General features: G+C 71.4%; 103 protein-coding genes, 2 tRNA genes and 1 riboswitch (2 of these 106 cut by a window edge). Of the genes, 47 read left to right on the forward strand and 58 right to left on the reverse strand.

The features are described 5' to 3' along the window. Both P3G67_RS09215 and P3G67_RS09220 read right to left on the reverse strand, forming a co-directional pair. Positions 1-286, reverse strand: partial view of a carboxylate-amine ligase gene (locus P3G67_RS09215; protein WP_276092985.1) — the 5' portion only. The gene continues 884 nt to the left of window position 1, outside the view; the window shows 286 of its 1,170 coding nt (coding positions 1-286); the start codon lies at positions 284-286; its stop codon lies beyond the left edge, outside the window. Next, the gene (locus P3G67_RS09220; protein ID WP_276092986.1) at positions 283-2,817 is read right to left on the reverse strand and encodes an ATP-dependent Clp protease ATP-binding subunit; all 2,535 of its coding nucleotides are present in this window, start codon (positions 2,815-2,817) and stop codon (positions 283-285) included. Before P3G67_RS09220 ends, P3G67_RS09215 begins: the two co-directional genes overlap by 4 nt. A gap of 212 nt (positions 2,818-3,029) precedes the next feature. Between P3G67_RS09220 and P3G67_RS09225 the strand changes: the two genes are divergently transcribed. Further along, a complete protein-coding gene (locus P3G67_RS09225) occupies positions 3,030-3,803 on the forward strand; it encodes a DUF3824 domain-containing protein (protein WP_276092987.1) in 774 nt (257 codons plus the stop codon). Positions 3,804-3,816: 13 nt separating this feature from the next. Here the strand turns inward: P3G67_RS09225 and P3G67_RS09230 are convergent, their stop codons facing one another. Further along, the gene (locus P3G67_RS09230) at positions 3,817-4,941 is read right to left on the reverse strand and encodes a ferritin-like domain-containing protein (RefSeq protein WP_391858222.1); all 1,125 of its coding nucleotides are present in this window, start codon (positions 4,939-4,941) and stop codon (positions 3,817-3,819) included. A gap of 186 nt (positions 4,942-5,127) precedes the next feature. On the opposite strand from P3G67_RS09230, the gene P3G67_RS09235 reads away from it, so the two are divergent. The 5 genes from P3G67_RS09235 (at position 5,128) to P3G67_RS09255 (ending at position 10,519) form a co-directional block, all read left to right on the forward strand. Further along, positions 5,128-6,060: an AurF N-oxygenase family protein gene (locus P3G67_RS09235; RefSeq protein WP_276092988.1), complete on the forward strand. Its 933-nt coding sequence runs from the start codon at positions 5,128-5,130 to the stop codon at positions 6,058-6,060. 45 nt (positions 6,061-6,105) lie between these two features. After that, a complete protein-coding gene (locus P3G67_RS09240) occupies positions 6,106-6,774 on the forward strand; it encodes a TetR/AcrR family transcriptional regulator (RefSeq protein ID WP_276092989.1) in 669 nt (222 codons plus the stop codon). A gap of 125 nt (positions 6,775-6,899) precedes the next feature. Beyond that, positions 6,900-7,151 carry a hypothetical protein gene (locus tag P3G67_RS09245; RefSeq protein ID WP_276092990.1) on the forward strand — a complete coding sequence of 84 codons (252 nt, stop codon included), beginning with the start codon at positions 6,900-6,902 and terminating at the stop codon, positions 7,149-7,151. A gap of 260 nt (positions 7,152-7,411) precedes the next feature. Continuing rightward, on the forward strand, positions 7,412-9,268 hold the full coding sequence (locus P3G67_RS09250) for an outer membrane protein assembly factor BamB family protein (protein ID WP_276092991.1): 1,857 nt from the start codon (positions 7,412-7,414) through the stop codon (positions 9,266-9,268). A 171-nt stretch (positions 9,269-9,439) separates the two neighbouring features. Further along, positions 9,440-10,519 carry a C40 family peptidase gene (locus P3G67_RS09255; RefSeq protein WP_276092992.1) on the forward strand — a complete coding sequence of 360 codons (1,080 nt, stop codon included), beginning with the start codon at positions 9,440-9,442 and terminating at the stop codon, positions 10,517-10,519. Positions 10,520-10,571: 52 nt separating this feature from the next. Here the strand turns inward: P3G67_RS09255 and P3G67_RS09260 are convergent, their stop codons facing one another. The 5 genes from P3G67_RS09260 to P3G67_RS09280 are packed head-to-tail and all read right to left on the reverse strand — an operon-like array spanning position 10,572 to position 16,000. Then, positions 10,572-11,804, reverse strand: a complete 1,233-nt coding sequence (locus P3G67_RS09260; protein ID WP_276092993.1) for a styrene monooxygenase/indole monooxygenase family protein — start codon at positions 11,802-11,804, stop codon at positions 10,572-10,574. 51 nt (positions 11,805-11,855) lie between these two features. Next, positions 11,856-12,452: a GTP-binding protein gene (locus tag P3G67_RS09265; RefSeq protein ID WP_269853879.1), complete on the reverse strand. Its 597-nt coding sequence runs from the start codon at positions 12,450-12,452 to the stop codon at positions 11,856-11,858. 19 nt (positions 12,453-12,471) lie between these two features. Beyond that, a complete protein-coding gene (locus P3G67_RS09270; RefSeq protein ID WP_269853228.1) occupies positions 12,472-12,870 on the reverse strand; it encodes a DUF742 domain-containing protein in 399 nt (132 codons plus the stop codon). After that, a complete protein-coding gene (locus P3G67_RS09275) occupies positions 12,870-13,403 on the reverse strand; it encodes a roadblock/LC7 domain-containing protein (protein WP_276092994.1) in 534 nt (177 codons plus the stop codon). Before P3G67_RS09275 ends, P3G67_RS09270 begins: the two co-directional genes overlap by 1 nt. Next, positions 13,400-16,000, reverse strand: a complete 2,601-nt coding sequence (locus P3G67_RS09280; RefSeq protein ID WP_276092995.1) for a sensor histidine kinase — start codon at positions 15,998-16,000, stop codon at positions 13,400-13,402. Before P3G67_RS09280 ends, P3G67_RS09275 begins: the two co-directional genes overlap by 4 nt. A gap of 433 nt (positions 16,001-16,433) precedes the next feature. Between P3G67_RS09280 and P3G67_RS09285 the strand changes: the two genes are divergently transcribed. Further along, positions 16,434-17,279 (forward strand): protein phosphatase 2C domain-containing protein, encoded by an 846-nt coding sequence (locus P3G67_RS09285; protein ID WP_276092996.1) that lies wholly within the window; start codon positions 16,434-16,436, stop codon positions 17,277-17,279. Between the two features lie 179 nt (positions 17,280-17,458). Here the strand turns inward: P3G67_RS09285 and P3G67_RS09290 are convergent, their stop codons facing one another. Continuing rightward, on the reverse strand, positions 17,459-17,935 hold the full coding sequence (locus P3G67_RS09290) for a MarR family winged helix-turn-helix transcriptional regulator (protein WP_269853231.1): 477 nt from the start codon (positions 17,933-17,935) through the stop codon (positions 17,459-17,461). A 173-nt stretch (positions 17,936-18,108) separates the two neighbouring features. On the opposite strand from P3G67_RS09290, the gene P3G67_RS09295 reads away from it, so the two are divergent. Beyond that, entirely contained in the window at positions 18,109-18,963 is an 855-nt protein-coding gene (locus P3G67_RS09295) for a lysozyme (RefSeq protein ID WP_276092997.1), read from the forward strand. A 51-nt stretch (positions 18,964-19,014) separates the two neighbouring features. Here P3G67_RS09295 and lon read toward each other — a convergent pair whose 3' ends face one another. After that, positions 19,015-21,465 carry an endopeptidase La gene (gene lon / locus P3G67_RS09300; protein ID WP_276092998.1) on the reverse strand — a complete coding sequence of 817 codons (2,451 nt, stop codon included), beginning with the start codon at positions 21,463-21,465 and terminating at the stop codon, positions 19,015-19,017. A 136-nt stretch (positions 21,466-21,601) separates the two neighbouring features. Here lon and P3G67_RS09305 point away from each other — a divergent pair, with 136 nt between their 5' ends. From P3G67_RS09305 to P3G67_RS09320, 4 genes are all read left to right on the forward strand, one after another. After that, entirely contained in the window at positions 21,602-22,288 is a 687-nt protein-coding gene (locus P3G67_RS09305) for a spermidine synthase (RefSeq protein WP_276092999.1), read from the forward strand. Positions 22,289-22,352: 64 nt separating this feature from the next. After that, on the forward strand, positions 22,353-23,099 hold the full coding sequence (locus P3G67_RS09310) for a response regulator transcription factor (RefSeq protein WP_269853235.1): 747 nt from the start codon (positions 22,353-22,355) through the stop codon (positions 23,097-23,099). Between the two features lie 111 nt (positions 23,100-23,210). Further along, positions 23,211-24,365 (forward strand): sensor histidine kinase, encoded by a 1,155-nt coding sequence (locus tag P3G67_RS09315; protein WP_276093000.1) that lies wholly within the window; start codon positions 23,211-23,213, stop codon positions 24,363-24,365. A gap of 260 nt (positions 24,366-24,625) precedes the next feature. Next, positions 24,626-28,450, forward strand: coding sequence for a multifunctional oxoglutarate decarboxylase/oxoglutarate dehydrogenase thiamine pyrophosphate-binding subunit/dihydrolipoyllysine-residue succinyltransferase subunit (locus tag P3G67_RS09320; protein ID WP_276093001.1), 3,825 nt, complete (start codon positions 24,626-24,628; stop codon positions 28,448-28,450). A gap of 111 nt (positions 28,451-28,561) precedes the next feature. On the opposite strand, the gene fxsT is transcribed toward P3G67_RS09320, so the two are convergent. From fxsT to P3G67_RS09355, 7 genes are all read right to left on the reverse strand, one after another. Next, positions 28,562-31,552 carry an FxSxx-COOH system tetratricopeptide repeat protein gene (fxsT, locus tag P3G67_RS09325; protein ID WP_276093002.1) on the reverse strand — a complete coding sequence of 997 codons (2,991 nt, stop codon included), beginning with the start codon at positions 31,550-31,552 and terminating at the stop codon, positions 28,562-28,564. Positions 31,553-31,573: 21 nt separating this feature from the next. Beyond that, the gene (locus P3G67_RS09330; protein ID WP_276093003.1) at positions 31,574-32,905 is read right to left on the reverse strand and encodes an FxsB family cyclophane-forming radical SAM/SPASM peptide maturase; all 1,332 of its coding nucleotides are present in this window, start codon (positions 32,903-32,905) and stop codon (positions 31,574-31,576) included. Positions 32,906-33,041: 136 nt separating this feature from the next. Further along, positions 33,042-33,236 carry a YxD-tail cyclophane-containing RiPP peptide gene (locus P3G67_RS09335; RefSeq protein WP_276093004.1) on the reverse strand — a complete coding sequence of 65 codons (195 nt, stop codon included), beginning with the start codon at positions 33,234-33,236 and terminating at the stop codon, positions 33,042-33,044. Then, the gene (locus P3G67_RS09340) at positions 33,233-36,499 is read right to left on the reverse strand and encodes an SAV_2336 N-terminal domain-related protein (RefSeq protein WP_276093005.1); all 3,267 of its coding nucleotides are present in this window, start codon (positions 36,497-36,499) and stop codon (positions 33,233-33,235) included. The genes P3G67_RS09335 and P3G67_RS09340 overlap by 4 nt, the downstream gene beginning before the upstream one ends. 6 nt (positions 36,500-36,505) lie before the next feature. Next, complete coding sequence (locus P3G67_RS09345) at positions 36,506-37,525, reverse strand: AAA family ATPase (RefSeq protein ID WP_269853242.1); 1,020 nt, start codon at positions 37,523-37,525, stop codon at positions 36,506-36,508. 94 nt (positions 37,526-37,619) lie between these two features. Beyond that, the gene (locus tag P3G67_RS09350) at positions 37,620-39,632 is read right to left on the reverse strand and encodes a VMAP-C domain-containing protein (protein WP_276093006.1); all 2,013 of its coding nucleotides are present in this window, start codon (positions 39,630-39,632) and stop codon (positions 37,620-37,622) included. Then, positions 39,629-40,054 (reverse strand): CU044_2847 family protein, encoded by a 426-nt coding sequence (locus P3G67_RS09355; protein WP_269853244.1) that lies wholly within the window; start codon positions 40,052-40,054, stop codon positions 39,629-39,631. The genes P3G67_RS09350 and P3G67_RS09355 overlap by 4 nt, the downstream gene beginning before the upstream one ends. A gap of 219 nt (positions 40,055-40,273) precedes the next feature. Here P3G67_RS09355 and P3G67_RS09360 point away from each other — a divergent pair, with 219 nt between their 5' ends. The 3 genes from P3G67_RS09360 (at position 40,274) to P3G67_RS09370 (ending at position 42,360) form a co-directional block, all read left to right on the forward strand. After that, on the forward strand, positions 40,274-40,453 hold the full coding sequence (locus P3G67_RS09360; RefSeq protein ID WP_269853245.1) for a DUF6104 family protein: 180 nt from the start codon (positions 40,274-40,276) through the stop codon (positions 40,451-40,453). Positions 40,454-40,550: 97 nt separating this feature from the next. Next, positions 40,551-41,408 carry a DUF4097 family beta strand repeat-containing protein gene (locus tag P3G67_RS09365; protein ID WP_276093007.1) on the forward strand — a complete coding sequence of 286 codons (858 nt, stop codon included), beginning with the start codon at positions 40,551-40,553 and terminating at the stop codon, positions 41,406-41,408. Position 41,409: 1 nt separating this feature from the next. Beyond that, positions 41,410-42,360, forward strand: a complete 951-nt coding sequence (locus P3G67_RS09370; protein WP_276093008.1) for a PadR family transcriptional regulator — start codon at positions 41,410-41,412, stop codon at positions 42,358-42,360. 38 nt (positions 42,361-42,398) lie between these two features. Here P3G67_RS09370 and P3G67_RS09375 read toward each other — a convergent pair whose 3' ends face one another. Then, positions 42,399-43,361 carry a zinc-binding dehydrogenase gene (locus P3G67_RS09375; RefSeq protein WP_269853881.1) on the reverse strand — a complete coding sequence of 321 codons (963 nt, stop codon included), beginning with the start codon at positions 43,359-43,361 and terminating at the stop codon, positions 42,399-42,401. 518 nt (positions 43,362-43,879) lie between these two features. Between P3G67_RS09375 and P3G67_RS09380 the strand changes: the two genes are divergently transcribed. Beyond that, entirely contained in the window at positions 43,880-45,079 is a 1,200-nt protein-coding gene (locus tag P3G67_RS09380; RefSeq protein WP_276093009.1) for an NAD(P)-dependent malic enzyme, read from the forward strand. A 189-nt stretch (positions 45,080-45,268) separates the two neighbouring features. On the opposite strand, the gene P3G67_RS09385 is transcribed toward P3G67_RS09380, so the two are convergent. Further along, complete coding sequence (locus P3G67_RS09385; protein WP_276093010.1) at positions 45,269-46,036, reverse strand: class I SAM-dependent methyltransferase; 768 nt, start codon at positions 46,034-46,036, stop codon at positions 45,269-45,271. 96 nt (positions 46,037-46,132) lie between these two features. Between P3G67_RS09385 and P3G67_RS09390 the strand changes: the two genes are divergently transcribed. Further along, positions 46,133-46,714, forward strand: a complete 582-nt coding sequence (locus P3G67_RS09390) for a CGNR zinc finger domain-containing protein (protein WP_276093011.1) — start codon at positions 46,133-46,135, stop codon at positions 46,712-46,714. Between the two features lie 15 nt (positions 46,715-46,729). Here P3G67_RS09390 and sodX read toward each other — a convergent pair whose 3' ends face one another. Continuing rightward, on the reverse strand, positions 46,730-47,143 hold the full coding sequence (sodX, locus tag P3G67_RS09395) for a nickel-type superoxide dismutase maturation protease (protein WP_269853251.1): 414 nt from the start codon (positions 47,141-47,143) through the stop codon (positions 46,730-46,732). A 139-nt stretch (positions 47,144-47,282) separates the two neighbouring features. Between sodX and sodN the strand changes: the two genes are divergently transcribed. The 5 genes from sodN to P3G67_RS09420 all read left to right on the forward strand — a co-directional run bounded on the left by sodN (position 47,283) and on the right by P3G67_RS09420 (position 51,205). Further along, on the forward strand, positions 47,283-47,678 hold the full coding sequence (sodN, locus tag P3G67_RS09400) for a superoxide dismutase, Ni (protein WP_276093012.1): 396 nt from the start codon (positions 47,283-47,285) through the stop codon (positions 47,676-47,678). A gap of 155 nt (positions 47,679-47,833) precedes the next feature. After that, the gene (locus tag P3G67_RS09405) at positions 47,834-48,733 is read left to right on the forward strand and encodes a 1-aminocyclopropane-1-carboxylate deaminase/D-cysteine desulfhydrase (RefSeq protein WP_276093013.1); all 900 of its coding nucleotides are present in this window, start codon (positions 47,834-47,836) and stop codon (positions 48,731-48,733) included. A gap of 93 nt (positions 48,734-48,826) precedes the next feature. Beyond that, positions 48,827-49,369 carry a GNAT family N-acetyltransferase gene (locus tag P3G67_RS09410; protein WP_276093014.1) on the forward strand — a complete coding sequence of 181 codons (543 nt, stop codon included), beginning with the start codon at positions 48,827-48,829 and terminating at the stop codon, positions 49,367-49,369. 263 nt (positions 49,370-49,632) lie between these two features. Further along, complete coding sequence (locus P3G67_RS09415) at positions 49,633-50,046, forward strand: anti-sigma regulatory factor (RefSeq protein WP_255919192.1); 414 nt, start codon at positions 49,633-49,635, stop codon at positions 50,044-50,046. A gap of 154 nt (positions 50,047-50,200) precedes the next feature. Beyond that, positions 50,201-51,205 carry an RNA polymerase sigma factor SigF gene (locus tag P3G67_RS09420; protein WP_269853255.1) on the forward strand — a complete coding sequence of 335 codons (1,005 nt, stop codon included), beginning with the start codon at positions 50,201-50,203 and terminating at the stop codon, positions 51,203-51,205. Between the two features lie 60 nt (positions 51,206-51,265). Here the strand turns inward: P3G67_RS09420 and P3G67_RS09425 are convergent, their stop codons facing one another. Further along, complete coding sequence (locus P3G67_RS09425) at positions 51,266-51,703, reverse strand: hypothetical protein (protein WP_276093015.1); 438 nt, start codon at positions 51,701-51,703, stop codon at positions 51,266-51,268. Positions 51,704-51,809: 106 nt separating this feature from the next. On the opposite strand from P3G67_RS09425, the gene P3G67_RS09430 reads away from it, so the two are divergent. Both P3G67_RS09430 and P3G67_RS09435 read left to right on the forward strand, forming a co-directional pair. Further along, the gene (locus P3G67_RS09430) at positions 51,810-52,799 is read left to right on the forward strand and encodes a diacylglycerol/lipid kinase family protein (protein ID WP_269853257.1); all 990 of its coding nucleotides are present in this window, start codon (positions 51,810-51,812) and stop codon (positions 52,797-52,799) included. 329 nt (positions 52,800-53,128) lie between these two features. Further along, on the forward strand, positions 53,129-53,386 hold the full coding sequence (locus tag P3G67_RS09435; protein WP_109452013.1) for a WhiB family transcriptional regulator: 258 nt from the start codon (positions 53,129-53,131) through the stop codon (positions 53,384-53,386). A gap of 261 nt (positions 53,387-53,647) precedes the next feature. Here P3G67_RS09435 and P3G67_RS09440 read toward each other — a convergent pair whose 3' ends face one another. The 6 genes from P3G67_RS09440 to P3G67_RS09465 all read right to left on the reverse strand — a co-directional run bounded on the left by P3G67_RS09440 (position 53,648) and on the right by P3G67_RS09465 (position 61,395). Beyond that, complete coding sequence (locus P3G67_RS09440; RefSeq protein ID WP_276093016.1) at positions 53,648-55,099, reverse strand: sensor histidine kinase; 1,452 nt, start codon at positions 55,097-55,099, stop codon at positions 53,648-53,650. Positions 55,100-55,561: 462 nt separating this feature from the next. Beyond that, positions 55,562-56,632 (reverse strand): SIS domain-containing protein, encoded by a 1,071-nt coding sequence (locus tag P3G67_RS09445; RefSeq protein WP_276093017.1) that lies wholly within the window; start codon positions 56,630-56,632, stop codon positions 55,562-55,564. 45 nt (positions 56,633-56,677) lie between these two features. Continuing rightward, entirely contained in the window at positions 56,678-58,210 is a 1,533-nt protein-coding gene (locus tag P3G67_RS09450) for a glycoside hydrolase family 3 protein (RefSeq protein ID WP_276093018.1), read from the reverse strand. Next, positions 58,207-59,034 carry a carbohydrate ABC transporter permease gene (locus P3G67_RS09455; protein WP_269853261.1) on the reverse strand — a complete coding sequence of 276 codons (828 nt, stop codon included), beginning with the start codon at positions 59,032-59,034 and terminating at the stop codon, positions 58,207-58,209. Before P3G67_RS09455 ends, P3G67_RS09450 begins: the two co-directional genes overlap by 4 nt. Continuing rightward, a complete protein-coding gene (locus P3G67_RS09460; RefSeq protein WP_276093019.1) occupies positions 59,031-60,014 on the reverse strand; it encodes a carbohydrate ABC transporter permease in 984 nt (327 codons plus the stop codon). Before P3G67_RS09460 ends, P3G67_RS09455 begins: the two co-directional genes overlap by 4 nt. Positions 60,015-60,108: 94 nt before the next feature. After that, the gene (locus tag P3G67_RS09465) at positions 60,109-61,395 is read right to left on the reverse strand and encodes an extracellular solute-binding protein (protein ID WP_276093020.1); all 1,287 of its coding nucleotides are present in this window, start codon (positions 61,393-61,395) and stop codon (positions 60,109-60,111) included. Between the two features lie 255 nt (positions 61,396-61,650). Here P3G67_RS09465 and P3G67_RS09470 point away from each other — a divergent pair, with 255 nt between their 5' ends. The 6 genes from P3G67_RS09470 to P3G67_RS09495 all read left to right on the forward strand — a co-directional run bounded on the left by P3G67_RS09470 (position 61,651) and on the right by P3G67_RS09495 (position 68,854). Next, positions 61,651-62,442 carry a GntR family transcriptional regulator gene (locus P3G67_RS09470; RefSeq protein ID WP_269853882.1) on the forward strand — a complete coding sequence of 264 codons (792 nt, stop codon included), beginning with the start codon at positions 61,651-61,653 and terminating at the stop codon, positions 62,440-62,442. A 181-nt stretch (positions 62,443-62,623) separates the two neighbouring features. Further along, the gene (locus tag P3G67_RS09475; RefSeq protein ID WP_269853264.1) at positions 62,624-62,887 is read left to right on the forward strand and encodes a DUF3311 domain-containing protein; all 264 of its coding nucleotides are present in this window, start codon (positions 62,624-62,626) and stop codon (positions 62,885-62,887) included. Further along, entirely contained in the window at positions 62,884-64,542 is a 1,659-nt protein-coding gene (mctP, locus tag P3G67_RS09480) for a monocarboxylate uptake permease MctP (RefSeq protein WP_276093021.1), read from the forward strand. Before P3G67_RS09475 ends, mctP begins: the two co-directional genes overlap by 4 nt. 73 nt (positions 64,543-64,615) lie before the next feature. Next, positions 64,616-65,116 carry a GNAT family N-acetyltransferase gene (locus P3G67_RS09485; RefSeq protein ID WP_269853266.1) on the forward strand — a complete coding sequence of 167 codons (501 nt, stop codon included), beginning with the start codon at positions 64,616-64,618 and terminating at the stop codon, positions 65,114-65,116. A gap of 48 nt (positions 65,117-65,164) precedes the next feature. Further along, positions 65,165-65,322, forward strand: a riboswitch (cobalamin riboswitch). Between the two features lie 149 nt (positions 65,323-65,471). After that, positions 65,472-67,835 carry a ribonucleoside-diphosphate reductase subunit alpha gene (locus P3G67_RS09490; protein WP_276093022.1) on the forward strand — a complete coding sequence of 788 codons (2,364 nt, stop codon included), beginning with the start codon at positions 65,472-65,474 and terminating at the stop codon, positions 67,833-67,835. Beyond that, a complete protein-coding gene (locus tag P3G67_RS09495; protein WP_269853268.1) occupies positions 67,835-68,854 on the forward strand; it encodes a ribonucleotide-diphosphate reductase subunit beta in 1,020 nt (339 codons plus the stop codon). Before P3G67_RS09490 ends, P3G67_RS09495 begins: the two co-directional genes overlap by 1 nt. Before the next feature lie 25 nt (positions 68,855-68,879). On the opposite strand, the gene P3G67_RS09500 is transcribed toward P3G67_RS09495, so the two are convergent. The 9 genes from P3G67_RS09500 to P3G67_RS09540 all read right to left on the reverse strand — a co-directional run bounded on the left by P3G67_RS09500 (position 68,880) and on the right by P3G67_RS09540 (position 75,120). After that, positions 68,880-69,473 carry a hypothetical protein gene (locus P3G67_RS09500; protein ID WP_276093023.1) on the reverse strand — a complete coding sequence of 198 codons (594 nt, stop codon included), beginning with the start codon at positions 69,471-69,473 and terminating at the stop codon, positions 68,880-68,882. Between the two features lie 20 nt (positions 69,474-69,493). After that, entirely contained in the window at positions 69,494-70,003 is a 510-nt protein-coding gene (locus tag P3G67_RS09505) for an RNA polymerase sigma factor (RefSeq protein ID WP_276093024.1), read from the reverse strand. A 151-nt stretch (positions 70,004-70,154) separates the two neighbouring features. Then, entirely contained in the window at positions 70,155-70,781 is a 627-nt protein-coding gene (gene def, locus P3G67_RS09510) for a peptide deformylase (RefSeq protein WP_269853271.1), read from the reverse strand. A gap of 81 nt (positions 70,782-70,862) precedes the next feature. Continuing rightward, a complete protein-coding gene (locus P3G67_RS09515; protein WP_269853272.1) occupies positions 70,863-71,849 on the reverse strand; it encodes a tetratricopeptide repeat protein in 987 nt (328 codons plus the stop codon). A gap of 102 nt (positions 71,850-71,951) precedes the next feature. Next, a complete protein-coding gene (locus P3G67_RS09520) occupies positions 71,952-72,167 on the reverse strand; it encodes a biotin/lipoyl-binding carrier protein (RefSeq protein ID WP_269853273.1) in 216 nt (71 codons plus the stop codon). A gap of 184 nt (positions 72,168-72,351) precedes the next feature. Then, positions 72,352-72,699 carry a mycothiol system anti-sigma-R factor gene (rsrA, locus tag P3G67_RS09525; protein WP_276093025.1) on the reverse strand — a complete coding sequence of 116 codons (348 nt, stop codon included), beginning with the start codon at positions 72,697-72,699 and terminating at the stop codon, positions 72,352-72,354. Beyond that, positions 72,696-73,550: a sigma-70 family RNA polymerase sigma factor gene (locus tag P3G67_RS09530; RefSeq protein ID WP_269853275.1), complete on the reverse strand. Its 855-nt coding sequence runs from the start codon at positions 73,548-73,550 to the stop codon at positions 72,696-72,698. Before P3G67_RS09530 ends, rsrA begins: the two co-directional genes overlap by 4 nt. A 125-nt stretch (positions 73,551-73,675) precedes the next feature. Then, entirely contained in the window at positions 73,676-74,302 is a 627-nt protein-coding gene (locus tag P3G67_RS09535; protein WP_276093026.1) for an alpha/beta hydrolase family protein, read from the reverse strand. Between the two features lie 2 nt (positions 74,303-74,304). Beyond that, a complete protein-coding gene (locus P3G67_RS09540) occupies positions 74,305-75,120 on the reverse strand; it encodes an SOS response-associated peptidase (RefSeq protein WP_276093027.1) in 816 nt (271 codons plus the stop codon). Positions 75,121-75,267: 147 nt separating this feature from the next. Here P3G67_RS09540 and P3G67_RS09545 point away from each other — a divergent pair, with 147 nt between their 5' ends. From P3G67_RS09545 to P3G67_RS09565, 5 genes are all read left to right on the forward strand, one after another. After that, on the forward strand, positions 75,268-75,981 hold the full coding sequence (locus P3G67_RS09545) for a M50 family metallopeptidase (protein WP_269853278.1): 714 nt from the start codon (positions 75,268-75,270) through the stop codon (positions 75,979-75,981). Positions 75,982-76,131: 150 nt separating this feature from the next. Further along, positions 76,132-77,493 carry a 3-phosphoshikimate 1-carboxyvinyltransferase gene (gene aroA, locus P3G67_RS09550; RefSeq protein ID WP_269853279.1) on the forward strand — a complete coding sequence of 454 codons (1,362 nt, stop codon included), beginning with the start codon at positions 76,132-76,134 and terminating at the stop codon, positions 77,491-77,493. A gap of 9 nt (positions 77,494-77,502) precedes the next feature. Continuing rightward, positions 77,503-78,510 carry a ribosome small subunit-dependent GTPase A gene (gene rsgA, locus P3G67_RS09555; RefSeq protein ID WP_269853280.1) on the forward strand — a complete coding sequence of 336 codons (1,008 nt, stop codon included), beginning with the start codon at positions 77,503-77,505 and terminating at the stop codon, positions 78,508-78,510. 112 nt (positions 78,511-78,622) lie between these two features. Continuing rightward, positions 78,623-78,946, forward strand: coding sequence for a DMT family transporter (locus P3G67_RS09560; protein WP_276093028.1), 324 nt, complete (start codon positions 78,623-78,625; stop codon positions 78,944-78,946). A gap of 50 nt (positions 78,947-78,996) precedes the next feature. After that, entirely contained in the window at positions 78,997-79,449 is a 453-nt protein-coding gene (locus P3G67_RS09565; RefSeq protein WP_276093029.1) for a GNAT family N-acetyltransferase, read from the forward strand. Here the strand turns inward: P3G67_RS09565 and P3G67_RS09570 are convergent. The 3 genes from P3G67_RS09570 to P3G67_RS09580 all read right to left on the reverse strand — a co-directional run bounded on the left by P3G67_RS09570 (position 79,433) and on the right by P3G67_RS09580 (position 83,471). After that, entirely contained in the window at positions 79,433-81,487 is a 2,055-nt protein-coding gene (locus P3G67_RS09570) for a dipeptide ABC transporter ATP-binding protein (protein WP_276093030.1), read from the reverse strand. The two genes, P3G67_RS09565 and P3G67_RS09570, sit on opposite strands and share 17 nt — an antisense overlap. A 75-nt stretch (positions 81,488-81,562) precedes the next feature. After that, on the reverse strand, positions 81,563-82,474 hold the full coding sequence (locus P3G67_RS09575) for an ABC transporter permease (protein ID WP_276093031.1): 912 nt from the start codon (positions 82,472-82,474) through the stop codon (positions 81,563-81,565). Between the two features lie 13 nt (positions 82,475-82,487). Further along, on the reverse strand, positions 82,488-83,471 hold the full coding sequence (locus P3G67_RS09580) for an ABC transporter permease (protein WP_276093032.1): 984 nt from the start codon (positions 83,469-83,471) through the stop codon (positions 82,488-82,490). 77 nt (positions 83,472-83,548) lie between these two features. On the opposite strand from P3G67_RS09580, the gene P3G67_RS09585 reads away from it, so the two are divergent. Next, positions 83,549-83,734: a hypothetical protein gene (locus tag P3G67_RS09585; protein WP_276093033.1), complete on the forward strand. Its 186-nt coding sequence runs from the start codon at positions 83,549-83,551 to the stop codon at positions 83,732-83,734. Continuing rightward, positions 83,706-85,337 carry an ABC transporter family substrate-binding protein gene (locus P3G67_RS09590; RefSeq protein ID WP_276093034.1) on the forward strand — a complete coding sequence of 544 codons (1,632 nt, stop codon included), beginning with the start codon at positions 83,706-83,708 and terminating at the stop codon, positions 85,335-85,337. The genes P3G67_RS09585 and P3G67_RS09590 overlap by 29 nt, the downstream gene beginning before the upstream one ends. On the opposite strand, the gene P3G67_RS09595 is transcribed toward P3G67_RS09590, so the two are convergent. Further along, on the reverse strand, positions 85,330-85,875 hold the full coding sequence (locus P3G67_RS09595) for a TetR/AcrR family transcriptional regulator (protein WP_269853287.1): 546 nt from the start codon (positions 85,873-85,875) through the stop codon (positions 85,330-85,332). The two genes, P3G67_RS09590 and P3G67_RS09595, sit on opposite strands and share 8 nt — an antisense overlap. 181 nt (positions 85,876-86,056) lie before the next feature. Between P3G67_RS09595 and hisN the strand changes: the two genes are divergently transcribed. Both hisN and P3G67_RS09605 read left to right on the forward strand, forming a co-directional pair. After that, positions 86,057-86,866, forward strand: coding sequence for a histidinol-phosphatase (hisN, locus tag P3G67_RS09600; RefSeq protein ID WP_269853288.1), 810 nt, complete (start codon positions 86,057-86,059; stop codon positions 86,864-86,866). A 124-nt stretch (positions 86,867-86,990) separates the two neighbouring features. Next, positions 86,991-87,401, forward strand: coding sequence for a CBS domain-containing protein (locus P3G67_RS09605; RefSeq protein WP_276093035.1), 411 nt, complete (start codon positions 86,991-86,993; stop codon positions 87,399-87,401). A gap of 80 nt (positions 87,402-87,481) precedes the next feature. Here the strand turns inward: P3G67_RS09605 and P3G67_RS09610 are convergent, their stop codons facing one another. Beyond that, the gene (locus tag P3G67_RS09610; protein ID WP_276093036.1) at positions 87,482-88,942 is read right to left on the reverse strand and encodes a catalase; all 1,461 of its coding nucleotides are present in this window, start codon (positions 88,940-88,942) and stop codon (positions 87,482-87,484) included. A 134-nt stretch (positions 88,943-89,076) separates the two neighbouring features. Between P3G67_RS09610 and P3G67_RS09615 the strand changes: the two genes are divergently transcribed. Next, positions 89,077-89,493 carry a Fur family transcriptional regulator gene (locus P3G67_RS09615; RefSeq protein ID WP_269853291.1) on the forward strand — a complete coding sequence of 139 codons (417 nt, stop codon included), beginning with the start codon at positions 89,077-89,079 and terminating at the stop codon, positions 89,491-89,493. Positions 89,494-89,498: 5 nt separating this feature from the next. On the opposite strand, the gene P3G67_RS09620 is transcribed toward P3G67_RS09615, so the two are convergent. Continuing rightward, the gene (locus P3G67_RS09620) at positions 89,499-90,986 is read right to left on the reverse strand and encodes a HEAT repeat domain-containing protein (RefSeq protein ID WP_276093037.1); all 1,488 of its coding nucleotides are present in this window, start codon (positions 90,984-90,986) and stop codon (positions 89,499-89,501) included. A gap of 344 nt (positions 90,987-91,330) precedes the next feature. On the opposite strand from P3G67_RS09620, the gene P3G67_RS09625 reads away from it, so the two are divergent. Then, on the forward strand, positions 91,331-92,188 hold the full coding sequence (locus P3G67_RS09625; RefSeq protein WP_276093038.1) for a trypsin-like serine peptidase: 858 nt from the start codon (positions 91,331-91,333) through the stop codon (positions 92,186-92,188). A gap of 51 nt (positions 92,189-92,239) precedes the next feature. Here P3G67_RS09625 and P3G67_RS09630 read toward each other — a convergent pair. The 4 genes from P3G67_RS09630 to P3G67_RS09645 form a co-directional block, all read right to left on the reverse strand. After that, positions 92,240-92,313 (reverse strand) — tRNA-Met (locus P3G67_RS09630). A gap of 65 nt (positions 92,314-92,378) precedes the next feature. Further along, positions 92,379-94,169: a tetratricopeptide repeat protein gene (locus P3G67_RS09635; protein WP_276093039.1), complete on the reverse strand. Its 1,791-nt coding sequence runs from the start codon at positions 94,167-94,169 to the stop codon at positions 92,379-92,381. Positions 94,170-94,375: 206 nt separating this feature from the next. Then, positions 94,376-94,449, reverse strand: a tRNA-Met gene (locus P3G67_RS09640). 43 nt (positions 94,450-94,492) lie between these two features. Further along, the gene (locus P3G67_RS09645) at positions 94,493-97,333 is read right to left on the reverse strand and encodes a UPF0182 family membrane protein (protein ID WP_391858229.1); all 2,841 of its coding nucleotides are present in this window, start codon (positions 97,331-97,333) and stop codon (positions 94,493-94,495) included. A 166-nt stretch (positions 97,334-97,499) separates the two neighbouring features. On the opposite strand from P3G67_RS09645, the gene P3G67_RS09650 reads away from it, so the two are divergent. Continuing rightward, positions 97,500-98,063: a PPA1309 family protein gene (locus tag P3G67_RS09650; RefSeq protein WP_269853296.1), complete on the forward strand. Its 564-nt coding sequence runs from the start codon at positions 97,500-97,502 to the stop codon at positions 98,061-98,063. Positions 98,064-98,161: 98 nt separating this feature from the next. On the opposite strand, the gene P3G67_RS09655 is transcribed toward P3G67_RS09650, so the two are convergent. From P3G67_RS09655 to P3G67_RS09670, 4 genes are all read right to left on the reverse strand, one after another. Beyond that, on the reverse strand, positions 98,162-99,229 hold the full coding sequence (locus tag P3G67_RS09655) for a YlbL family protein (RefSeq protein ID WP_276093041.1): 1,068 nt from the start codon (positions 99,227-99,229) through the stop codon (positions 98,162-98,164). Positions 99,230-99,307: 78 nt separating this feature from the next. After that, positions 99,308-99,478, reverse strand: a complete 171-nt coding sequence (locus P3G67_RS09660) for a hypothetical protein (RefSeq protein ID WP_255927486.1) — start codon at positions 99,476-99,478, stop codon at positions 99,308-99,310. A 207-nt stretch (positions 99,479-99,685) separates the two neighbouring features. After that, complete coding sequence (locus P3G67_RS09665; RefSeq protein ID WP_269853298.1) at positions 99,686-100,150, reverse strand: molybdenum cofactor biosynthesis protein MoaE; 465 nt, start codon at positions 100,148-100,150, stop codon at positions 99,686-99,688. A gap of 121 nt (positions 100,151-100,271) precedes the next feature. Then, entirely contained in the window at positions 100,272-101,381 is a 1,110-nt protein-coding gene (locus P3G67_RS09670; RefSeq protein WP_276093042.1) for an SDR family oxidoreductase, read from the reverse strand. Positions 101,382-101,514: 133 nt separating this feature from the next. Here P3G67_RS09670 and P3G67_RS09675 point away from each other — a divergent pair, with 133 nt between their 5' ends. After that, on the forward strand, positions 101,515-102,948 hold the full coding sequence (locus P3G67_RS09675; protein ID WP_276093043.1) for a zinc-dependent metalloprotease: 1,434 nt from the start codon (positions 101,515-101,517) through the stop codon (positions 102,946-102,948). Then, entirely contained in the window at positions 102,945-103,478 is a 534-nt protein-coding gene (locus tag P3G67_RS09680) for an NUDIX hydrolase (RefSeq protein WP_276093044.1), read from the forward strand. The genes P3G67_RS09675 and P3G67_RS09680 overlap by 4 nt, the downstream gene beginning before the upstream one ends. A 25-nt stretch (positions 103,479-103,503) precedes the next feature. Here the strand turns inward: P3G67_RS09680 and P3G67_RS09685 are convergent, their stop codons facing one another. Then, complete coding sequence (locus P3G67_RS09685) at positions 103,504-104,106, reverse strand: M48 metallopeptidase family protein (protein WP_276093045.1); 603 nt, start codon at positions 104,104-104,106, stop codon at positions 103,504-103,506. Positions 104,107-104,331: 225 nt separating this feature from the next. Here P3G67_RS09685 and P3G67_RS09690 point away from each other — a divergent pair, with 225 nt between their 5' ends. Beyond that, entirely contained in the window at positions 104,332-105,519 is a 1,188-nt protein-coding gene (locus tag P3G67_RS09690; protein ID WP_276093046.1) for a ThiF family adenylyltransferase, read from the forward strand. Further along, positions 105,500-106,849, forward strand: a complete 1,350-nt coding sequence (locus P3G67_RS09695) for an ABC1 kinase family protein (RefSeq protein ID WP_276093047.1) — start codon at positions 105,500-105,502, stop codon at positions 106,847-106,849. The genes P3G67_RS09690 and P3G67_RS09695 overlap by 20 nt, the downstream gene beginning before the upstream one ends. 1 nt (position 106,850) lies before the next feature. Here the strand turns inward: P3G67_RS09695 and P3G67_RS09700 are convergent, their stop codons facing one another. From P3G67_RS09700 to P3G67_RS09720, 5 genes are all read right to left on the reverse strand, one after another. Beyond that, positions 106,851-107,060 (reverse strand): hypothetical protein, encoded by a 210-nt coding sequence (locus P3G67_RS09700; RefSeq protein WP_269853305.1) that lies wholly within the window; start codon positions 107,058-107,060, stop codon positions 106,851-106,853. Positions 107,061-107,153: 93 nt separating this feature from the next. Continuing rightward, complete coding sequence (locus P3G67_RS09705; RefSeq protein WP_269853306.1) at positions 107,154-107,465, reverse strand: hypothetical protein; 312 nt, start codon at positions 107,463-107,465, stop codon at positions 107,154-107,156. Continuing rightward, positions 107,462-107,827: a WhiB family transcriptional regulator gene (locus P3G67_RS09710; protein WP_276093048.1), complete on the reverse strand. Its 366-nt coding sequence runs from the start codon at positions 107,825-107,827 to the stop codon at positions 107,462-107,464. The genes P3G67_RS09705 and P3G67_RS09710 overlap by 4 nt, the downstream gene beginning before the upstream one ends. 164 nt (positions 107,828-107,991) lie before the next feature. Then, positions 107,992-108,333 carry a hypothetical protein gene (locus P3G67_RS09715; protein ID WP_276093049.1) on the reverse strand — a complete coding sequence of 114 codons (342 nt, stop codon included), beginning with the start codon at positions 108,331-108,333 and terminating at the stop codon, positions 107,992-107,994. A gap of 152 nt (positions 108,334-108,485) precedes the next feature. Next, entirely contained in the window at positions 108,486-110,756 is a 2,271-nt protein-coding gene (locus P3G67_RS09720; protein ID WP_276093050.1) for an ATP-dependent DNA helicase UvrD2, read from the reverse strand. 229 nt (positions 110,757-110,985) lie between these two features. On the opposite strand from P3G67_RS09720, the gene P3G67_RS09725 reads away from it, so the two are divergent. Further along, a complete protein-coding gene (locus P3G67_RS09725) occupies positions 110,986-111,228 on the forward strand; it encodes a mycoredoxin (protein WP_269853310.1) in 243 nt (80 codons plus the stop codon). 5 nt (positions 111,229-111,233) lie between these two features. Here the strand turns inward: P3G67_RS09725 and nudC are convergent, their stop codons facing one another. Both nudC and P3G67_RS09735 read right to left on the reverse strand, forming a co-directional pair. Continuing rightward, the gene (gene nudC, locus P3G67_RS09730) at positions 111,234-112,148 is read right to left on the reverse strand and encodes an NAD(+) diphosphatase (RefSeq protein WP_269853883.1); all 915 of its coding nucleotides are present in this window, start codon (positions 112,146-112,148) and stop codon (positions 111,234-111,236) included. Positions 112,149-112,277: 129 nt separating this feature from the next. Further along, positions 112,278-113,378: the 3' portion of a dipeptidase gene (locus P3G67_RS09735; RefSeq protein WP_269853311.1), read on the reverse strand. The gene runs 297 nt beyond the window's last position; the window shows 1,101 of its 1,398 coding nt (coding positions 298-1,398); its start codon lies beyond the right edge, outside the window; its stop codon occupies positions 112,278-112,280.

The raw sequence follows: 113,378 nt of genomic DNA on the forward strand, positions 1-113,378 counted from the left end.
CCGTCGCCCGCGACTGGCGCAAATACCGGTAGAGATCGCTGAGTTCGGCGCATGGCGGAGTGCGGGCCTCCAACTGGAACTGTCCGACCTCCGTGGACACGGCGTCCCTCAGGTCCACCGCGGCCCGCTTCACCACCATCGCCGCGGCCGCGGCGACGCCGCGGGTGGCGGGGTCCACCACCATGTACTCCTCCTCCACGCCCATCAGCGGCTTCGCGGATGCGTGGGTCCCGGAGTGGCGCTGCGTCCGGTCTGTCATCGGCACCTGCCTTTCGGTGGGGGTCATGACGACTTCCCTGAGGGCTTGTCCTGCTCGGACTGCTCCGGGGGCTTGCCCCGCTCGGTCTTCTCGGGGTGCCGGACCGCGCAGCTGAGGTTGCCGTCGACCACGTCGACCACCACCGTGTCACCGGGTTCGGCGGCGCCGGACAACAGCAGCGAGGCGACCCGGTTGTCCAGTTCGGTCTGGATGACCCGACGCAGCGGGCGCGCGCCGAACTCCGGCTGGTAGCCGGTGTGGGCCAGCCACTGCTTGGCCGCCTCGGTCAGTTCCAGCTCCAGGTCCTGGGCGTGCAGCCGTCGGCGGCTGCGCTCCAGCATCAGCTCCGTGAGGACCGACAGGTGGTCCCGGCTGAGCGGGTGGAAGACGATGGTCTCGTCTATCCGGTTGAGGAACTCCGGCCGGAACTGGGCGCGCAGGTCCGGCTCGATGGCTCGGCGGATATCGCAGATCGGCCGGTCGGCCATGTCCTGGATGCGGCGCGCGCCGATGTTGCTGGTCATGATGACGACGGTGTTGCGGAAGTCGACGGTGCGGCCCCGCGCGTCGGTCAACCGCCCGTCGTCCAGCACCTGGAGGAGCAGGTTGAAGACGTCCGGGTGGGCCTTCTCCACCTCGTCGAACAGCAGCACGCTGTAGGGCTTGCGGCGTACCGCCTCGGTCAGCTGACCGGCCTCCTCATGGCCGACGTAGCCGGGTGGGGCGCCGACCAGGCGGCTGACGGTGTGCCGCTCCTGGTACTCGCTCATGTCGAAGCGGATCAGCCGGCCCTCGTCGCCGAACAGCAACTCGGCCAGCGCCTTGGCCAGTTCGGTCTTGCCGACACCGGTCGGCCCCAGGAACAGGAACGAGCCCACCGGCCGGTCCGGGTCGCCGAGGCCGGAGCGGCTGCGGCGCACCGCCTCGGAGACCGCGGTGACCGCCTCCTCCTGCCCGACCACCCGGGAGTGCAGCGCCTCCTCCAGCTTCAGCAGCCGTTCCCGTTCGGTGGAGGTCAGCTTGTCCACCGGGATGCCGGTGCGGGTGGAGACGATGGACGCGATGTCGTCGGCGGTGACCGCGGCCACGCCCTCGCGGCGTTCGCCGATCCGCGCCAACTCCTCCTCGGCCCGGAAGATCTGCGCCTTCAGCTCCTCGGCGCGGGCGTAGTCCTCGGCGGACACCGCCTCGTCCTTCTCCCGGCGCAGCCTGGTCACGCGGTCCTCGGCGGCCACCACCTCGGCGCTGCGTCCGAGGGAGCGCAGCCGGACCCGGGCGCCCGCCTGGTCGATGAGGTCGATGGCCTTGTCGGGCAGGAACCGGTCGCTGATGTAGCGGTCGGACAGCTCGGCGGCGGCGACCAGCGCGTCGTCGTAGAACCGCACCTGGTGGTGGGCCTCGTACGCGTCCCGCAGCCCCTCCAGGATCTGTGCGGTCTCCTCGACGGTGGGCTCGCGGACCAGTACCGGCTGGAAGCGGCGTTCCAGCGCCGGGTCCTTCTCCACGTACCTGCGGTACTCGTCGATGGTGGTGGCGCCCACCAGGTGGAGTTCGCCGCGGGCCAGCGCGGGCTTGAGGATGTTCCCGGCGTCCATGGCGCCCTCGCCGCCGCTGCCGGCGCCGACCACGGTGTGCAGCTCGTCCACGAACAGGATCAGTCCGCCCTCGGTGGCCTTGACCTCGTCGAGCACCTTCTTGAGCCGCTCCTCGAACTCGCCGCGGTACTTCGAGCCCGCGACCATGCCGACCAGGTCGAGCTGGACGACCCGCTTGTCGGCGAGCGACTCGGGTACGTCACCGCCCCCGATCCGTTGGGCGAGCCCCTCGACGATGGCGGTCTTGCCGACGCCGGGTTCGCCGATCAGCACCGGGTTGTTCTTGGCCCGGCGGGAGAGGATCTCCACGGTCTGCTCGATCTCGTCGGCCCGGCCGACCACCGGGTCGAGGCGGCCCGCCCGTGCCTCCTCGGTCAGGTCGCGGCCGTACTCGTCCAGGGTCGGGGTCCTGCTGCCCTCGCGGCCGGTGGGCTCGCCGGCGGTCCGCAGGGTGCCGGGGGCGGCGGCGTGTGCGGCCAGGGCCTGGGAGGCGGCGTTGTCCGGCTGCTCGACCAGGGCGCTGAGGATGTGCTGCGGCCCTATGTACGAGGCGCCGCCGGCCCGGGCGAGGGCGTGGGCGGTGATCAGGGCGCGTTTGGCGGCCGGGGTGAGCTGCGGCTCCTCGCCTTCGGCGAGCGCGCCGGTGGGCAGCACCTCGGCCAGCTCGGCGGCGAGCCGGTCGGGGTCGGCGCCCGCCTTGGCCAGCGTGGTCCGGGAGGGTTCGACCTGGGTGGCGGCCCACAGCAGGTGGTCGGTGTCCAGGTCGGCGCTGCCGTCCTCCTCGGCCCGCCGCACGGCCGCGGCCAGCAGTTCGCGGGCGGAGTCGCTCAGCAGCCGCCCGATCGGCACCCGCTCCATGGCGGGCGGCGCGGACTGCGGGCTCAGCCCGAGGAACCTGCCCAGCAGGTCGAAGGGGTCCGAGCCCCGGTCGCGGCGGGGGTCGCGAGGAGTACCTGACAGCATGGGCGTCATCTCCTTCGGCCCTGCGGCGGAAGGCGCGGCGAACCGCACTGAGGTACGTCGTGCGCGCGTACGACTCCCAGTCTCACCCCGCGCACGGCAGCCCGCCAGGCAGACCTCCGCCAGGCGCGGGGGCCTGATCAGGCCACCTGCGCGGTACGAGAGGATGCGGCCGGGCGTTCGCTCGTCATTCACCGCAGGGGGGACCTGTCACCGTGAGCACACCACCGCCGCAGTCGCCGTACGGGCAGCAGCAGCCGTACGTCCAGCACCCGTACCAGCAGTCGTATCCGCAGGGCTACTTCGGGCCGTACGCCCAGCCGCCGCAGGCCGGTTGGGCGGTACCGCCGCCGTTGCCGCCGCAGCGGAACACCGGCAGGGTCATCGCCGTCGTGGTCGGCGCCATCGCGTTCTTCGCGGTGGGCGGCGCCGGGCTGCTGTTCGCGCTGAGCGGTGGCGGCGCGGGGACGCGGGCGGAGTACCGGCTGTCGGTGCCGCCGTCGCTGGAGAACGGCAAGTACGCGTTGCAGCAGGACCTTTCGCAGAAACTGGACAGCGGCATGCCGGTCCGGGACGGTTACGGCGCCCACGATCTGCACGGCTCCGGCGGCACGTACCGTGCGGCGTCGGGGGGCACCGTCGACGGGGTGGTCGTGTCCGGTTTCTACGGCACGATCGACGACCCCGGCACGGCGCGGCAGCACTTCCTCCAGGGCATGGAGCACGGCGCCAACACCAGCGTCGCCGTCTCGTCGAAGGTCATCACCCCGACCGGCTCGGCCGAGTCGCTGTCCTGCGAGGTGCTGAACACGCGGGTGGGCGTGCGGACACTGCCGGCGCCGGTGTGCGTGTGGGGTGACTCCGGCACCGTCGCGGCGGTGATGAAGCTGACCGGGGTCAACCTGACGGTCAGCCCCGACTCCGTCGACCTGAACGCGTTCGCCGACGAGGTGAACACGATCCGCGACGAGGTGCGGGTCAAACTCTGAGCCCCGGCGGCCTCTAGGACGGCTGGGCGCCCTCGCGGATCGCCTGGGCGATCTCCTCGGTGCGGGCCGCCTCCTCGGCGGCGAAGCGTTCCGCGTCGAGCCGTTCGGCGATCTCCTCGTCCTGGGCCATCAGCAGGTCCAGGTTGGAGTCGCCCATCTCGAAGACGCCCATGTCCACGTAGGCGCGTTGCAGCCGTTCGCCCCACAGGCCGATGTCCTTGACGCACGGGACGATGCGGCTGAACAGCAAACTGCGGAACAGCGCCAGGTATTCGGAGCGTTCACTGAGCTCAATGGCCTCCTTGGCCGGAATGCCGAAGTTCTCCAGGACCTCGGCGCCGCGCAGCCGGTCGCGCATCAAATAGCAGCCCTCGATGACGAATTCCTCGCGCTCGCGCAGTTCCGCGTCGGTTAGCTGCTTGTAGTAGTCACGCAACGCCATTCTGCCGAAGGCGACATGGCGCGCCTCGTCCTGCATGACGTAGGCGAGGATCTGCTTGGGCAGCGGTTTGTCCGTGGTGTCGCGCAGCATTCCGAAGGCGGCCAGCGCCAGTCCTTCGATGAGGACCTGCATTCCCAGGTACGGCATGTCCCAGCGCGAGTCGCGCAGTGTGTCGCCGAGCAGGGCCTGCAGGTCGTCGTTGATCGGATACAGCATTCCGATCTTCTCGTGCAGGAACCGGGCGTAGATCTCGGCGTGCCGGGCCTCGTCCATGGTCTGGGTCGCGGAGTAGAACTTGGCGTCGAGATCAGGGGCGGATTCCACGATGCGGGCCGCGCAGACCATCGCGCCCTGCTCGCCGTGCAGGAACTGGCTGAACTGCCAGGAGGCGTAGTGGCGGCGCAGGTCCCGCCGGTCGCGCTCGCTCATCTTGTCCCAGTACGGGGTCGCGTAGAGCGTCATGTTCTGGTCCGGCACGCCCAGCGGGTCGTACGGGTCGACCTCAAGGTCCCAGTCGATGCGCTTGGCACCGTCCCACTGCTTGTCCTTGCCCTTCTGGTAGAGCGCCAGCAGACGGTCCCGGCCGTCGTCGTACTCCCAGGTGAAGCGGGCCTGCCCGGTGGACTGGACGGACCAGTCCATGGCGGCGGCACCGGACTGACCAGGGCGCTGGGCGTACAGCTCATGAGTGGACACCGGGCGTCTCCTCCCCCTCGCGGGACGGGTCGTACTGCGGGACGGCTCTGCGGGCAGCGTCACACGCTGGTTACCGGGGGGTCAACAACTTCGGCCGGAGGTATTGACGGCCTTGCTGACAACACGTCTCATAAGGGGGTGACCGCCGGTAACTCCCGAGCCCAACTTGCCTGAGGTGGCAGCAAGATGACCGTGACACAGGGAACGACCAACGGCCGACAGGACGGGATCGGGCTGCTCAAGGAGCGCGAGCAGGTGGCCGAGCGACTGCTGGACGCGTCCGCCAGGCACTCCTTCGACCCGGACCGGGAGTTGGACTGGGACGCCCCGTTCGAGGACGGGATGTGGTTCTGGCCGCCCGAGCTGTGCTCGCTCTACGACACGCCGCTTTGGCGGCACATGTCCGATGAGCAGCGGATCGAGTTGAGCAAGCACGAATCGGCCTCGCTGGCCTGTGTGGGAATCTGGTTCGAGGTCATCTTGATGCAGCTGCTGATGCGGCACATATACGACATCGACCCCACCAGCCGCCATGTGCGGTACGCGCTCACCGAAACCGCCGACGAATGCCGCCATTCGATGATGTTCGCCCGGCTGGTGAAGAAGTACGGCACACCGGTGTACCGGCCGAGCAGGCTGCACCACAATCTGGCCAGGTTGATGAAGACGGTGTCCACCACGCCCGGATCGTTCACCGCGACGCTGCTGGTGGAGGAGATCCTGGACTGGATGCAGCGCCAGACCTTCCCCGACGAGAGGGTCCAGCCGCTGGTGCGCGGGGTGACCCGGATCCACGTGGTGGAGGAGGCCCGCCATGTGCGGTACGCACGCGAGGAGTTGCGCCGCCAGATGGCCGGCGCGCCACGCTGGGAGGCCGGGCTGACCCGGCTGATGTCCGGCGAGACCGCGCGGGTGGTCGCCATGTCGCTGATCAGCCCCAAGGTGTACGAGTCGGTGGGCCTCAACCCGGGCTACGCGCTGGAGCAGGCGCGCAGCAGTCCGCACCGGCGCGAGGTGATGCGCCGCTCGGCGGGACGGCTCACCGACTTCCTGGACGAGATCGGAGTGCTGCGCGGCCCCGGCCGCAGGCTCTGGCTCAGCTCCGGCCTGCTGGGGTGAGCCCCTGCCCCCGGGCCCGGGCCGACCCCCGGCTAGGCTGCGCATATGGGCGAAAGCGGGGCCTACCGGCGGCTGCCGGTCGCGGAACGGCGGCGGCAACTGCTCGTCGCGGCACTGGACCTGTTCAGCCATCGGCCGCCCGAGCAGGTGTCCATAGACGACATCGCCTCCGCCGCGGGCGCCTCGCGCCCCCTGGTCTACCGGTACTTCCCCGGCGGCCGGCAGCAGATCTACGAGGCGGCGCTGCGCAGCGCCGCCGAGCAGCTGACCGCCTGCTTCACCGAACCGCCGGCGGGCACTCCCACGCAGCGGCTGCGCAACGCCCTGGACCGCTATCTGGCGTTCGTCGCCGACCACGACGCCGGGTTCTCCGCGCTGGTGCGCGGCGGCTGCGTCACCGAGACCAGCCGCACCACCGCGATCATCGACGAGGTGCGGCGCGCCGCGGCGGAGCAGGTCTTCGTCCATCTCGGCGTACCGGCACCGGGGTTGATGCTGCGGATGGCCGTACGGTCGTGGATCGCCGCGGTGGAGACGGTCTCGTTGATCTGGCTGGACGAGGGGCGGCAGCCGCCCGCCGACCAGTTGCGCGACTGGCTGATCGACCACTTCGTCGCGGTGCTCACCGCGACGGCCGCGGGCGACCCGCAGTCCAGCGAGGTCCTGTCCGGGTTCCTGGCCGCCGTGGAAGGGCAGCCGCGAAGCGTCCGCTGAGGGCGGTGCCGGGCGACGGGTGGGCGACAGCCGCGAAGCACACGTCAGCGGCCTGTCGGCGGCGGCGAACGCGACCCGCCCCTTCCCGCACAGCCGCGCGAGTGAGCCGGTGCGATGCTGAAGGCGTGCGAAGCGACGAGAGCGAGTTCAGCGGCGGTCCGCTGGACGGACGGGTCATGCCGGTGCTGGTCGGCCTCACCGGCAGGCCGCCGAAGGTGTACCGGGTCCCGGTGCCCGGTACGGACGGCGCGCCGGAGACCGTGCTGGTGTACCGGCTGGCGCCCGCGGGCAGGCCGCGAAGGACCCGCTGGCGGTACGAGTTCGACCCCGAAGGGCGCGACCGGCAGCGGCTGAAGTGGCCATGGAGCAAAGCGTGACAACGGCGCGCGACCTCCGCCGTATCGCGCGCCCCCGTGGTGAAACCGGCCGGTAGCTCCGGTATCCCGTCCAGACCGTTGACAGGGCTGGCCGGGGCCGATTGGCTGCGTGCTGCGAGCGGGCGCGCGGCCGGTCCGCCTCCCACGCCTGGCGGTCCGCCGGGACCGGCACGCCGCCCGCCCCTTGACCCGCTCCGGCGCGCCGGCCGGCGGCCGGTCTCGGAAGTGACCGCCCGAGTGCGACCCGTGGGGAGGAGCCGATGGACCCGGCGCGCCTCCAGCCGCTCACCGCCGACGATCCCGCACGCGTCGGCGGCTTCGAGCTGCTCGGCAGACTGGGCGACGACGATCCGCGCTCCCCGGCGACCGGCTATCTGGCCCGCGCCGGGGACGGTCGCACCGCGACGCTCCTGCTGGCGCGCGGTGACGGCCCGTGCGACCGGTTCGGCTCGGTGGTGCGCGCGGCGCACGCGATCGGCGGCCGGCACGCGGCCGAGGTGCTGGCCGCCGAGGAGTCCGGCGACCGCCCGTGGCTGGCCACCGAGCACCTTCCCGGGCCGCGGCTGACCGACGCGGTCGCCGAGCACGGCCCGCTGTCCGGCGCCGCCGTACGGGCGCTGGCGGCACCGCTCGCCCGGGCGTTGGACGCGGCCCGCCGCGCCGGGGCCCCGCGCCCACGGCTGACCCCCGGCGGCGTCACGCTGGCCGAGTCCGAGCCGATGGTCACGGTCACCGACGTCACCGACGGTCCGGCGGACGACGTGCGGGCGCTCGGCGCGACACTGCTCTACGCCGCTACCGGCGACATCGATCCACCCGACCTGTCCGCCGTACCGCCCGAGGTGCGTCCGCTCGTCGCCCGCCTGTTGGCCGCGGAGCCGCACCGGGGCCCGGACCCCGCGCGGATCGCCGAGGGGCCCGGCGGACCCTCCCGCCGGACGACGGTGCTCGCGGCGGCGGGCTCGGTGGTGGGCGCCGCGCTGGCCGGGATCGCGGCGGCGCTGGTGCGCGGACGGCCGCCGACGGCCGCCGGAGCCGGTGCCAACCCGTCAAGTCCGCTGCCCGTCACGCCGACCGAGACCCGGCCGCCCGGTGTCGCGCCGCGCCCGCTGTGGACCTACGCCAAGGGGCCGCCCGGTGACGCCCCGCCGCTGCCGGTGGACCAGCGCACCGTGGTGCTGGCGGGCACCGACGGGTCGCTGACCGGGCTCGACTGCGCGAGCGGCCAACGCCGCTGGCGCACGGCCGCGTTCCGCCCGGCGGCCGAGGCCCAGCTCACCGGGGACGGGCTGGTCGCCGGACAGGCCCGGGACACCGGGCCACCGACCCTGGCCGCACTCGACTCGACGCGCGGGCACCGCCGTTGGGAACTGCCGCTCCCATCGGGGTTCGCGCCCATCGGCGGTGGAGTCCTCGCCTCGGACACCGAGACCTGCTACGTGGCGGCGGCCCGGCGCGACACCGTCTGCCTGTTCGCCTACGACCTGGCCACCCGTGAGCAGCGCTGGCGCACCCGGCTCCCCCGCGCCGACCGCACCGCCACCCCACAGGCGACCGTCGACCGCGCCCGGCTCCTCGTGGTCGACGGCGGTTACCTCACCGCGTACGACACCCGCGACGGCCGCCAGTTGGCCCGGACCCGGCTGGGCGGCGAGCGGGACGGCCGTCCGGCCGCCGACGGCACCCGGGCGTACGTCTCGACCGGCTGCGGGATCGCGGCCGTCGACCTGGGCGCCGGACGGATCGCGTGGCGCACCGCCGACACTTCGCGCAGCGCCGGGTACGGCGATACGGCCGTGCTGGGCGGTGTCGTGTACGCCACCGAGCGAAGCGCCGGGTTGCTGGCGCTCGACGCCGACTCCGGGCGGCGGCTGTGGAGTTGCGCGGCGCCCGTGCCGCCGCTGACCGCCGACGCGCCGGTCGTCTACCGCGACCGGGTGTACGCGGCCACCGGTGACGACCAGGTCTGGATCAGTGCGTTCGACCTCAACCGGCGCCGGGCCGCCTGGAGTTACCGGTCGACGCGGACCGGCTCCGGCCGGACCAGGATCGCCTTCCTGGACGAGCGGTTGTTCGTACGCAACGGGGTTATCCTGCAAGCGCTGCCCATGGACTGACCCTCCGTCGACGTATCCACCGCGCGTGCGACCCGGAATCAAACCGATGGGTGATGACTCACGCCGGATTCGCACGTACGAATTCCGCTTTCTCTGACGAAGGTATGACGAGTCATGACAGGATCGGACGCGCCCGACGAAAGGTGATTCGGTCACACCGGAGGTGATGGGATGTCCGTGGTCCACCGGCCCAGCAGGTGGGCGCGATCCGCGCTGTTCTGTGCAGGGATAGCCTTCTCCGCCGCGCTCGCGCTGCCCGCCGTGCCCGCGACCGCCGCTCCGCCACCCGACGACCCGTCACGCAATCCCGCCCAGTCCCCCTCGCCCACCGATCTGTTGACCCGCCTGCAAACCCTCTACCAGCAGGCGGAGCAGGCCACGGAGACATACAACGGCACCCAGGAGCGGCTCGACAAGGAGCGCGCGACGGTCGACACGTTGAACGAACAGCTCGCGCGGCAGCGTTCGGCGGTCCAGGCGGGCCGGGACACCGCGGGCGCGCTCGCCCGCAGGCAGTACCAGAACGGTGGAGTCTCCCCGTACCTGCGGCTGCTGCTCACCGACGACCCGGCGACGGCGCTCAACCAGGCGCACGTGCTCAGCCAGGCGCTGGGCAGCCAGGCCGCGTTGGTGGGCCGGCTGCAGGACGCGGAGCACAAGCTGGGCGACCTGACCGCCAAGGCGCGCGCCTCGCTCGACTCTGTGCACCGACTCGCCGACCAGCAGCGCAGGGAGCGCGACGATGTCAAGGCCAGGCTGGGTGATGTGGAGAAGCTGGTCTCCTCGCTGACCGGCACCCAGCTCGACCAGTTGCGGCAGTTGGAGGAGCAGGGCATCGACCAGGCGCAGCAGGCGCTGCTCGCCTCCGGTGCGCTCGGCGCCGACAACCTGTCGGCCTCAGCGCTCGGGCGGCGGGCCATCTCGTACGCGTACGCGCAGTTGGGCAAGCCGTATGTGTGGGGCGCGCAGGGGCCGAACGCGTTCGACTGCTCCGGGCTCACCTCGCAGGCGTGGGCGCACGCCGGACGGCCGATCCCGCGCACCAGCCAGGAGCAGTGGGCGCGGTTGCGCCATGTGGCGCTGGGCGCGCTGCGGCCGGGAGACCTGATCGTCTACTTCTCGCACGCCACCCATGTGGCGTTGTACGTGGGCAAGGGCAGGGTGATCCAGGCCCCTCGGCCGGGCGGGGTGGTCAAGTTGACGCCCATGGCGGCCAATCCGATCCTCGGGGCGGTCCGGCCGGACGCTTAGCGTCCGGCCGGACATCTGTGTTGGGCGGCTTCGCGCCCAACGCCCCTCGGGGCTAGGCCCCCACGCTGGCGAGGTACGCCTGGGCCAGGTCCGGCTCGAAGAACCAGTTCTCGAAGTCGGCGGGGTTGTCGAAGCCGTTGGCGAAGCGGTTGGCCACCGGCGGGAGTTGGCCCGCCGCCCCGATCAGGTTCAGCACGTGCTCGGGCGGCGGGGCCAGCATCGCGTTGGTCCACTTGGTGACGTGCTGGGCGTACTCCCAGTAGCGGTCGAAGGCGGCCTGCATCCAGTCGCGGTCGAACGGCTTGTCACCATGCGCGACGATGCTGTCCAGGTACGAGGCCGCGCACTTGGCGGCGTTGTTCGAACCCTGGCCGGTGATCGGGTCGTTGGCCACGACGACGTCGGCCACGCCCAGCACGAGCCCGCCGGAGGGGAGTTCGCCGATCGGATTGCGCACCGTGGGTGCGTAGCGCCCGGCCAGCGTGCCGTTGGCGTCGGTGAGTTCGACGCCGCGCGCCCGGTCGTACTCCCAGGGCAGGAAGCGCTCCATCAACTCCAGGGTGAGCCGCAGGTGTTCACTCGGGTCCTTGACGCCCTCGAAGACGTCCAGCGGGCCGCCGGGGATGCCCTCCCAGAACAGGATGTCGGCCGGCCCCGAGGTGGTCAGCGTCGGCATGATGAACATCTCACCGACGCCCGGCACCAGGTTGCACCGCACCGCGTGGTAGTCCGGGTGCTCCGGGCGCGGACCGAGACCGTTCACATAGGCGACGGCCAGCGCGCGCTGCGGGGCGTCGTACGGGGAGCGGGCCGCGTCCCGGCCGAACATCGACACCAGCTCGCCCTTGCCCGCGGCCACCAGCACCAGGTCGTAGCGCCGCGCGAAGTAGTCGAGGTCGGAGACCGCGGCACCGTGGATCACGAGCTGACCGCCGCGCTGGGCGAACGCCTCCATCCAACCGGCCATCTTCACCCGCTGGTCGACGGACTGGGCGTAGCCTTCGAGCCGCCCGACCCAGTCGATCGGACGCGAGCCGTCCGGACCGGCGACGGAGACGCCGAGCCCCTCGATGCGCGGGGCCTGGCTCTCCCAGAAGTTCAACTCCAGGTCCCGCTCGTGCTGAAGGGCGGTGGTGAACATGCACTGGGTGGACATGACCTTGCCGGCGCGGATCTCGTCCGCGGTGCGGTTGGTCATCAACGTGACCTCGTAACCGCGGGACTGCAGGCCGAGGGCCAGTTGCAGACCGGACTGTCCGGCTCCGACGATGAGTATCTTGCGCATCGCGAATTCCTCGCACATAGGGGGGTCCGGGGGCGAGCCCCCGAATATCAACTACTCCGGCAGCACTGTCAACGCGTGCCCGCACAGCGCGACCAGCGCCTCGACCACCGACTCGCGCTCCCGCGCGTCACAGACGACCACGGGTATCCGCGCCGGTACGGACAGCGCGTCGCGAACGTCCTCCGCGTCGTACTCGGGCGACCCCTCGAAGTGGTTCACCGCGACCACGAACGGAAGTCCGCAGGTCTCGAAGTAGTCGAGGGCGGGGAAGCAGTCGGCCAGCCGCCGGGTGTCGGCCAGCACGATGCCGCCGATGGCGCCGCGGGCCAGGTCGTCCCACATGAACCAGAAGCGCTGCTGGCCCGGGGTGCCGAACAGGTAGAGCACCAGTTCCTGGTCGAGGGTGATCCGGCCGAAGTCCATGGCGACCGTGGTCGTGGTCTTCTCCGGCGTGGCCGCCAGGTCGTCGACGTCCTCACTGGCCCTGGTCATCAGGGCCTCGGTGGTGAGCGGGGTGATCTCGGAGACGGAGGACACGAAGGTGGTCTTGCCCACGCCGAAGCCGCCCGCGACGACGATCTTGGCGCTCGCGGGTGCCCGGCTGGTGTCCTTCTGCCAGTCCTGTATGCCTTCTTCCGCTTCCGGCATCGGATACGGCGCGGCCGTCTCAGAGCTTGCGAAGTCCACTGAGCACCCTTTCCACCAGCGCGCGGTTGGGCTGTACCGGTCCCTGCCCGGCGCCGTAGACGCGGATCTTCCCCTGGTCCGCCAGATCGCTGAGCAGCACCCGGACCACTCCGAGCGGAATGCGCAGCAGTGCCGAGATCTCGGCCACCGACCGCATCCTGCGGCACAGTTCGACGATGGCCCGCAGCTCCGGCATCACCGCGGTGGCGATCCCGCCGGAGGTCAACTGGGGCCGCTCCTCCGGCGCGTCGATGGTGGCGACGAACGTCTCCACCAGCAGCACGTGGCCGAAGCGGGTCCGTCCGCCGGTCAGCGCGTACGGGCGGACCCGGGAGGGTTTGCGGTCCGCGCCGCGGACCGGTAGCGGGGACGCGGGCATCACTGCTCGCTTTCGGTCAGGGTGCCCGCCGGTTCGGCGGCACGGGCCTTGCTGAGCTCGCTGCGCAGCTCAGGGGTGAGGACATGTCCGGCACGGCCGACGAACAGCGCCATGTGGTAGGCGACCACGCTCATGTCGCACTCCGGCGAGGCGTGCACGCCCAGCAGCGAGCCGTCGCTGATCGACATCACGAACAGGCAGCCGTTCTCCATCGCGACCACCGACTGCTTGACCGGCCCGGCGTTCATCAGCCGTGCCGCGCCGTCGGTGAGCGAGGCGAGCCCGGAGACGACGGTCGCCAGGTCGCCGGAGGCCTTCGCCGGGCCCTTGCCGGGGCCCCGGCACGGCTGTTCGGCGCCGATGACGGTCTCGCCGTCGGCGTCGGAGGAGCACAGCAGCAGTCCGTCGGAGGAGATGACGGCGACCGAGCGGACCCCCGGCACCTCCTCGACCAGGTTGCCCAGCAGCCACTGGAGGCTGCGCGCCTCGTGGCTGAGCGGGCCGGTGCTGGATCCGGTTCTCGACTGGTTCACCCGCGTGCCTCCTCGGAGGGTTCACCGTGTTGTGACTGCCGGTGCTGGGGTAGCTGCTGGTGCTGCCGGGCGGCGGCCGGCCGTGGTGGCTCCACGGTGCCCGTCGCCTCGGCCTCGGCGTCCCGCCGCCCCTGGCGCAGCCCGTGTGCGAAGCCGCCGAGCCGCCGCCGCAGGGCGTCGGCGTCGACCGGCGCGTTGCGCGGGCGGTCGGCGGGCTCACCGGTGAGCCCACTGGCCCTGGGCACCCGCTTGGGGAGCCCCTTGCCCGTCAACCCACCGGATTCCGGGTCGGTCTGGTCGTCCGGGGCGCTCCGCGCGGGTTGCTCCGGTTGCGCGGCTTCCTCGGTACGCGGGTGCCGGGGCCGGGCGGTGGGACCGTCCCCGGCCGCGGGGGTACGGGCGTGCTGGTCCGTCTCCGCGGCGCGGCGCGGCGCCGGGTCCGCGGCCGCAACGGCCTTGGCGCCGACGGCCGGTGCCGTTGCCGGGGCCCGGTCGGCGGCGCCGGTCACCGGGGCGGCGTACGGGTCCTGCGGCGGCGCCACGCTCTCCGCGGGGTGGACGACGAGGGTGCGCGGCAGCACCACGACCGCGGTCACCCCGCCCTGCTTCTGCTCGCGCAGCTGGACGCGGATCCCATGCCGTCCGGCGAGCCGCGCCACCACGTACAGGCCGAGCCCGGCGGTGGCGTGCGACTCGTCCGGGTGCGGGTCGGCGAGCAACTGGTTCAGCTCGTCCAGCCGGTCGTGCGGGATGCCGATACCGGCGTCCTCGACCGACAGCATGGCCTCGCCGTTCTCCAACAGCCAGCCGGTGACCTGGACATCGGCGTGCGGCGGGGAGAACGCGGTGGCGTTCTCCAGCAGTTCGGCGACCAGGTGGGCGGTGTCGTCGGCGGCGAACCCGGCGACCTGGGCGCGCGGCAGGAACGGGATCCGCACCCGCTCGTAGCGCTCCACCTCGGAGACACCGGCGCGCACCACGTCCAGCAGCGGCACCGGCTTGGCCAGCGCGCCGCCGCTGGTCTCGGCGCCGGCCAGCACCAGCAGGCTCTCGTTGTTGCGCCGCATCCGGGTGGCCAGGTGGTCCAGCCGGAACAGGGTCTTCAACTCGTCCGGGTCCTGCTCGCGGTCCTCAAGCCCCTCGATCAGGGCGAGTTGCCGCTCGATCAGCGCGAGGGTGCGCAGGCTGAGGTTGATGAAGGTGGCGTGCGGCACGCCGCGCAACGACTCGACGCGGGCGAGGAGTTCGTCCCGCTCGGCCATCAGCGCCGCCGCCTGGCCGCGCAACTCGGCCTGCTGGCGGCGCAGTCCATCGCGTTCCGCGGCCACCTTCTGGCGTTCGCCGACCAGTCGGACGCGTTCCTTCTCCTGCTCGGCGGTCTCGGCGCGCAGCCGCACGGTGTCCTCGGCGAGCCGTTCCACGGCCAGCGCGACGGCGGCGAACTCGTCCCCGCTGCCGGTCGGCACCGGCGGCTGCTGGTCACCCGCGTAGCGGCGCAGCGCGGCCAGCGGGCGGGTGACCGAACGGGTGGTACGGACCCCGATGCCGAGTGCCAGCAGTGCGCACAGGCCCACCAGGGTGGCCCGCAGCTCCAGCGCCGTCACGTCGTCGTCGCGCAGCGTGGTGAGCCGGGTGGTGTCGGCGGCCGCCAGTGAGGCCTGGACGGCCCGCATCCGGTCGACCCGGGCGGACAGCGCGGAGTCCACGTCGGCCGTCTTGAGCCGGTTGTCTGACTCGCTCAGGTACGACTTGGCGGTCAGCCGCCGCAGATACGTCTCGGCGGTGGCCACATCGGTGCCGGTGACGGTCTGCGCGTACTGGGTCTGGGCGGGGGTGGTGGCGGTGGCGGCGAAGTCGGCCAGTGCGGACTGCTCGCCCAGCCGGGCCTGCTGGGCCTGGGTCACCAGGGGCGAGGAGGTGCCGCCCGCGGTGAGCGCGGCGACGAGCAGGCCGTGTTCCGCGGAGGCCTGGTCGACGGCCTGGGCGAGGGCGGGTCCGGCGCTGGTGTCGGCGGCGGAGGCCCGGGCGGGCAGGGCGCGGGCCAGGGCGCCGCTGACGCCGTCGAGGGCGTCGATGAGCGGACTGTAGGCGTCGAAGGCGTCCTTGGCGGCGCCGGGGCCGGACAGGGCGGTCTGCCGGATGTGCCCGAGGTTCGCCAGCGCGGTGCGCACCGTCTGGGTGGTGCGGGCCAGGTCGGCCGAGCCGCCGGTGTCCAGCGCGGCCGCCTGCTGGGTCACGTCGGTGGCCTGGCGGTCGACGCGGGCGCGCTCGTCCTCGCTGATGCCGCGGCCGGAGGCGGTGCTGCGTCCGGCGGCCACGTAGGCGGTCATGTCGTCGCGCTCGTCGGCGAGCGAGTGCGCGAGGGCTATCGCCGAGGTGTTCAACTCGGTCAGCCGCAGCAGGCGCTGCGACTGGGACAGATCGCCGATGGCCGAGACGAGCCCCGGGGCTCCGGCGGCCAGTACCGCGATGACCGAGACCAGCAGGGCGCCGAGCAGTCGCTGACGCACCCGGCGTTTGGGCGGCGCGGGGCGCGCGGCCTTGATCTTCTCCGCGACCGCGGGTTCCGTGCGCGCTTGAGTGCGCCCTCTCCTCATTGTCCGCACCGGTTCTCGCATTCCTGTCTCGTACGTCGGTACGGCCGTGGGCACAGCCGAAATGACGCCAAATCAGTTGGGCATCCGACGCCTGGGCCGAACCGTACGGCCGTCCCGCGGCGTTTTCCCCCGATGCGTTGTGGTTGTTACGGCAGAGCTTGTCGCGTTCTTCACGCGCCGCGTGGAACGCGGTCCCCCGGACTCGGCCGTGCCGTCCCGAAGGAGTGAACAACAACCGGAAGTTGACCTTCAACTCCGGACGGCGGTCCACACCCGTTCTTCACGCACGGCGGTTTGGTGAAGGCGGCGCGGTCCTGGAAAGATGCCCACCCGCATTGGCGGCGGGCCACCGCCTGTCGACCCCCTGGAGGCCGCGGGCCGCGCCCGGCCCGCCTCGACGCCGTTCGAACGGGCGCTCAGGCAGACTTGCGGCATGCGCATCGAGACCGCCACGGAGCCTGGCGACCCGGAACGCCCCAACGAGGACTTCGCCGCCGTTGCCCTGCCCGCTTCCGGTCAGGGCGCGGCGGTGGTGCTGCTGGACGGCGTCACGCCGCATCCGGAAGGCACCGGGTGTGTGCACGGCGTTCCGTGGCTCGTGGCGCGGCTCGGTGGCGCACTGCTCGAACTGTCCGGTTCGCAACGGGATATGACACTGCGGGAGTGCCTCGCGGAGGCGATCGCGCGGACCGCGCGGCAGCACGGTGAAAGCTGTGACCTTTCTCACCCCTACACTCCCCAGGCAACCGTCGTGGCGGTCCGGTGGAACCAGGACGCTGTCGAGCATCTGGTGCTTTCCGACTCGGTCTTGCTCATCGAGGACACAACGGGCAACACGCGGGCGGTCCTTGACGACCGTCTGGACCATCTGCCCGAGCCGGTGCCCTCACTGCGGGCGGCGGTACGCGCGCTACCGCGCGACTCCGCCGAGTGGGCGAGGGCCCGTGCGGAGCACGCCCGGGCGGTGGAGGCGTTGCGCAACGCCGAGGGCGGCTTCTTCACCGCCGCGGCGGATCCCTCAGTGGTCGCGCGGGCGGTGTGCGGCACGACGCCCCGCGCCGAGGTACGGGCGGTGGCCGCCCTGACGGACGGGGCGGCGCGTCTGGTGGAGGTCTTCCACGAGTGCGACTGGCCGGAACTGCTGGCCCTGCTGCGCAAGGAGGGTCCCCAGTCCCTGATCACCCGGGTCCGCACCGCCGAGTCGGCGGACCCGCTCAGGAGCGCCTTCCCCCGCAGCAAACGCCACGACGACGCCACAGCGGTCCTGGCGGAGCTGTAACACCCCTTCGCGGTCGCCGGCACGGGCACCCGCCCAGGCGCCCGGTCCCGTGGCGACGACGCGCGACCCACGCGGCGGAGACCGGCGGTAGCGGACCAGCCGCACCCGGGCAGGATCCGGACGGGCGGAGCGCGAAGACACGAGGACGCGCCCGCGGACGTGGAGGGGGCGGCCTGTCGCTAGGCGTCCCCGCAGCGGTCCTCCGGGGCGTTGATCGCGTTGAGCGCCTCCAGGAGGCGCGCCAGCTCCGTGACGTCCTGCCGCGGCCACGCGGACAGCCGCCCCCGGTACCGCGCGCGGCGCGCGTCCCGCACGCGTGTGAAGCGGCTGCGGCCCTCGTCGGTGAGCCGGACGAGGAACGCCCGGCCGTCCGCCGGATCCTGCTCCCTGCTGACCAGCCCCAACTGCTCCAGCGCCCGAAGCTGCCGGCTCATCGTCGCCTTGCCGACCCCGAAGTACGCGGCCAGGTCGGTCGCCCGCTCCGGGCCCGCCTCCTCAAGGCGTACCAGCAACCCGTACGCCGAGGGTTCCAGCTCCGGATGGACCGCCCGCGCCATCTCACCGGACGAGGCGCGGGCGCGCCGGTAGAAGACGGTGATCTCCCGCTCCAACGCCTCCAGGTCCCGATCCCCCTCGGGATACTCCTCATTCCGCACGTCAGCGCCCTCTCGCCCGTCCCCAGGGCTGAAATTTCGTTTCAGCACCTGCCATCGCCGCAGCTCCTTCAGTATTTCGCAGGATTAGACCAACGGCAGTGACCGGGCCCTCTTCCATCCCGCCGTTCTACGCGCGTACGGTCACCATGTCATGGCCATAACAGGGAGGGAACATGTCCCCTGCCGACAGCCCCCTGAGCCCCCGCCCCCACAGATCCCGCGCCGTCCTGACGGCGCTGGCCGCCCTGTTCACGCTCCTGCTCGCGTTACCCGGTACGGCGTCTGCCGCCGCGGCCGCGGGCCGCGCCCCCGTCACCCACCCCCAACTGGACTGGATGGGCTCGACCGTACTCCGCCACGAGGGCGGCGCCCCCTCCAACCACCCCGTCTTCCCGCTGGTCGTACAGACCCCCGGCATGGACGTCAGCGGCTACCAGGGCGATGTCGACTGGACCGCCGCCCGCTCGAACGGCGGCCGGTTCGCCTATGTGAAGGCCACCGAGAGCACCACGTACACCAACCCGTACTTCGCCCAGCAGTACAACGGCTCGTACGGCGTGGGCATGATCCGTGGCGCGTACCACTTCGCGACTCCCGACACCTCGGACGGCGCCGCCCAGGCCGACTACTTCGTCGACCACGGCGGCGGCTGGTCGGCCGACGGCAGGACGCTGCCGCCCGCGCTCGACATCGAGTACAACCCGTACGGCGCGACCTGCTACGGCCTGGGCCCATCGGCGATGGTCAGCTGGATCGCCGACTTCAGCGACACGGTGCACGCGCGCACCGGCCGCTACCCGGTCATCTACACCACCGCCCAGTGGTGGTCCGAATGCACCGGTGGCACTACGGCGTTCGCCGCCGGCAACCCGTTGTGGACCGCCCGCTACACCTCCACCCCGGGTGCGCTGCCGTCCGGTTGGAGCTACCAGACCTTCTGGCAGTACGCCGACACCGGTGTACTGCCCGGGGACCAGGACTACTTCAACGGCACGTACACCCGGCTCCAGGCACTGGCCAACGGATGAACGTGCGGCCGCCCCGCCCTCGTTGGGCGGGACGGCCGCACCGTCCGGGACCTACGCGGCGACCGGGACCGCCCGGTCCGCCGCGGGCTCCAGCGCCAGCCTCAGCACCTGGCGGACATCCGCGACCGCGTGCACATCCAGCTTCTCCAGCACCTCGCTCGGCACATCGTCCAGGTCGGCCTCGTTCCGCTTCGGGATGATCACCGTGGTCACCCCGGCCCGGTGCGCGGCCAGCAGCTTCTGCTTGACGCCACCGATCGGCAGCACCCGCCCGGTCAACGACACCTCCCCGGTCATCGCCACGTCCTCGCGCACCCGGCGCCCGGACAGCAGCGAGGCCAGTGCCGTGGTCATCGTCACACCCGCGCTCGGCCCGTCCTTGGGCACCGCGCCCGCGGGGACGTGCAGATGGACACCGCGGTCCTTCAGGTCGGCCACCGGGAGCTCCAGTTCCGCACCGTGCGAGCGCAGGAAGGACAGCGCGATCCGCGCCGACTCCTTCATCACGTCGCCGAGTTGGCCGGTGAGCGTCAGCCCGGTGCCGCCGGTCTCCGGATCGGCCAGCGACGCCTCGACGTACAGCACATCGCCGCCCGCGCCGGTCACCGCCAGGCCGGTGGCCACCCCGGGGACCGCGGTGCGTCGCTCGTCCGGGTCCTGCGCGGACTCCGGCACGTGGTGCGGTCGGCCGATCAGCCGCCGCAGGTCGTCCGGGCCGACGGTAACCGGGAGTTCGGCCTCGCCCAGCTCGTGCTGCGCGGCGATCTTGCGCAGGATCCGGGCGATCGCCCGTTCCAGGTTCCGCACCCCCGCCTCGCGGGTGTACTCGCCCGCGAGCCTGCGCAGCGCCTCGTCCTCGACCGCCACCTCGTCGCCGGCCAGACCCGTGCGCTCCAACTGCCGCGGCAGCAGGTGGTCGCGGCCGATGGTGACCTTCTCGTCCTCGGTGTAGCCGTCGAGTTGGACCAGCTCCATCCGGTCCAGCAGCGGCTGCGGAATGGCTTCGAGCACGTTGGCGGTGGCGAGGAACACCACGTCGGACAGGTCGAGTTCGACCTCCAGGTAATGGTCGCGGAACGTGTGGTTCTGCGCCGGGTCGAGCACTTCGAGCAGCGCGGCGGCCGGGTCGCCCCGGTAGTCGGAGCCGACCTTGTCCACCTCGTCCAGCAGCACCACCGGGTTCATCGACCCGGCCTCCTTGATGGCGCGGACGATCCGCCCGGGCAGCGCGCCGACGTAGGTGCGCCGGTGGCCGCGGATCTCCGCCTCGTCCCGGACCCCGCCGAGTGCGACGCGGACGAACGCGCGGCCCATGGCCCGCGCCACCGACTCGCCCAGCGAGGTCTTGCCGACGCCGGGCGGGCCGACCAGCGCCAGCACCGCGCCTCCCCGCCGACCGCCGACCACGCCGAGGCCCCGGTCGGCGCGCCGCTTGCGCACCGCCAGGTACTCGGTGATCCGGTCCTTGACGTCGTCCAGGCCCGCGTGGTCGGCGTCCAGCACCGCGCGTGCGGAGGCGATGTCGTAGGCGTCCTCGGTCGTGGTGTTCCACGGCAGTTCCAGGACGGTGTCCAGCCAGGTGCGGATCCAACTTCCCTCGGGGGACTGGTCGGAGGACCGCTCCAGCTTGTCGACCTCCTTCAGCGCGGCCTCGCGGACCTTCTCCGGCAGGTCGGCCCCCTCGACCCGGGCCCGGTAGTCGTCGGACTCGTTCTCCGGGTCGCCGTTGAGCTCGGCGAGCTCCTTGCGCACGGCGTCCAGCTGGCGCCGCAGCAGGAACTCGCGCTGCTGCTTGTCCATGCCCTCCTGGACGTCCTTGCGGATGGTCTCGGCGACGTCCTGCTCGGCGAGGTGGTCGCGCAGCCAGCCGATGGCCAGCCGCAGCCGCTCCACCGGCTCGACGGTCTCCAGCAGCTGGATGCGCTGCTCACCGGTGAGGAACGGCGAGTAGCCGGAGTTGTCCGCGAGCTGGGAGACGTCCTCGATCTGCTGGACGCGGTCCACGACCTGCCAGGCACCGCGCTTGCGCAGCCAGCTGGTGGCCAGCGCCTTGTACTCCCTGACCAGTTCCGCGACGGCGCCCGGTGCCTCGGTCGGCTCGGGCTCGCTGACCTCGGTGCCCTCGACCCACAGCGCGGCGCCCGGGCCGGTGGTTCCGGCGCCGATGCGGACCCGGCGCAGGCCGCGGATGACCGCGCCCGGGTCGCCGTCGGCGAGCCGTCCGACCTGCTCGACCGCGCCGAGGGTGCCCACCGCCGCGTACCGGCCGTCCACCCGAGGCACCAGCAGGACACGCGGCTTGCGTGCCAGGGAGCCGGAGCGGATGCCGGGAACATGGGCCGCCTCGGGCCGGTTGCTCTCCACTGCCTGCGCCGCCTCCACGGCGGCCCGCACCTCGGCGTCGCTCAGATCGAGCGGTACGACCATGCCGGGCAGCACGACCGCGTCATCCAGCGGCAGCACGGGCAGGGTGAGCGGGGCGGACGAGGTCTCTTCAGCCATGATCTCTCCCTAGGCAATCAAGTTGAGCTGTATCGACTCAATGCTTTTGAGCGTGGCATTGTTCCCGACCTTCCCAGGGACGTGTTCGCCGTGAGCGATCAGCGACGGACCGACCGTTCATGCGAGCCTGGGCGGCATGGACGACACGACCAGCGCGGTGACCGTGATCGACCGCAGGGAGGGTCCGTACGGCGAGGTCGTACTGCGCCGGCGACTCGTCGAGGGGACCGAGCGGTACGAGATCATCGAGAACGGCTGCTTCCTGATGGACACCTCCGACGGCCGCTCGGAGCGGCTGCTCGTCCAGGCGCCGCTGCGGGCGCTGGGCGGCGCGGGGCTGTCAGTGCTCATCGGCGGCCTCGGCGTCGGGTTCTCACTCGCCGAAGCGGCGGCCGAGCCGCGGTGGGGCGCCATCACGGTGGTGGAGCGGGAGCCGTCGGTCATCGACTGGCACCGCGGCGGCCCGCTCGACCGCTTCTCGGCACACGCGCTGGACGATCCACGGGTCACCGTCATCGGAGGCGACCTGGTGTCCCACCTACGTGAGGCGGACATCACGTATGACGCGCTCTGCCTCGACATCGACAACGGCCCGGACTGGACCGTCACCGACTCCAACGACTCGCTCTACTCCCCGGCGGGCCTTGCCGACTGCCGGGCACGACTGGCCCCGGGCGGAGTGCTCGCGGTGTGGTCCGCGCAGCCCTCGGAGCGTTTCGAGGAGGCGTTGCGCACCGCCGGGTTCGAACAGGTCCAGACCATTGCTGTCCCGGTTGCCCGAGGTGTCCCGGATGTGGTCCACCTCGGGGTACGGCCCGCGTAGCCGCAGGCCATCCGCGCCCTTTACGCTGCTTGCCAAGCAGCGCGACCAAGTGGGGGCGGGCCCGATGGACAACACACAGACGACTACGGCGAACGGCGGGGCCGGAACACCTCTACCTGGTACCCAGCGCCGGGTGCTGGTCGTCGAGGACGACCCGACGATCGCCGACGCGATCGCCGCCCGGCTGCGCGCCGAGGGCTTCCAGGTGCACACCGCGGGCGACGGCCCGGCCGCCGTGGACACCGCCCACGCCTGGCAGCCCGACCTCCTGGTGCTCGACGTGATGCTGCCCGGCTTCGACGGCCTGGAGGTCTGCCGCCGGGTCCAGGCGCAGCGGCCGGTGCCGGTGCTGATGCTCACCGCCCGGGACGACGAGACCGACATGCTGGTCGGGCTCGGGGTCGGCGCCGACGACTACATGACCAAGCCGTTCTCCATGCGGGAGCTGGCCGCCCGGGTGCACGTACTGCTCAGACGGGTCGAACGGGCCACCGCCGCCGCGCGCAGCCCGCGCGGCGGAACGTTGCAGCTCGGCGACCTGGCCATCGACCACGCCCAGCGCCGGGTACGAGTGCGCGGGGACGACGTCCACCTCACCCCGACCGAGTTCGACCTGCTGGCGTGCCTGGCGCAGACGCCGCGCGCCGTGCTCTCCCGCGAGCAGCTGCTGGCGGAGGTGTGGGACTGGGCGGACGCGTCGGGCACCCGGACCGTCGACAGCCACATCAAGGCACTGCGCCGCAAGATCGGCGCCGAACGCATCCGCACGGTCCACGGGGTGGGGTACGCCCTGGAGACGCCTGCGCCGTGAGGCCGGTCACGCCCCCCACACCCGTTCCGCCGCGGAACGGGTGCCCACGCCCCTGGGGTGCCTTTGTCGACCCGGTCGCGACCCGCCGGAAGGCGCCGGAGGTAGGTGGGAATGAGTCGTAGCCGGGCACCGGGCGGCCCCCGGTTCTTCCGGCGGTCGCCGACCGCCGAGCGCACCCGCGCGTGGCAGTGGATCTGGGACGGTCTGCGCCCCGTCGACCCGTTCCGGTCGATCAAGGCGGCCCTGGGACTGCTGGTGATCAGCTCGGTCTTCCTGACCACCCTGCTGGTCCTGGTGGCCATCCACTCGGAGACCGAACTCCGGGTGATCACCATCTTCTCCATCATCACCTCGATGCTGCTGATGCAGTTCGTCTCGCACGGGCTGACCTCACCGCTGCGCGAGATGACCGCGGTCGCCCGCGCGATGGCCCAGGGCGACTACAGCCGCCGGGTACGCACCGGGCGCCGGGACGAGCTCGGCGAGCTGGCCGTCACCTTCAACAGCATGGCCGCCGACCTGGAGGCCGCCGACCGGCACCGCAAGGAGTTGGTGGCCAACGTCTCCCATGAGCTGCGCACCCCGATATCGGGCCTGCGCGCCCTGCTGGAGAACGTGGTGGACGGCGTCTGCGAGGCCGACCCGGAGACCATGCGGGCGGCGCTCGCGCAGACGGAGCGGCTCGGCCGCCTGGTGGCCGACCTGCTGGACCTGTCCCGGCTGGACAGCGGTGTGGTGCCGCTGGACGCCCGGCGCTTCGAGGTGTGGCCTTACCTGTCCGGGGTGCTGAAGGCGGCGAGCATCAAGCCGGGCGTGGCGCTGGCGTCCCCGTCGCACTCCCGCTCCCGCGGCGACGTCCATCTGCACCTCGACGTCTCGCCGCCGGAGCTGACCGCCTACGCCGACGCGGAGCGGCTGCACCAGGTGGTCTCCAACCTGATCGACAACGCCGTCAGGCACAGCCCGCCCAGTGGCCGGGTCACCGTGCGCGCCCGGCGCGGCGCGGGCCCGGAGAGTTTGGAGCTGGAGGTGCTCGACGAGGGTCCCGGCATCCCGGAGTCGCAGCGCTCGAAGGTCTTCGAACGGTTCAGCAGGGGCAGCATCCCTGCCCCGCACGGTTCGGGCAGCGACGGCGGCACCGGGCTGGGGCTGGCCATCGCCCGTTGGGCCGTGGAACTGCACGGTGGCCGGATCCGGGTGGCCGAATCCCCACGCGGCTGCCGCATCCACCTCACCCTTCCGGGTAAGGATCAAGTGTTGGATTGACGCACGGTCTCGAACTAGAGCACCCCAGCGGAGCAGGAAACCGCAGGCCGAAGGCCGAATGGGCGCCTCTGCGCGGGCATGGGCAGCGCGCGGGCGCCCAAAAGAATGCCGATTTCCCGCCAAAGCCAGCCGCCAAACCAAGTTTTCGGTGTGACGTACACGACGACTGCCCCTCGTAACCTGCGCGTACCCGCCCGGTAGGCGTAGCCTTTATTTCCGCTGTCCACCACCTTGTGAAGCGGAAGAGGGCGGTTGCCGCCGTGTCGTCACAGTCCCCCAACACATCGAGCGTCTCGACCGACCCTGACGGTCAGGGCAAGAGCCCTGCGTCCGGTTTCGGGCCGAACGAGTGGCTCGTCGATGAGATCTACCAGCAGTACCTCCAGGACCCGAACTCGGTAGACCGAGCCTGGTGGGACTTCTTCGCGGACTACAAGCCGGGCACGGACACCGGCTCGGCGGTCGCCACTCCGCCGCCGACCGGCACGGCCGCCCCCGCGGCGCCCGCCCCCGCTCCGGCCGCGCCGTCGGCCCCGAAGCCTCCCGCCGCCGCCCCCGCGCCCGCCTCGCAGGCCGCCCCGGCCCCGGCTGCCCCCGCACAGCAGCCGGCTCCGGCCGCCCCCGCCGCGAAGCCCGCGCCCGCCGCGGCCGCGCCGAAGCCCGCCGCCGCTCCCGCGCCGAAGGCCAAGGCGGAGCCGGAGACCGAGGCGCCGCTGGGCCCCGAGCTGATCACGCTGCGCGGCCCCGCCGCGGCCGTCGCCAAGAACATGAACGCCAGCCTTGAGCTGCCGACGGCGACCAGCGTCCGCGCGGTCCCGGTCAAGCTGCTGTTCGACAACCGCATCGTCATCAACAACCACCTCAAGCGCGCCCGCGGCGGCAAGGTGTCCTTCACCCACATCATCGGCTACGCGATGGTGCAGGCGATGAAGGCGATGCCCTCCATGAACTACTCGTTCATGGAGAAGGACGGCAAGCCGACGCTGGTCAAGCCCGAGCACGTCAACCTCGGCCTGGCGATCGACCTGGTCAAGCCGAACGGTGACCGCCAGCTGGTCGTCGCGGCGATCAAGAAGGCCGAGACGCTGAACTTCTTCGAGTTCTGGCAGGCCTACGAGGACATCGTCCGCCGCGCCCGCAACGGCAAGCTGACGATGGACGACTTCACCGGCGTCACCGCCTCGCTGACCAACCCGGGCGGCATCGGCACCGTGCACTCCGTGCCGCGGCTGATGGGCGGCCAGTCCATGATCATGGGCGTTGGCTCGATGGACTACCCGGCCGAGTTCCAGGGCACCTCCCAGGAGACCCTGAACCGTCTGGGCATCTCCAAGGTCATGACGCTGACCAGCACCTATGACCACCGGGTGATCCAGGGCGCCGCGTCCGGCGAGTTCCTGCGGGTGATGCACCAGCTGCTGCTGGGCGAGGACGAGTTCTACGACAAGATCTTCGAGTCGCTGCGCATCCCCTACGAGCCGGTCCGCTGGCGCCAGGACATCGACACCGCGCACGACGACGACGTCACCAAGGCCGCCCGGGTCTTCGAGCTGATCCACTCCTACCGGGTGCGCGGCCACGTCATGGCCGACACCGACCCGCTGGAGTACAAGCAGCGCAAGCACCCCGACCTGGACATCATCGAGCACGGCCTGACCCTGTGGGACCTGGAGCGCGAGTTCGCGGTCGGCGGTTTCGCGGGCAAGTCGATGATGAAGCTGCGCGACATCCTCGGTGTGCTGCGCGACTCGTACTGCCGCACCGTCGGCATCGAGTTCATGCACATCCAGGACCCCAAGCAGCGCAAGTGGATCCAGGACCGGGTCGAGCGCCCGCACACCAAGCCGGAGCGCGAGGAGCAGCTGCGCATCCTGCGCCGCCTGAACGCGGCCGAGGCGTTCGAAACCTTCCTGCAGACCAAGTACGTCGGCCAGAAGCGCTTCTCGCTGGAGGGCGGCGAGTCCGTCATCCCGCTGCTGGACGCCGTCCTCGACTCCGCCGCCGAGTCCCGGCTGGACGAGGTCGTCATCGGCATGGCGCACCGCGGCCGGCTCAACGTGCTGGCCAACATCGTCGGCAAGTCCTACGCGCAGATCTTCCGGGAGTTCGAGGGCAACCTCGACCCGAAGTCGATGCACGGCTCCGGCGACGTGAAGTACCACCTGGGCGCCCAGGGCACCTTCACCGGTCTGGACGGCGAGCAGATCAAGGTCTCGCTGGCCGCCAACCCCTCGCACCTGGAGACCGTCGACCCGGTGGTCGAGGGCATCGCCCGGGCCAAGCAGGACCTGATCGGCAAGGCGGGCACCGACTTCACCGTGCTGCCCGTCCAGCTGCACGGCGACGCGGCCTTCGCGGGCCAGGGCGTGGTGGCCGAGACGCTCAACATGTCGCAGCTGCGCGGCTACCGCACCGGCGGCACCGTGCACATCGTGATCAACAACCAGGTGGGCTTCACCGCTCCCCCGGCCTCCTCGCGCTCGTCGATGTACTGCACCGACGTGGCCCGGATGATCGAGGCGCCGATCTTCCACGTCAACGGTGACGACCCGGAGGCCGTGGTCCGGGTGGCCCGGCTGGCCTTCGAGTTCCGCCAGGCGTTCAACAAGGACGTCGTCATCGACCTGGTCTGCTACCGCCGCCGGGGCCACAACGAGGCGGACAACCCCTCGTTCACCCAGCCGCAGATGTACGACCTGATCGACAAGAAGCGCTCGGTGCGCAAGCTCTACACCGAGTCGCTGATCGGCCGTGGCGACATCACCCTGGAAGAGGCCGAACAGGCGCTCCAGGACTACCAGGGCCAGCTGGAGAAGGTCTTCACCGAGGTCCGCGAGGCCGCCGCGGCGCCGGCAGCCGAGGCCGAGGTCCCGGCCGTGCTGCCGGAGTTCCCGGTCAAGCTGGACACCGCGATCTCCCAGGAGGTCGTCAAGCGGATCGCCGAGTCGCAGGTCAACCTGCCCGAGCACGTCACCGTCCATCCGCGTCTGCTGCCGCAGCTGCAACGCCGGGCGGCCAGCGTCGAGGACGGCACGATCGACTGGGCGATGGGCGAGACGCTGGCGTTCGGGTCGCTGCTGATGGAGGGCACCCCGGTCCGGCTGGCCGGCCAGGACTCCCGGCGCGGCACCTTCGGCCAGCGGCACGCGGTGCTGGTGGACCGGGAGACCGGCGAGGACTACACCCCGCTGCTCTACCTGTCCGAGGACCAGGCGCGGTTCATGGTCTACGACTCGCTGCTGAGCGAGTACGCGGCGATGGGCTTCGAGTACGGCTACTCGCTGGCCCGGCCGAACGCGCTGGTGCTGTGGGAGGCGCAGTTCGGTGACTTCGCCAACGGCGCGCAGAACGTGGTCGACGAGTACATCTCGGCCTCCGAGCAGAAGTGGGGCCAGACCTCCGGCGTCACCCTGCTGCTGCCGCACGGCTACGAGGGCCAGGGCCCGGACCACTCCTCGGCCCGTATCGAGCGCTACCTCCAGCTGTGCGCGCAGAACAACATGACGGTCGCCATGCCGACGCTGCCGTCGAACTACTTCCACCTGCTGCGCTGGCAGGTCCACAACCCGCACCACAAGCCGCTGATCGTCTTCACCCCGAAGTCGATGCTCCGGCTCAAGGCGGCCAGCTCGAAGGTGGAGGAGTTCACCTCCGGCGGCTTCCGCCCGGTGATCGGCGACGACGCGGTGGACCCGGACAAGGTGCGCAAGGTCGTCTTCTGCTCCGGCAAGGTCTACTACGACCTCCTCACCGAGCGGACCGCCCGCAAGGCGGAGGACGTCGCGCTGATCCGCATCGAGCGGCTGTACCCGCTGCCCGGTGAGGAGATCCAGGCCGCGCTGGCGCCGTTCACCAAGGCGCAGAAGTTCGTCTGGGCCCAGGAGGAGCCGGCGAACCAGGGTGCCTGGCCGTTCATCGCGCTCAACCTGATCGACCACCTGGACCTGGTGCTGGGCGCCGCCCCGGACAACGCGGACCGGCTGCGCCGGGTCTCGCGTCCCACCTCGTCCGCCCCGGCGGTCGGCTCCGCCAAGCGGCACCAGGCCGAGCAGGCGCAGCTGGTGAACGAGGTCTTCGAGATCTGAGCCTCCGGCGTTCAACGCCCAGGCCCCCGCTGATCGTTCAGCGGGGGCCTGGGCGTTTGAGGGCCTGGGAGCGAGGCCCCTCGGGGGCTTCGCCCCCGAACCAACGCCTTCTCAGTTGGGTTGGGGCTCGAAGTCCCAATAAGGCCGTTCGCGGCGCCGAACGGACATGGTGTGCGGGTGCTGCGCGCCCAACGTGTCGGCGAGCTGCTGCAGGGCCTCACCCTCCAGCTTCGCCGCCTCCTGGGTGCGCCGCAGCGACCGCAGGTCGTCGGCGAGCGCGGCCTTGCAGGACAGCGTGAGCGGATGGGTGTCCCCCAGCGCCGACTTGGCCCGCTCCAGGTTCTCCCGGCTCACCCGCGCCGCGCCCTCCTCGTCCCCGGCGAGGTTGCGGGCGCCGGAGGTGTTGAGCGCACAGCCCAGTGTCCAGGGGTGGTCCTGGCCGACGGCCGCGGCCATGTCGTGCCAGGCGCGCTCGGCGTTGGCCAGCGCCTCCCCCCGCTCGCCGTACTCCCACATCACCAGGCCGACGTTGCCCAACGTGCCGATCGCGTACGGGTGGTCCTCGCCGACCAGGCCCCGGTACCGCTCGGCCACCGCGGTGGACAGCTCGCGGGCCTGGTCGAGGTCGCCGTGCGCGCGCAGCAGCGTCGCGTAGTCGGCCTGCACCATCAGGGTGTCCGGATGGCGCGGCCCCTGCGTCTGCTGGAAGCGCTCCACCACGCTGCGCATCAGCGCCTCGGCCGCCGGCACCAGCCCGGTGCGCCGCATGCACAGCGCCAGGTTGAGCTCGGCGCGCATGGTCTGCGGGTTGAACTGGTCCATGATCTGGCGGTGCACCCGTACGTTCTGCTCCTGCCGGGACATCGCCTCCGCGTACCGGCCGAGCAGCCGCAGCATCCAGGCGTACTGCAGCCCGGAGTGCAGGGTGAGGTGGTGGCGCGGGTGCAACAGCCGTTCCCTGATGCGCAGGTTGACCGCGTGCAGGTCCAGTGCCTCCTGGTAGCGGCCGAGCAGGCCCAGCGCCAACGCCAGGTTGCCGCGGTCCTGTTGGGTGCGCGGCGCCTCCTCGCCCAGCAGCCGGGTGTAGACCTCCACGGACGCCGCGTAGAGCGCCCTGGCCTCCTCGTAGGAGCCGAGTGCCATCATGCTGCCGCCCAGACTGTTCTGCGCCCACAGCAGTTCGGGGTCGCCGGGCTCGCGCACCGCGGCCAGCTCCTCCACCGCGGCCCGGCCCAGCGCCTCGGCCTCCCGGTAACGGCCGCAGCGGCGCAGCATGTTGGCGTGCACCCGGCTGAGCTCCAGCAGCGCCGGGTCGTGCCGCGGCAGCGCCGCCCGCCACCGGGGGACGGTCAGCTCGCACAGCCGCAGCGCGATGCTGTTCTCGCCGCGCAGCTTGAGGTAGTTGAGGCAGTTGAGGATGAGTTGGCGGACGTCCGGCTCGGTGCTGTCCAGCGCACCGGAGGTCTCCAGGTGCGGGATCAGCTCGGCGTACCGCGCCCACTCCCGGGTGTCACCCGGGCTGCGCGGGTCGGCCCCGGCGAGCACCCGGCAGGCGGTGGCGGACAGTTCGTCGCGCTCGGTCTCCGACAGGTTGCTGAGCAGGAAGCCGTGGTAGAGCCGGTGCATCTGCACGGTGTCCACCGTCGGGTCCTGCTCCGGGGTCTCCACGTAGTCCATCCGGACCGCGGTGGACTCCGACAGCCTGCGCAGCGCGGTGTGCCAGCGGATCTGGTCGGTGGCCAGCGCGGCGAGGTGCTCCGGCAGGTCGGAGGGGCGGGCGGTCTGGATCAGCCGTACCGGGATGGCGTCCGGTGCGAAGAACGCGAACAGCCGGAGCAGTTCGGTCGCCTCCGGGCTGCGCTCGGCCAACGTGTTGAGCGTTATCGACCAGCTGGTCTGGAAGCCCATCGAGTAGTCGGAGGAGATCCGAATGGCGATCTGGCTGGGGCTGCCGCGGCGGATCAGTTCGATGTAGTCCTTGGCGGCCATCGGGTTGGTGGACAGCCAGGCCGAGGTCTGCGCCAGCAGCAGCGGCAGGTCCTCGACCGCGTCGGCGAGCTGGTCGGCCTCGTCGACGGTCAGCCGTTCGGCGCGGCGGCGCGCGTAGGCGATGGACTCGTCCCGCTCGAAGGGCCGGACCTCGATCTCGGAGACGGTTCCGGTGGCCGCCCAGTCCTGGGTGAGGGTGGTGAGCAGCACATGCCCGTTGCCCTCCGGCAGCAGGTCCTCGATCTGCTCCATGTCGTCGGCGCTGTCGAAGACCACCAGCCACTTGCGGTACGGCCGTCCGGTGCGCAGCGCCTCCTGTACGGCGCGGATGCGGTCGCCGAGTTCGGTGCCGGTCTCCAGACCGAGCCGGGGCGCGAGGGCCGCGAACTGCTCCCGGGCGGTGGCCCGGAACGCGGCGCTCACCCACCACACGATGTCGTAGTCGTTACTGAACCGGTGCGCGTACTCGGCGGCGATCTGCGACTTGCCGACCCCGGAGATCCCGCGCAGCGAGCACCGGGCGCCGCCCCGGCCGTCCGCGGCGAACCGCTCGTGCAGCGCCTCCAGCACCGTGTCCCGGCCGGTGAAGCGGACGTTGCGGCGCGGCAGGCTCCACACCGCGGGCGGGTCGTTGGGGAATCGCGGCGCCGCCGGATCGGGTTCGGCGTCGGGGGCCGTCCGCTCCCCGTCCAGGCCGAGCCGCCGCATGATCCTGCGGTGCGCCTCGCGGGCGTCGAGGTCGCGCAGGTCGACGGGGCTGAGCGGGGCCGCGGTGGGCGGCAGTGCCCGGGTGGCGACGCTGACCGCGGCGAACCGCTCGACGTTCGCCGGTACGACGGCGTGCAGCGCCTCGGTCCACTCGGCGTCGGTGCGCGGGCCGAGCGAGAAGTACCAGTCGTCCAGCACCAGCAGGACCCGTCCCGGCGCCGTCAGCAGGTTGTCCAGCGCCTCGGTGAGCGGCATGTCCACCGGCGGGTCCCAGCGCAGCATCGCGGTGCCGTGGCCCTGCCGTTCGAGTCGGTGCGCGATCCAGGCCGCCCAGGGCCGGTTGAACCCCGCGTAGCTTATGGTGAAGTGCTCTCGGGGGCCGCCAACCTGCGTGCGTTCGGCCATCCGACCGTCTCCCTCTGCCGCTTACCGTTCTGCCCGAATGCCTTCTTCCGGGGGCTGATCACCGGGCCCCGGCCGAAACCCCCTGTCCGTCCGCGTAGCTGACCCTCTGTCGGGCAGGGTAACGGAATCGTGGTGCGCGAGTGCCGTATTGAGCCGACGCGCGATGTGCCGGATCAGGTGCTCCAGGTCGGCGCAGTACACCGAAGGATGACGGAAACCGCTGCCCTCCAGGTACCGGTGGGTGTAGTTGCCGCCGCCGCACACTCGTACCACCGGGCAGCCGCGGCAGGTGGCGCCGAGGCCGTCGGCGCCGAGTTGCCGGGCGACCACCCCGGGGTGGTCGAGCGCCTGGTCGAAGGTGTTGCGGAAGACGTCCAGGCCGGTCGCGGGGGCGTGCTCGTACGCGGTCTTGAGCGAGTCGACCTGCTCGATCGCGCCGTCGGTGTCCACCACCAGTGCCGCGCTCGGTGACAGGCCGACCGACTCGGTGCGGCTGGGCAGGCCGAGCAGCAGCGCGATGATCTCGGTGAACAGCCTTACCCGCGGCCCGGGTTCGCCGTCCCACCACAGGTCGAAGACGGTGGCCAGCCACGTCCCGTACGGCACGGCGCGGGCGTGGCGCGCGGCCCACGGCGGCCGGTGCGGTAACCCCGGTGGCGGCGCGGTCCAGTTGGCGTGCGGCAGCAGCAGGTCGAGGCTGGGCGGGCGCAGCGCGGCCAGCGAGTGGTAGACGAGCGCGGGGTCGGCGGACAGGTCGATGGTGCACAGCAGTCCGGCGTAGCCGTCCGGCCGGTCGGCGAGCAGCCGTGCGGCACGGGAGGCCGCGGGCCAGGAGGGCCGCCCGGCGTGGTCGGTGCGGCGGGCGTTGAGCGCGGCCGTGCCGCCGTCGAGGCTGAGCCCGACCCGGATCCCGGCGGCGGTCAGCCGGTCCAGCGTGTGGGCGGTGAGCAGGGTGCCGTTGGTCTGCACGGTGATGTGCGCGGTGCGGCCCGCGGGCAGCGCCGAGCGCACCGCCTCGGCGTATTCGAGCACCGTGCCGGGGCCGGTCATCAGGGGTTCGCCGCCGTGCAGGTCGACCCGGATCTCCCGCAGTCCGTGCCGCCGCACGTGCTCGGCGACACGCTGAGCGGTGCGGCGCATGGTGGCGCTCGGGGTGCGTGCCGGACGGTCCCGCCAACTGCGGTCGCGGCCCTGGTAGATGTAGCAGTAGTCGCAGGCCAGGTTGCACCGGCTGTGTACCTTGAGCACGAACTGCCGCAGGGGGACCGGTTGTCGGCCCGCCGCACGCAGTGCCGGGACGTCGAGTGCGGCGAGGGGCCAGGGGGCGAACGCTGATCCTTCGACCTCACTCATGAAGCGTGCATGGCCGCAAAGGAGTTGGCGCAAACATATTCGACCGGCGACTGACTGATTCCTCCCGCCCTGCGCCCGGTTTTCCCCGCTCCGCCGCCCCTTTCCCGCCCGCCGCGCCGACAGGGGCCGGAACCGGTCAGCGGTCGGGCGAGTCCTCGTGGTACGCGACGGCGTCCGCGGCGTGCCGTGCCCTGTCGCGCAGCCCGGCGAGCACCGCGCCCAGCACCGGATGGGCGGTGCGCTCCGCCAGTGCGTCCAGGTCGAGCCCGGCGTAGTCGGGCAGCGGCTCCTCGGCCGACAGCCATGGCCCCGCCTCGCGCGTACTGATCACTCCGGTTCCTCCAACGCCAGCATCCGCTCCCGGGTGGAGCGGGCCTGCGGTCCCCCGGCCGCCCCGGAACGCTGCCACAGCTCCCATGCGCAACGGTAGGCCTCCAGGGCCCTGGCCCGCCCGGCGGTGCGCTCCAGCACGGTGCCGCGCTGGTGGTACGCCTGGGCGGCGAGCAGCAGTTCGCCCGCGCGCAGCGCGCTGTCGGCCGCGCGGCGGAACGACTCGGCGGCCTGGTCCCGCTTCTCCGCCGCGCCGGGGCCCTCCGCGAGGTCCAGCAGTACCCCGCCGTGCTCCAGCCAGGCGCGGGCCGCCATCGCGTCCGTGCTCCCCGGGCTGGCGCCACGGGCGGCCCGGTCCAGTATCCACTCGGCCTCGTACAGGTCGGTCTGCGCGCCGCCCACCGCCCGCCGCTGCCGTAGCGCCCGGCCGAACACCAGGCGCCGCTCGGCGAGCAGCGGATGGCTCTCCGGGGTCTGGGCGAGCGCCTCGCGCAGCACCCGCACCGCGTCGGTGGCCACCGCCAGGCCACCGCCGCGCGCCGTCCACTCCGCCAGCACCCTGCCGCGCTCCACCAGCAGTTGGGCGCGGTCCGGGTCATCGGTGGGCAGCAGCCTCTGGGCGCGGGCGAACGCCCGGTCGGCGGCGGCCAGTTCGGCGGTGTCGGCGGTGTGCGCGTAGCGCGCGGCGTGGGCCCGGCCGAGCCGCCGCAGGCACTCCAGGGTCAACTCCGGCTGGTCCGGCAGGGCGTCGGCCACCGCGAGCGCCCGGCGCAGCTCGGCCAGCGCCTCCAAGGCGCCCGGGTCGGCGGCCGCGGCGGCCCGGGCGGCGGCCAACTCCAGCAGCACCTGGCAGGTTTGCGGTGACGGATCGGTGGCGGTCGCGGCGACCGCCTCGAAGTCGGCGACCGCGCGCAGCGCCAGCGAACGGGCCTCGTCGGCGGCCCCGCGCCGCGCGGCGTCCTCGGACAGCGCCAGCAGCAGTCCGCCCCTGGCCACCTGGGCCCGGTCCGGCAGCGGTTCGCGGTACGGCCAGGAGCCCAGCACCTCGTCCAGCCGCAGCGCGGCGCCGATCAGCAGATGGCGATCGCCGCCGAGGTCGTACCGCTCCTTGGCCACCTCCACCCCGCACAGTTGCGCCTCAAGCGCCGCGTGCGGCTCCCCGCGCAGCAGCCGGTGCGAGCGCTCCAGGCTGTCGGCCGCCTCGGCGAGCAACTCGGCCTTGCGTCCGGGCCGTTCGGCCTGTGCGGCCTGGGCCCGCAGCACGCGGCCGAGCACCAGATGGGCGCGGGCGGCGTCGGTGGCGAGCACTCCGCTGTCGACGGCGTACTCGGTGGCCAGCCGGGCGTTCTGCTCGGCGTCCACCAGCGTCCCGTCGTCCGGCCGGGTCTCCCACAGGCTCAGCAGGCACTCGGCGAGCAGTGTGCGCAGCGGTACGGTGCGGCGCGGCTGGCGGTCGTCGGCGGGCGCGGTGCGCAGCAGGCGGATGGCCTCCCACAGGTCGCGGATGGTGCCGTGGCGCTGGAAGCGGGCCAGCCGGTCCCGGGCGGTGTCCACCACGCGTCCCTGGTGGCCGATGAACACCCCGCCGGGCGGTGTGACGCTGGCCTGCGGGCCGGTCTGCGCGGGCTGGCCCGGGGCGGGCCCGACGCCGCCGGGCTGGAAGCGGCGCAGCACCTTGCGCGGCACCTCCGCGAACGGCTCCGGGACCGGCACGGTGCCGAACTCGCCGGAATCCGACGGTCCGGCGCCGCCGGAGAGATAACCCACCACCATCGCCGGGAAGTTGCGGGCCCGCCGCCCGAACACCCGCTCCACGTAGAGCGAGCAGTGCTTGAGCACCAGCGACGCCTCGCCGAGGCCGAGCCTGCGCAGCAGCACGTCCCGTACCCCGGGCACGAACTCGTACCACGGCCCGGTGCTCTCCCGCTCCGGCGCGTCGGTCTGCCGGGGCTCCTCCTCGTGTCGCAGCAGCAGGCCGCTGAGCAGCACCTCGGCCATCTCCACCGGGCCGGTCTGCGGCATCATCGCGCGCTGCACCAACTGCATCACCGGGTAGGCGAGCGGCGCCGCCGACAGGTAGACGGCCAGGTGCTGGGCCGCGGGGGAGGCGACCGCCTGGAACTCCTGGACCAGGTCCTCCGGGGTGCGTTCGGAGAACTGCCTTGGTACAGGGGCCACTTCGCGCCGGTCGTGCACCCAGGCGGCGGAGGCGTCCAGCGCGCAGGGGGCCGTTCCGGCGACCGCGCGGGCCCACGCGCCGAGCGCCGACTGGGTGGGCGACAGCACCGGCACGGCCAGCGCTCCGGGGGCGCGCGGCTGGGAGCGGCGGCGGCGCGGTACGAAGTCCAGCCGCCCGCCCGGGCCGCCGGGGCCGCGCAGCAGTCCGGGCTCGGCGGGCAACAGGGTGCGCGGCCACATCCGCTGCGGCAGCGGCTGGAGCACGGCGACCGGGCCGGTGCCCGCGAACCGGTGCAGCAGCCGCTGCGCCGCACCGCGCCGCCACAGCGCGCCGGAGCAGTCGCTGAGCAGCAGCGTGATGGTGCGCCCGGTCGGATCGCGCAACCGGTCGGCGGGGGCCAGTGGTTCACCGGGGTCGCGTCCCGCGCCGACGCCCGGCAGGCCGTCGGGGCGGGAGCGCAGGTACTGGACGCAGACGTCGCGGAAGGCGCCGACGTGTTCGCAGACCAGCCGCAGTTCCTGGAGCATCTGGTCCCACACCACCATGGACGGCGAGTCGTCCATGACCAGCAGCAGGCTGGCCTCCCTGCGCCGTACCTCCTCGAAGACCGGCATCAGCTGCCCGCTGCGGGCACTGGTCTCGGCGGTGGCCGTCTCGTCCAGTTCGCCGCACACCGGCTGGATCCGTGGCCGGTAGCGCTGTAGCGGCCGCAACGCGCGCTCCAGCGGCAGCAGCCCGGGGAAGGCGGCGGCGATCGGCACCCGGATCTGGGTGAACTCCTCCTGCGGCGACAGCCCGTCGGGACGTAGGGGACGCACCGGCTCCCGACGCTCGCCGTCATCCGGCCCGGCGGCCCCGGCGCTCTCGGGGCGCTCCCGCGGTGGGCGCGGCGGGTGGTCGGCGGACGGTGCGGTGGTTGTGGCCGGATCCCGACGGTCACCGTCCGCGGGGGGCCGCGGGTCGGTCCGGGCGCCCATCGCGCGGGCCAGCCAAAGGGCGTCGGCGAGCGCTTCGGCGTCCGGAGCGATCCCTGCGGCCCGCAGCCGGGCGATCAGCCGCGGGTAGGGGTCCGACCCGGTGGCCATCGGGGATCACCTCATCCGGTTGAGCGGCTGCATCAGTTCGTCGGCGAGCCGCTCCCGAGTGCCGAGGTCCTCGTCCTTGGCCTGCTGGGTGAGGTAGATGGCGTTCAGCAGCTGGTCGGCCGATCGCTGCTCGCCCGGCCTGCGGTCGAGGAACTGCCGGATGACGGGCGCGTGGTGCTCCGCCGCCTCCGGCCCGAAGTGCGCCCGCACCATCGCGGCGAGCCGCTCCTCGTCCGGAGTGCTCAGCCGCAGGTGGATGCAGCGGCGCAGCAGCGGCGCCGGGAAGTCCCGCTCCCCGTTGCTGGTCAGTACGACGAAGGGGAAGGCGCGGCAGCGTACCCGGCCGCCGCGCACGGTGACCCGGCCGCCGTCGTCGTCCTGTACCTCGACCTCGGGATGCCGGTCGGCGATGCGCTCCAGCTCCGGGATGGCGAACTCGCCTTCCTCCAGGGCGTTGAGCAGGTCGTTGGGCAGGTCGATGTCGCTCTTGTCGAGCTCGTCGACGAGCAGCACCCGGGGTTTGGCGGCGGGCAGCAAAGCGGTACCCAGCGGGCCGAGCCGGACGTAGCGGCCGATGCCGTCCGCGGCCGGCTCCTCGGCGTCCGGCAGCGGTGCGGTACGGGCGAGTTGCAGGTCCTGCAGCCGGGCCAGCGCGTCGTACTGGTACAGGCCGTCGCGCAGTACCGTCCGGCTGACGATGGGCCAGCGCAGCACCCGGCCCAGGCCCAGCTCATGGGCGACCGCGTGGGCCAGGGTGCTCTTGCCGCTGCCGGGCTCGCCGGTGACCAGCAGCGGCCTGCGCAAGTACAGTGCGGCGTTGATGAGTTCGAGCTCGGTGGGGCTCGGCCGGTACTGCTCGGCGAGGTCCTGCTGGAGTCCCAGCCGCCGGGTCGATGCGGTGTCGATCGGCGCGGGTGGGCTGACGAGCGGGTGGCCGTCGAAATTGCGCCACGGCGGCGGACCCGGCAACCGGTCGATGCCCTCGTGCGGGCGACCGGTTCCTCGGTAGATGAGCCACTCGTTCACTTCGCGCTCCTCTCTTTACGACACTACCCACCAACGCGGAGACCAACAGTGCTTTCCGGACGCGTACGGTGGCACGCCGTCAGCGGACCCCGACTCACCGTGCGCCCCCGAAGCCGGGCAGCGGGCTGTCCGCGTCGTCGTACAGCAGCACCAGGTGCTCCGCCCAGCGCTGCCCGGCGCCGGACCCGGGTATGTCCCGCAGGTCATGGCCGCGGGCCCGCAGCACCCTGATCGCCTCGGGGAGTTCGGCGGCGCCCGCGACGTGCGCCAGCAGTTGCTCGGCCTCGCGCCGGAAGACGCCGCACCGCGGCCCGCAGCCGTCCGGCGGATGCGGTTCGGCGCACCACAGCGCGATGCCGTGGCCCGCGTCCAGTACGTCGTACATGGTCTGCAGCGCCTCGCCGTCGCCCACCGGGCCGCACAGCACCGGCACCGACTCGACGGGGGCGTTGCGCAGCTTCTCGTAGCCGGGGCTGCGGTCCAGTACCGGCAGCGACAGCGGGGTCAGCCCGGTGCTGTGCGAGACGCCGCTCCACCGGCCCAGCCACTCGGCGGTGGGCGGTACCCGGTCCACGTCCCGGACCACCACCGGCCGGCGGGAGCCCATCGGCCGGGCCGGGCGGTGCCGTTGCTGCCGTCGGCCGGGCGTCCACAGGTGGGCGGCGGTGTCGAAGTGGTGGACGGGGAGGGCGAGTTCGACGGTGGCCGGGCGGCCGGTGCCGTCCGCCCGGTCGAGGGCCAGTGCCAGCGGCTCCTGGATCTGGGCCACCGCCTCCTCGAAGCCGACGCCGTCCCGCTCGTCGCACACCGTGGTGATCTGCCGGTCCCCGGGCGAGCGGACCACCTGGATCTCCCAGCGGAACCGGACCGGCCGGTCCTCCTCCCAGACCACCGGCGCCAGCGCGACCAGCACCGCGGCCTGCCCGGCGGTGGCCTGCGCGGTCATCGCCTCCACCAGCTCCATCAGCCGGTTGCGGTCCGGCGCGGGCAGCGAGATCGCCCGGCTCATGGCGAACTCCAGCAACTCCCGTGCGCCCGCCGGGTCCTGCGCCCGTACCTCCTCGGCGACCAGCACCAGATAGGTGACGAAGGCCAGCAGCTGCTTGCCGTCCTCCGGCTCGTACAGCAGGCCGTGGCCGTCCCGCCAGGCCACCGGCAGCGGATCGTGCACCGTGCCCGGCCCCAGCACCCGCTCCACCAGCCGCTGCACCACGCCCCCGCTGCGCGGCGGAGGCAGCTCGGCCAGCAGCCCCAGCGCCCTGGCCCGGTCGTACGGGGTCCACTCGCCTATCACATCGGAGAGTTGGCCCTGTACGTCGATCCAGGTGGCACGGGCCTGGCGGCGGGGCCGCTGCTGCCCGTAGTGCCAGCGGTCGTGGCCGCGCACCAGCTCCTGGTACGGATCGCGTTCCGGCGCCAACTCCGGTGCCAGCGGCCGGGAATCGGCGAGCGCGCGCAGCGCGGTGAGCAGTACCGCCTTGCCGCCGTCGCGGCTGCGGCGGCGGGCCTTGACCACGCCGACGACCCGGCCGTGCGCCAGGTCGACCACCAGGCTGCCGGAGACCCCGGCCGGGATCTCCGAGTCGGGGCCGAGCCGGAAGACGTCGATCCGGTCGTTGCCGGGAACGGTGCAGGTGCCGTCCCAGGGGTCGATGGTCTCCCCCGGCCTGCGCCAGCCGACGGCGGCCACCCGCCCGCTGACCGGGGGGATCGCCCGGTCGCTCAGCCAGGCGCAGCCGTGCTCCACGGGACTGGTCAGCCGGATCAGCGCGAGATCGGGGGCGAGTTCGTACTCGCGCTCGTCACCGAGTTCCCAGCCGGTCAGCTCCTCGGGGTCGGGCAGTGCGTACACCACCCGGCCGGGCAGCACGCGTTCGCCGACCCGTACGCCGATCTCGCCGTCCCCGGCCCACCTTCGGCGGCCCATCCGGCTGTCCCGGCGCACCAGCACGTGTGCGCAGGTCAGTACCCACTCGGGGGCGACCAGCAGGCCGCTGCCCCAGAACTCCGCCGTGTCGTCGGGCGCGGCCAGGATGGCGACGGCCACCTCGCGGGCCAGCTCGCGCAACCGGGCCTCGGCCTCGGCAGGGCGCAGTGCGGGGTTCATGGTGCGGGCGGGGTCGGCGGCATCGGGACGGTGCTGGGCATGCCGTCCAGCGCGGACCGGGGGTGCCGGGGCGGCTCGGGCTCCCGGCCGAGGCGGTCCCGCCAGGTCAGGGTGACGGTGAGGGCGGCCCGGGACTCGCCGTCGGCCAGCACGCTGACGATCGCGCCGGACTTGACCGCCAGTTCCACCCCGAACTCGACGCTGACCTCGTCGGGCGCGGCCCGCTCCGCCGCGTCCCGTACCGAGGCGGCGACGCCGGTGATCAGGCCGCGCAGGTGCTGGACCCGGGCGACGACCCCGTCGAGGGCGCCGACGTCCTCGTAGTCCCCGTACTCCTCGCCGTCCGCGAGGACGGGCGCGGACAGCCGGGCCCACACCTCGGTCCCGTCCGGCAGTTCGATGCGCTCGACCCGCTCCCCCATGGCCCCCTCCACTCTCCGGCGGGGCGACTGGCCCGCGCCGTGTGCGACGTGGTGGAAGATCAGGCTAGTCGCCGGACGGCTGTGAATTAAGGGGATGGCGCGAAAGCGACCCCGTCGGGGGCCGCGGGGGTGCGCATGCCCCCGGGCCTGCGGACGAAGGGGCGGCCGAGCGGTCTTAAGCTGGCCGAAAACGTCCCTGTTTCTGATCTGGAGCACCCCTTGTACTTCACGGACCGCGGCATCGAGGAGCTGGAGGACCGGCGCGGTGAGGAGGAGGTCACCTTCGAGTGGCTGGCCGAGCGACTGCGTGAGTTCGTCGACCTCAACCCCGAGTTCGAGGTCCCGGTCGAGCGGCTGGCGACCTGGCTGGCGCGCCTCGACGACGAGGAAGAGGAATAAAGACCTCCGGGCCTCCCTTGACTTCTCCAGTACGCGATATATCGTGTCTCGCAGAGGACGCGATATGTTGCGTGTACCCCAGCCTCGGGAGGCCCGGATGTCAGCCCATGCGTGGACCGTGGCGGAACCACAGAAGATCAGCTTCGACGGCCCCGTCACCGCCCTGCACGTCCGCATCGTCGGCGGGACGGTCAACGTGGTCGGGACGGACGAGGGTGCCGCCCGGCTGGAGGTCTCCGCGATCGAGGGACCACCGCTGATCGTCACCCATGACGGGGGCAGGCTCACCGTCGGCTACGAGGACGTGCCCTGGAAGGGACTGCTCGGCTGGCTCGACCGCAAGAGCTGGAAGCGGGAGGCCGTGGTCTCGCTCGCGGTCCCCGCGGACACCCGGGTGGAAGTGGGCACGGTCGGCGCCACGGCCGTGGTCTCCGGGGTCTGCGGCGACACCGCGGTGCACGGCGTCAGCGGCGACACCACCCTGGTCGGCCTCTCCGGCCCGGTGCAGGCCGACAGCGTCTCCGGCAACGTCGAGGCGCAGGCCCTCTCCGGCGACCTCAAGTTCAGCACCGTCTCCGGCGACCTGACCGTCATCGAGGGCACCGGCTCCAACGTCAAGGCCGACTCGGTGAGCGGCAACATGGTGCTCGACCTGGACCCCTCCGCGGGCGCCGCGGTCCAGCTCAACACCGTCTCCGGTGATCTCGCCATCCGCATCCCCGAGCCCGGGGACGCGGAGGTCGACGCCAACACCGCCAGCGGCGCGGTCTCGTGCGCGTTCGGCGAACTGCGGGTCACCGACCAGTGGGGCGCCAAGCGGATCACCGGCCGGATCGGGCACGGCGCCGCCCGGCTCAAGGCCACCACGGTCTCCGGCGCCATCGCGCTGCTGCGCAGGCCGCCGCTGGAACCGGCGGAACCGGTGGACGCCCCGTCACTGCGGAAGGACGTCTGAGATGCCCCCCGTCTTCGCACACGGCCGCCTGCGGCTCTACCTGCTCAAGCTGCTGGACGAGTCGCCGCGGCACGGCTACGAGGTGATCCGGCTGCTGGAGGAGCGCTTCCAGGGCCTGTACGCCCCCTCGGCCGGAACCGTCTATCCCCGGCTGGCCAAGCTGGAGAAGGAGGGCCTGGTCACCCACACCACCGAGGGCGGCCGCAAGGTCTACTCACTGACCGACAGCGGGCGGGCGGAACTGGCCGGCCGGCAGGGCGAGTTGGCCGACCTCGAGCAGGAGATCCGGGACTCGGTCTCCGAACTGGCCGCCGAGATCCGCGAGGACGTCCGCGGCTCTGCCAGCGATCTGCGCCGCGAGGTCCGCGAGGCCGCCCAGCAGGCCCGCAGCAACGGGCGGGACGGTGGCCGCGAGGAGTACCGCCGGATGAAGGAGGAGAGCCGCCGGGCCAAGGAGGAGGCGCGCACCGCCCGCCAACAGGCCAGGGAGGCACAGGCGTTCGCCCGCGAGGAGGTGCAGCGGATCGTCCGCAGAGTGCAGGACGAGGTGCGCGAGCACGCCCGGCAGGGCGACTGGCAGAGCGCGATGAAGGAGGGCCTGGCCCAGTTCAGCCGCGAGATGAGCAGCTTCGGCAGGTCCCCGGAGGACGCCCCGCGCGGTCCGTGGGAAAGCGCCACCGCGTCGCAGACCCCGACGGAGGACATCCCGGACGCCTCCCGGCCGTCGCACGTCAGGGCGGAGTCTCCGCGGGAGACCGCGCCCGAGTGGGCGGCGGAGGACGACACGGCCTCCACCAACCCGGCCCGTGACCTGGAACGCCTGCTGGACCGCTTCCGCGACGACATCCGCGACGCCGCCCGTGACCACGGGGTCACCGCGGCCCAGCTACGGGACGTGCGCCGCCACCTGGCCGGCGCCGCGGCCCACATCGGAGCGGTACTGCGGCGGTGAGGCGGGAGGTGCCTGGCGGGCTTCCCCCGAAGAACTCCTCAGACCGTCAGCACGACCTTGCCGAACAGGTCGCCGGAGGCCATCTTGGCCAGGCCCTCCCGGGCCTGGTCGAGCGGCAGTACGGAATCGATCACCGGCCGCACCGAGCTGGCGGCGCAGAAGTCGAGCAGGCCGGCCAGCTCCTCCTTGGTGCCCATCGTGGAGCCCACGACCTTCAGTTCGAGGAAGAAGATCCGGTTAAGCTCCCCCGCCTTGGGGGTGTTGCCGCTGGTCGCGCCGGAGATCACCAACGTACCGCCGGGCCGCAGCGACCTGACCGAGTGCGACCAGGTGGCCGCCCCGACCGTCTCGATCACCGCGTCCACCCGGTGCGGCAGCCGCGCCCCCGGTTCGAAGGCCTCCTCGGCGCCCAACTCGACGGCGCGCGCCCGCTTCACCGCGTCCCGGCTGGTGGCGAAGATCCGCAGCCCCGCCGCCTTGCCCAGGACGATCGCGGCGGTGGCCACGCCGCCCCCCGCCCCCTGCACCAGCACCGAATCACCGGGCCGCACGTTCGCGTTGGTGAACAGCATCCGGTACGCGGTGAGCCACGCGGTGGGCAGACAGGCCGCCTGCTCGAAGGTGAGTTCCCTGGGCTTGGGCAGTACGTTCCACGCCGGTACCGCCACCCGCTCGGCGAAGGTGCCCTGGTAGCGCTCGGTGAGGATGGAGCGCGGCTCACGCGGGCCGACCCCGTGCCCCGACTGCCCGATCACCGAGTGCACGACGACCTCGTTGCCGTCCGCGTCCACCCCGGCCGCGTCGCAGCCCAGGATCATCGGCAGACTCTCCTCGGTCAGCCCGACGCCCTGCAGCGACCACAGGTCGTGGTGGTTGATCGAGGCTGCTCTGACGTCCACGACCGTCCAGCCCGGCCGCGCGTCCGGTTCGGGACGCTCCCCCAACTCCAGCCCGCTGAGCGGCTGGTCACGGTCGAAACGAGTGGCATAGGCGGCGAACATGGTCATGAAGCTAATCCCACGGGCGTTTGCCCACCAGTCCCCGCTCCGTGAAGCGACGCACATCACCCGGACCGGTACCGCCCGAAGCGTTCGGCGAGACCCTCATGCCCGGTGTGATCCGTGCTGCTCGCCAACCGGGCGCCGCCCATTCGCGAGCCGGGTGTGTCAAAATCGGAAAACGGGCGATCCCCGTTGCCCCATCGGGCCGGAACACCAGGGCCGGACCGCGATGGGCACCGCTGTACGAGTCGTACATCCCCGCGCTCCACTTCCCGACATTCGGGCAACAGCCGCAATTAACCGGCCGTTCGGGACGCGGCAGGGAGAATTTATGGACTCGTCAGTAGAAACAGTTATCCGGTAGAACGGATCATTCCACCCCTCACCCGGGGTCCAGTGCGTGAGTGCGACGCGCACGGCGGCCGTACGCCTCCCACCGCGGAGACGACGGACGCCGCCCCGCCCTCCCCGAACCGGGGGGAGTACCCTCAACAAGCATTTCGACAAAGGGGTCAATTGTGGCAGCGGAGATCATCAACCCTCGTAGCGACGCCGATCAGAGCGAACTGATCGATCCGGCGTTCGCATTGCACCGCGGCGGAAAGATGGAGATCAGCGCGACGGTGCCGGTGCGCGACCGCGACGACTTGTCGCTCGCCTACACGCCGGGGGTCGCCAAGGTCTGCACCGCGATCGCGGAACAGCCCGAACTCGTCCACGACTACACCTGGAAGTCCCAGGTGGTGGCGGTGGTCACGGACGGTACGGCGGTGCTGGGTCTCGGTGACATCGGTCCGGAGGCGTCGCTGCCGGTGATGGAGGGCAAGGCCATCTTGTTCAAGCAGTTCGGCGGGGTGGACGCGGTGCCGATCGCGCTCGACACCACGGACACGGACGAGATCGTGGACACGGTGGTCCGGCTGGCGCCCTCGTTCGGCGGGGTCAACCTGGAGGACATCTCCGCGCCGCGCTGCTTCGAGATCGAGCGCAGGCTCCAGGAGCGGCTGGACATCCCGGTGTTCCACGACGACCAGCACGGCACGGCGGTGGTCACGCTCGCCGCGCTGCGCAACGCGACCGTGCTGACCGGACGTTCGCTGGGCGAGCTGCGGGCGGTGATCTCCGGGGCGGGCGCCGCCGGGGTGGCGATCGCCAAGATCCTGGTGGAGGCGGGCATCGGCGATGTCGCGGTCACCGACCGCAGGGGCGTGGTGCACAGCGGCCGCACCGATCTGACCGACGTCAAGCGGGAGTTGGCTGGTTTCACCAACAAGGCGGGCATCACGGGCGGTTTGGAGGACGCGCTGTCCGGTGCCGACGTGTTCATCGGCGTCTCCGGCGGCACGGTGCCGGAGGCGGCGGTCGCCACCATGGCCAAGGGCGCGTACGTCTTCGCGATGGCCAACCCGAACCCGGAGATCCACCCGGACGTCGCGCACAAGTACGCGTCGGTGGTCGCCACCGGGCGCAGCGACTACCCGAACCAGATCAACAACGTGCTGGCCTTCCCCGGCATCTTCGCGGGCGCCCTCCAGGTCCGGGCCTCGCGGATCACCGAGGGCATGAAGATCGCCGCCGCCGAGGCGCTGGCCGCGGTCGTCCACGACGAGTTGAGCGCGGACTGCGTCATCCCGTCTCCCTTCGACCCCCGTGTGGCTCCGGCGGTCACCAAGGCGGTCGCCGCAGCGGCCCGCGCGGAGGGCGTCGCCCGCCGGTAGAGGGGATCTTGGGGGCAGGCTCCCCAACTCCCTGAAACGCAGGACCACATGGCGGCTTGGGGGACTACCCCCAAGCCGCCAGGCGCATCGGCGACCTACCCCCAGCCAGATCCGGCGCGCCGACGAGCACCCCGCAGCGTGGCCCGGCCGGTACCGGACGGACCGCCGTCCGGTACCGGCGAAGCGGCCCTACTTGAGGCCCAGGACCACCGCGTCCGGCACCGAGCGCCACACCGCCCGCGCCTCGCTGAAGCCCGCGTCCCGCAGGGTCCGGGCGTGCCACTCGACGGGATGCGGCTCACCGTCCGCGTGGTCACCGAAGATCTCGTACCGCCGGGCCACCGCGTCCGCCAACTGGTCGTCGGCGGCGGCCAGTTGCCACCACTCCCGCCAGTCCGGCACCCCGCTCGCCGCCCGCTCGCGCTCCATTCGCGCGTGCCGCAGCGCCTGTTCGGCCGCGTTGATCCGCGGAGTGGCCGGATCCGGCATGTGGTCGGCGTTCATGAACACCCCGCCGTCCTTGAGCACGCCCGCGATCTGCCCGTACACCCGGGCCAGCGGCTCGGTCTGCAGCCAGTGCAGCGCGGTGGCGGTGAGCACCGCGTCGTACTCGCGGTGCGGCAGCTTCCGCGTCCAGTCGGGGTCACGCAGATCGGCGGTGACGAACTGGATCCGCGGCTCGTCCGCGAAGTGCCCCCGCGCGATGGTGAGCAGCGCCGGGTCGAGGTCGAGCGCGGTCGAGCGCGCCTCGGGCAGCCGCTTGAGCAGCCGGTCGGAGATGCTGCCGGTGCCGCAGGCCAGGTCCAGCACGACCGGCGCCGGACCGGCCACCGCCTCCACGAGGTCGAGCATCACCCGGAACCGCTCCTCGCGGTCCGGCAGGTACCACTCCTGCTGGCGGTCCCAGCTGTGCTGCCATGCTTGCCAGTCGGCGGGAACGATGCTTGTTTCCGTCATCACGGCCACCCCTGCTCGTAATACCCTGGTAGCGGTTGCGCCCATTACAGCGTCGCCGCAAGCCCGACCCTAGACCGCACTGAGTAAGGACCACAAGTGGAGCTGGCTTATTACTCGGACTATGCCGTGCGGCTCGTGAACACCGAGCGCCCGGACCACGGCGAGGACGCCCTCTCCTCGGTCGAGGCGGTGCGCGAACTCTTCGGCCCCAACCGCCAGGCCGCCCGCCGGGCGGGCGACGCCGACGTGACCCGGCTGCGCGCGGTACGCACCAGGCTGCGCGCGGTCTTCGAGGCCGCCGCCGAGGGCGACGAGGTGCGGGCCGTGGACCTGCTCAACGCGCTGATGCTGGAGTACCCGGTCAGCCCGCAGATCTCCGGCCACGGCGACCTGGACGACCAGGGCCGCCCGCAGTGGCACATGCACCTGGCCGACCACGCCAACAACGCCACGGCCGCCTACACCGCGCCCGCCTGCATGGGCCTGGCCTTCCAGCTCACCGCACTCGGCGCGGACCGGCTGGGCGTCTGCCAGGCCGCCTCGTGCCGCAACGCCTACATCGACACCTCGACCAACCGCTCGCGCCGCTACTGCTCCGACCGCTGCGCGACCCGGGCCAACGTGGCCGCGTACCGCGCCCGCAAACGGCAGGTGCAGCGGCAGAACGCGCAGGGCTGAGCGGCCCGGCGACCGCTAACGCGCCCGCGTACGGCGGGAGACCGACCGGTCGGACCACACCGGCCGCAGCGCGCCGACCGCCCAGGAGACCGCTGCCACGGGAGTCCGCCGCAGCCCGCGCGGCGGCCGGAACCGCCCCAGCACCCGGGCGAGCAGCAGATCGTCGGGGACCGTCCCGAACATCCGGCTGTCCGACTCGGCGAACGGGTTGTCCCCCAGCACCCACCAGCCGGCGTCCCGCCGCTCCACCGCCCGTTTGACGATCAGCAGGTCCTGCTGCAACGGATGCCGCAGCACCACCACGTCGCCGGCACGCACCGCCGCCCCGTAGCGGACGAGCAACTGGTCCCCGTGGTGCAGCGTCGGCACCATCGAAGGCCCCGTCACCTCTGCGAGTCCGAACGGCAGCCTTGCCCCCTGCTGGCGCATGCCGAGCCTCCTGTCAGATCCTCCACCGGGTCCAGGGTGACACCAGACTTTTGTCCTAAGCACCAGGGGGCACCCGGTAAATGGGACTCCTCAGGGAGTAATGTCCCATCTGCAAAGACGATCACAAGGAAGGACAGCCATGTTCTCTCGCCTGTTCGCGCCGAAGGTCAAGGTCAGCGCCCACTGCGACCTGCCCTGCGGCGTCTACGACCCGGCCCAGGCCCGTATCGAGGCCGAGTCCGTCAAGGCCGTCCAGGAGAAGTACCAGGCCAACGAGGACGCGGACTTCCGCACCCGTGCCCTGATCATCAAGGAGCAGCGCGCCGAGCTGGCCAAGCACCACGTCTCGGTGCTGTGGAGCGACTACTTCAAGGCCCCGCACTTCGAGAAGTACCCGCAGCTGCACCAGCTGGTGAACGACACCCTCAAGGCCCTGAGCGCGGCCAAGGCGTCCAACGACCCGAAGACCGGCGAGAAGGCCCTTGAGCTGATCGCCGAGATCGACAGGATCTTCTGGGAGACCAAGAAGGCCTGACCTTCGCTCAGCTTTCTTCGGCCCTCCAAGGCAGAAGCCGGATCTGCGAGGACACCACCTTCACAGATCACCAGCCGCCCCCGGTCCACCACGGACCTGGGGCGGTCGGCTTTCGCCGTGCGGAAAGATCCGCCGGATTCGGCGAGAATGGCCGGGTGACCGCACCTGCCTGCCTTGACGCGCTTGAGCCGCGGCTGCCTTCGCCGCTTGTGGGCGTCGTGGACGAGCGGCTGGCGCGGTGGGGGGTCGAGTTGCTGCTGAAGCGGGATGACCTGATACATCCCCGGATTCCGGGCAACAAGTACCGCAAGCTGCGGCTCAACGTACAGGCGGCCATTGACGGCGGACACCGTACGTTGCTCACCTTCGGCGGGGCGTACTCGAACCATCTGCGGGCCACCGCCGCCGCCGGACGGTTGCTGGGGTTCCACACCGTGGGCGTGGTGCGGGGCGCGGAGCTGGCCGACCGGCCGTTGAATCCGTCGCTGGCGCGGGCCGCCGAGGACGGGATGCGGCTGCACTTCATCGACCGCGCGACGTACCGGCGCAAGACCGAGCCCGATGTGGTCGCCGGCCTGGAGCGCCGGTTCGGCCGCTTCTACCTGGTCCCGGAAGGCGGCAGCAACGCGGCCGCCGCCACCGGATGCGCCGACCTCGGCCGTGAGCTGCGCGGTGTAGCGGACGTGGTCACCGTCGCCTGCGGCACCGGGGGCACGCTGGCCGGGCTGGCCGCCGGGCTCGACCACGGCACCCAGCGGGCGGTCGGTTTCCCGGTGCTCAAGGGCGGCGGATTCCTCGACGGCGAAATCCAGCGGCTGCAACAGGCCGCTTTCGGTGGGCGGCGCGGCGACTGGCGGCTCGACACGCGTTTCCACTGCGGCGGATACGCCCGTATCACGCCCGAACTACGGGAATTCGCCGACGAGTTCGCCGAACGGCACGGGCTGAATCCCGACCTCACGTATGTGGCGAAAATGCTCTACGGGACGTACGCACTCGCCGCGGAGGGCGCTTTCGCTCCCGGCACGAGGGTGGCGGCGGTCATCACCGGCTGACCCCGCTCCCGGAATACCGGCGGAATCGGTTTCGGTGGGATCGGTCCTCCCTTCCGGGTCCGGATGTCTGACCGTCCGGTTAGCCTGGGGGGCATGATTCGAGCCGCGACCACCGCCGACATCCCGGCGATCCACGCCATGATCCGCGAACTGGCGGATTACGAGCGGTCGCTGGAGGACGCGCGGGCCACCCCGGAGCAGCTGCGCGACGCGCTGTTCGGGGCGCATCCGGCCGCCTTCGCGCTGATCGCGGAGGAAGCGTCCGTCGAGGGTGGGCCGCGGGCCGTCGGTTTCGCGCTGTGGTTCCGCAACTACTCGACATGGACCGGCACCCACGGCGTATACCTGGAGGACCTGTACGTACGCCCCGAGGCGCGCGGCGGCGGGCACGGCAAGGCGCTACTGGCCGAACTGGCCCGGATCTGCGTGGAGCGGGGATACGAGCGCTTCGAGTGGTCGGTGCTGGACTGGAACGAGCCGTCGATCGGCTTCTACAAGTCGCTGGGCGCGGTGGCCATGGAAGAGTGGACGGTTCACCGGTTGACCGGCGGACCACTGCGCGCTCTGGCCTCAAGCGCCACTGTGGCCTCTGTGGCCTCGCCAAACCCCAATCGCGCGATACCGCTTTCGAATTGAGACCGCAGACCCCTAGCCACTGTCCGTACTCATAGGCTTACCATGAGTGACAACCGGGAGGTGCTGAAAGTGAGCCCCTCTATGGGGACAGGCGTGCTTGGTCCGGGCGACACCGGGGCACAGATCGCGATACCGTCCCTGGACGGTGCGCAACGAGTTCCGTTACTCGGAGTGTACGGACCGCTTACCAGTCGTACCACCGCCACGCGCGGCGGAACGGCAGCCATCAAGCTCAACCACCGTGTGCCACCTTGGAGGTGAGGGTGTCCCAGATCGCAGGCGAGCCCGGGTCGAAGGACTTCGTGGAGGTCCGGCTGCCCGCGGCGGGGGCCTACCTCTCGGTACTGCGAACGGCGACCGCCGGACTCGCAGCCCGCTTGGACTTCACCCTCGACGAGATCGAAGACCTGCGCATCGCCGTGGACGAGGCGTGCGCCATCCTGCTGCAGCAGGCCGTCCCCGGCAGCGTGCTCTCATGCGTGTTCCGGCTGGTCGAGGACGCGCTGTGGGTGACCGTGTCGGCGCCCACCACCGACGGCCGCGCCCCGGAGCGCGACACCTTCGCCTGGACGGTGCTCTCCGCACTCGCCGGTGAGGTGGACTCCAGCGTGGCCGAGGACAACACGGTCAGCATCAGCCTGCACAAGAAGCGCGGCGCCGGCCCTGGACAGTCGTGAGGTTCCCAGATGCAGGAAGTCCTCTGGTTTCCCAGGAGCCCTGGCGACCGCGCACACCGCGGCGGCCGTAGGTCCGGCCCTGCGCGTGACCAGCGTGTCCCGGTACGCGTGCCGGGCGATTACGGTTCAACCGTGAACGGAACGGGGGATCGCCATGAGCACTGAACCTCCTCGGGAACTGACCCCGGAACGCGCCACCGAGCTGCCCGAGCAGGCGGGACGCCGCATCGGTACCGGCGGGCGCGGCCTCGCCGTGCCCGCCCAGCCCACTCCCGCGGCCCGGCGGCAGCACGCGCGGCACCACCCCGTGCCGCGCACCGACGGAACGGACGCGGTGGAGCAGGCGGAGCCCATGGACCAGGTCGAGCGGCAGGACTCCGACGGCGCGCACGAGCCGGAGGGCCCGCAGGACCGGTCCGGGGCGCGGGCGCTGTTCGTGGAGCTGAGCAGGCTGCCGGAGGGCTCACCGGAGCGGGAGGCGCTGCGCAACCGGCTGGTGCAGATGCACCTTCCGCTGGTCGAGCACCTGGCCCGGCGGTTCCGCAACCGCGGTGAGCCGCTGGACGACCTGACACAGGTCGCCACCATCGGCCTGATCAAGTCGGTGAACCGCTTCGACCCGGATCGCGGGGTGGAGTTCTCCACCTACGCGACGCCCACGGTGGTCGGCGAGATCAAGCGGCACTTCCGGGACAAGGGCTGGGCGGTCCGCGTGCCGCGCAGGCTCCAGGAGCTGCGGCTGGCGCTGACCACCGCCACCGGGGAGCTGTCACAGGAGCACGGCCGGGCGCCGACGGTGCACGAGCTGGCCGAGCATCTGAAGATCTCCGAGGAGGAGGTCCTGGAGGGCCTGGAGTCGGCCAACGCCTACAGCACGCTCTCGCTGGACGTGCCGGACACCGACGACGAGTCCCCGGCGGTCGCCGACACCCTCGGCGCGGAGGACGACGCGCTGGAGGGCGTGGAGTACCGGGAGTCCCTCAAACCGCTGCTGGAGCAGTTGCCGCCGCGGGAGAAGAAGATCCTGCTGCTGCGGTTCTTCGGCAACATGACCCAGTCGCAGATCGCCCAGGAGGTCGGCATCTCCCAGATGCACGTCTCCCGGCTGCTGGCCCGTACCCTCGCCCAGCTCCGCGACAGGCTGCTGGTCGAGGAGTGAGCCCCGGGGGTCGGGAGCCCCGCCCCCCGCAACCACGGGTCGGGAGCCCGCCCCGGAGGACTACTCCGCGGCGCTCTGGTCCGCGCCGAGCGCGGCGGTAGCCGCGGGGTGTACGAGCAGTACGAGTTCGGCCAGCGCCACCGCGCCGATCGCCACGGCGGCGGCCAGCAGAGCGCCGCCGTTCTGCCCCATCGTCCAGGCGATCGGCAGCGCGATCAGCTGGATGATCAGCGCGGGCCCGCGGCTCCACCGCCGGGTCCGTCGCAGCCCGTACGCGGCGGTGAGCGGCAGTATGGCCATGGCGAGCACGGTGAGCCCGCCCATCACGGCGGTCTGGGTACTGGCGTGGCGGCCGACGAACCCCGTCGCCATCAGATAGACCCCGCCCGCGGCCAGCGCCACGCCTTCCAGCCCGGCGAGCGCCGCGGCGGCGGTCAGCCGTGGAACGCGGGGGGCGGCGGGTGCGGTCTCCGGGGCGGTTTCATGCTTCCGACTCACCCCAGCAGGGTAGCCCGCGCCCCGGACGCGCCCTTCGCACCGTCCGACCCACGATGTCCGGGGTCCGGCAAGATCCGCCGGAGGGCCGCTGGGTACCCTTCCTCTCATGCGAGCGCTTCTCGTGGTCAACCCGAAGGCCACCACCACCGGAGCGCGGACCCGTGATGTTCTCATTCACGCCCTGGCGAGCGATCTGAAGCTGGAAGTGGTGACCACGGAGTACCGCGGTCACGCCCGCGACCTCGCGCGGCGCGCGGTGGAGGGCGGTTCGGTCGAGCTGGTGGTGGCGCTCGGCGGCGACGGAACGGTCAACGAGGTCGTCAACGGCCTGCTGCACAGCGGCCCGGCCCCCGAGGCGCTGCCCCGTCTCGCGGTGGTGCCCGGGGGCAGCACCAACGTCTTCGCGCGCGCCCTCGGCCTGCCGAACGACGCCGTGGAGGCGACCGGCGCCCTGCTGGACGCCCTGCGCGAGGGCAGCGAGCGCACCATCGGCCTCGGTCTGGTCAGCGGCACACCGGGCACGGACGACGAGGGGGTGCCGCCGCGCTGGTTCACCTTCTGCGCCGGGTTCGGCTTCGACGCGGGTGTGGTGGGCCGGGTCGAACAGCAGCGGGTGCGCGGTAAGCGGTCGACGCACGCGCTCTACGTACGGCAGATGGTCCGTCAGTTCCTCGGCGAGCGGAACCGACGGCAGGGCACGCTCACTCTGAGTGAACCCGAGGGGGTCGGACCGGAGGGGCCGAACACCGTACTGCGCGACCTCGTACTGGCCATAGTCTGCAACACCTCGCCCTGGACGTTCTTCGGCAACCGCCCTGTGTACGCAACGCCCCAGGCGTCGTTCGACACCGCCCTCGACGTGCTGGCCCTGTCGAAACTGTCCTCGGCGTCGGTCGCCCGGCACGCCGGTCAGCTGCTGCGGTCAACCCCGGAGCGCGGCCCGCACGGCAAGCACGTGACGACCCTGCATGATCTGACCGACTTCACCTTGCAATCACAGGTTCCACTGCCCTTTCAGGTGGACGGTGACCACCTGGGACTGCGAGTGAGCGCGACCTTCACAGGCGTTCGCCGTGCACTGCGTGTGATTGTGTGAGTGCCAGGGCCTAAAGTCCTTTCACTCGAACGTTTAGCCTCACCTGCACCCCATGGAAGTACGGCTGTGATCGAGGCGACACCGAGGAATCCAAAAAAACTTCCCGGAAGGGGTTGTATCCGCAGCCCAGGTTTGCGAGTCTCTACATGGCGATCGGGACGGCGTTTCCAGGGCACCCCTTGGATCATCGTTCGTCGCCCGAATCCCTTTCCTCATTCCGCGGTCCGCGCCAGGAGACTGGCTGTCGGCCCGTTGCCTGCGGGGGGATTCGTGAAAGCGTTCACATTCACAAGCAACGTGCCAGCAACACCACAGGAGTTGGAGCAGACATGGACTGGCGTCATCGCGCCATTTGCCGCGAGGAAGACCCCGAGCTGTTCTTCCCGATCGGCAACACCGGTCCTGCGCTGCTGCAGATCGAGGAAGCCAAGGCCGTCTGCCGTCGCTGCCCCGTCATGGAGCAGTGCCTGCAGTGGGCGCTGGAGTCCGGTCAGGACGCCGGCGTCTGGGGTGGCCTCAGCGAGGACGAGCGCCGCGCGATGAAGCGCCGCGCCGCCCGCAACCGGGCGCGCAACGTCAGCGCCTGACGCCCGCCGCCCCTTCGTGCTTGGGCCTGTTCGGCTTGCCGGACAGGCCCCATGGTCCTCGCGCCGCCGTACAGCACACGTACGGAACGCGGGTGGCTGTCCCCGAGCCGCAGCGCGGATCGCTTTAGCGCTAAGCAGACAGAGCACAAGGCAGTAGGCAACAGCCCCGGTCGACTTGGTCGGCCGGGGCTCGATGCTGTTCCGGGGTACTTCGGGGCTGTTCCTGGGTACTTCGCCCGGTAAGGCGCAATCCCAGCCGCCCTACGTCCCCTCGACCGGGAGGTCCAGGACGACGCGGGTGCCGCCTTCCTCGCCGGGGAGCATGTCGAAGGTGCCGTTCAACTCCCCCACCACCAGGGTGCGCACGATCTGTAGGCCCAGATTGCCCGCGCGCTGGGGGTCGAAGCCCTCGGGTAGCCCCCGGCCGTCGTCCTCGACGGTGATCAGCAGGCGGTCGGGGCCGCGCTGCGCGGCGACCTCCACCGTGCCGCGTTGGCCGGGGCCGAAGCCGTGTTCAAGGGCGTTCTGCAGCAGTTCGGTCAGCACCATCGACAGCGGGGTGGCGATCTCCGCGGTGAGGATGCCGAAGCGACCGGTACGGGACGCGGAGACCCGGCCCGGCGAGAGTTCGGCGACCATCACGATCACCCGGTCCGCGATGTCGTCGAACTGCACCCGCTCATCGAGGTTCTGCGACAGCGTCTCGTGCACGATGGCGATCGAACCGACCCGCCGTACCGCCTCCTCCAGCGCGCCGCGCGCCTTGTCCGAGTCCATCCGCCGGGCCTGCAGCCGCAACAGGGCGGCCACCGTCTGGAGGTTGTTCTTCACCCGGTGGTGGATCTCCCTGATGGTGGCGTCCTTGGTCATCAACTCCCGCTCGCGGCGGCGCAGTTCGGTGACGTCGCGGAGCAGCACCAGTGAACCGATGCGCGTTCCCTTGGGTTTGAGCGGGATCGCGCGCAGCTGGATGATCGCCTCGTTGCCCTCGACCTCGGTCTCCCGGGGCGCCCAGCCGCTGGCCAGTTTGACCAGTGCCTCGTCCACCGGGCCGCGGGCGGGGGCCAGGTCGGCGGTGGTCTGGCCGAGGTGGAGTCCCACCAGGTCGGTGGCGAGGCCCAGCCTGTGGTACGCGGAGAGCGCGTTGGGGCTGGCGTACTGCACCACACCGTCCGCGTCCAGCCTGATCAGCCCGTCACCGGCGCGCGGTGAGGCGTCCATGTCGACCTGCTCGGCGGGGAACGGGAAGGAGCCCGCGGCGATCATCTGCGCGAGGTCCGACGCGCTCTGCAGATAGGTCAGTTCAAGACGGCTGGGCGTACGAACGGTGAGCAGGTTGGTGTTTCGGGCGATGACCCCGAGGACCCGGCCCGCGCGCCGTACCGGGATGGACTCGACCCGGACCGGCACCTCCTCACGCCACTCCGGGTCGCCCTCCCGCACGATCCGGCCCTCGTCGAGCGCCGCGTCCAGCATCGGCCTGCGACCGCGCGGCACCAGATGGCCCACCATGTCGTTCTGGTGGGAGGTCGGCCCGGTGTTGGGACGCATCTGCGCCACGGAGACGTAGCGCGTCCCGTCCTTCGTCGGCACCCAGAGCACCAGGTCGGCGAAGGAGAGGTCGGAGAGCAGCTGCCACTCGGACACCAGCAGGTGCAGCCACTCAAGGTCCTCGGTCTCAAGGGCGGTGTGCTGGCGTACGAGGTCGTTCATGGAGGGCACGCTGTGGAGGGTACCCCCGCGACTTCATGGGAAGTTCATCTGGCTTCCGACCCACGCCTATAGACACAGAGTAGTGGTCTAGTCCACAATGGGCTGGCAAAAAGCTTCCGCCCTCCCCGCACAGGAGGACGGAACGGGATCCCGTACGGCGTTCTCTGCCCTGACTGCGCCGGGGATCCCCACACAAGTCGGCATCACCGGCAGCGAGGACCGCACACCACGCATCGCCGGCGCCGACGGTAGCTCCGGGCTGCGGTGCCGGAAGGGCTGAGGGTCCCTTAACCGGCGCCGCGGCCCGCGGGTGTCCCTCTTTGTGCTCGCCCGCCGCCGGGCGCTCGTCCGCTGACGACACCCGCTCATCGGGCGGCAAGCTGACGACACTCGCTCGTCGAGCGGCGAAAGGCCCCCCGCCCGTGGAATTGGCCGGAACCGGGCGGGGGGCCTTCGTATGGATCAGCGGGTCTCCGTCACCTTGGCGAGGGCCCTTGGGGCGTCGGGGTCCTGGCCGCGGGCGATGGTGACCTCGTAGGCCAGCATCTGGAGGGGAATGATCTCCAGGATCGGCTGGACCTCCTCGGCCACGCCGGTGGTCGGCAGCACGAAGCCCGCCGAGGCGGCGTCCACCTGGGCCTGGCTGCCGATCACCACGAGGTCGGCGCCGCGCCCGCGCAGCCGATCCAGCACCGGCTGGAGCGCCTGGCCGCCCTTGCCCTCGGTCACGATGGCTATCACCGGCGAGACGTTGTCGACCATGGCCAGCGGCCCGTGCAGCAGGTCCGCGCCGGAGAAGGAGAGCGCCGGGATGTAGCTGGTCTCCATCAGCTTCAGCGCGGCCTCCTTGGCGGTCGGGTAGCCGTAACCGCGCGAGGTGAGCACCAGCCGCTCGGCGAACCGGTAGCGCGCCGCCAGCTGCTTGACCTCGGCCTGCCGGTCCAGGATCTGCGCGGCCAGCTCCGGCAGCATCTTGGCCGCCGAGCCGTCACCCCCGCGCAGCCCCTCCACGAACAGGTACAGCGCCAGCAGTTCCGCGGTGTACGTCTTGGTCGCGGGCAGCGCCTTCTCCGGCCCGGCCAGGACGTCGATGTGGAACTCGGACACCTCGGCCAGCGGAGAGTCGGCGTTGTTGGTCACCGCGAGGGTGATCGCACCGGCCTCCCGGGCGGCCTGGGTGGAGGCGACCAGGTCGGGCGAGCCGCCGGACTGGCTGACCGTGATGACCAGCACGTCGGTCAGGTCGGGCTGGGCGCCGTAGGCCGTGGTGGTGGACATGGAGGTCAGGCCCGCTGGCTTGCCCAGCAGCACCTCGATCAGGTACTTCGCGTACAGCGCCGCGTTGTCGGAGGTGCCGCGCGCGGTGAGCAGCACGAAGCGCGGATTGCGGGCGGCGACCTGCTCGGCGATCTCCCGGATCTTCGGGGCGCCCTCGTCGAGGATGCGGCGCAGCACCGCGGGCTGCTGGGCCATTTCGCCGGACATGATCCGGCCCGGCTGGGGGTCCGGCTGGGTCGGAGTCGGGGCGGACATGCGATGAGCCTCCAGGCTGCTTGTCTTGTGTTCTGCGCGGCCGCGTCAGCGCCCGGCGCCGTTGCCGACGATGACCTCCGCGGCCGCTCGCCCGCACACGCGGGCCGCACCATGGGTCGCGATGTGCAGCGCACCGGTCGGCGGGGCCTGCGGTACGCCCATCTCGACCACCACCGAGTCCGGCCGGGCGGCCACCAGGCATGCCAGCGCGTCCGCCATCCACCGGTGCCGGTGAACGTCGCGAACCACGATGACGATCCTACGGTCCGACGCGGAGCGCAGCACATTTGCCGCCAACGCGGGCAGACCGTGCGCCGCCGCGTCGGACTCGCGATAGGTGCCCGTCCCGGTGCCGGGCAGCAGCCGCCGCAGCTCGGCCGCGACGCCCCACGGCGTCTCGTCGCCGACGGCGATGTTCGCCACCGGGGTGAAGGCCGCCGTGTACACCGGTCCTTCGGGCGCCCGGTAGGGGGCGAGCCGGGTCACCCGCAGCGCCCGCCGGGCGGCGGCCAGACCGATTCCCGGGTCGGACGCGATCCCCTCCGCCGCGCCCGACCGGGAACCGACCCACTCCCCCAGCGCCCGCACCCGTGCCGCGGCGTCGGCGAGCCGCTCCTCGGGCAGTTCGCCGGAGTGCACCGCCCTGACCAGGGCGTCGCGCAGGCGTAGCACCGTCGCCTCGTCGGCGAGGTTGCCGCCCACGCAGATCGCGTCCGCCCCGGCGGCCAGCGCCAGCACGGTGCCGCGCTCGATGCCGTAGGTCGCGGTGATGGCGCGCATCTCCACCGCGTCGGTGGCGATCAGTCCCTGGTAGCCGAGGCCGCCCAGGGACTCGGGGGCCCGCAGCAGTCCGTTGAGCGCGGCCGGGCTGAGCGTGGCGGGCAGCGCCCGGTCCACCGCCGGCAGCAGGATGTGCGCGCTCATCACGGCCTTGGTACCGGCGGCCAGCGCGGCCCGGAACGGCACCAGTTCACGGGCGTACAGCGTGTTCAGGTCGGCGTCGATGCGCGGCAGGTCGTGGTGGGAGTCGACGGCGGTGTCACCGTGGCCGGGGAAGTGCTTGGTGCAGGCGGCCACCCCGGCCTGTTGCAGGCCCTCGACGTACGCGGCGGTGTGCCGGGCCACCAGTTCGGGGTCGGAGCCGAAGGACCGCACACCGATCACCGGGTTGTCGGGGTTGGAGTTGACGTCGGCGGACGGCGCCCAGTTCAGGTTGACGCCGCACTCCCTGAGCCTGCGGCCCAGCTCCCGGGCGACCGCGCGGGTCAGCTCGGGATCGTCCACCGCGCCGAGCGCGTGGTTGCCGGGAAAGGAGGAGCCGGTGCGGGATTCCAGCCGCGTGACGTCGCCGCCCTCCTCGTCGGCGGCGACGATCAGCCGCGGGGACCGGTCCCGCAACCGGGCGGTGAGCGCGGCGAGTTGCTCCGGTGACTCGATGTTCCGGGCGAAAAGCGCGACCGAGCCGAGCCCCTCGTCCAGCCGTCGCAGCAGCCAGTCGGGGGCGGTGACGCCGGTGAAGCCGGGCTGGAGCACGCCGAGCGCGTCACGCGTCACGGTGTCCGTAGTCAGCATGGTCATCCCTTCACCGCCCCTGCGGTCAGTCCGCCGACGGCCTTGCGCTGGAGGATCAGGAACACGATCACCACGGGGATGGTGAAAAGGGTGGAGGCGGCCATCGTGGCGCCCCAGTCGTCACCGAAGTTGGTCTGGAACTGGGTGAGCCACAGCGGCAGGGTCTGGCCGCTCTGCTTGTTGAGGATGAGCACCAGCGGGAACTCGTTCCACGCGGTGATGAAGCCGAACAGCGAGGTGGCCATCAGCCCGGGGGCGAGCAGCGGGAAGACCACCCGGACGAACGCCTGGGCCCGGGTGCAGCCGTCGACCAGGGCCGACTCCTCCAACTCCCTGGGCACCGCGGCGATGAAGCCGCGCAGCGTCCAGATGGTGAAGGGCAGCACCATCATCATGTAGAAGAGGGTCAGCGGCAGCAGGCTGTTGAGCTGGTCCTGGTCGCGGACGATCATGTAGACGGAGATCGTCATCACCTCCCAGGGCGCCATCTGGGCCATCATCACGATCAGCACGAACGCCTTGCGCCCGCGGAACCGCATCCGGGCCAGCGCGAACGACGCCAGCAGCGCGATCGCCAGGGAGAGCAGCACCGCGCCGAGCGTGACGGTGAAGCTGTTGCGCACCAGGGTCCAGAAGCCGCTGGCGTGCACCGCCTTGTCGAAGTGCGCGAGGGTGCCGTGGAACGGGACGAAGTCCGGGGTGCTGCTGATGATGTCGATGTCCGGCTTGAAGGCCGTGGTCGCCATCCAGTAGACGGGGAAGACGAAGAACACGAACAGGAGGACCGCGACGGCGTTGGGCCAGAAGCGTCCGAGAAGCGAGCGCCTCACAGGTCGTCCTCCTGCTTGAGAATGATCCGGAAGTAATACGACATCAGCACCAGCAGGATGAGGATGGTGAGCGTGGAGATCGCCGCGCCCACGCCGTAGTGCTGGTTTCCGACGCCCTCGATGAAGGCGTAGACCGGCAGGGTCTGGGTGCTGCCCGCGGGCCCCCCGGCGTTGAGCGCGTACACCTGGGTGAACGCCTTGAAGACCCAGATGATCTCCAGGAACGTGGTGCTCAGGAAGAACGGCCGCAGGATCGGGAAGGTGACCGAGCGGAAGGTGCGCCAGGCCGTGGCGCCGTCCATCCGGGCCGCCTCGAACAGTTCGGCGGAGATCGTGGTCAGTCCCGCGTAGAGGTTGAGGGCGACGAACGGGATGGACTGCCAGACGACCATCAAGGTGATCACCGCGAAGGTGGAGAACTGGCCGCCGAACCAGTTGAAGCCCGCCATCGAGTGCCAACCGAGCCGGTCCAGCAGCCAGTTGACGACGCCGTACCGGGAGTCGAACAGCCACTGGTAGACCGTGGTCCCGGCGACATAGGGCATGGCCCAGGCGAGGATCAGGCCCAGCGACAGCAGCAGCCGCATCCGCCTGCCCAGCCGGTTCAGCAGCAGACCGACCAGCGTGCCGACCGCCATGATCAGCGCCACGTTGGCGGCGGTGAACAGCACCGAGCGGAGGGTGGTGTGCCAGAAGTCCGAACTGGTCAGCTGGTCGGTGTAGTTGCCGAACCCGATCCAGTCGGTGGTGTGCTGGATCAGCTGGAAGGCGTTGAGGTTCTGGAACGAGATGAGCAGGTTGCGCAGCAGCGGATAGGCCAGCAGCGCGGCGGTCGCCACCAGCGCCGGGAGGATCAGCAGGTACGGGGCGCCGCGTGCGGCCAGCCCGCCCGCGGAACGCCTGCGGCGCGCGGGCGGTGGAGGTGGCGGCGTGCTCTCGCTGGTCGGACGCGTTGGCGTCCTGGTCGATGGCGCACCCATGCTGTTGTCTTCCTCCCCGCTGTGCCCCGGCGTACGGGCTGGTGCCCTTGGCCACGGGTGGGGCGGCCGGTGCGGCGGCCCCACCCGCAGGCGCTCACTGCTTCTGGCTGAGCCGCTTGTTGATTTCGGCGTCGGCCTGCTTGGCGGCGGCCGAGGGGTCCTGGCCCTGGAGCACACCGGTCATGAAGATGGTGGAGATCGGGTTGGGCTTGTTCTCCACGTTGCCCCAGGCGGGGATCAGCGGGGTGGTGCCGCCGTTCGCGGCGGCGGCCGAGGCGGCGGTGGCGAACGGGTTGCCGGCCAGGTTGGAGTTGAGCGCGGTCTTGTTGGGGATCACGCCGCCCTCCTTGGCCAGTGCGCCCTCGAACTGGTCGGAGAGGGCCAGCTTCAGGAAGTCCTTGGCCAGTTCGGGGTTCTTGCTGGCCTGTGCGACGGCCAGGTTGGATCCGCCCAGGAAGACCTTCGCGGGCTTGCCGGCGGTCCGGCCCGGGATCGGGAAGTAGCCGATCTCGTCCTTCAGCTGCGGGTTCTTGGCGATCGCCCCGGCCGCCTCCCAGCCGAAGCCGATGAAGGCGCCGACGTCGCCCTTGGCGAACACGTCCGACTGCTGCGGGGTGGCCTCGTCCTTGTCCTTGGGCGCCGTGCCGTAAGAGTTGAGCTTCTTGTACAGGTTGATGGCCGCGGCGGCCTGCGGCGAGTCGAGGTTGGAGACGTAGGAGTCGCCGTTCTTCTTCACCAGGTCGGCGCCCGCGTCCAGCAGGAACCCGTCGAAGGAGTACCAGTCCTGGCCCGGCGCGTAGAGCGCGTCCTGGGTGCCCTTGGCCTTGACGGCGTCCAGGTCCTTGAAGAACTCGTCCTGGGTCCTGGGGGTGTCCTTGATGCCGGCGTCCGCCCAGATCTTCTTGTTGTAGACGACGACCCGGTTGGAGGCGTACCAGGGGGCGGCGAACTGCTTGTCCTGGTAGACGGCGGAGGCGTTCAGCGCCGGGGTCCAGTCGTTGCCGCCGAGGTCCGCCCTGTCACCGGTGAGGTCCATCAGACCGCCGGTGGCCGCGTAGTACGGGGTCTGGGTGTTGCCGATCTCGACCACGTCCGGCGGGGTGCTCTCGGACAGCGCGGTGGTCAGCTTCTGCTGGATGCCGTTCCACTGCTGAACCTGGATGCTGAGCTTGGCGCCGGGGTATTTCTTCTCGAAGGCCGCCGTGATGTCCTTGGTCCAGCCGGGCGGGTTGGAGCCGCTCATCAACCAGACGGTGAGGGTCTTGCCCTTGAAATCCCCGGGACCCGACGCCTTGTCACTCTTACCGGAACCGCACGCGGCGACCGACACGGCCATGACCGTGGCACCCAATACGGCTATCGCCGCCCTGCGCTTGCGCATCACGCCACCCTCCTGAAGGTGCCAGAGACTCGCCCCTGGTCTTTAATGGTTTAGACCAGTACGGGGAGCTTGGCCTAGACCTTTAGGGGTGTCAAGGGTGTATAAGAGCGGCTGTCGAGTCCGTTACCGGACCGACACCTCACCTACGACGTCCGCTTACCGCTACGTGCGCGGCGCACGCCGTGCCACGATGTGAGCCGCTATTGGACGGAGGAGCCGGTGACGGCAGCCGAGAAGGAGTCGGGAGCACAGCGCATGGAGACCGACGGGGACGCCGCCGCGGGCGCCACGGATGCGTCGGAGACGCCCGAGAACGCGCCGGCGTCCGGCACGCGCACGGCACGGGTGCCGAAGTACTACCGCCTCAAGCGGCACTTGCTCGACATCACCCAGACCATGCCGCCCGGCACCCCGGTACCGCCGGAGCGCACTCTGGCCGCCGAGTTCGACACCTCGCGCACCACGGTCCGCCAGGCGCTCCAGGAACTCGTCGTCGAAGGCCGCCTGGAGCGCATCCAGGGCAAGGGGACGTTCGTCGCCAAGCCCAAGGTCGCCCAGGCGCTGCAACTCACCTCGTACACCGAGGACATGCGCGCGCAGGGCCTCGAACCCGCCTCCCAGCTACTGGACATCGGCTACGTGGCCGCCGACGACCGGCTCGCCGGCCTGCTGGACATAAAGGCGGGCGGGCGGGTGCTGCGCATCGAGCGGCTTCGGCTGGCCAACGGCGAGCCGATGGCGATCGAGACCACCCATCTGTCCGCCAAGCGCTTTCCGCAGCTGCGCCGCAACCTCGCCAAACACACCTCGCTGTACACAGCGTTGGCCGAGGTCTACGACGTGCACCTGGCCGAGGCCGAGGAGACCATCGAGACCTCGCTGGCCACCCCGCGCGAGGCGGGCCTGCTGGGCACCGACGTGGGCCTGCCGATGCTGCTGCTCTCCCGGCACTCCATCGACACCACCGGCGAACCGGTCGAATGGGTACGTTCCGTCTACCGCGGCGACCGCTACAAGTTCGTCGCAAGACTCCAACGCCCCACCTGACACGGGCCTCCCGACGGGGCGGGGTCCGGGGGCGCAGCCCCCGGAAAAGATCCCCCTTCACCCCCCGGCCGGAGGCCGAACGATGACCCGACATGCGCCCGGGTAGTGACTACTACCCGGGCGTTGGCCTAGATTGCCTGCGCATTACGTGGGAGACGTGTCGAATCGGGGAGCCGCAGCCATGACAGAACCGCCGCCGAAGTCCCAACCGGTCATCACCGCCACCCGGGTGGTGGCGGCGGTCTGCCTGATACTCCCGTTCGTCGCCACCCTGTGGGTCAGCTCGTACGCCCGGCCGACCCCGACCTTCATCGGTATCCCTTTCTTCTACTGGTACCAGATGGCCTGGGTGGTCATCTCCACCGGCCTCACCTCGATCGCCTATGTGCTGATCCGGCGTGAGGAGCGGGCGCGTCGCGCCGAGGAGCGGGAGGGGGCGGCATGAAGCACGGGGTCAACGGGGTGGCGCTCGCCGTCTTCGTCGTCTTCTTCCTGCTGGTCACGGCGCTCGGCTTCCTCGCCGCCCGCTGGCGGCGCGCCGAGAACGCCCTCAACCTGGACGAATGGGGGCTCGGGGGACGCAGCTTCGGCACCTGGATCACCTGGTTCCTGCTGGGCGGCGACCTCTACACCGCGTACACGTTCGTCGCTGTTCCCGCGGCGGTCTACGCGGCCGGTGCCTCCGGTTTCTTCGCGGTGCCGTACACCATCCTCGTCTACCCGATGATCTTCTGCTTCCTGCCCCGGCTGTGGTCGGTCGCCAGGAGCCGCGGTTACGTCACCCCGTCGGACTTCGTCCGGGGCCGCTACGGGTCACGCGGGCTGTCGCTGGCGGTGGCGGTCACCGGGATCCTCGCCACCATGCCGTACATCGCACTGCAACTGGTCGGTATCCAGGCGGTGTTGGACGTCATGGGCGTCGGCGGCGGCGCGTCCGCCAACTGGTTCGTCAAGGACCTGCCGCTACTCATCGCCTTCGCGGTGCTTGCCGCATACACCTACTCTTCCGGACTGCGCGCGCCGGCGCTGATCGCGTTCGTCAAGGACGCGCTGATCTACATCGTCATCGCGGTGGCCATCATCTACATCCCGATGCGGCTGGGCGGATTCGGGCACATCTTCCACACGGCGAGCCAGGCGTACGCCCAGGTGAGTCCGGCGACCGGGAAGCCGCGCGGTGAGCTGGTGAGCGGCGCCAAGAACCAGTGGGCCTATGCCACCTTGGCGTTGGGCTCGGCGCTGGCGCTGTTCATGTACCCGCACTCGATCACCGCGACCCTCTCCAGCCGCAGCCGTGACGTGGTGCGCCGCAACACCACCATCCTGCCGCTGTATTCACTGATGCTCGGGCTGCTGGCGATGCTCGGCTTCATGGCGATCGCCGACGGGATCGGCAAGGGAGTCAAGGGCTACAACGCCCAGTTGGCGATTCCCCAGCTGTTCTCCAACATGTTCCCGTCGTGGTTCGCGGGCCTGTCCTTCGCGGCCATCGGAATCGGCGCCCTGGTCCCCGCGGCGATTATGTCCATCGCCGCCGCCAATCTGTTCACCCGCAACGTGTACAGGGATTTCCTGCGGCCGAACGCCACTGCCGAGCAGGAGACCCGGGTCTCCAAACTGGTCTCGCTGGTGGTCAAGGTCGGGGCGCTGGTCTTCGTCCTCACCATGGACAAGACGGTGGCCATCAACTTCCAGTTGCTGGGCGGGATCTGGATCCTGCAGACCTTCCCGGCGATCGTCGCGGGCCTGTACACCCGGTGGTTCCACCGCTGGGCGCTGCTGGCGGGCTGGCTGGTCGGCATGGTGTACGGGACGTGGGCGGCGTGGACGGTGGCCAGCCCCACCCAGGCGCACTTCGCGGGCAGTTCCAAGGTGATCCCGGGCATCGGGCAGATCGGCTACATCGGACTGACCGCCTTCGTGCTGAACCTGGCGGTCGCGGTCGTGCTCACCGTCGCCTTCAAGGCCCTGGGCACCCCCGACGGCATCGACGAGACGGCCCCCGGCGACTACACCGCGACGGGACCGCAGCCGTCCGCACCGAACCAACTGCCGCCGTACGGTGACGAGTTGCCGCCGGTCCCCACCGGGGGACGGTAGAAGCGACCGCAACGGGCCGCCCCCGAACTCCGGGGGGCGGCCCGTTGTCGTACCCCTGCGGCACACTGCCACCATGGACATCATCATCCGTGCCGCGCGCCCCGACGAGTTGGACACCATAGGCGAACTCACCGCCCGCACCTATGTGGACGAGGGCCTGCTCGCCCGGGGCGCCGACAGCCCCTACGTGGCGGTACTGCGCGACGTCCGGCACCGGGCGGAGCACGCCGAGGTCCTGGTGGCCGCGGACGCGGCGAGCGACCGGTTGCTGGGCTCCGTGACGTTCGCCGCACCCGGCAGCGCGTACGCGGAGCTGGCGCGCCCCGAAGAGGGCGAGTTCCGGATGCTGGTGGTGGCGGCCGACGCGCGGCGGCGCGGAGCGGCCGAGCAACTGGTGCGCGCCTGCCTCGACAGGGCACGTGCGCTGGGGCTGCGACGGGTCGTCATATCCAGCGCACAGAAGATGACCGCGGCCCACCGGCTGTACCGCAGGCTCGGCTTCCAGCGCACGCCGGAACGGGACTGGGAAGTGGGGCCCGGCGCCGTGCTGTGGACCTTCGCGGTGGAACTGTAGCCACTTCGGCGCCGGAACTCCAGTTCCATTCTCGCTCCGCCCGACACAACATCTAGGGGTGGCTCCGGCACGCGGCACTAGATGTATGCTCGTCACCGCTGTCGCCGCAGGGGAACCCGGTGCGATTCCGGGACTGCCCCGCAACGGTGTACGGGTGCCCGGCGGTGCCCGTGAGTCCGAGGACCTGCCGACGGCGCACCCTCCGGACTGCCCGGAGACGGTGCTGTGTTGTCCGGGCCTCGCGGGTTGGGCCGGCGGACGCGATACGGGGTGCCCCTGACCGGTCGGTGCGGGCTGCCCGTGCGCGCCCGCGCTCCTCTCGCGTCGCCGCCGCCTACGAGGGAGAGAGACCACCGTGACCATCGCGCCCGCAGACCCCGAGTCAGCCATCGCCTCTGGCTCCGAGGCCGAACCAGGCACGGAACTGCTCCGCACCCTGACGGAGTTGACCGCCGATCTCCCGGACACCGCCCCCGGACGGGTGGCCGCCGCCGCGCTGCGCGGACGGCACGCCGGATCCGACGAGGCGGAGCTGCGCGCCCTGGCCACCGAGGCGGCCGCCGGGCTGATCTCCGAGGACCCGCAGTACAGCCGCCTGGCCGCCCGGCTGCTGGCCCGGGCGATCACCGAGGAGGCGGCGGGCCAGGGTGTCACCACGTTCACCGAGTCGATCGCCGTGGGGCACCGCGAGGGCCTGATCGCCGACGGCACCGCCGAGTTCGTACGCGCCCACGGCGCCCGGCTGGACGCGCTGATCGACGCGGAGGGCGACGACCGCTTCGGCTACTTCGGGCTGCGCACCCTGCACAGCCGCTATCTGCTGCGGCACCCCATCACCCGGCAGGTCATCGAGACCCCGCAGCACTTCATGCTGCGCGTCGCCTGCGGGCTGGCCGAGGACAGGTCGCAGGAGGCGCTGGCCGACGTCGCCGCGCTCTACGGGCTGATGAGCCGCCTGGACTACCTGCCCAGCTCGCCGACACTGTTCAACTCCGGTACCCGGCACCCGCAGATGTCGTCCTGCTACCTGCTGGACTCCCCGCTGGACGAGCTGGACTCGATCTACCAGCGCTACCACCAGGTCGCCCGGCTCTCCAAGCACGCGGGCGGCATCGGACTGCCGTACTCCCGCATTCGCTCCCGCGGTTCGCTGATCCGCGGCACCAACGGACACTCCAACGGCATCGTGCCGTTCCTGCGCACCCTGGACTCCTCGGTCGCCGCCGTCAACCAGGGCGGTCGGCGCAAGGGCGCGGCCTGCGTCTACCTGGAGACCTGGCACGCGGACATCGAGGAGTTCCTCGAACTGCGGGACAACACCGGTGAGGACGCCCGCCGTACCCACAACCTCAACCTCGCGCACTGGATCCCGGACGAGTTCATGCGCCGGGTCGAGGCGGACGCCGAGTGGTCGCTGTTCTCCCCCTCCGACGTACCCGAGCTGGTCGACCTGTGGGGCGAGGAGTTCGACGACGCCTACCGGGCGGCCGAGGCCAAGGGCCGGTACGTCCGGCGGGTACCGGCGCGCCAGCTGTACGCCCGGATGATGCGCACCCTCGCGCAGACCGGCAACGGCTGGATGACGTTCAAGGACGCCTCCAACCGCACCGCCAACCAGACCGCGGAGCCCGGCCGGGTGGTGCACTCCTCCAACCTGTGCACCGAGATCCTGGAAGTCACGGACGACGGCGAGACCGCCGTGTGCAACCTGGGCTCGGTCAACCTGGGCGCTCACCTCGGCGCGAACGGCGAGATGGACTGGGAGCGGCTGGACGCCACCGTGCGCACCGCGGTGACCTTCCTGGACCGGGTGGTGGACATCAACTTCTACCCGACCGAGCAGGCTGCCGCCTCCAACCAGCGCTGGCGCCCGGTGGGGTTGGGCGTGATGGGCCTGCAGGACGTGTTCTTCGCGCTGCGGCTGCCGTTCGACTCCCCGCAGGCCAAGGAGCTGTCGACCCGGATCGCCGAGCGGATCATGCTCGCCGCCTACGAGCAGTCCTGCGTGCTCGCCGAGCGGCACGGCCCGCACCCGGCCTGGTCCGAGACCCGCGCCGCCCGCGGTGTGCTCCACCCCGACCACTACGACACCACCGAGCGCTGGCCGGAGCGCTGGGCCGAACTGCGCGCCCGGGTGGCCCGCTCCGGCATGCGCAACTCGCTGCTGCTGGCGATCGCGCCGACCGCGACCATCGCCTCGATCGCGGGCGTCTACGAGTGCATCGAGCCGCAGGTGTCCAACCTGTTCAAGCGCGAGACGCTCAGCGGCGAGTTCCTCCAGGTCAACTCCTACCTGGTGGCGGAGCTGAAGAAGCTGGGCGTGTGGGACGGCGCCACCCGCGAGGCGCTGCGCGAGTCCAACGGCTCGGTGCAGGACTTCGGTTGGCTCCCCGAGGACGTGCGGACGCTGTACCGCACCGCCTGGGAGATCCCGCAGCGCGCGCTGATCGACATGGCCGCTGCCCGTACCGCGTACCTGGACCAGAGCCAGTCGCTCAACCTGTTCATGGCCGCGCCCACCATCGGCAAGCTCAGCTCGATGTACGCCTACGCCTGGAAGAGCGGCCTGAAGACCACGTACTACCTGCGCTCGCGCCCGGCGACCAGGATCGCCCGCGCCGCGTCCGGGGCCGCGCAGAGCGTCCCCGCCCAGCCGACCGCCGAGGAGGCGGTCGCCTGCTCCCTGGAAAACCCCGAGTCCTGCGAGGCCTGTCAGTAATGCCGTCCGAAGAAACCGTCAAGAACCTGCTGGATCCGGGCTTCGAACTCACCCTGCGCCCCATGCGCTACCCGGACTTCTACGAGCACTACCGCAACGCCATCAAGAACACCTGGACGGTGGAGGAGGTCGACCTCCACTCCGACGTCGCCGACCTCGCCAAGCTCTCCCCCGGAGAGCAGCACCTGATCAGCCGCCTGGTGGCGTTCTTCGCCACCGGTGACTCCATCGTGGCCAACAACCTGGTGCTGACGCTCTACAAGCACATCAACTCCCCCGAGGCACGGCTGTACCTGTCGCGCCAGCTGTTCGAGGAGGCGGTGCACGTCCAGTTCTACCTGACCCTGCTGGACACCTACCTTCCGGACCACGACGACCGGGTGGCGGCCTTCGCCGCCGTGGAGAACATCCCGTCGATCCGCGAGAAGGCGCAGTTCTGCTTCAAGTGGATGGACTCGGTCGAGGAGATCGACCGGCTGCGCTCCAAGGAGGACCGCCGCCGCTTCCTGCTCAACCTGATCTGCTTCGCGGCCTGCATCGAGGGCCTGTTCTTCTACGGCGCCTTCGCCTACGTCTACTGGTTCCGCTCCCGCGGCCTGCTGCACGGCCTGGCGACCGGCACCAACTGGGTGTTCCGCGACGAGTCGATGCACATGGACTTCGCCTTCCAGGTCGTGGACACGGTACGGCGGGAGGAGCCGGACCTGTTCGACGAGGACATGGGCAAGCAGGTCACCGCGATGCTGGAAGAGGCGGTGGAGGCGGAGTTGCAGTTCGCCCGCGACCTGTGCGGGGACGGGCTGCCCGGTATGAACACCGAGTCCATGCGCGAGTACCTGCAGTGCGTCGCCGACCAGCGGCTGGCCCGGCTCGGCCTGCCGGTCCGCTACGGCTCGCAGAACCCGTTCTCCTTCATGGAGTTGCAGAACGTGCAGGAGCTGACGAACTTCTTCGAGCGCCGCGCCTCCGCCTACCAGGTGGCGGTGGAGGGCTCGGTGTCGTTCGACGACGAGTTCTGAGTTCCCTTGCGAGGCCCGCGTCCGCCTAGCGGACGCGGGCCTCGCTCGCGGTGCAGGTGCCGATGTCGGTGGTGTTGCGGGTGCGTACGCCGGGCAGCCAGCCATGGGTTCCGTCCGGCGTGCTCACCAGGTACCAGCGGGCCGAGGTGATGCCGCTCTCGTCCTGTACCAGGGTGCCGTTGATGACGACGCAGATCGCGGCCAGCCGGTCCCCGTGCCACACCTTGCCCGCCGAGTTGCCGGCGGAGGCGTAGGGCTCGTAGGGGTCACGGGCCAGACGCAGTGCGCACTCCATGGTGCGCAGCGGCTGGCACGGCGTCTCGGCGTTGTAGACGGTGAGCGTCGCCGTGGGCACCGGTACGGCGGGCGGTGACTGGCCGGGGCGGCCCAGCCACCATGCCCCCACGGCGATCAGCGCGACGGCCGCCACGATGGCCGCCGCCGACACGGCCGCGTACAACGCCCGCCGTCGGCGCCCGGGTTGGCGGGCGGGGGCCGTGGCGGGCGGCGTCTGGATCCGCTCCCACAGCCCGGGCGGCGGGACGATCCCGTCGTCGGCGGCGCGCAGGCGGTCCCGTAAGGCCGCCGCGACGTCCTCGTGCGCTGTCCTGCGGCTCATGGGTCCTCCCGGCCTTCGGCTCACGACTGGTTGTCCGCCAGCAGGCGCCGTAGCTTGTCCAACGCCCGCGCACGGGACCGGGAGACGGTCCCGCGGTGCAGCTTCAGCGCCTCAGCCGCCTGGTCAATGGTGTACCCGTCCAGGTCGATGAGTATGACGACGCCCGCCTGCCGAACCGTCAACCGGCCCAGCAGGCGCATCGCCTCGATCTCGGCGGTCCGCTCCTCCAGTCCGCCGTCCCAGCCGTCGGTGCCGGACTCCTTCGGCTCCGCCACCAGCACCTGCCTGCCGCTGCGCCGGTAGCCGTCGCGCACCACGCTCATCAGAGTGCTGAACGCGTAGGCGTAGGGCTCCGGATGGGACAGGAACCGCTGGGGCCTGCCGACGAGTTTCAGGTACGCCTCGTGGACCGCGTCCTCCGCCGCGTGCGCCCCGGCCAGCAGCACCGCCCTGCGGTACAGCCGGGGCAGCAACGCGCAGAACATCTCGTCGAACGACGACCGTAACTCCTCGCCGGGACAACTGGCCATGGGCTGCGTACCCCCCAGGTCCGTGCGGCCATGACCGCCGCTGCTCGCGAGTCGCCTCACCGCTGCGACGCGAAAAAGCTACGCCGGATCCATGCCCCTGACGTGCGCGTGAACCACGGATCACCCCATTGGGTGGCGGCGGCCGTCCCCGTCAGTCGTTGGGCACCGTCTGGTACTTGGGGGTGCCCTCCGCCATCTGCCGGAGCACGTCCTTGCGTTCGCGCTTGGAGAGGCGGTCGATGTACAGGTAGCCGTTCAGGTGGTCGGTCTCGTGCTGGAGGCAGCGGGCGAAGTAGCCAGAGCCCTCCACGGCGATGGGGTTGCCGTGCAGGTCCTGGCCGCGCACCACCGCGTAGTCGGGGCGGACCAGCTCCATGTAGGCGCCGGGGACGGACAGGCAGCCCTCGTTGGAGTCGTCCAACACCCGCCGCTCCGCCGGGAGTTCCTCGACGACCGGGTTGACGACGTGGCCGACGTGCCGCACGCCGTCGTCGTCCGGGCAGTCGTAGACGAAGACCCGCAGGTCCACACCGATCTGGTTGGCGGCGAGGCCGACGCCCTCGGCCGCCCGCTGGCTGGCGAACATGTCGTCGATGAGCGCGGCGAGCTTGTCGTCGAACTCGGTCACCGTCCGGCACGGCTTGTGCAGCACGGGGTTGCCGACCACGGTGATCGGCCGTACGGTGCCGCGCTCGCGGTGAGCCGCTTCCCGGGCCTCGGCGTCCGTGGTGTCGTCGATGAACTCCGACCGCTGCTCGGCCTGGTCCTGCTGGGTCATGGTCTGCGCTGCGCCTTCCTGATCCTGACGGTTCTGCCAGTCAAGGGTACGGTCACGGGCCGGCGGTCCTCCGCCGCGTGATCAACAGACCTCTTCCAGATCCCGCCAGTCCCGGGTGTCCGGGCTGTCCGACACCCAGCTCTCCAGCAGGCCGCGCACCAGCCCCGCCGGGGCGGCGATCCCGCACTCCCGCTCGGGCACCCACAACGCCCCCGGGCTGCGGTGCGACAGGTGGCCGGGATGGCCGGGTTCGCCCTTGTCATGCGGGTCCCGGGAGGCGTCGGAGCCGTCGTCGGTGGGCATCCTGCTCTCCGAGCAGGTGCGGCACAGCAGGCGCACCGAGGACGACCAGTCCTCGGCCGCGTACCCGGCGTCGGCGGCCAATCGTTCCAGCGCGTCCCGGTCGGCCTCGGTGGCCGCCTCCAGCAGCACCAGCCAGGTCGGCACCGGGGAGGGCGCCCACAGCTCGATCTCGTCGAACACCGGGAACGCCCCGCCGTCGGCCGCCACCCGCTCGCCGTGCGGTACGCCGTCGTGCAGCACCACCTCGCCCCAGCGCCGCCCGGAGGACGGCAGCGGGATGCTCAGCACCTCAAGCCGTGCCGGGTCCAGCCTGCGGCCCCACACGACCTCCGCCTCGCCCTCGGGCGACAGCCGCACCGCGGCGCTGCCCAGCGCCATGCGCACCGGCGCCTCGGAGGGCGCCGCGGCCTCGGTGGCGGGCATCCGCAGGCCGTACGCCTGCCAGGCGCGGCGGGCCAGCGGCCAGTCCTGCAGGGCGGTGGCGGCGATGCCGATGTTCCACCAATCGGGGGCGCCGGAGTCACGGTCCAGCAGGGCCACGGCGCGCAGCCCGGCGGCGCGCGCCTGCTCCCAGTCGTGCCGGAACTTGTGCAGCAGGGCCAGGTTGTACCAGGACTCCGGTAGCCATGGCTCCAGGTCGGCGGCGCGGGTGAGCAACGCGCCGGCGTCCTCGTAACGCCCGTCGTCGATCAGCGTGAAGGCGCGGTCGGTGGCCTGCCGCCACGTGGGGGAGGGCCGGTGCCGCACTCTGCCGAAGATCCTCACGATTCCCGCCTGCCGGTTACTCGTCCTGCTTCTCACTGGGTTGCGGTGGTGCCGAAGGGGGTGGGCCGCGCGATCGGCGGTGGCGGTGTCAGCCGCCGACCGTCACGCGATCACGGCCAGTACGTCGCCTTCCTGCACCACGTCGCCTTCGGCCACCTTGACCTCGGCGACCACGCCCGCCGTCTCGGCGAGCACCGGAATCTCCATCTTCATCGACTCCAGGACCAGCACGGTGTCCCCCTCCACCACGTCATCGCCTTCCTGAGCGACAACCTGCCATACATTCGCCACCATTTCCGCCTGGATTTCGACGGCCACCACTCCTCCTCGCCCCGCCCCTACCCTCCCCGTGTCCGCATCCAACCACGTCGTGGTGAGAGGCCGCTCATTACCGGTGAGTTCACCCCAGGGCAGCGCACAACGGGCGCGGTCGGCCCTCCGCCCGGACACCGGGCATCGAGGGCCGACCGCGCCCGTGGCAGTGGTGCGGTGAGCCGGACGGCTATGAAGTGGTCTGCGGGTGGCCCGGATCGGGCTCGGCGGACTTCGCCGAGGAGGGTGATTCCAGCGGAGCCTCGGTGACCGGCCCGATCTCGCCGGACCGGATCAGCTCGATCCTGGTGAGCACCTTCGAGCGCAGGTCCCCGGGCACGTCGTCATGCCCGCAGCACCGCTTGACCAGCTTCTTGACGGCCTGCTCCAGGCCGTACTTCTCCAGGCACGGATGGCACTCTCCGAAGTGTTCCTCCAGCTTGTGCCGGTCCCCCTCGGACATCTCGCTGTCAAGGTACTCGTAGAGGTGGTCCAACACCTCGGAGCAGTCCGTCTCGTGCGGGTTGCCGCAGCTCATGTATCCGAGCCTTTCCGATCGTGCGACTCCCCCGCCACAGTGCCCGCACCGGCAGGTACGAGCCCGCGCTCGCGCGCGTAGTCCTCCAGCAGACCGCGCAGTTGGCGCCGCCCGCGGTGCAACCGGGACATCACCGTACCGATGGGGGTACCCATGATGTCGGCGATCTCCTTGTAGGCAAAGCCCTCTACATCAGCCAGATACACCGCGATCCGGAACTCCTCCGGGATCGCCTGCAGCGCCGCCTTCACGTCCGAGTCGGGCAGGTGGTCCAGTGCCTGCGACTCGGCGGAGCGCAGCCCGGTCGACATGTGCGACTCGGCGCGAGCGAGCTGCCAGTCCTCGATCTCCTCCGTGGCGCTGCGCTGTGGCTCACGCTGCTTCTTGCGGTAGGAGTTGATGAAGGTGTTGGTGAGGATGCGGTAGAGCCAGGCCTTCAGGTTGGTGCCCTCACGGAACTGGTGGAAGGACGCGTACGCCTTGGCGTAGGTCTCCTGCACCAGGTCCTCGGCATCGGCCGCGTTGCGCGTCATGCGCAACCCGGCGGAGTACATCTGGTCGAGGAAGGCAAGCGCGTCCCGCTCGAAGCGCGCGCTGCGCTCTCCGGGCGACTCGGAAACCGCCTCCGACTCAGCGGAACGTGGCTGCGGCTGCTCGTCCGAATTGCCGTTCTCGGTCCCTGTGACCGGACCCACCTCCTCCGCCACCGTGGCGATGCGCTGCGCGGCACCGCCCGATTCGGAGAATATCTCGGACGACCCCAGGCCGCCGGACGCGCCCCCGTCAGCCGCCCACTGCGGCCATGACAGGTATGGGGCCTCCGCGCGGGCCTGGCATACGACTGAACCCATTCGGCAGCCTTCCTCGTCGGCGTTTGCTCGACTCGGTCAACACGGAGGGTGCCCCCGTCATTCCCCCCTCCGCGATTCCGGCGGACGCACCGGGCTTTCCGGGAGGACGGACGCACTCGCCGGGGCTAGCGGAGCCAGTCGGCGACCGCCGAGGTCAAGATCTCCAGGGCCTCCTCCTGGCCGATGTCGGCCCGCTTCGGCACCGCGAACCCGTGGTCGCCGTGCGGGACTTCGACGGGGGTGGCCCCGGGCGGGAACTCCTCGGGCCGCCCGAACGGATCGCGTCCGCCCTGGACGACCAGCACCGGCACCTTGACCGCCAGCAGCTCATCGGCCCGGGAGCTGTCCGGCCTGCCCGGCGGATGCAGCGGAAAGGACAGCGCCAGCACCGCCTTCGCCCCCAGGTCGTCCGCCGTACGGCAGGCGACCCGCGCCCCGGCACTGCGGCCGCCCGCGATCACCGGCAGTCCGGGCCGGGTGAGCGTGGGCCACAGCGCCGTCCAGGCCGCGTCCAGGGTCTTGGGCGCGGGCGCCACCCGCTTGCCCGCCACCCGCCAGGGCTGCTCCACCAGGGCGACGGTGACCCCCTGGGCCGGCAGCGCGTCAGCCAGTGCCCGCAGGTCGCGGGCTTCGATGCCGCCCCCGGCGCCGTGGCCCAGGGCCAGCACGGTGTGCGCGCGGGCGGCGGGGTGCCAGGTCACGCGGGCGTCGCCGACCGGGGTGGCGACCAGCTCCGAGGTGCTCGTCGACATGCTCAAAAAAGCGTCTCCTCTTCCGGGGCGGGCAGCGGCTCCAGCAGTTCGGGGCCGCTGTTGCGGACGTTGCTGACCGCGGTGGTCACCGGATACGCCCGCATCATCCCAGGCGGCGGAGGCGCCAGCAGTTCACGCAGCACCTCCATGTCGGTGATCGCCGGGTCGAGCCAGGCGTCCCACCGGTCCGGCGGCAGGGCCAGCGGCATCCGCGGGTGGATGTCGGCCAGCGACCGCGGACCGCCGCCCTCGGCCCCGGCCAGCGGTGCGGTCTCCGCCGCCGTGGTGACCACCGTGCAGGTCACCCACCACGCCCGCGGATGGTCGTCGGGCAGCGTGCGGTCCCGCCAGAACTCGTACAGCCCCGCCATCGCCAGCACCGAGCCGTCGGCCGGGGTGACGAAGTACGGCTGCTTGCGCGGGCGCTTGCGCACCCCCCGCTCCTCCAACTGCCGCTCCTCGGTGCCGGTGACCCACTCGAAGTAGCCGTCCGCGGGCAGCAGGCAGCGCCGGGCGGCGAAGGCGCCGCGGAACGAGGGCTTCTCGTGCACCGTCTCGGCCCGCGCGTTGATCAGCTTCGCCGCGCCCTCGGGTGACTTCGCCCAGGAGGGTACGAGTCCCCAGCGCAGCGGCCTGAGTTGGCGTACCGGAACCGGTGAGGCGGCGCCCTTCTCCGGCCGTTCCAGCACCGCGTGGACGGTGTCGGTCGGCGCGATGTTGTAGTTGGGTTCCAGCGCCTCGGTCGGCTCCCACTTCCGCACGTCGAAGATCCCGACCAGGTCCTCGGGTTTCCGGCTCGCCGCATATCGCCCGCACATGAGTGCAACACTGCCACGGCGCCCACCGCCGCCCGCAAAGGAAGGCACTGAAGCGCCCCTGTATTCGTCAGCTATTCGCCAGCGCGGCTCGTCGCCCTGGAACGGCCCGGGAACCGGCGGGACGCCGCCGCGCGTCGCAGGAGAACGATGGACATCAAGAGCATCACCGACGTATGGGACCGGGTCATCGGCACCCAGCCCGACCCGCCGGTCTGGCTGGTCGCGCTGACCGGGGTCGTCGCGCTGGCCGCGGTCGCCCCGCACAACGTGTGGCACATCACCCGCAACGCCGTGACCATCGCGCACGAGGGCGGCCACGGCCTGGTGGCCCTGCTCATGGGCCGCCGCCTGGAGGGCATCCGACTGCATTCGGACACTTCGGGACTGACCGTCTCCCGCGGCAAGCCGCACGGCCTGGGCATGGTGCTCACCGCCGCCGCGGGCTACACGGCGCCGTCGCTGCTGGGTCTCGGCGGCGCGTGGCTGCTGGCCGCCGGCCACATAACGGCCCTGCTGTGGGGGGCGGTGGCGCTGCTGGCGGCGATGCTGCTGATGATCAGGAACGCGTACGGGGTGCTGACGGTGGTACTCGCCGGGGGCGCGTTCTTCCTGGTGTCCTGGCTGACCGGGGCCCGTACCCAGGCGGCGTTCGGGTACCTGGCGGTGTGGTTCCTCCTGTTGGGCGGGGTGCGGCCGGTCTTCGAACTCCAGGGCAAGCGGCGGCGCGGCGGTGCGCCGGACTCGGACGCGGACCAGTTGGCCCGGCTCACCGCGGTTCCGGCCGGGATGTGGCTGGTGCTGTTCTACGCGGTGGCGCTGTGCTCGCTGATCGGTGGCGGCCGGTGGCTGCTGGGGGTGTGAACGGGGTCGCTCCGCCCGTGATCGGCGTCACCCAGTGCCGCGCGCTGCTGATCAGCCTCCCGTAGGCTCATACCAAGTCTCTGTTTCACCCAGGTTTCCCCTGGTCTGATCAGGATTCTCCGCTTCGGGCAACCACTAGAGTTGCTTCCCATGACCGGTATTCCCGCGGACACCGCCCACTGGCCCGCACCGACCGCATCCGGCGCAGTCGACGCGATCGTCACCGTGCCCGGATCCAAGTCGGTCACCAACCGCGCCCTGGTACTCGCCGCGCTGGCCTCCGAGCCCGGCTGGCTGCGCCGACCGCTGCGCAGTCGGGACACCCTTCTGATGGCAGAGGCACTGCGTGCCCTCGGCGTCGGCATCGAGGAGGTCGTCTCGTCCAGCGCCTCCAGCACCGCGGGCGAGGCGTGGCGGGTCATCCCGGCCGGCCTGCACGGCCCGGCGCGGGTCGACGTCGGCAACGCCGGTACGGTGATGCGCTTCCTGCCGCCGGTGGCGGCGCTGGCCGACGGCCCGGTGATGTTCGACGGTGACCCCCGCAGCCATGAGCGCCCCCTGCACGGCGTGATCAACGCGCTGCGCACCCTCGGCGCCCGGATCGACGACGAGGGCCGCGGCGCCCTGCCGCTGACCGTCTTCGGCAGTGGCTCGCTGGCCGGTGGCCGGGTGGACGTCGACGCCTCCTCGTCCTCCCAGTTCATCAGCGCCCTGCTGCTGTCCGCCCCGCGCTTCAACCAGGGCGTGGAGCTGCGGCACACCGGGGCGACCCTGCCGTCGCTGCCGCACATCCGGATGACCGTCGACATGCTGCGGCTGGCCGGGGCCAAGGTGGACTCCCCGGAGGGCGGCGGCGAGCCCGACGTCTGGCGGGTCGACCCGAGCGCGCTGCTCGGCCGGGACCTGACCATCGAACCCGACCTGTCCAACGCCGCGCCCTTCCTGGCCGCCGCGCTGGTCACCGGCGGCCGGGTGACCGTCCCGGACTGGCCGTCGCACACCACCCAGCCCGGCGACGCGCTGCGCGAGATCTTCACCCGGATGGGTGGCACGTACACCCTGGACGAGCGCGGCCTGACCTTCACCGGCAGCGGCCGGATCCAGGGCATCGACGCGGACCTGCACGAGGTCGGCGAGCTGACCCCGGTGATCGCGGCGGTCGCGGCGCTGGCCGACTCCGAGTCGGTGCTGCGCGGCATCGCGCACCTGCGGCTGCACGAGACGGACCGACTGGCCGCGCTGGCCAAGGAGTTGAACGAGCTGGGCGGCGACGTGAGCGAGACCGAGGACGGTCTGCGGATCCGTCCGCGCACGTTGCACGGCGGGGTCTTCCACACCTACGAGGACCACCGGCTGGCCACCGCCGCGGCGGTGCTGGGCCTGGTGGTCGAGGACGTGCGGGTGGAGAACGTGGCCACCACCGCCAAGACGCTGCCGGACTTCCCGCAGCTGTGGACCGGAATGCTCTCCCGCGCCGCCAGCGGCGACGCGCTGGCCGAAAGAGGAGCCTGACCCCCGGCCATGCGGCGCTACGGCAAGGACACCGACGAAGAGGACGTGCGGGTACGTCCCGGCAGGAAGGGCAGCCGCCCGCGCACCCGGATCCGCCCCAAGCACGAGGACGCGGCCGAGGGGTTCGTGCTCACGGTGGACCGCGGCCGGATCACGTGTCTGGTCGAGGACCGGCGGGTCACCGCGATGAAGGCCCGCGAACTGGGCCGCAAGGGCGTCGCGGTGGGCGACCGGGTGGACATCGTCGGTGACCTGTCGGGCGACAAGGACACCCTGGCCCGCATCGTCCGGGTGCGGGAGCGCAGTTCGGTGCTGCGCCGGACGGCGGACGACGACGACCCGTACGAGCGGGTGGTGGTGGCCAACGCCGACCAGTTGGCGATCGTCACCGCGCTCGCCGACCCGGAGCCGCGCCCCCGGCTGATCGACCGCTGTCTGGTGGCGGCCTACGACGCCGGTCTGGAACCGCTGCTGATCCTGACGAAGTCCGATCTCGCCCCGGCGGAACCGCTGTTGGAGACCTACGCGCCGCTGGGTATCCGCTATGTGGTCACCCGGCGCGACGAGTTGGAGGGCGCGGCGGCCGAGGAGGTGCGCGAGCGGCTGGCCGGGCGGATCACCGCGTGCGTCGGGCACAGCGGGGTCGGCAAGACGACGCTGGTCAACGCGCTGGTTCCGGAGTACGCGCGGGCCACGGGCGATGTCAACGCGGTGACCGGTCGGGGCCGGCACACCACCACCTCCGCGCTCGCCCTGCCGCTGCCCGGCGACATCGGCGGCTGGGTGATCGACACCCCGGGCGTGCGGTCCTTCGGGCTGCACCACGTGGATCCGTCCCGGGTGATCCACGCCTTCCCCGACCTGGAGCCGGGTACCGAGGAGTGCCCTCGGGCGTGCAGCCACGACGAACCGGACTGCGCCCTGGACGCCTGGGTGGCGGCCGGACACGCGGAACCGGCCCGGCTGAACTCGCTGCGCCGGCTGCTGGCTACCCGTGAGCGCCGCGAGGGCGACTGAGTCGGCCCAGTAGCACCGGGTCGGCCGGATTGACCGGCTTCGCCGCGCCATATGTGTGATGATCGACTGGACGTATGTCCGGGGCACATGGGGCGGAACGGGAGGCGCGCTTATGGCATGGCTGCTCGTCGTGGTGGCCGGGCTGCTGGAGACCGGCTTCGCGGTCTGCCTCAAGCTCTCCCACGGCTTCACGCGGCTGTGGCCCACCGTCGCCTTCGCCTGCTTCGCGCTGGGCAGCTTCGGCCTGCTGACGCTGTCGCTGAAGAAACTGGACGTGGGCGCGGCGTACGCGGTGTGGACCGGCATCGGCGGCGCGGGCACCGCGATCTACGGCATGGTCTTCCTCGGTGACCTGGTCAGCACTCTCAAACTGGTCTCCATCGCCCTGGTGTTGGTGGGCGTGGTGGGCCTCCAGCTCTCCGGTTCGGCGCACTGACCGCGCCCTGAGGCGTGCGCCAGCGCACGGCGGATGATGGGATGCGCCCCATGGACGAGATCACCATTCGCCGTGCCACCGCCGACGACCTCCCCTCGATCGTGGCCCTGCTCGCCGACGACGAACTCGGCGCCACCCGTGAGTCCCCGGACGACTTGCGCCCGTACCAGGCGGCGTTCGCCGAACTCGACGGTGACCCGCACCAGTTGCTGGTGGTGGCCGACCGGGCCGGAGAGGTGGTCGGCACCGCCCAGTTGACGTATCTGCCCGGGCTTTCCCGCAAGGGCGCCACCCGGGCGCAGATCGAGGCGGTACGGATCGGCGGCACCGAGCGGGGCAGCGGGCTCGGCTCCCGGCTCGTCGAGTGGTGCGTCGCCCGGGCCCGCGAGCACCACTGCGCGCTGGTGCAGCTCACCTCGGACGTCACTCGGCTCGACGCGCACCGTTTCTACGAGAAGTTGGGCTTCCAGGCCAGCCACATCGGCTTCAAGCTTCCGCTGTGAGCACCGCGCGCGGGCGGGCGAAGTGGCAGGCCGCCACATGGTCGTCCGCGTGCTGCACCGGCTGCGGCACCTCGCGCACGCAGCGCTCGCGGTCGGCCTCGGCCAGTTCCGCGTGCAGCGGGCAGCGGGCGCGGAAGCGGCAGCCGGTGTGCCGCTGGGTCGGGCTCGGCGGGTCCCCGGCCAGCAGCACCCGGGCACGGCGGCGCTCCACGCCCGGGTCGGGCAGCGGTACGGCGGACAACAGGGCCTGGGTGTACGGGTGCAGGGGCCGCTCGAAGACCTCCCGTACCGCGCCCGCCTCCACGGTCCGGCCGAGGTAGACCACGCTGACCCGGTCGGCGATGTTCCGTACCACCGACAGGTCGTGGGAGACGAACAGGTACGCCAGGCCCAACTCGGCCTTCAACCGCCGCAGCAGGTTGAGCACTCCGGCCTGCACCGAGACGTCCAGCGCGGAGACCGGTTCGTCGAGCACGACCAGGTCGGGCCGTACGGACAGCGCGCGGGCGATACCGATGCGCTGCCGCTGGCCGCCGGAGAACTCGTGCGGGAACCGGTCCGCGTGGCCGGGTTCAAGACCGACCTGGCGCAGCAACTCCGGTACCCTGCGGGCGGCTTCGGCCCGTGCCACGCCCCGCGCGAGCAGCGGCTCCACGATGATCCCGGCCACCGTCATCCGCGGGTCGAGGCTGGCCATCGGGTCCTGGAAGACGATCTGGGTCCGGCCGCGCAGTGCGGCGGCCTGCTGCCGGGTGAGGCCGGCGACGTCCTGCCCCAGCACCTCGATGCTGCCGCCCTCCGGCGCGCTGAGCCCCAACACCTCGAACAGCGCGGTGGACTTGCCCGAGCCGGACTCACCGACCAGCGCCAGCGTCTCGCCGCACCGCACCCGCAGGTCGATCCCGTCGACGGCGTACACGCTGCCCACCCGGCGCTTGAAGGCCACGCCCTTCAGCAGCGGGAAGGTCTTCACCAGCCCGGTCACCCGCAGCACCTCGGGCCGGTCTTCCGGCCCCGCCGGGGTACGCGGCACTTCCGGTACCGGGAACACGTCGGCGGGCGCGGCGCCTTGGAGTTCTTCGGCCTTGCGGCAGGCCACCAGGTGGTCGTCCGCGAGCTGCCTCAACGGGGGTTCGGCGGCACGGCACACATCGTCGGCCAGTGGGCAGCGGGGGGCGAAGGAACAGCCGGAAGGAAGCGCTCCGGGGGCGGGCGGGGCGCCCGGGACCGGCACCAGCATCCCGGTACCGGTGCCGCCGTCGAGCCGCGGCACCGCACCGATCAGGCCGAGGGTGTACGGCATGCGGGGCGCCGCGAACAACTCGTGCACGGGGGCCGTTTCCACGATCCGCCCCGCGTACATCACCGCGACCCGGTCGGCGGTACCGGCGATCACCCCGAGGTCATGGCTGACCAGCAACATCGCGGCGCCGGTGGCGCGTTGCGCGGTGCGCAGCACGTCCAGCACCTGGGCCTGGATCGTCACGTCGAGCGCGGTGGTGGGCTCGTCGGCGAGCAGCACGTCCGGTTCGTTGGCGACCGCCATGGCGATCATCGCGCGCTGCCGCATGCCGCCGGAGAACTCGTGCGGGAACGCGGCGGCGCGGGCGCGGGGTTCCGGGATGCCGACCAGGTCGAGCAGTTCCACCGCCCGTTCCCTGGCGGCCCGGCGGGAGATGTCGCGGTGCGCGCGGATGGTCTCGGCGATCTGGTCGCCGATCCGGTGCACCGGGGTGAACGCGGACAGCGGATCCTGGAAGACCATGGCGATCCGGTTGCCGCGCAACCGGGAGAGGGCCGCGTCCCCCGCCCCGCACAACTCGACTCCGTCGAGTCGCACCGAGCCGCTCACGGTGGCGGAGTCCGGCAGCAGCCCCAGCACGGCCAGCGCGACCGTGGACTTCCCGGACCCCGACTCTCCGACCAGCCCCAGCACCTCCCCGCGCCGCAGCTCCAGGTGGACGCCTCGCACGGCGTCCACCCCGCCGAACGCGACCCGCAGATCCCGCACCCGCAGCACCGGGTCCTCCCCGCCCACCCGCCCCAACTCCCGTCTACCGCACCGCACCTCATAGCGCTGAGGTGAATCTCCCTCGAGGCAGGCCCCCACCTCTCACCCCCGTCGGCCGGGCCGGCGGCGCGCCGTCGGATCGAACGCGTCGCGCAGGCCGTCGCCGACCAGGTTCACCGCCAGGACGAACAGCACCAGCAGACCGGCCGCGAAGAAGAACATCCACGGATAGGTGACCGCCGAGCCCGTGCCGTCGGCGATCAGCGTGCCGAGCGAGACGTCCGGCGGCTGGACGCCGAAGCCGAAGTACGACAGCGCCGTCTCACTCATCACCGCCCCGCCGACCGCGATCGTTGCGTCGATGATCAGGAACGACGCCACATTGGGCAGCACATGCCGCCAGATGATCCGGAACGGGCCGACTCCCATGAATCGAGCGGCCCTTACGAACTCCCGCTCCTTCAGCGAGAGGGTCATCGACCGCACCACCCGCGCGGTGATCATCCAGCCGAAGACGGCGAGCAGTCCGACGAAGGCGATCCAGCCGCCCGCCTTCAACCGGGGCGAGATGATCGCGATGACCAGGAAGCTGGGGAACACCAGCAGCAGGTCCACCAGGAACATCAGCGCCCGGTCCGTCCACCCCCCGAAGTACCCCGCGCAGGCGCCCACCAGCGAGGCCAGCGCGGTGGAGAAGACCGCCACCAGCAGCCCGATCAGCAGCGACTTCTGCAGACCGCGCACGGTCTGCGCGAAGACGTCCTGGCCGATCCCGTTCGTACCCCACCAGTGCCGCGCGGACGGCCCCCGGCGCAGCGCGGTGTAGTCGATGTCCGTGTAGCTCCAGTGGCAGACCAGCGGACCGCAGAAGGCCAGGACGAACAGCAGCACCAGCACCGCCGCCCCGGCCAGTGCCGAGCGGTTGCGCAGGAAGTGCCGCAGGACGACGGAGGCCCGGCCGGCCGGACGGTTCTCGACGACGGCGTCGGCGTCGGCGACGACAGCGGTGGTCACGTGGGGGCGCTCCTCAGGCGTGCCGGACGCGCGGATCGAGCGCGGCGTGCAGCAGATCGGCGAGGAAGCCGGACAGCAGCACCACCACGGCGGCGAAGACGTTGACCGCGACGACCGAGTTGACGTCGTTCTTGTTGATGGAGCTGATGAACCACTCGCCCATGCCGTGCCAGCCGAAGATGGTCTCGGTGAAGGTGGCGCCGGTGAACAGGGCGAGGAAGCCGTAGGAGAAGTACGTCGACATCGGGATCAGCGCGGTGCGCAGACCGTGCCGCAGCAGCGCGCTGCGCCGCCGGAGCCCCTTGGCCCGCGCGGTGCGCAGGTAGTCGGAGCCGAGCACGTCGAGCATGGTGCTGCGCTGGTAGCGGCTGTAGCCGGCGATGGCGAACAGGGCGATGGAGATGGTCGGCAGCAGCAGGTGGACCGCCCGGTCCTTGAGCACGGCCTCGAACCCACCGGTCAGTCCCGGGCTCTGCTCACCGGTGAACTGGATCAGATCGGTTCCGGTGGTGTCGTTGAACCAGATCGCCCCGGTCTTGAGCAGAACAGCCAGCAGGAACACCGGGGTTGACAGCAGCGCGAAGGAGACCAGGGTCACCAGCCGGTCGGAGAGCCGGTACTGCCGTACCGCGGTCCACGCCCCGGCCAGTACCCCGAGCACCGTCCCCAGCAGCGTGCCGATCAGCAGCAGCCGCAGGCTCACCCCGAGCCGCCGTCCGAACTCGGCGTTCACCGAGGTGTCGTCGATGGTCCGGCCCAGGTCGCCGTGGGCGGCGCGCCCGGCCCAGTGCCAGAACCGGTCGAGCAGCGGCCGGTGGTCGTTGACGCCGATCACGGTGAGGTGGTGGTCGACGGCGGCCGGGGAGATCGGCGGCTGGCGTCCCGCGAAGTACGCGCGCGGGTCCAGCGCCAGCGAGGCCAGCAGATAGGACAGGCAGACGGCGGCCAGCAGCAGCACGGCGTAGTAGCCGAGCCGCTTGGCCAGATAGGCCCCCAACGGTCGTCGTCCTCCCCCTGGTTGTGGTGCTCGCCGACCATGATGATCGCGCCCCATTGCGACTCTGTGAAGGGCGCATGACAATGTTCGGCGATGCCTCCCGCCACTCATGGGAGGCGTTTTACGGTCTGCCCAGTTCCGCGGCCGTCCGGCCGCGCCCGGACAAAGGAATGGACGACATGCGCAGATCCATCGCCCTCGCCATCGCGGCCACCGTCTCGGCGACCCTTGGTGGTGAGCGGCTGTGGATCGTCCGGTGGTGAACCGGCCGCGAAGAAACAGGCGCCGCCGGTCGGCAGCCAGGAGATCGACGCCCATCCGCTGAGCGACCTCAGACAGGGCGGAACCCTGAAGGTCCCCATCCAGCAGTGGATCAGCCAGTACAACTTCAACACCCCGGACGGCCAGGACGGCGACGCCCAGGAGCTGACCGAGGACGTCGAGCCGGTGCTGTTCCGCACCGACGCGCGGGGCGAGGCCCACACCGACCCGGACTACCTGGTCTCCGCCGCCGTCACCTCCGACAGCCCGCAGGTGGTCACCTACGAACTGAATCCGCACGCGAAGTGGTCCGACGGAAAACCGCTGAGCTGGCTGGACTTCCAGGCCCAGTGGAGAGCGCTGAACGGCACCGACAGCGCCTACGAGGCGGACGACACCTCCGGCTACGACCAGATCAGCGATGTGTCCCAGGGCGCGGACGCCCACCAGGTGAGGATCACCTTCAAACAGCCCTACGCGGACTGGCAGCGGCTTTTCGTGCCGCTTTTCCCAGCGGCGGCCTATTCCACGCCCGACCAGTTCAACAAGGGCTGGCTGGAGCACGTGCCGATCAGCGCGGGCGCCTTCAAGATCGCCAGGTACGACAAGACCGGGCAGACCATCACCCTGGTCCCCGACCCCAACTGGTGGGGCGCCAGACCGAAGTTGGACGCGCTCATCTACCGGGTGCTGGACGAGTCCGCGATGACCGACGCCTTCCTCAACAAGGAAACGGACGAGGCGCCCGCGGAACTCCCCGAGGACTACCGGCGGTTGGCGAAGGACCCGGACGCCGCGATCCGCACCGGCTCGCGCTGGGACGAGGTGCACATCACCCTCAACGGCGGCCGCGGCCCGCTCAAGGACGTCAGGGTGCGCAACGCGGTGGAGGCTGCCGTGAACCGCCAGGCGATCACCGACGCGTACGGCGCCGACATCCCTTACCGGATATCCGAGTTGGGCAACCACTTCTTCATGCCCAACCAGAAGGGCTACCAGGACAATTCCGGAATCTACGGCAAGTACGACCCGGAGCGCGCGAAGAAGCTGCTGGACCAGGCGGGTTGGCAGGACAACGGCGCCGGAAAGCCGCGCACCAAGGACGGCAAACCGCTGGAACTCGGATACGTGCTGAGTTCGGGCGGCAACCAGTCGCAGGTCGACCAGGCCCAGTTGGTCCAGCAGATGCTCGGCCAGGTGGGAATCAAGGTGGACATCCAGAAGGTGCCGATGAACGACTACTTCAACCAGTACGTCGATCTGGGCAACTTCGACCTGGCGAGTTTCCGCAACGTCGACCTGCTCTACCTGTCCATGGCGTACTCCGTCTTCCGGCAGCCGCAGGGCCGGAACCTCTTCCAGAACTTCGGCTCGGTCGGCTCCCCGCAGATCGACGCGCTGCTCACCCAGGCAGGCCGGACCACCGACCGGAACAAGGCGATCAGCCTCTACAACCAGGCGGACGCGCAGGTGTGGCGGCTCGGCCACTCGATAGAGCTCTACCAGCGCCCGCAGATCGCCGCCGTCCGCAAGGGCCTGGCCAACTACGGCGCGTTCGGCCTGCAGAACATCACCGACTACACCAGGGTCGGCTGGCTCAAGTGACCTCGCTCAGGCCCCGGACGAGCCGCGCCACCTGCGCACAGGCGTCCTCGTCCGTGGTCGCGGGCGCCACCACGTAGGACACCGCGAGCCGCACCGCCGCCTCGTACACCCACCCGCCGCGCTCGGGGCCCAGTACGGCGGCCACCCGGTCCCGTAACGTCCGGGCCAGCTCACCGGCCGGGGGCTGGACGGCGGTCGGCAGCCGGTCGGTGCGGCAGCCGGTGATGGCGGCACGCACCAGCGGGCTGCGGCGTGCGGTGCGCAGCGTCCAGGCGGTGGCGGCGGCCAGGCAGTCGGCGGGGTCCGCGTCATGCTGCCTGGCGGCGGCCAGCGCCTGGTCGACACCGGCGAGGAAGTCGTCGGTCTCCCGGCGGGCCAGGGCCCGGGCGAGCCCCTCCTTGGTGCCGAACTCGTTGTAGAGCGTCTGCCGGGAGACCCCGGCCGCGGCGGCCACGTCGACCATGCGGACCGAGCTCCAGGCCCGTACGTCGAGCGCGGACAACGCCGCGTTCAGTAAGGAGTCACGCGCTGTCGGCATCACGGCCTCCAAGCACCAGCGCCGGGGCCGGAAGGCGGCCGGACGCGAGTTCATGGCATGAGCGGTGCGGCAAGAATTGACTTGCCCCGGACGGGTGTCAAGACCGCCGTCACGGGGATGGACACGCCTCGGCCACCACGCCACGTAGCCGGGGCGCGGCTGCGATCGCTACTGTTCGCACATGCCCGACTTCTACGACGACCTGCGCCTCGCCCACGTCCTGGCGGACGCCGCCGACGCCGTGACGACCGAACGGTTCAAGGCGCTCGACCTGAAGGTCGAGACCAAGCCCGACATGACGCCGGTGAGCGAGGCCGACAAGGCCGCCGAGGAGCTGATCCGCGGCCAGTTGCAGCGGGCCCGGCCGCGCGACGCGGTGCTGGGCGAGGAGTACGGCACCGAGGGCGGCGGTGACCGGCGCTGGATCATCGACCCGATCGACGGCACCAAGAACTACGTGCGCGGCGTGCCCGTGTGGGCGACGCTGATCGCCCTGTCGGTGCGCGGCGAGGGCGGCCCCGAGGGGGACGACGGGGTGGTCGGCGTGGTGTCCGCACCGGCGCTGGGCCGCCGCTGGTGGGCGGTGAAGGGCGGCGGGGCGTACACCGGGCGCAGCCTGTCGGCGGCGACCAGGCTGCATGTCTCCAGGGTGGACCGGCTCTCCGACGCCTCGCTGTCGTACTCCTCGCTCAGCGGCTGGGAGAAGCAGGGACGGCTTGACGGGCTGCTGGAGCTGACCAGGGCCTGCTGGCGCACCCGGGCTTACGGCGACTTCTGGTCGTACATGATGGTGGCCGAGGGCTCGGTGGACATCTGCGCCGAGCCCGAGCTGAGCGTGTGGGACATGGCGGCGCCGTCGGTGGTCGTCCGGGAGGCGGGCGGCCGGTTCACCGACCTGAGCGGCAAACCGGGTCCGTACGGGCAGAACGCGGCGGCGTCCAACGGGTTGTTGCACGAGGAACTGCTGCGCTACCTGAATCCCACGCGCTGACGCTGTGTGACCCCGCACGAGCCCCGGTAACCCCGCACGCCCCTTGTCCGTCGCTCCGGATGCGTGTGAGTATGAGAGTCCACCAGCTTGTGAACTTGTGAATTCTCTCTCTGGGGGTGCCCCCATGCTGGTCCGCGACGCCATGAGCACCGTCATCCTCACCATCGGCCCCGCCCACACCCTCCGACAGGCGGCCAGACTGATGTCCGCCCGCCGGGTCGGCTCGGCCGTCGTCCTCGACCCCGACACCTGCGGACTCGGCATCCTCACCGAACGCGACATCCTCAACGCCATCGGCGACGGCATGAGCCCCGACGAGGAGCCGGCGCACGCCCACACCACCACCGACGTGGTGTTCGCGGCCCCGGAGTGGACCCTGGAGGAGGCGGCGACGGCGATGGTTCGCGGCGGCTTCCGCCATCTGGTCGTGCTGGAGGACCAGCACCCGGTCGGCGTGGTCTCGGTGCGCGACATCATCGGCTGCTGGACGCGCGGCCGTCTGCACGTGCCCGCGGAGCAGGCCGCGATCGCGTGAGGCGGCAGGTCGCCGGACCGGAAGCCGAAGAGGCCGGAGCCCGCGGGGCTCCGGCCTCTTCTTCGACGGCGAGCGTCCGGTCAGCCGCGAAGGGCCTGGACCGCGGCCTCCAGCCGCTTGCCGTAGTCGGCGTCCGCCTGGCGGAAGTTGTTGATCGCCCGCTCGGCGATGTCGTCCCGCGAGACCTGCGCGATGAAGCCCGCGAGGTTGTCGATCAGACGGGTCTTCTCGTCCTCCGACATCAGGCGGTAGAGGTTGCCCGCCTGAACGAAGTCGTTGTCCTCGGCGTGCGAGGGCGCCGCGTGCTCGCCCGTCACACCGGTGAGCCGGACCGGCTGCCACAGCGGACGCCCGGTCTCCTTGACGGAGTCGAAGCTGTTCGGCTCGTAGTTCTTCGCCCGGCCGTGCCGGCCGTCGTACAGGGCGCCGTCCCGGCCGTGGGTGCGCGCCTCGGTGGCGTGCGGGCGGTTGACCGGCAGGTGGTCGGCGTTGATGCCGACGCGGTAGCGGTGCGCGTCGCCGTAGGCGAAGAGCCGGCCCTGGAGCATCTTGTCCGGCGACGGGCCGATGCCGGGCACGAAGTGCGCCGGGGAGAAGACCGACTGCTCGACCTCGGCGAAGATGTTCTCCGGGTTCCGGTTCAGCTCCAGCTTGCCGATGGTGATCGGCGGGTAGTCGTCGTGCGGCCAGACCTTGGTCAGGTCGAACGGGTTGAAGCGGTAGTCGGCCGCCTCGGCCGCGGGCATGATCTGCACCTGCACAGTCCAACTCGGGAACTCGCCGCGCTCGATGGCGGTGCGCAGGTCGCGCTGGTGGCTGTCCGGGTCCTCACCGGCGAGCTTCGCGGCCTCCTCGGCGGTCAGGTTCCTGATGCCCTGGTCGGTCTTGAAGTGGTACTTGACCCAGAAGGCCTCGCCCGCCTCGTTGTTCCACTGGAACGTGTGCGAGCCGTACCCGTTCATGTGCCGGTACGAGGCCGGTATGCCGCGGTCACCGAACAGCCAGGTCACCTGGTGCGTCGACTCCGGGCTCAGACCCCAGAAGTCCCATACGTTGTCCGCCTCCTGGGAGCCGGTGTACGGGTCGCGCTTCTGGGTGTGGATGAAGTCCGGGAACTTGATGGCGTCCTTGATGAAGAAGACCGGCGTGTTGTTGCCGACCAGGTCGTAGTTGCCGTCCTCGGTGTAGAACTTCAGCGCGAAACCGCGCGGGTCGCGCACCGCGTCCGCCGAACCCAGGTTGCCCGCGACGGTCGAGAAGCGCAGGAAGACCTCGGTCTGCTTGCCGATCTCGGAGAGGAACTTCGCCCGGGTGTACCCGGTGACGTCCGCGGTGACCGTGAAGGTGCCGTACGCACCGGCGCCACGGGCGTGCACGATGCGCTCCGGAATGCGCTCCCGGTTGAAGTGGGCGAGCTTCTCCAGCAGCACCTGGTCCTGCACCAGCACCGGCCCACCGGGGCCCGCCTGCTCGCTGTTCTGGTTGTCCGCTACCGGGGCGCCGGCCTCGGTGGTCAGCGGGCCCGTCTCCTGAACCGTCACTTGCGTCTCCCTGGAGTCGTCCTGTCCCTTGGCTGTCGCCAGAACCGATCCTACGCTAGACAGAGTCTAAGTCAAGAAGGTGGTCAAAGCCGTACGGATTCAGAATCCGGATCCCGCCCTGTTAAGCTGGGGGTATGAGTGACCTGCTGGAACGACTTCGCGGACGTGGCTGGCGGCTGACCGCACAGCGCCGGGTCGTCGCCGAGGTGCTCGACGGGGATCATGTGCACCTCACCGCGGACGAGGTGCACGCGCGCGCCGCCGCCCGGCTGCCCGAGATCTCCCGTGCGACCGTCTACAACACCCTCGGTGAACTGGTCTCGCTCGGCGAGGTGATCGAGGTGGCCACCGACGGCCGCGCCAAGCGATACGACCCCAACGCCCACCGCCCGCACCAGCACCTGGTGTGCTCACGGTGCGGCGCCATCCGCGATGTGCACCCCAGCGGCGACCTTCTCTCCGACCTGCCCTCCTCGGAGCGGTTCGGCTTCACCGTCTCCGAGGTCGAGGTGACCTACCGCGGCCTGTGCCCCAACTGCGCCACGGCGTAAGGGGATCACGACGGGCGGCTCACCCGTGCCGCCGCCCGTAGCACCCACTCGACGCCGATGCGGTCCGGCTCCGACAGCGGTGCCTGCCGCAACAACCTGCCGACCAGCCGCAGTTGGGCCGGATCAACGGCGCCGCCCGACCAACCGGCGTGCGTCCAGCGCCGCAACTCCGCCCGGGACCGCTCGGCCACCTGGGGTCGCGGATCGGCGGCGGCTCGCAGCGTGAACTCCAACCGGTCCCAGTGCGCCAGGGTGCGCGCCGCCCGCAACGCCGCCTTCCACACCGGCGGCTCCGGCCGGGCCAGCGCCGCGGCCAGTGCCTTGGGCGGTGCGCAGTGGCCCGCGGCCAGCACGTCCAGTGCCTCCCGGGCCAAGCTCGGCGAGGCGTCCGTCACCAGCGGGGCCAGCGCCGCCACCTGCTCCGAGGCGTGCCCGAGTCGGCCCAGCGCCCGTACCGCCGCCCGGCGCACCACCGGTGACCAGCTCGGATCGGCGGCCAGCACCGCCAGCAACGCCAGGTCGGAGGAGTCGCCGCACTCCCCCAGCCCGGCCGCGAGCCCCGCCACCAGCCGGGGCTGAGTCGCCCGGCCGCACCGCCGCAGTTGTCTGCGGTAGACGTCGACCGGCGGTTCACCGCGCTCGTACAGCTTCCACCGGGCCTGCGCGCGCACCATCCGCGACCGATCGGCCAGCGGCCCGACCAGCCGTGCCGAGGGCACGTCGTCCGGCAGCGCGGCCACCGCCAACTCCCTTATCACCGCCGACCTGGCCCACATCAGCCGTCCCGCCTGGTCCGGGTCCAGCTCCAGCAACCGCGCCGCGCACAGCGTGCGGCACACCTGGTCCCGGTCGTGCAGTGCGGTACGGGCCAGGTCACCGCGGACGTACTCGCCCAGTTCCAGGGCGAGTTCGACGCCGAAACGGCGGGCGTGCGGATCGGGCTCCGCGGCCAGCCTGCGGACGGTGCGCCGCCGCTCGGGCGCGGACAGCACCATCCGGTAGGCGTCCAGCACGCCCGCGGCGCGCCGCCGCCGGTCGAGCCGGGCGAGCAACCGGACCGCCGCCGCGGCCTCGTCGGGGGCGACATGCCCGAGCAGCGCGGTCACCGCGCGATCCCGTACCGCGGGCACCCAGTCGTCGGTGCGCAGCGCCAGTGCGCTCGCCGCGTACCGGCCGCTGCGCCGGGCCAGCCGCTCCACGGCGGCCTGCCGGATCCGGCCGTCCCGGTCGAAGGAGGCCAGCACCAGGTGCAGCGGCCCCGAGTCGTCGGTCGGGTGTGCGCCGGTTACGGCGTGCGGGGAACGGGCGTACCGGTCCAGATCCAGCCAGAGCCGCGGCGCGGCGCGAACCAGCTCGTCCAGCGCGGCCTTGCGGTCCTCGGCGGAGCCGCGTTCGTCGGTGGTGCGCAGCGCGGTGAACAGCGACCGCACGGCGGCGCGGTGGCCGGTCGACGCGGCCAGGCACAACTTCCGCCAGCGGCCGACGTCCTCCACCTCGGGGTGCGGACCCCGGCGGCGCAATACGGATCGCGCCTGCCCTCTGCGCAGCAATGCCGCCTCCGCCGCCAATCCACGCTGTCCAGAAGTCCAGCATCACCCAGCGGGAGCGCCGCTCCAAGAGAGTTTGCTCGGCTTTGCCCAGGCCATACCGCTCCTCTACCGAAGCCTGATACGACCCACAGGTAGGCGACCATACCTGACACATCGTCAAGAACTGGTGCCCCACCGAAGCGTTGCGCCCGTTTCTTGATTGTTATGAGCCCGTTCTCAGATTCTGCCCTTATCCTGGCTCAAGCCGTCTTCATCAGCGGTCGGACAAGGTGACGGGAGGTAGATGGGTGCGCCGTCGCAGCCGAACGAGGGTCGCCGCGCTGACAGCTGCCGGTGCCCTCGCCGCCGCCGGTCTCATCCAGTACGCACCGGACGTGGTGGCGCTGGCCCAGGCCAAGCACCACACCGGACCGAACCCGCCCGACGACTGGTCGAAGAAGGGCACCTACCTCAGCGCGAGCCAGGCCGACCCGTCCGTGGTCGAGGTGCTGGGCAGCGACGGCTCCCCCTACTGCAGCGGCGCCGTGGTGCACAGCCCGGGCGCGGACATCGTGATCACCGCGGCTCACTGCGTGTACGGCGACGGCTCCTACGCCTCGTCGCTCACCGTCGCCCCCGGCCGCACCGGCGGCAACAGCCCGCACGGCACCTGGCAGGTCGACAAGATCTGGGTCGACCCGCGCTACACCAAGGACAACGACGAGCGGTACGACTACGCCTTCATGCGGGTCTCCCGCTCCGGCGGCCCGGAGATCGAGGACGCGGTCGGCGGCAACACCCTGGAAGTCAACCAGCCGTACCACCTGCGCGGGATCACCACCATCGGCTACCCGGACAGCAACAACCCGGGTGACGCCCAGATCAGCTGCGGCCTGGAGACCTTCCAGTCCGGAGCCCACGACCAGTACCGCGAGATGCGCTGCGGCGGATACTCGGCCGGGGTGTCCGGCGGCCCGTGGCTGGAACTCAAGCCCCGCGCCAAGACCGGCGCGCTGATCGGCATCATCGGCGGCTACAACGGCGGCGGCCCGGCCGACGACGACCCGCATGTGGACGACATCTCGTACAGCCCGTACTTCACCGATGACACACAGGCACTGCTCAACCAGGCCGTCAATGACGACGGCGGGCAGACCGAGAACTGAAAGCGGAACCGAAAGAGGCCAGAACCGAATGGTTCTGGCCTCTTCCTTCAGTAGCGGGGACAGGATTTGAACCTGCGACCTCTGGGTTATGAGCCCAGCGAGCTACCGAGCTGCTCCACCCCGCGTCGTTGTGTCACCACTGTAAACGACACGCGTCGGGCAGGGCAAATCGATGATCGCGCCGCCGGGCTCAGGCGCTCAGTTCCTGCCGCAGCACGTCGGCCAGCCGGGCCGCGCGCTCGGCCACCTCGGCCGGTCCGCACTCGACCGCCTGGTCGCACCACTTCCCGGCCTCGTCCAGCTCACCGCGCCGGGCCGCCAGCAGTGCCAGCCGCAGCGCGGCGCGCCCATGGCCGCCCTGGGCCGCTATCGTCCACCACAGCGCGGCCTCCGCCTCGCTGCCCTCGCGGGCCAGCAGCAACCCGAGGTTGAAGGCCCCGTTCCGGCTGCCCGCCTCGGCGGCCAGCCGGTACCAGCGCGCGGCGGTTTCCGAGTCCCCGCGCCGGGCCGCGCACATGCCGAGCCGCACCTGCGCCCGCCGGTGGCCCAGCCGCGCGGCCCGCTCGTACCACTCCTCGCTCTCTTCCGCACCGCCCTCCGCGGGGCCCTGCTCCAGCACGGCGCCGAGCCGGAAGGCGGCCTCCGCGCTGCCGCCGCCCGCGGCGCACCGCAGGTGCTTCTCGGCGCCTGTCAGGTCACCCTCGCGCTGGAGCGCCATGGCCACCTGGAGCGCCGCCTCGGTGTGCCCGGCCGCCGCCGCCCGCTCGTACCAGCGGTGCGCGGCGGTGTGGTCCTCGCGTCCGGCGCAGATGATGCCCAGGTTGAAGGCGGCGTCCACGCTGCCCGCCTCGGCGGCCTTGGAGAACCACGGCTCGGCGCCCGCCGCGTCGCCGCCCTGCAGCAGCAGCACGGCGAGCGCGTTGGCGGCCTCCCGATGGCCCGCGTAGGCGGCCCTGCGGTACCACTGCTCGGCCTGCGGGACCCGGCCGCGGGCGGCGCACAGCAGGCCGAGGTTGTACGCGCCGTTGTCGTCGCCCGCCTCCAGCGCGGCCCGGTACCAGCGCTCCGCGGTCTGCGTCTCGCCCTCCTGGGCGTGCAGCGCGCCGAGCGCGTTGGCGGCCTGGCCGTCGCCCTCCTGGGCGGCCCGCCGCCACCAGTCGGCGGCGCCCTCCACATCGCCCGCGTCGCGCAGCAGGAAGCCCAGCGCGCAGGCCGCACGCGGGTCGCCGTCCTTGGCCGCGGTCAGGTACCAGCGGGTGGCCTCCCTGGTCTCGCCGCGCTGCTCCAGCAGTGTGCCGAGCCGCAGCGCGGCCCGGGTGTGGCCGCGGGCCGCCGACTGCCGGTACCACTGCTCGGCCTCGGCCTCCTCGCCGCGCTCCGCGCAGATCCTGGCCAGCCGGTACGTCGCCTCGCGGTGGCCGTGCTCGGCGGCGGCCCGGTACCAGCGCTCGGCGCCCACGTCGCTGCGGTGCTCCAGCAGGTCGGCCAGTGCGTACGCGCCGAGCACGTGCCCGGTCTCGGCGGCCTGCCGCAGCCAGTACTCGGCGGCCGGTTCGTCGCCGCGCTCGCGGTAGTGGCGGCCCAGCGCGTGCGCCGCGGCGGCACTGCCCGCGACGGCGGCGATCCGCCACCATCCGGCGGCCTCGTCCGCGTACCCGCGCTGGTGCAGCAGCACCCCGAGGTTGTTGGCGGCGGCCCGGTCCCCGGCCGACGTGGCCGCGCGCAGATACGGCTCGGCACCGTCCAGGTCGCCCCTGCGCAGCAGCAGGGTGCCGATCATGCCCTGCGCGGCGGTGTCGCCGAGGTCGGCGGCGCGGCGGTAGCGCGCCTGCAGCTCGGCTTCCTCACGGGCGGTCAGTACGTCGTCGTCGAGCACTGCGGCAGCCTCAACCGGCTGCTCTGACACTGAAGTTGCGTCGTCCGTATCCCGCGGAAGCGGACGCGCCTCCAGCACGCTTACACCATCCCCCATGGGATCCATCGTCGCACCACCCGAAACCGGCGTACACCTGGTATACCGCATCCACGAGGTCACTTCAGCGTTTTGTCGACTTCACGACATCCCGACTTCCCGAAGCGCAACGTAGCCAAACCACCGGTTTCGTGGACCCCCAGACAAGCGAGAAGGCCCGGAGTCGTTGACTCCGGGCCTTCCCCCCGCGGCGTCAGCCGCTGATGTTTCTTCAGTAGCGGGGACAGGATTTGAACCTGCGACCTCTGGGTTATGAGCCCAGCGAGCTACCGAGCTGCTCCACCCCGCGTCGTTGTGTAACAACTGTACCACGAGCCGCGGAGATCACCCGATCAGGGCTGCTTCGACGGTGGGCTCTCCGCCTCCTGGGCTCGCTTCAGGGCGTTCTGCAGGTCCTGCTGGGCCTTGCCGTACGCCGCCCAGTCGTTGTTCTTCAGCGCCTGCTGACCCTGGTCGTACGCGTTCTGCGCGTCCTGCAGCGCCTGCTTCACCGTCTGGTTCACGGGCTGCTGGGAGCCGTTGTCGCTCGGTGGCGGCGACTGCGCGGGACCGGAACCTGAGGTGTTGAACACCTCGTCCAGCGCCTCACCGAGGGTGTCGCGGAACGCGATCTTGTCGCCGTTCCAGTTCACCAACACCTTCTTCAACAGCGGGTAGTTGGTGCCCGCGCCGCGTACGTAGACCGGCTCGACGTACAGCAGCCCCCCGTCGAGCGGCACCGTCAGCAGGTTGCCGTACTCGACCTCGGAGTCTCCCCGCTGCCAGATGTTGACCTGATTGGCCACCCTGGGATCGGAGTTGAACTTGCTCTGCACCTGCTTGGGCCCCGACACGTTGCTGCTGGACGGCAGTTGGAGCAGCCGGATGGTGCCGTAGTCCGGACTGCTGGCGTCCGCGTCAACCGACATGAACGCGCCCAGGTTGTCCCGCCGGTTGGGCGTCAACGTGGTCGTCAACGAGAAGGCCTGGGAACTCCGCCCCGGCATCTTCACACTCAAGTAGTACGGCGGAACCGCCCCACTGTCCCGCTTCGCCGGGTCGTTGGGCACCTGCCACACCTCGCTGCCGCTGTAGAACGTCGCCGGATCGGTGACGTGGTAGCGGGTGAGAAGTTCGCGCTGCACCTTGAACAGGTCCTGCGGATACCGCAGATGGGCCATCAGCTGCGGCGAGATGGCGCTGCGCGGCTCCACAGTGCCCGGGTACGCCTTCATCCAGGTCTTCAGCACCGGGTCCTGGGTGTCCCACTGGTACAGCTTCACCGTGCCGTCGAACGCGTCCACGGTCGCCTTCACCGAGTTGCGGATGTAGTTGACCTGGTTCTGCTGGGCGAGCACCGAGCGGTTGCCGCCGGTCAGCGAGTCGGACGTGGTGTCGCCGAGGGTGGTGCGGGACGAGTACGGGTAGCCGTTGCTGGTGGTGTAGGCGTCCACGATCCACTGGATGCGGCCGTTCACCACCGCCGGATAGGGGTCGCCGTCGATGGTCAGCCACGGCGCGACGGCCTCGACGCGCTCCTTGGGCGTCCGGTTGTAGAGGATCTTCGAACCCTTGCCGATCGCGCCCGAATACAGTATCTGCGGCTGGCCCAACTGCACCGCGTACGCGGCCCTGGTGACCGGGTTCTCCAGGCTCACACCGCTGTTACCGGTGTACGAGTAGCTCTTCTCGCCGTTGGCGTCGGAGTAGTCGATCTCCTTGGTGGGACCGCCGACGATCGAGTACTGCTTGGTCTGCTGGCCGTAGTAGATACGCGGCTCATAGGGGCCCAACTGGCCCTTCGGCGGCAGGTCGTGTTCGGTGAAGTCCGGGGCGCCGGTGTCGGGGGTGACCGTGGTCCCCCTTGCCGCGACCATCCCGTAACCGTGGGTGTACTTGAAGTGGTCGTTGATCCAGTTGCTCTCCGGGATGCCCTTGAGGTTCAGCTCCCGCAGTCCGACGACCGTGTCCTGCTCCTTGCCGTTGATCTGGTAGCGGTCGACGGCCAGCGGCGAGCCCATCGAGTAGAACCCGCGCATGCCCTGGAGCTGTTGGAACGAAGGCGAGACCACGTTCGGGTCCAGCAGCCGGATACTCGCGGCGGTGTCGGCGTCCGCCCGCAGCGTGGTGTTCTGCGTCGAACTCGTGCCGGGGTAGTCGGTGACCTTGCTGTTGTCGATGCCGTACGCGGCGCGGGTCGCGTTGATGTTCTTCTGGATGTACGGCGCTTCCTTGGCCGCCTCGTTGGGCTGCACCTGGAACTTCTGCACGATCGCCGGGTACAGCCCGCCGATCAGGATCGCCGAGAGCACCATCAGCCCGAGGCCCAGCATCGGCAGGCTCCAGGTGCGCCGCCACAGCGTCGCGAAGAACAGCAGCGCACAGATGATCGCGATGCAGAACAGGATGGTCTTGGCCGGCAGATACGCGTTGGCGTCCACGTACCGCAGTCCGGTCCAGCCGCTCGTCGGATGGAAGGAGCTGGACTTCACCGCCAGGCCGTAGCGGTCCAGCCAGTACGCCACCGCCTTGAGCGAGACGAACAGGCCGAGCAGCACCGACAGATGACCGGTCGCGGCGGCCGTCGCCCGCGCTCCCGGGCTGCTCAGTCGCAATCCCCCGTACAGGTAGTGCACCAGGGCCGCCGCCACCAGGCACAGCACGACCGCGGCGAAGCCGAAGCTCAACAGGAAGCGGTACCAGGGCAGGTCGAACGCGTAGAACGCGACGTCCATCTTGAACTGCGGGTCCTTGGTGCCGAACGGGACCGCGTTGACGTACTGCAGCCAGGTGCGCCACTGGCCGGAGGCCGACGCTCCGCCGATCAGTCCGACCAGCAGGCAGACCGCGAGCAGCAGCCACCCGCGGAACGGCGCGATGCCCAGCCGGTAGCGGTCCAGGCTCTGCTGCTCCAGCGACATCGCGCCCAACTGCGGCCGAAGCCGGTGCGCCAGGTAGACGTTCACCCCCACCGCCAGGGCCATCAGCAGCCCGAAGACCGCGAACAGCGCGATGCGGGTGTACAGCGTGGTGGTGAAGACCGACGAGTAGTGGACCGACCGGTACCACAGCCAGTCCGTCCAGAAGCCGGAGAACATCACGAACGCCATGGCCAGCACGGCCAGCGCGGCGAGCGTCATCAGCAGGGTCCGGGTACGCCGGGACGGCCGGCCCACGGTGATCCGCGGCCCCATGGGACCGCCGCCTCGCTCCGGCATCTGGAAAGCCAAGGTGCGCACCTCGAAAATACGTCGTTACGTCGCGTCCGTACGGCGTCCGGGGGCGGACACCCATCCATGCAACTTACTCACGCTTTACGTGGTTCCCGTTCCGGGGCCTGGAACGGGCAGGATGTTCAGCATGTCCAACACTCCCACCGGCGGCGCCCCCCTCGCCGCGACCCCGCTGACCCGTGCCGTGCTCGAGATCGACGAGTACGCCTCCGGGCTCGGCTGGGACCAGCCCGCCCGTCTCTTCGCCCTCGTCGACACCGACCGCCTCCGCACCGAGGAGCCGATGCTGTTCGCCCAGCTCGGCCTGGAAGGGGAAGGCGACGAGGCCGCCGGGGCACTGACCCCCGTCGAACAGGACGAGGTGCCCTCCAACACCCCGCTTGACGAGTTCCTGGCGACCATCGCCTGGCCCGACGCGGTCGCCGGATGCGCGCTGACCGTGGAGCGGCTGATGCTCCCGCCCACCGCCGAGGCGTCCATCCCCGAAGGACTGGACGAGGACGGTCTGACGGCCTGGGTGGCCAGGCACCCGGAGCGCCAGGAGGTGCGGATGACGGTCGCGGTGCTGCGCGACGGCGAGCGCGAGTCGGCGATCCGGCTGCGCGAGAAGGACTCGCCGACCGAGGTGCTCACCGGCAAGGACCTGGTGCCGGGACTGGCCGAGGCGCTCACGGCGACGTTCGAGGAGTAGCCGCGTCAAGGCCGCCTGTGCGGCGCCGCCGCTTACCTGGCGGCACTCGGGTGGCGGCGTTCGGTGCGCCGCCACCCGGCCCGATGGCGCGCGGGCGGTCAGCCTGCCGTGCAGCTGGGCAGGTCGGCGGTCTTGCCGGTCCTTATGTCGGTCAGTGCCTTGAGAGCGTCGCCCAGTGTGTTGACCTTCACCAGGCGCAGCCCGCTCGGGGTGTTCTTGGCCGCGGCGGCGCAGTTGTCCTTGGGGGTCAGGAAGTACTGCGCACCGGCGTCCCTGGCGCCGATGATCTTCATCGCGATGCCGCCGATGGGGCCGACCTGGCCGTTGTCGTCGATCGTGCCGGTACCGGCGACGAACTTGCCGCCGGTGAGGTTGTCCGGCGTCAGCTTGTCGATGATGCCCAGCGAGAACATCAGGCCCGCGCTGGGACCTCCGACGTCGGCCAACTTGATGTCGATCGGGAACGGGTAGGTGTGGCCCAGCATGGCCTGGATCCCCACGATCGCCCGGCCGCCGTCCGCCTTGGCGGTCCTGATGGTGACCTGGCGGGTGGCCGCGCCCGCCTTGTCCGCCTCGCCGGACGGGACCACGCTGAACACCACGTCCTGGCCGGGCTTGTGCTTGGTGACCAGCTTGGCGACGTCGCCGGGCTGGGCGACCCCGGTGCCGTCCACGGACTTGACCACGTCGCCCGCGTGCAGCTTGCCCTCGGCCGGGCTGCCCTTGACCACGGATCCCACGATCACCCGCGAACCGACCGGGATGTGCAGCTGCCCGAGCGCCGCGACCTTTGCGCTGTCCTGGGACTGGCTGAACTCCTCGGCGTTCTGCTGGTCCGCCTGCTGCGCGGTCTGCCCCTTCGGGTACAGCGTGTCGTGCGGCACCACGATGTGGTCGTCGGACAGCCAGTCCGAGATCGCCTCGACCAGGTTCATCGTGTAGTCCGCGCCCGTCACCCGGACCGTGGTCATGTTCAGATGACCGGTCACCGGATAGGTGCGGTGGTCCGAGATCTGGAGCACCGGCTCACCCTCGTTCTCGCTGAGGGTGTTCACCGTGGGCCCCGGCCACATCGCGGAGTAAGGCACGGGGATCAGCACCCCGACGCAGAGCAGCCCTATCAGCAGCAGCGTCGAGGTGAGCATGGTCGCGGTGCGGCGTGGCATGCCATGACAGTACGGGACGGGTATGACAAGCGGCTTGCCGGGCCGGGCCGTCCGGGTATCCCGCCTGGTCGGTCCGCGTCAGGCGTCCGAGCCGGTGTGCGTCTTGGCCATGGCCTCGCGGAACCGTTCGTACCCGGCGAGCGAGTGCACGTCACCGGCCGTACGGCGGGTACGCCCCGCCCAGCCCGCCCACACCGTGGCGGCAACCGCGCCGATGACCGGAATCAGCAACCATGCCAGAGCCGCCATACCGGCCTCCCGACCACACGCACATACCAACGCAGGACCTATGAGCAGATTAATCGTTCGCTGGTCCAACGCTCAGCCCGGGTACGGAGTTACGCAAGTTGACGCGCCCAGCGATGAAGCGGAATGCGCACGATATGCGGTCCTTTGTGGAGGCTTGGCGTCCGCAAAGAGACATATCCACAAAGGGCCCAGGCCGCGACGCAGGCGCTACGCGCCCACCCATTCGTCGGCGCCGTCGGCGAAGGTCTGGTGCTTCCATATCGGGACCTCGCGCTTGAGGTCGTCGATCAGGCGGCGGCACGCCGCGAACGCCTCGCCGCGGTGCGGGCAGGAGACCGCCACCACGACCGCCAGATCGCCGACCCGCAGGTCGCCGACGCGGTGCACCGCGGCCATCGCCCGAACCGGGAAGTCGGCGGCGACCTTCTCCGCGACTCGGCGCAGCTCGGCTTCGGCGCTGGGGTGCGCGGAGTACGCCAGACGAGTGACCTCCGCCGGGCCGCCGTCATGGTCGCGGACGGTGCCGACGAACAGGGCGGTGCCCCCGGCGGCGTCGTCGCCGACGGCGCCGAAGACCTCGTCCACGGACAGCGGGGTGTCGCGGACGGCCAGCAGCCGGATGGGGTCCGGCAGGCCCTGCCCCTTGTCGTACGTGCGTGCCATGTGGGCCATGGTGCCGCACGGGCGGCGGTCACGGAAAGGCGGTTCCTGTATGAATATCCAAGGACCCGTCAGTCGGATCCGACGAACGGATCCGGTCGCCAGGAAGCCGGCGCGGCACCCGGAGCAGCGCTCAGATCCCGCGCCGCTTGCGCGCCCGCCGCACCAGTGCCGCGGTGCCCACCAGCGCCACGGTGGCCCCGGCCGCGCCGAGCGAGGCGGCGGCGTCCTTGCGGCCGAGCCGGCGGCCGGCCACCGTGTGGCGGCCCGCGACCTCCGCCAGCAGTTCGGCCAGCACCTCCTCGTTGGTCCACTGCGGCCGCCAGCCCGCCTCGTGCAACCGGCTGCCGCTGACCACCCACGGATGCATGGTGTACTCCAGGTCACCGGCCGGGGACGGCGTGAGGCCGAGCCGGTGCAGCCGGGCCGCGGCGCCGAGCGCCACCGTCTGCGGCAGCTCCATGCGCCGGATGCCGGACAGCTCCTCGACCTCCTCCTGCTCCAGCCAGCCGTCGCAGCCGACCGCCATCTCGCCCTCGGCCTTCTCCAGCGCCGCGTACTCCAGCGCGGAGACCAGGTCCTCGACGTGGCAGAACTGCCAGCGGGGACGGCTGCCCGCCACCACCAGCAGGCGCGGTGACTCGAAATAGCGGGTGAGCGCGGTGTCCATGCCGCCGACCAGGACGGCGGGCCGCACAACGGTGACGTTGAGTCCCGGGTGGGCGCGCGGCGCGCGGCGGCCGAGCCGCTCGATCTCCAGCAGGTCCCCGACACAGGTGGCCTCGGCCGTGGCGCGCAGCGGGGTGTCCTCGGCCAGCGGAACATCGTTGTCGGGCAGCGCCCCGTAGACCATCGCGGAGGTGACCAGGACCACCCTGCGGACCCCGGCGGCCGCGGCGGCGGTGAGCACGGTCTGGGTGCCGCGCACGTTGAAGGCGGTACGCGCCTTGGGGTCGGACTCCAGGTTCAGGTCCAGCGCAAGGTGCACCAGCACGTCCACCGGATGCCCGTCGACCCGCAGCCGGTCGGCGATGGCCGGGTCCCGTACGTCCATCACCCGCCACAGCGCGCCGGGCACCTCACCGCGCCGCTCGTCGACCGCCACGACCTTTCTGACCTCGTCCGACGCGGCCAGCCGCAGGGCGAGCAGGTGTCCGACACCGGACGCCGCGCCGGTGATCGCCACGACCGGTCCCGAGGTGTGGGTCCGCCCTGAGCGAACGTTTGGTGCCGGGGAACTCACCAGGTGTCTCCCACTGTTGTCTTGGTACGAGGTACGCAGGTCCCATCCTGCCTGAGAGGTGTCTAGGCTGGTGGTACAGCCCTGACAAGCCCGCAAGGCAAACCGTTCCGACCACACAGAGCCGAGGAAGCCCGTGAGTGACACCCCATTTGGATTCGGCGTGCCTCCGGAAGAGCCCGAGGACGGGGACGAGGGCAAGAAGAAGGGCCTGCCGGGCGGCAACCCGTTCGGCTTCGGCGGCGGCACGGCAGGCGGCGGGGACAACCCGCTGGCCGCGATGTTCGGCTCGCTGAACCCCAACGACCTGGGCGCGGCCTTCCAGCAGCTCGGCCAGATGCTCTCCTTCGAGGGCGGCCCGGTCAACTGGGAGATGGCCAAGGACATCGCGCGTCAGACGGTCGCCCAGGGCGCCCAGAACGGCACCAAGGACGCCAGTGTGGGCGACAGTGAGCGCGCCGCCGTTGGGGAGGCGTTGCGCCTGGCCGACCTGTGGCTCGACGGCGCGACGTCGCTGCCGTCCGGTTCCGGGGCGTCGGTGGCGTGGAGCCGGGCCGAGTGGGTCGAGGCGACGCTGCCCGCCTGGAAGGAGCTGGTCGACCCGGTCGCCGAGCGCGTCGGCGCGGCCATGGGCGGTGTACTGCCGGAGGAGATGCAGGCCATGGCGGGCCCGCTGCTCGGCATGATGCGCTCCATGGGCGGTGCCATGTTCGGTACCCAGATCGGGCAGGCGCTCGGTGTGCTGGCGGGTGAGGTCGTCGGTTCCACCGATGTCGGGCTGCCGTTGGGTCCGGCGGGCAAGGCCGCGCTGCTCCCGGTGAACATCGCGGCGTTCGGCTCCGGACTCGGCGTTCCCGATGAGGAGGTGCGGCTCTACCTCGCACTGCGCGAGGCGGCGCACCAGCGGCTGTTCGCCCATGTCCCGTGGCTGCGGGCGCACTTGTTCGGCGCTGTCGAGGGCTACGCGCGCGGCATCAAGGTCGACACGGCCCGCCTGGAGGACGCGGTCGGCCAACTCGACCCGGCGAACCCGGAGGCGCTTCAGGAGGCGCTCCAGCAGGGCATGTTCCAGCCCGAGGACACTCCTGAGCAGAAGGCCGCGCTGGCCCGGCTGGAGACCGCGCTGGCGCTGGTCGAGGGCTGGGTGGACGCAGTGGTGCACTCCGCCGCCGCGCCGCATCTGCCGTCGGCGGGCGCGCTGCGTGAGACGCTGCGGCGGCGCCGGGCGACCGGTGGCCCGGCCGAGCAGACCTTCGCCACGCTGATCGGTCTCGAACTGCGGCCCCGGCGGCTGCGGGACGCCTCCCGGCTGTGGGCGTCGCTGACCGACGCACGCGGCATGGACGGGCGGGACGCGCTGTGGGCGCACCCGGACATGCTGCCGACCGCCGAGGACCTCGACGACCCGGACGGCTTCGTGCACCGCGAGGAGGGCCTCGACTTCGACGCGCTGGACAAGATGCTCGGGGAGGCCGCCGAGGGCCGGGCGAGCGGCGAGGCCAAGCCCGCGGACGGCGAGAAGCCCGAGCACGGCGAGAAGGAAGACGGCAAGGGCGACGGCAACCGGTGAGTCTGCACGCGGACGCGGCACGCGTCCTCAAGGAGTGGGCGCCGCCGGTCGCCGCGCCTGATCAGGAGCAGCTGCGCCTGGCCTACCTGGAGCACCTCGCCGGCCACCCGGACGGAATGTGGAAGTCCTGCGGTGAGGGCCACATCACCGCCAGTGCCCTGGTGGTGGATCCGGCGCACGGCACCGTGCTGCTGACCCTGCACCGGAAGCTGCGCATGTGGTTGCAGATGGGCGGCCACTGCGAACCGGCCGATCCGGCGCTCGCGAGCGCGGCGTTGCGTGAGGCGACCGAGGAGTCCGGGGTGACCGGGCTCGTCCTGCTGCCGGGCGGGCCGGTCCGCCTCGACCGCCATCTGACGCCCTGCGCCTGGCACTTGGACGTGCAGTACGCGGCGATCGCCCCGCCCGGCGCGGTCGAGGCGATCAGCGACGAGTCGCTGGACCTGCGCTGGTTCCGCTACGACGAGGTGCCCTCGGTGGCCGACGAGTCGGTGGTCCGACTGGTGGCCCGGGTGCGCGAACTGCTCTAGCGCAAGCGGCAGTTCCGCTCGGCCGCTACTGCGCGTGCTCCTCGTCGCGGGCGGCGGGCAGATGGGGCAGCCGACCGGCCGCGACGACACCCTCCAGGTATCCGCGCGCCCGCTCGGTGCGCGGATAGGCATCGAGGAGCTTCCAGAAGCGCGGTCCATGGCCGGGCACGAGCAGGTGCGCCAGCTCGTGCAGCAGCACGTAGTCGATCACGTACTCGGGCATGCCCTGTAGCCGGTGCGACAGCCGGATGCTGCCCTCGGCGGGGGTGCACGAGCCCCATCGGGTGTTCTGGTTGGTCACCCACCGTACGCTGTCGGGCGCGGCGCGGCCCTCGAGGTACTGGGTGGAGAGCCGCTCCGCGCGCTCGGCGAGCTCGGCGTCGCCCAGCATCCGCTTGCTCTCCTGGGCGGCGAGCTTGTCCAGCATCACCGTGACCCAGCGCTGCTCCTCAGCGGCGGACATCCGGGCCGGAATCAGGACGATGGTGCGGTTTCCCTCGCGGTAGGCCGAGACCGTTCTACGGCGGCGCGCGCTACGGCGCACCTCCACCGCGCTCGCCCGGACGCCATGGGGCTGACTGCCGAGGGGTTGGCTGCGGGAGACGTGATGGGCGGGGTCGGCGGGCACGTGACGACGGTACCGGCTCGGGCGCGGTGAAGTCCCGTCTCCTCGACAGGTGGCCGCCGTAGGCGTATCAGACGACTATTCCCCACACCCTGTGGATAACTTTCGGCGGGCGTCGGCTCCGGCGGGCAAGATGAGTCCCGAGCGGGTCCGCACCGGACCCGCGCCGAACCACAACTCCCAACAGTGCAAGGGGAGTTGCAGCCTTGGACCACCACGGGGGTAGCCATGTACAGCGTTCACACCGGACATCCCATGCTCAAGCCCGCCCTGCGCCGCGGCTGGCGGGACCCACAGACCCTCCAGTTCGGCATCGACCCGGCACACGCCGTGGCACTCGGACCGCTGGACGACCCCGCCGCCCGGTTCCTCGGCCTGCTGGACGGCACCCGCGGCCCCGGTCTGCTGCGCCAAGAGGCGGCGGCCCTGGGGCTCGCCCCGGACCGCGCGGAGCGGCTGCTCGGCACGCTCGCGGAGGGCGGAGTGCTGGACGACGCCGACAGCGCGGGCCGACTCGGCGCTGTGATGCGGCACCAGGGCGGTGCGCTGGAGCGGCTGCGGCCGGATCTGGCGTCCCTGTCGGTGGTGCACCCCGAGCCGGGCGCGGCCGCCGCCCGGTTGGCGGCCCGGCGGGCGGCGCGGGTGAAGGTGTGCGGCGCCGGACGGGTCGGCGCCTCGGTGGCCGCCGTGCTGTCCGCCGCCGGGGTGGGCCGGGTGGATGTGGCGGACGGCGGCGAGGTCGAGCCGTGGGACGCGGCGCCCTGCGGGATCCCCGCGGCGGCGGTCGGCGAGCGCCGGGAGGCGGCGGCGCGTGGCGCGGTACGGCGGGCCTCGCCGGATCCGCGCCCGGCGGCCCGACCGGCCGGCCCCGAGGCGGCCCTGGCGCTCGCGGTGGTCGCGCCACGGGAGGGCCTGGCGGCCTACGCGCCGGATCCCCGGGACGCCGAGCCGCTGCTGGCGGCGGGCATCCCTCATCTGTACGCCGGAGTGGTCGAGGGTATGGGGGTGGTGGGACCGCTGGTGCTACCCGGCCGGTCGGCGTGTGCGGGGTGCCTGGAGCGCGCCGGGGCCGAGGCCGATCCGGCATGGCCGCGGGTACTCGCCCAGCTGAGGTCGGGACGGCTGCCCGGGGTGCAGCCCTGTGACGTCGCGCTGGCGACGCTGGTCGCCGGGCTGGCCGCCGCACACGCGCTGGCCCTGGTGGACGGGCGGCTGCCGCCGAGTGTCGGCGGCCGGGCGGAATTCTCGCTGTCCGGACTGGGGATGCGGATAGTGGATGTCACGCCCCACCCGGGGTGTGGATGCGGTGCGGTTGACGCATCGGCGGCGCGCGACAATGAGCGGGTGACCACCCCGCGCCGATCGCGGGCCACACGGGGATACGAAAGAGGGGCGCATGTCGGATCTTCCGCGTAAGGCAGTGACCCGGACCGCGAAGCTCGCCGCGCTACCCCTCGGCTTCGCGGGCCGAGCCACCTTGGGTCTGGGCAAGCGAATCGGGGGGCGACCGGCCGAGGTTGTGGCCAGCGAGCTGCAGCAGCGCACCGCCGAGCAGCTGTTCAAGACGCTGGGCCAGCTGAAGGGGGGCGCCATGAAGTTCGGTCAGGCGCTGTCCGTCTTCGAGGCCGCGCTTCCGGAGGAGGTCGCGGGGCCCTACCGGGCGGCGCTGACCAAGCTCCAGGACGCCGCGCCGCCGATGCCCGCCCGTACCGTGCACGATGTGCTGGCCAAGCGGCTGGGCGACGGCTGGCGGGAGATGTTCGCGGAGTTCAAGGACAAGCCCGCCGCGGCGGCGTCCATCGGCCAGGTGCACCGCGCGGTGTGGCACGACGGCCGTGAGGTCGCGGTAAAGGTGCAGTACCCGGGCGCGGGTGAGGCGCTGCTGTCCGATCTGTCGCAACTCGGCCGGGTGGCAAGGCTGTTCGGCCCGCTGATCCCGGGCGTGGACATCAAGCCGTTGATCACCGAGCTGCGCGACCGGGTGTCCGAGGAGCTGGACTACGAGTTGGAGGCGGCGGCCCAGCACGCACACGCCGCCGAGTTCGCCGACGATCCCGATGTGGTCGTGCCCGACGTGGTCTACCAGGCGGACCAGGTGCTGATCACCGAGTGGTTGGACGGTGTCCCACTGGCCGAGGTGATCTCCGGTGGCAGCAGGGAGGAGCGCGACCGGGCCGGGCAACTGCTGGCCCGCTTCCTGTTCGCCGGACCGGCCCGCACCGGGCTGCTGCACGCCGACCCGCATCCGGGCAACTTCCGGCTGCTGGTCGACGACGGCCCGGCGGACGGCTGGCGGCTGGGCGTGCTGGACTTCGGCACGGTGGACCGGCTCCCGGACGGGCTGCCGCTGCCGATCGGCGCGTCGCTGCGACTGGCGCTGGAGGACGACGCGGAGTCGGTGCACGCGATGCTGTGCCAGGAGGGGTTCGTCAAGCCGTCGGTCCAGCTCGATCCGGACGCGGTGCTGGACTATCTGCGGCCGATCATCGAACCGGCCCGGGCGGCGGAGTTCACCTTCGGGCGCGGCTGGATGCGCCACCAGGCGGCCCGGGTCGCCGATCCGCGTTCACCCGCCTACCAGTTGGGCAAGCAGTTGAACCTGCCGCCGTCGTATCTGCTCATCCACCGGGTGACGCTGAGCACCATCGGGGTGCTCTGCCAGTTGGACGCCACGGTACGGCTGCGCGACGAACTGCTCGACTGGCTGCCGGGGTTCGCCGAGGAGGAGGAATCCGAGACGGCGTGAGCTACCACCAGGCGGAGTCGAGGCGCCCCTCGATCCCCCGGATGTTGGCGCGGGCGCACTCGTCGCAGAAGTAGCGGCGGACACCGCCCTCGACGGAGCAGGTCCAGGTGATCGGCAGGGATTCGGCGGCGGTGCCGCACCGGGCACAGGCCACGGGCTCCGATGGCGCGGAAGCGTCGTCAGAAGCGGGTTGCTGAGTCTTCTGATCCACCTACCGACGATACCTCCGCCCGCCGGACGGAACGGGACACAACGCACCGCGGGACCGGTCCGTTGAGGAACCGGTCCCGCGTCACGGCGTGGGCTACTGCATCACCACGAGGGCGAGCGCCCGCCGGGCCCGCAGCGAGGCGCGCTCGGCGCGCCGCGACAGCCGACGGGCCCGGACCAGCCGACGGGCGACCCGTTCGGACTCGGCCTCGTAGAGCCTTTCCTGCACATGCGCCCGGGCCAGGGCTTCTTGGATGAGATGCATCTCATGGGTCCTGTTCTGGCGCGCTTGCGCGCCTGGGAAACGGGCGGGGGTCTCGGTGGCGGACGTGGTCATCGGGGCCTGCTTCTGAGGGTCGTGCGTCGGGGGGTTGTCGATGGTTCCAAGGGCGGCACGCAGCTTCATGCCACGACCTCGGTCTTGCGCGGACGGCCACGCGGCCGCTTGCGGGGCACCACGACGCCCTGCACGAACAGCTCACCGCCCCAGACGCCCCACGGCTCGCGGCGCATCTTGGCGCCCTCAAGGCATGCCTCACGCACCGGGCAGGTCTGGCACAGCGACTTGGCGTACTCGACGTCGGCCGGGGTCTCGGCGAAGAAGACCTCCGGGTCGTACGACCGGCACGGGACGGGTACGCCGAGGCGCTCGATCTCGTCGTCGAGCGCGGTGAGGGGCAGCAACGGGGCCTCCGGGGATGCGGTCTGGATGGGCGGGGGGATCGTTTCGGAAGGCGGTACGGACGGGGCGTGCGGTTCGCGGTGCACGGTCGTGTATTCCTCGTCTGTAGGTCCGGCGGTCGGCCGGACGTGGTCGGTACCGGGTCGGCTTTTCCGAGGCCCCTTCGCCTGTCTCGCTTGCGCAAACAGAAGGGCCGCGGATCCCGGTTTGCGGGTTCCGCGGCCCTGGAAGGTGCCGACCTGATGCTGGATCAGGCTGGATCTCTCCAGGGTTTGAGCCCACGGAAGGCCCGCATCTTGCGGTGGTGCTGCGTCGCTACGGTCGTGCTGCCATTGGCCGCGAAGCCGCCGGCAAAGGCGGCGGAGCCGCCGAAGTCGCCAATCGCCTCAAGGAGTCCGGCACCGTTGGCCCACGACGCATAGGCGTAGGCCTGTGCCGCCGCTGCCGCCGATGCCTGGGTCGGTCGCTCGTTGATGACAGCGAGCAGACCGGTGCCGCGTTCGGCGGTGGCCGGAATGACGGTGGAGCCGGGCAGGCAGGAGGCGATGGCCGGACGACCGGTCATTTTCACGGTGCTGATGAAGCTGGTCATTGGGCTCGCCTCCTCTCGGCGTCTCGTAGGGCTATGGAACTGGGTCGTACGAAGTCGTACTGCTTCAGTACATCACGGCCGCCTCGGCCCCTGGAAGGGGCCTCACTGACCGTGCTCCCGCAGGCTATGAGGATTTCCTCGGCCCGCGCAAACTATTTTTCCAACGAATCCTCATCAGGCTCATCAAGAGCCCCACCAGGCGTTTTTCCGGAACCGGCAGTTCCGCCCTCGCCGCCGTCCGAGCCGGGATCCTCACCGGCGCACAACGCCAGGACATCGGCACCGAATCGCCGCAGCTTACGGGCCCCCACCCCGGCGATCCGGGTCAGCTCGGCCGCGTCCGACGGCACCGTCTCGGCGATCGCAAGCAGCGTCTTGTCGGTGAACACACAGTACGGCGGCTGGCCCAACTGCCGAGCCTGCTCGCTGCGCCATTCGCGCAGCCGCTCGTAGAGGCCCTCGTCCAGCTCGGAAGGGCAGTCCTCGCAGCGCATCAGCTTGATCTCGCCCGCCTCGGACAGGCTGCGCCCGCACACCCGGCAGTGCACCGGACCGCGTCTGCGCCGCCCACCCGCGGGCCGCTCGACCCCGGCCCGCGCACCGCCGCCGGGCGCCCCGCCGCGCGCCGCCGACCCCGGGCGCAGCCCGGTCAGGAAGCGCGAAGGCCGACGGCCGGCACGCCCACCGGGAGCCCGGGACAGCGACCAGGACAGCGCGAGGTGGCTACGGGCACGGGTGACGCCCACATAGAGCAGTCGCCGTTCCTCCTCCACCTGCTCGTCGGTCCTGGCGTAGGTGATGGGCATCATGCCCTCGCTGAGCCCGACCAGGAACACCGCGTCCCACTCCAGGCCCTTGGCGGCGTGCAGCGAGGCGAGCGTGACGCCCTCGACGGTGGGGGCGTGCTGGGCGTTGGCCCGCTCGTCGAGTTCGGCCACCAGATCGGCGAGGGTGGCGTCCGGCCGGGCCCGTACGAAGTCCTCGGCGAGCCGGACCAGGGCGGCCAGCGACTCCCAGCGGTCCCGCACCGCGCCGGAACCGGCGGGCGGCTCGGGGGTCCAGCCGCGAGAGCCGAGCACCGCGCGCACCTGCGCGGGCACATCGGCCTCGTCCAGTCCGGCCCCCGCCCCTCCCCCGGCGCGGGCAGCGCCGCGCAGCAGCATTCCGGCCTCCCGCACCTCGGGGCGCTCGAAGAACCGCTCGGCGCCGCGCAGTTGGTATGGCACCCCGGCGTCCGCGAGGGCCTGCTCGTAGACCTCGGACTGGGCGTTGACCCGGTAGAGGATGGCGATCTCGCTGGGCCGGACCCCGCCGGCGACCAGGTCCCTGATGCGCCGCGCGGTGCCCTCGGCCTCGGCGGGCTCGTCCGCGTACTCGGTGAAGGTGGGCTCCGGGCCCGGCTCTCGTTGCGAGACCAGCTCCAGCCGGTGGGCGGCGGCCTGGCCGCGCGCCTGCGCCAGCAGGCCGTTGGCCAGGTGGACCACCTGCGGGGTGGACCGGTAGTCGCGCACCAGCTTCACCACGGTGGCGTCCGGGTACCGGGCGCGGAAGCCCAGCAGGAACTCGGGGGTGGCGCCGGTGAAGGAGTAGATGGTCTGGCTGGCGTCGCCGACCACGCACAGGTTGCCGCGGCCGCCCACCCACAGGTCGAGCAGCCGCTGCTGGAGCGGGCTGACGTCCTGGTACTCGTCGACGACGAAGTGCTGGTACTGCGAGCGGACCTGCTCGGCCACGTCGTACCGCTCCTCCAGCACACCGACTGTGAGCAACAGCACATCCTCGAAGTCGATCACCGAGCGTTCTCGCTTGAGTTGCTCGTAGGCGGTGTAGACGCGGGAGATCTCGGCGGGGTCGCGCGGCGCCTCGCGGCCGGACTTGGCGGCGGCGGCCGGGTAGTCCTCCGGAACCGTCTGGGTGACCTTGGCCCACTCGATCTCGCCCGCCACGTCCCGCAGTTCGTTGCGGTCCAGCCGGATCCGTACCCGCGCCGCGGCCTCGGCCACCAACTGGATCTTGCGCTCCACCAGTTGGGGCAGCGGGCCGCCGACCGCGCGCGGCCAGAAGTACTGGAGCTGGCGCAGCGCCGCCGCGTGGAAGGTACGCGCCTGCACCCCGCCCGCGCCGAGCTGCCGCAGCCGTCCGCGCATCTCGCCCGCGGCCCGCGCGGTGAAGGTGACGGCCAGCACGCTGGCGGGCTGCACTATGCCCGCACGCACCCCGTAGGCGATCCGGTGGGTGATCGCCCTGGTCTTGCCGGTGCCCGCACCTGCGAGCACGCACACCGGACCGCGCAGCGCGGTCGCCACCGCGCGCTGCTCGGGGTCGAGACCGGCCAGTACCGCGTCGGCCCCCTCCGGCGGTTCCGGGAACTGGGTCGACGGCGGCACGGCCGGGAACAGAGGGGAGTCCGTTGCTGCTGTCACCCCGCCATGCTGCCAGGTCCGCCGGGACGCCCGGGAAAGTTATCCACAGGCGTGGTTGTCCACAGGCCCTGACCTGACGCTCTCCCCGCGGGCTACTGTCGGTCGGGCAGCCGTCTGGGAATGGTCCGCAATAGTTGCGCGTTCCAGTACTGCACTCACCCCACGGCCGTGCCGAGCGGTTCACCCACGCCGAACGCGCCCGCCGAACCCGCCAAGATCAGGAGGACCGATGCCGGGGACCATCACGATGTACAGCACCACGTGGTGCGGCTACTGCCGCCGTCTCAAGAGCCAGATGGACCGCGAGGGAATCACGTACACCGAGATCAACATCGAGCAGGACCCGGAGTCGGCGGCCTTCGTCGAGAAGGCGAACGGCGGGAACCAGACCGTACCGACCGTCCTCTTCGCGGACGGCAGCACGCTGACCAACCCCTCCCTCGCCCAGGTCAAGGCCAAGGTAGGGGTCTGATCCGGTCAGCCCCGCGGCAGCGGCTCGCCGAACCACAGCTCGATCAGCCGGGCGGCGATCGAGATCCCGGTCGGCGGCAGCACGTCGCCCGTCCCGATGGCCCGCCGGTACTCCTCACGGGAGAACCAGCGGGCCTCGTGGATCTCCTCGCCGTCCACCCTGATCTCGGACGAGCTGGCCTTCGCCATGAAACCGAGCATCAGGCTGGACGGGAACGGCCAGGGCTGGCTGGCCACGTACGACACCTCGCCGACGCGGACGCCCGCCTCCTCCAGGACCTCGCGGACCACCGCCTGCTCGATGGACTCGCCCGGCTCCACGAAGCCCGCCAGCGTGGAGAAGCGCCCCTCGGGCCAGTGGACCTGGCGGCCGAGCAGCGCCCGGTCCTGGTCGTCGGTGACCAGCATGATCACCGCCGGGTCGGTGCGCGGATAGTGTTCTGCGCCGCACGCCGGGCAGCGGCGCACATGGCCCGCGGCGGCGATCACCGTCCGCTGGCCGCAGCGCGAGCAGAACCGGTGCAGCCGCTGCCAGTTCTCCAGCGCCACGGCGTGCACCATCAGCCCCGCGTCCCGCTCGGAGAGCAGCCCGCCGACCTCGCGCAGTCCGGCCGGGCGGGCGGCGGCGTCCATCCGGCCGGGCAGCGCGTCCTTCTGTAGTGCGAAGTAGCTCACTCCCTGCTCGTCGGTGCCCAGGAAGTAGCGGTGTTTCTCGGTCGTCGGCGCGTCGAAGGACGGCACCAGCACGAGTTCGGTACGACCGTCCGCGGTGTCCTCGACCAGCACCTGGCCGTCGCAGACCACCAGAACCCGGGTGGACGGGTGGCTCCAGGCAGCGGCCAGCCAGGCCTCGTCCAGCCGGTGGTGGGCGGCCCGGTCGAGACCGGGACGGGCGAGCACGAGCGGCTTGCCGCCCACCATGCCGATGGCTGCGGGATTCTCCGTGCCCGGCGCGAGGGGCAGGTCACTTACGGACAAGACGGCTTCCAACTCCCCGTATCGCGTGGATGTTTACTCACTCAGCGGAACACGAGCAGATCACACGGGTGCTCAGCGCTGCCAATTCTCGGCCAGGTCGCTCCACAGGTACGCGGTGGTTTCCACACCCTTGAGAAGCAGATCGAGTTCAACCTTCTCGTTCACCGAGTGCCAACCGTCCGACGGCACGGAAATTCCCAGGAACAGCACCGGGACGCCGAGCACGTCCTGAAGATCGGCGGCTGGTCCGGAGCCACCCTCACGAGTGAACCGCACGGTCTTGCCGAAGGCACGCTCCATCGCCCGCACCGTGGAGCGCAGCGCGGGGTGGTCCAGCGGGGTCAGGCAGGGGCGGGTGGTGCCCCAGAAGGTGATCTCGTGCCGGATCCCGGCGGGCAGCCGATCGGCCACCCAGTCCCGTACCGACTGCTGGATCTTGGCCGGATCCTGGCCCGCGACCAGCCGGAACGACAGCTTCAGGTGGGCGGAGGCGGGGACGATGGTCTTGCCGCCGGGTCCGGTGTAACCGCCGTAGAAGCCGTTGACCTCGGCGGTCGGGCGGGCCCAGACGCGCTCCAGGGTGCTGTACCCGGACTCGCCCAGCACCCCGTGGGACTTGGCGGTGCGCAGCCAGGAGGCCTCGTCGAAGGGCAGTTCGGCGAACAGCTGCCGCTCGCGGTCGGTGAGTTCGGCCACGTCGTCGTAGAAGCCGGGGATGGTGACCCTGCGCTCCTCGTCGTGCAGCGCGGCCACCAGCCGGGCCGCCTCGGTGGCCGGGTTGGGCACCGCGCCGCCGAAGGAGCCGGAGTGGATGTCCTGGTCCGGCCCGTACAGGTCGACCTGGCAGTCGGCGAGGCCGCGCATGCCGGTGCACACCGTCGGGGTGTCCGCGGACCACATGCCGGTGTCGGAGACGACCACCGCGTCGCAGGCGAGGCGGTCGGCGCGCTCGCGCAGCAGGGCGGCGAAGTTCGGGGAGCCCGACTCCTCCTCGCCCTCGATCAGCAGCTTGAGGTTGACGGCGGGCGCGTGGCGGCCGGTGGCGGCGAGGTGCGCGCGCACCCCCAGGGTGTGGAAGAACACCTGGCCCTTGTCGTCGGCCGCGCCGCGCGCGTACATCCGGCCGTCGCGCACCACCGGCTCGAACGGCTCGCTGTCCCAGCCGTCCGCACG

Source organism: Streptomyces silvisoli, from assembly GCF_029269905.1.
In the GTDB taxonomy this organism is placed as follows: Bacteria; Actinomycetota; Actinomycetes; order Streptomycetales; family Streptomycetaceae; genus Streptantibioticus_A; species Streptantibioticus_A silvisoli_A.

Excerpts from the sequence above, each read along its gene's own strand:
- P3G67_RS09505 (WP_276093024.1), bottom strand. The coding sequence starts at position 70,003 with ATGGCCAGTTGTCCCGGCGAGGAGTTACGGTCGTCGTTCGACGAGATG.
- P3G67_RS09235 (WP_276092988.1), top strand. The coding sequence starts at position 5,128 with ATGACCGTGACACAGGGAACGACCAACGGCCGACAGGACGGGATCGGG.
- P3G67_RS09705 (WP_269853306.1), bottom strand. The coding sequence starts at position 107,465 with ATGAAGCTGCGTGCCGCCCTTGGAACCATCGACAACCCCCCGACGCAC.
- P3G67_RS09375 (WP_269853881.1), bottom strand. The coding sequence starts at position 43,361 with ATGTTCGCCGCCTATGCCACTCGTTTCGACCGTGACCAGCCGCTCAGC.
- P3G67_RS09270 (WP_269853228.1), bottom strand. The coding sequence starts at position 12,870 with ATGCCCGCGTCCCCGCTACCGGTCCGCGGCGCGGACCGCAAACCCTCC.
- P3G67_RS09565 (WP_276093029.1), top strand. The coding sequence starts at position 78,997 with ATGGACGAGATCACCATTCGCCGTGCCACCGCCGACGACCTCCCCTCG.
- P3G67_RS09485 (WP_269853266.1), top strand. The coding sequence starts at position 64,616 with ATGGACATCATCATCCGTGCCGCGCGCCCCGACGAGTTGGACACCATA.
- nudC (WP_269853883.1), bottom strand. The coding sequence starts at position 112,148 with ATGGTGGGCGGCAAGCCGCTCGTGCTCGCCCGTCCCGGTCTCGACCGG.
- P3G67_RS09450 (WP_276093018.1), bottom strand. The coding sequence starts at position 58,210 with ATGACCATGCTGACTACGGACACCGTGACGCGTGACGCGCTCGGCGTG.
- P3G67_RS09410 (WP_276093014.1), top strand. The coding sequence starts at position 48,827 with ATGATTCGAGCCGCGACCACCGCCGACATCCCGGCGATCCACGCCATG.
- P3G67_RS09280 (WP_276092995.1), bottom strand. The coding sequence starts at position 16,000 with ATGAGGAGAGGGCGCACTCAAGCGCGCACGGAACCCGCGGTCGCGGAG.
- mctP (WP_276093021.1), top strand. The coding sequence starts at position 62,884 with ATGAAGCACGGGGTCAACGGGGTGGCGCTCGCCGTCTTCGTCGTCTTC.
- P3G67_RS09715 (WP_276093049.1), bottom strand. The coding sequence starts at position 108,333 with ATGACCAGCTTCATCAGCACCGTGAAAATGACCGGTCGTCCGGCCATC.
- P3G67_RS09500 (WP_276093023.1), bottom strand. The coding sequence starts at position 69,473 with ATGAGCCGCAGGACAGCGCACGAGGACGTCGCGGCGGCCTTACGGGAC.
- P3G67_RS09305 (WP_276092999.1), top strand. The coding sequence starts at position 21,602 with ATGGACGACACGACCAGCGCGGTGACCGTGATCGACCGCAGGGAGGGT.
- P3G67_RS09545 (WP_269853278.1), top strand. The coding sequence starts at position 75,268 with ATGGACATCAAGAGCATCACCGACGTATGGGACCGGGTCATCGGCACC.
- P3G67_RS09430 (WP_269853257.1), top strand. The coding sequence starts at position 51,810 with ATGCGAGCGCTTCTCGTGGTCAACCCGAAGGCCACCACCACCGGAGCG.
- P3G67_RS09445 (WP_276093017.1), bottom strand. The coding sequence starts at position 56,632 with ATGTCCGCCCCGACTCCGACCCAGCCGGACCCCCAGCCGGGCCGGATC.
- rsgA (WP_269853280.1), top strand. The coding sequence starts at position 77,503 with ATGCGGCGCTACGGCAAGGACACCGACGAAGAGGACGTGCGGGTACGT.
- fxsT (WP_276093002.1), bottom strand. The coding sequence starts at position 31,552 with ATGGCCGAACGCACGCAGGTTGGCGGCCCCCGAGAGCACTTCACCATA.
- P3G67_RS09440 (WP_276093016.1), bottom strand. The coding sequence starts at position 55,099 with ATGAACGACCTCGTACGCCAGCACACCGCCCTTGAGACCGAGGACCTT.
- P3G67_RS09265 (WP_269853879.1), bottom strand. The coding sequence starts at position 12,452 with ATGCCGGAAGCGGAAGAAGGCATACAGGACTGGCAGAAGGACACCAGC.
- aroA (WP_269853279.1), top strand. The coding sequence starts at position 76,132 with ATGACCGGTATTCCCGCGGACACCGCCCACTGGCCCGCACCGACCGCA.
- P3G67_RS09255 (WP_276092992.1), top strand. The coding sequence starts at position 9,440 with ATGTCCGTGGTCCACCGGCCCAGCAGGTGGGCGCGATCCGCGCTGTTC.
- P3G67_RS09355 (WP_269853244.1), bottom strand. The coding sequence starts at position 40,054 with ATGGGGGAGCGGGTCGAGCGCATCGAACTGCCGGACGGGACCGAGGTG.
- sodX (WP_269853251.1), bottom strand. The coding sequence starts at position 47,143 with ATGCGCCAGCAGGGGGCAAGGCTGCCGTTCGGACTCGCAGAGGTGACG.
- P3G67_RS09330 (WP_276093003.1), bottom strand. The coding sequence starts at position 32,905 with ATGAGTGAGGTCGAAGGATCAGCGTTCGCCCCCTGGCCCCTCGCCGCA.
- hisN (WP_269853288.1), top strand. The coding sequence starts at position 86,057 with ATGCCCGACTTCTACGACGACCTGCGCCTCGCCCACGTCCTGGCGGAC.
- P3G67_RS09475 (WP_269853264.1), top strand. The coding sequence starts at position 62,624 with ATGACAGAACCGCCGCCGAAGTCCCAACCGGTCATCACCGCCACCCGG.
- P3G67_RS09605 (WP_276093035.1), top strand. The coding sequence starts at position 86,991 with ATGCTGGTCCGCGACGCCATGAGCACCGTCATCCTCACCATCGGCCCC.
- P3G67_RS09220 (WP_276092986.1), bottom strand. The coding sequence starts at position 2,817 with ATGCTGTCAGGTACTCCTCGCGACCCCCGCCGCGACCGGGGCTCGGAC.
- P3G67_RS09660 (WP_255927486.1), bottom strand. The coding sequence starts at position 99,478 with ATGGCGGCTCTGGCATGGTTGCTGATTCCGGTCATCGGCGCGGTTGCC.
- P3G67_RS09310 (WP_269853235.1), top strand. The coding sequence starts at position 22,353 with ATGGACAACACACAGACGACTACGGCGAACGGCGGGGCCGGAACACCT.
- P3G67_RS09530 (WP_269853275.1), bottom strand. The coding sequence starts at position 73,550 with ATGGGTTCAGTCGTATGCCAGGCCCGCGCGGAGGCCCCATACCTGTCA.
- P3G67_RS09470 (WP_269853882.1), top strand. The coding sequence starts at position 61,651 with ATGGAGACCGACGGGGACGCCGCCGCGGGCGCCACGGATGCGTCGGAG.
- P3G67_RS09540 (WP_276093027.1), bottom strand. The coding sequence starts at position 75,120 with ATGTGCGGGCGATATGCGGCGAGCCGGAAACCCGAGGACCTGGTCGGG.
- P3G67_RS09365 (WP_276093007.1), top strand. The coding sequence starts at position 40,551 with ATGTCAGCCCATGCGTGGACCGTGGCGGAACCACAGAAGATCAGCTTC.
- P3G67_RS09645 (WP_391858229.1), bottom strand. The coding sequence starts at position 97,333 with ATGGGGCCGCGGATCACCGTGGGCCGGCCGTCCCGGCGTACCCGGACC.
- lon (WP_276092998.1), bottom strand. The coding sequence starts at position 21,465 with ATGGCTGAAGAGACCTCGTCCGCCCCGCTCACCCTGCCCGTGCTGCCG.
- P3G67_RS09435 (WP_109452013.1), top strand. The coding sequence starts at position 53,129 with ATGGACTGGCGTCATCGCGCCATTTGCCGCGAGGAAGACCCCGAGCTG.
- P3G67_RS09585 (WP_276093033.1), top strand. The coding sequence starts at position 83,549 with ATGACAATGTTCGGCGATGCCTCCCGCCACTCATGGGAGGCGTTTTAC.
- P3G67_RS09725 (WP_269853310.1), top strand. The coding sequence starts at position 110,986 with ATGCCGGGGACCATCACGATGTACAGCACCACGTGGTGCGGCTACTGC.
- P3G67_RS09350 (WP_276093006.1), bottom strand. The coding sequence starts at position 39,632 with ATGAACCCCGCACTGCGCCCTGCCGAGGCCGAGGCCCGGTTGCGCGAG.
- P3G67_RS09250 (WP_276092991.1), top strand. The coding sequence starts at position 7,412 with ATGGACCCGGCGCGCCTCCAGCCGCTCACCGCCGACGATCCCGCACGC.
- P3G67_RS09665 (WP_269853298.1), bottom strand. The coding sequence starts at position 100,150 with ATGGCCCACATGGCACGCACGTACGACAAGGGGCAGGGCCTGCCGGAC.
- P3G67_RS09465 (WP_276093020.1), bottom strand. The coding sequence starts at position 61,395 with ATGCGCAAGCGCAGGGCGGCGATAGCCGTATTGGGTGCCACGGTCATG.
- P3G67_RS09695 (WP_276093047.1), top strand. The coding sequence starts at position 105,500 with ATGTCGGATCTTCCGCGTAAGGCAGTGACCCGGACCGCGAAGCTCGCC.
- P3G67_RS09650 (WP_269853296.1), top strand. The coding sequence starts at position 97,500 with ATGTCCAACACTCCCACCGGCGGCGCCCCCCTCGCCGCGACCCCGCTG.
- P3G67_RS09615 (WP_269853291.1), top strand. The coding sequence starts at position 89,077 with ATGAGTGACCTGCTGGAACGACTTCGCGGACGTGGCTGGCGGCTGACC.
- P3G67_RS09420 (WP_269853255.1), top strand. The coding sequence starts at position 50,201 with ATGAGCACTGAACCTCCTCGGGAACTGACCCCGGAACGCGCCACCGAG.
- P3G67_RS09385 (WP_276093010.1), bottom strand. The coding sequence starts at position 46,036 with ATGACGGAAACAAGCATCGTTCCCGCCGACTGGCAAGCATGGCAGCAC.
- P3G67_RS09460 (WP_276093019.1), bottom strand. The coding sequence starts at position 60,014 with ATGGGTGCGCCATCGACCAGGACGCCAACGCGTCCGACCAGCGAGAGC.
- P3G67_RS09595 (WP_269853287.1), bottom strand. The coding sequence starts at position 85,875 with ATGCCGACAGCGCGTGACTCCTTACTGAACGCGGCGTTGTCCGCGCTC.
- P3G67_RS09690 (WP_276093046.1), top strand. The coding sequence starts at position 104,332 with ATGTACAGCGTTCACACCGGACATCCCATGCTCAAGCCCGCCCTGCGC.
- P3G67_RS09655 (WP_276093041.1), bottom strand. The coding sequence starts at position 99,229 with ATGCCACGCCGCACCGCGACCATGCTCACCTCGACGCTGCTGCTGATA.
- P3G67_RS09340 (WP_276093005.1), bottom strand. The coding sequence starts at position 36,499 with ATGGCCACCGGGTCGGACCCCTACCCGCGGCTGATCGCCCGGCTGCGG.
- P3G67_RS09240 (WP_276092989.1), top strand. The coding sequence starts at position 6,106 with ATGGGCGAAAGCGGGGCCTACCGGCGGCTGCCGGTCGCGGAACGGCGG.
- rsrA (WP_276093025.1), bottom strand. The coding sequence starts at position 72,699 with ATGAGCTGCGGCAACCCGCACGAGACGGACTGCTCCGAGGTGTTGGAC.
- P3G67_RS09560 (WP_276093028.1), top strand. The coding sequence starts at position 78,623 with ATGGCATGGCTGCTCGTCGTGGTGGCCGGGCTGCTGGAGACCGGCTTC.
- sodN (WP_276093012.1), top strand. The coding sequence starts at position 47,283 with ATGTTCTCTCGCCTGTTCGCGCCGAAGGTCAAGGTCAGCGCCCACTGC.
- P3G67_RS09285 (WP_276092996.1), top strand. The coding sequence starts at position 16,434 with ATGCGCATCGAGACCGCCACGGAGCCTGGCGACCCGGAACGCCCCAAC.
- P3G67_RS09370 (WP_276093008.1), top strand. The coding sequence starts at position 41,410 with ATGCCCCCCGTCTTCGCACACGGCCGCCTGCGGCTCTACCTGCTCAAG.
- P3G67_RS09535 (WP_276093026.1), bottom strand. The coding sequence starts at position 74,302 with ATGTCGACGAGCACCTCGGAGCTGGTCGCCACCCCGGTCGGCGACGCC.
- def (WP_269853271.1), bottom strand. The coding sequence starts at position 70,781 with ATGACCCAGCAGGACCAGGCCGAGCAGCGGTCGGAGTTCATCGACGAC.
- P3G67_RS09260 (WP_276092993.1), bottom strand. The coding sequence starts at position 11,804 with ATGCGCAAGATACTCATCGTCGGAGCCGGACAGTCCGGTCTGCAACTG.
- P3G67_RS09635 (WP_276093039.1), bottom strand. The coding sequence starts at position 94,169 with ATGGATCCCATGGGGGATGGTGTAAGCGTGCTGGAGGCGCGTCCGCTT.
- P3G67_RS09495 (WP_269853268.1), top strand. The coding sequence starts at position 67,835 with ATGCCGTCCGAAGAAACCGTCAAGAACCTGCTGGATCCGGGCTTCGAA.
- P3G67_RS09315 (WP_276093000.1), top strand. The coding sequence starts at position 23,211 with ATGAGTCGTAGCCGGGCACCGGGCGGCCCCCGGTTCTTCCGGCGGTCG.
- P3G67_RS09295 (WP_276092997.1), top strand. The coding sequence starts at position 18,109 with ATGTCCCCTGCCGACAGCCCCCTGAGCCCCCGCCCCCACAGATCCCGC.